At 67.0% G+C, this 115,343-nt stretch carries 102 protein-coding genes and 1 pseudogene (2 of these 103 cut by a window edge); 65 read left to right on the forward strand and 38 right to left on the reverse strand.

Annotated features, from left to right (window positions below; translation table 11 throughout):
* Both ACFWCF_RS08765 and ACFWCF_RS08770 read right to left on the reverse strand, forming a co-directional pair.
* A protein-coding gene (locus tag ACFWCF_RS08765) for a PH domain-containing protein (protein WP_378560230.1) crosses the window boundary here: on the reverse strand, nucleotides 1-185 show its beginning. 1,303 nt of this gene lie to the left of the window's left edge; 185 of the gene's 1,488 nt are visible here — the first part of the coding sequence; its start codon is at nucleotides 183-185; its stop codon lies beyond the left edge, outside the window.
* Between the two features lie 62 nt (nucleotides 186-247).
* Nucleotides 248-751: a PH domain-containing protein gene (locus tag ACFWCF_RS08770; protein WP_378559766.1), complete on the reverse strand. Its 504-nt coding sequence runs from the start codon at nucleotides 749-751 to the stop codon at nucleotides 248-250.
* Nucleotides 752-863: 112 nt separating this feature from the next.
* Between ACFWCF_RS08770 and ACFWCF_RS08775 the strand changes: the two genes are divergently transcribed.
* The 9 genes from ACFWCF_RS08775 (at nucleotide 864) to ACFWCF_RS08815 (ending at nucleotide 11,799) form a co-directional block, all read left to right on the forward strand.
* Complete coding sequence (locus tag ACFWCF_RS08775; RefSeq protein WP_378559769.1) at nucleotides 864-1,076, forward strand: hypothetical protein; 213 nt, start codon at nucleotides 864-866, stop codon at nucleotides 1,074-1,076.
* 55 nt (nucleotides 1,077-1,131) lie between these two features.
* Entirely contained in the window at nucleotides 1,132-3,738 is a 2,607-nt protein-coding gene (locus ACFWCF_RS08780; protein ID WP_378559772.1) for a bifunctional FO biosynthesis protein CofGH, read from the forward strand.
* 152 nt (nucleotides 3,739-3,890) lie between these two features.
* A complete protein-coding gene (gene fdxA, locus ACFWCF_RS08785; protein ID WP_378559775.1) occupies nucleotides 3,891-4,214 on the forward strand; it encodes a ferredoxin in 324 nt (107 codons plus the stop codon).
* A gap of 6 nt (nucleotides 4,215-4,220) precedes the next feature.
* Nucleotides 4,221-5,330 (forward strand): succinyldiaminopimelate transaminase, encoded by a 1,110-nt coding sequence (gene dapC / locus ACFWCF_RS08790; protein ID WP_378559778.1) that lies wholly within the window; start codon nucleotides 4,221-4,223, stop codon nucleotides 5,328-5,330.
* Between the two features lie 168 nt (nucleotides 5,331-5,498).
* Nucleotides 5,499-7,154 carry an L-glutamate gamma-semialdehyde dehydrogenase gene (pruA, locus tag ACFWCF_RS08795; protein WP_378559781.1) on the forward strand — a complete coding sequence of 552 codons (1,656 nt, stop codon included), beginning with the start codon at nucleotides 5,499-5,501 and terminating at the stop codon, nucleotides 7,152-7,154.
* Nucleotides 7,151-8,140, forward strand: a complete 990-nt coding sequence (locus ACFWCF_RS08800; protein WP_378559784.1) for a proline dehydrogenase family protein — start codon at nucleotides 7,151-7,153, stop codon at nucleotides 8,138-8,140. Before pruA ends, ACFWCF_RS08800 begins: the two co-directional genes overlap by 4 nt.
* A 30-nt stretch (nucleotides 8,141-8,170) precedes the next feature.
* Nucleotides 8,171-8,857: a rhomboid family intramembrane serine protease gene (locus tag ACFWCF_RS08805; protein ID WP_378559787.1), complete on the forward strand. Its 687-nt coding sequence runs from the start codon at nucleotides 8,171-8,173 to the stop codon at nucleotides 8,855-8,857.
* 52 nt (nucleotides 8,858-8,909) lie between these two features.
* The gene (locus ACFWCF_RS08810) at nucleotides 8,910-10,352 is read left to right on the forward strand and encodes an acyl-CoA synthetase (protein WP_378559790.1); all 1,443 of its coding nucleotides are present in this window, start codon (nucleotides 8,910-8,912) and stop codon (nucleotides 10,350-10,352) included.
* A gap of 226 nt (nucleotides 10,353-10,578) precedes the next feature.
* Nucleotides 10,579-11,799, forward strand: coding sequence for a PucR family transcriptional regulator (locus tag ACFWCF_RS08815; protein ID WP_378488893.1), 1,221 nt, complete (start codon nucleotides 10,579-10,581; stop codon nucleotides 11,797-11,799).
* Between the two features lie 76 nt (nucleotides 11,800-11,875).
* Here the strand turns inward: ACFWCF_RS08815 and ACFWCF_RS08820 are convergent, their stop codons facing one another.
* The gene (locus tag ACFWCF_RS08820) at nucleotides 11,876-13,201 is read right to left on the reverse strand and encodes an amino acid permease (RefSeq protein ID WP_378560233.1); all 1,326 of its coding nucleotides are present in this window, start codon (nucleotides 13,199-13,201) and stop codon (nucleotides 11,876-11,878) included.
* 82 nt (nucleotides 13,202-13,283) lie between these two features.
* Nucleotides 13,284-14,237 carry a 2,3,4,5-tetrahydropyridine-2,6-dicarboxylate N-succinyltransferase gene (gene dapD, locus ACFWCF_RS08825; RefSeq protein WP_378559793.1) on the reverse strand — a complete coding sequence of 318 codons (954 nt, stop codon included), beginning with the start codon at nucleotides 14,235-14,237 and terminating at the stop codon, nucleotides 13,284-13,286.
* Between the two features lie 98 nt (nucleotides 14,238-14,335).
* On the opposite strand from dapD, the gene dapE reads away from it, so the two are divergent.
* The 10 genes from dapE to ACFWCF_RS08875 all read left to right on the forward strand — a co-directional run bounded on the left by dapE (nucleotide 14,336) and on the right by ACFWCF_RS08875 (nucleotide 22,914).
* On the forward strand, nucleotides 14,336-15,412 hold the full coding sequence (gene dapE / locus ACFWCF_RS08830) for a succinyl-diaminopimelate desuccinylase (protein ID WP_378559795.1): 1,077 nt from the start codon (nucleotides 14,336-14,338) through the stop codon (nucleotides 15,410-15,412).
* A gap of 10 nt (nucleotides 15,413-15,422) precedes the next feature.
* Nucleotides 15,423-16,235: a TIGR00730 family Rossman fold protein gene (locus tag ACFWCF_RS08835; RefSeq protein ID WP_378559798.1), complete on the forward strand. Its 813-nt coding sequence runs from the start codon at nucleotides 15,423-15,425 to the stop codon at nucleotides 16,233-16,235.
* Nucleotides 16,229-16,789, forward strand: coding sequence for a TIGR00730 family Rossman fold protein (locus ACFWCF_RS08840; protein WP_378559801.1), 561 nt, complete (start codon nucleotides 16,229-16,231; stop codon nucleotides 16,787-16,789). The genes ACFWCF_RS08835 and ACFWCF_RS08840 overlap by 7 nt, the downstream gene beginning before the upstream one ends.
* A 135-nt stretch (nucleotides 16,790-16,924) precedes the next feature.
* Nucleotides 16,925-18,700, forward strand: a complete 1,776-nt coding sequence (locus ACFWCF_RS08845) for a long-chain-acyl-CoA synthetase (RefSeq protein WP_378560235.1) — start codon at nucleotides 16,925-16,927, stop codon at nucleotides 18,698-18,700.
* Between the two features lie 160 nt (nucleotides 18,701-18,860).
* On the forward strand, nucleotides 18,861-19,673 hold the full coding sequence (gene folP, locus ACFWCF_RS08850) for a dihydropteroate synthase (protein ID WP_378560238.1): 813 nt from the start codon (nucleotides 18,861-18,863) through the stop codon (nucleotides 19,671-19,673).
* Nucleotides 19,670-20,587 (forward strand): glucosyl-3-phosphoglycerate synthase, encoded by a 918-nt coding sequence (locus tag ACFWCF_RS08855; protein ID WP_378559804.1) that lies wholly within the window; start codon nucleotides 19,670-19,672, stop codon nucleotides 20,585-20,587. Before folP ends, ACFWCF_RS08855 begins: the two co-directional genes overlap by 4 nt.
* A 34-nt stretch (nucleotides 20,588-20,621) precedes the next feature.
* Complete coding sequence (locus ACFWCF_RS08860) at nucleotides 20,622-21,047, forward strand: DivIVA domain-containing protein (RefSeq protein WP_378559807.1); 426 nt, start codon at nucleotides 20,622-20,624, stop codon at nucleotides 21,045-21,047.
* Nucleotides 21,044-21,616 (forward strand): DNA-3-methyladenine glycosylase I, encoded by a 573-nt coding sequence (locus ACFWCF_RS08865; RefSeq protein ID WP_378559810.1) that lies wholly within the window; start codon nucleotides 21,044-21,046, stop codon nucleotides 21,614-21,616. Before ACFWCF_RS08860 ends, ACFWCF_RS08865 begins: the two co-directional genes overlap by 4 nt.
* A 151-nt stretch (nucleotides 21,617-21,767) precedes the next feature.
* Entirely contained in the window at nucleotides 21,768-21,935 is a 168-nt protein-coding gene (locus tag ACFWCF_RS08870; protein ID WP_006554284.1) for a DUF3117 domain-containing protein, read from the forward strand.
* A gap of 103 nt (nucleotides 21,936-22,038) precedes the next feature.
* Nucleotides 22,039-22,914, forward strand: coding sequence for a putative RNA methyltransferase (locus tag ACFWCF_RS08875; protein ID WP_378559813.1), 876 nt, complete (start codon nucleotides 22,039-22,041; stop codon nucleotides 22,912-22,914).
* Here the strand turns inward: ACFWCF_RS08875 and glgA are convergent.
* The gene (gene glgA, locus ACFWCF_RS08880) at nucleotides 22,901-24,073 is read right to left on the reverse strand and encodes a glycogen synthase (RefSeq protein WP_378559816.1); all 1,173 of its coding nucleotides are present in this window, start codon (nucleotides 24,071-24,073) and stop codon (nucleotides 22,901-22,903) included. The genes ACFWCF_RS08875 and glgA overlap by 14 nt on opposite strands.
* Nucleotides 24,074-24,233: 160 nt before the next feature.
* Here glgA and glgC point away from each other — a divergent pair, with 160 nt between their 5' ends.
* On the forward strand, nucleotides 24,234-25,448 hold the full coding sequence (gene glgC / locus ACFWCF_RS08885) for a glucose-1-phosphate adenylyltransferase (protein ID WP_378488778.1): 1,215 nt from the start codon (nucleotides 24,234-24,236) through the stop codon (nucleotides 25,446-25,448).
* A 22-nt stretch (nucleotides 25,449-25,470) separates the two neighbouring features.
* Here glgC and ACFWCF_RS08890 read toward each other — a convergent pair whose 3' ends face one another.
* Nucleotides 25,471-26,106 carry an O-methyltransferase gene (locus ACFWCF_RS08890; RefSeq protein ID WP_378559819.1) on the reverse strand — a complete coding sequence of 212 codons (636 nt, stop codon included), beginning with the start codon at nucleotides 26,104-26,106 and terminating at the stop codon, nucleotides 25,471-25,473.
* A 289-nt stretch (nucleotides 26,107-26,395) separates the two neighbouring features.
* Here ACFWCF_RS08890 and sigE point away from each other — a divergent pair, with 289 nt between their 5' ends.
* The 4 genes from sigE (at nucleotide 26,396) to tatB (ending at nucleotide 29,602) form a co-directional block, all read left to right on the forward strand.
* Nucleotides 26,396-27,034, forward strand: a complete 639-nt coding sequence (gene sigE, locus ACFWCF_RS08895; protein ID WP_378559822.1) for an RNA polymerase sigma factor SigE — start codon at nucleotides 26,396-26,398, stop codon at nucleotides 27,032-27,034.
* Between the two features lie 16 nt (nucleotides 27,035-27,050).
* Complete coding sequence (locus ACFWCF_RS08900; protein WP_378559825.1) at nucleotides 27,051-27,422, forward strand: anti-sigma factor family protein; 372 nt, start codon at nucleotides 27,051-27,053, stop codon at nucleotides 27,420-27,422.
* A gap of 198 nt (nucleotides 27,423-27,620) precedes the next feature.
* Nucleotides 27,621-29,117 carry a S1C family serine protease gene (locus ACFWCF_RS08905; protein ID WP_378560241.1) on the forward strand — a complete coding sequence of 499 codons (1,497 nt, stop codon included), beginning with the start codon at nucleotides 27,621-27,623 and terminating at the stop codon, nucleotides 29,115-29,117.
* A gap of 68 nt (nucleotides 29,118-29,185) precedes the next feature.
* Nucleotides 29,186-29,602, forward strand: a complete 417-nt coding sequence (gene tatB, locus ACFWCF_RS08910; protein ID WP_378559828.1) for a Sec-independent protein translocase protein TatB — start codon at nucleotides 29,186-29,188, stop codon at nucleotides 29,600-29,602.
* A 35-nt stretch (nucleotides 29,603-29,637) separates the two neighbouring features.
* Here the strand turns inward: tatB and ACFWCF_RS08915 are convergent, their stop codons facing one another.
* The 5 genes from ACFWCF_RS08915 to ACFWCF_RS08935 all read right to left on the reverse strand — a co-directional run bounded on the left by ACFWCF_RS08915 (nucleotide 29,638) and on the right by ACFWCF_RS08935 (nucleotide 34,795).
* Nucleotides 29,638-30,771, reverse strand: a complete 1,134-nt coding sequence (locus tag ACFWCF_RS08915; protein WP_378559831.1) for an Mrp/NBP35 family ATP-binding protein — start codon at nucleotides 30,769-30,771, stop codon at nucleotides 29,638-29,640.
* Between the two features lie 25 nt (nucleotides 30,772-30,796).
* Nucleotides 30,797-31,678 (reverse strand): lytic transglycosylase domain-containing protein, encoded by an 882-nt coding sequence (locus tag ACFWCF_RS08920; protein ID WP_378488783.1) that lies wholly within the window; start codon nucleotides 31,676-31,678, stop codon nucleotides 30,797-30,799.
* Nucleotides 31,679-31,962: 284 nt separating this feature from the next.
* A complete protein-coding gene (locus ACFWCF_RS08925; protein WP_378559835.1) occupies nucleotides 31,963-32,886 on the reverse strand; it encodes a hypothetical protein in 924 nt (307 codons plus the stop codon).
* Between the two features lie 120 nt (nucleotides 32,887-33,006).
* On the reverse strand, nucleotides 33,007-33,528 hold the full coding sequence (locus ACFWCF_RS08930) for a DUF1003 domain-containing protein (protein ID WP_378488785.1): 522 nt from the start codon (nucleotides 33,526-33,528) through the stop codon (nucleotides 33,007-33,009).
* Nucleotides 33,521-34,795: a magnesium transporter MgtE N-terminal domain-containing protein gene (locus tag ACFWCF_RS08935; protein WP_378488786.1), complete on the reverse strand. Its 1,275-nt coding sequence runs from the start codon at nucleotides 34,793-34,795 to the stop codon at nucleotides 33,521-33,523. The genes ACFWCF_RS08930 and ACFWCF_RS08935 overlap by 8 nt, the downstream gene beginning before the upstream one ends.
* Nucleotides 34,796-34,853: 58 nt before the next feature.
* Between ACFWCF_RS08935 and ACFWCF_RS08940 the strand changes: the two genes are divergently transcribed.
* Together ACFWCF_RS08940 and ACFWCF_RS08945 are read left to right on the forward strand one after the other, a co-directional pair.
* Nucleotides 34,854-35,810: an HpcH/HpaI aldolase/citrate lyase family protein gene (locus tag ACFWCF_RS08940; RefSeq protein ID WP_378559838.1), complete on the forward strand. Its 957-nt coding sequence runs from the start codon at nucleotides 34,854-34,856 to the stop codon at nucleotides 35,808-35,810.
* A 98-nt stretch (nucleotides 35,811-35,908) separates the two neighbouring features.
* A complete protein-coding gene (locus ACFWCF_RS08945; RefSeq protein WP_378488788.1) occupies nucleotides 35,909-36,394 on the forward strand; it encodes a general stress protein in 486 nt (161 codons plus the stop codon).
* 30 nt (nucleotides 36,395-36,424) lie between these two features.
* Here ACFWCF_RS08945 and ACFWCF_RS08950 read toward each other — a convergent pair whose 3' ends face one another.
* Both ACFWCF_RS08950 and ACFWCF_RS08955 read right to left on the reverse strand, forming a co-directional pair.
* Nucleotides 36,425-37,084 carry a response regulator gene (locus ACFWCF_RS08950; RefSeq protein ID WP_378488789.1) on the reverse strand — a complete coding sequence of 220 codons (660 nt, stop codon included), beginning with the start codon at nucleotides 37,082-37,084 and terminating at the stop codon, nucleotides 36,425-36,427.
* Nucleotides 37,075-38,349: a sensor histidine kinase gene (locus tag ACFWCF_RS08955; RefSeq protein WP_378559841.1), complete on the reverse strand. Its 1,275-nt coding sequence runs from the start codon at nucleotides 38,347-38,349 to the stop codon at nucleotides 37,075-37,077. The genes ACFWCF_RS08950 and ACFWCF_RS08955 overlap by 10 nt, the downstream gene beginning before the upstream one ends.
* Nucleotides 38,350-38,575: 226 nt before the next feature.
* Here ACFWCF_RS08955 and ACFWCF_RS08960 point away from each other — a divergent pair, with 226 nt between their 5' ends.
* From ACFWCF_RS08960 to ACFWCF_RS08975, 4 genes are all read left to right on the forward strand, one after another.
* Nucleotides 38,576-38,833, forward strand: a complete 258-nt coding sequence (locus tag ACFWCF_RS08960; protein WP_378559844.1) for a hypothetical protein — start codon at nucleotides 38,576-38,578, stop codon at nucleotides 38,831-38,833.
* A gap of 86 nt (nucleotides 38,834-38,919) precedes the next feature.
* Entirely contained in the window at nucleotides 38,920-39,624 is a 705-nt protein-coding gene (locus tag ACFWCF_RS08965) for an ABC transporter ATP-binding protein (protein WP_378559847.1), read from the forward strand.
* Nucleotides 39,621-42,110, forward strand: a complete 2,490-nt coding sequence (locus tag ACFWCF_RS08970) for an FtsX-like permease family protein (protein WP_378559850.1) — start codon at nucleotides 39,621-39,623, stop codon at nucleotides 42,108-42,110. The genes ACFWCF_RS08965 and ACFWCF_RS08970 overlap by 4 nt, the downstream gene beginning before the upstream one ends.
* Before the next feature lie 20 nt (nucleotides 42,111-42,130).
* The gene (locus ACFWCF_RS08975; protein WP_378488794.1) at nucleotides 42,131-42,946 is read left to right on the forward strand and encodes a hypothetical protein; all 816 of its coding nucleotides are present in this window, start codon (nucleotides 42,131-42,133) and stop codon (nucleotides 42,944-42,946) included.
* Here the strand turns inward: ACFWCF_RS08975 and ACFWCF_RS08980 are convergent.
* A complete protein-coding gene (locus tag ACFWCF_RS08980; RefSeq protein WP_378559853.1) occupies nucleotides 42,935-43,372 on the reverse strand; it encodes a protein-tyrosine phosphatase family protein in 438 nt (145 codons plus the stop codon). The genes ACFWCF_RS08975 and ACFWCF_RS08980 overlap by 12 nt on opposite strands.
* Nucleotides 43,373-43,449: 77 nt before the next feature.
* Here ACFWCF_RS08980 and ACFWCF_RS08985 point away from each other — a divergent pair, with 77 nt between their 5' ends.
* Genes ACFWCF_RS08985 through ACFWCF_RS08995 form a run of 3 tightly spaced genes read left to right on the forward strand, consistent with a single transcriptional unit; the run spans nucleotide 43,450 to nucleotide 46,470 of the window.
* Complete coding sequence (locus ACFWCF_RS08985; protein WP_378559856.1) at nucleotides 43,450-44,565, forward strand: winged helix DNA-binding domain-containing protein; 1,116 nt, start codon at nucleotides 43,450-43,452, stop codon at nucleotides 44,563-44,565.
* 21 nt (nucleotides 44,566-44,586) lie between these two features.
* The gene (locus ACFWCF_RS08990) at nucleotides 44,587-45,816 is read left to right on the forward strand and encodes a GNAT family N-acetyltransferase (protein ID WP_378559859.1); all 1,230 of its coding nucleotides are present in this window, start codon (nucleotides 44,587-44,589) and stop codon (nucleotides 45,814-45,816) included.
* A 60-nt stretch (nucleotides 45,817-45,876) separates the two neighbouring features.
* Nucleotides 45,877-46,470, forward strand: coding sequence for a suppressor of fused domain protein (locus tag ACFWCF_RS08995; RefSeq protein ID WP_378559862.1), 594 nt, complete (start codon nucleotides 45,877-45,879; stop codon nucleotides 46,468-46,470).
* A 44-nt stretch (nucleotides 46,471-46,514) separates the two neighbouring features.
* On the opposite strand, the gene ACFWCF_RS09000 is transcribed toward ACFWCF_RS08995, so the two are convergent.
* Both ACFWCF_RS09000 and ACFWCF_RS09005 read right to left on the reverse strand, forming a co-directional pair.
* Complete coding sequence (locus ACFWCF_RS09000) at nucleotides 46,515-48,317, reverse strand: hypothetical protein (protein ID WP_378559865.1); 1,803 nt, start codon at nucleotides 48,315-48,317, stop codon at nucleotides 46,515-46,517.
* The gene (locus ACFWCF_RS09005) at nucleotides 48,308-49,378 is read right to left on the reverse strand and encodes a magnesium and cobalt transport protein CorA (RefSeq protein ID WP_378559868.1); all 1,071 of its coding nucleotides are present in this window, start codon (nucleotides 49,376-49,378) and stop codon (nucleotides 48,308-48,310) included. The genes ACFWCF_RS09000 and ACFWCF_RS09005 overlap by 10 nt, the downstream gene beginning before the upstream one ends.
* Before the next feature lie 98 nt (nucleotides 49,379-49,476).
* On the opposite strand from ACFWCF_RS09005, the gene ACFWCF_RS09010 reads away from it, so the two are divergent.
* From ACFWCF_RS09010 to ACFWCF_RS09025, 4 genes are all read left to right on the forward strand, one after another.
* Nucleotides 49,477-50,331: a PHP domain-containing protein gene (locus ACFWCF_RS09010; RefSeq protein WP_378559871.1), complete on the forward strand. Its 855-nt coding sequence runs from the start codon at nucleotides 49,477-49,479 to the stop codon at nucleotides 50,329-50,331.
* On the forward strand, nucleotides 50,328-50,771 hold the full coding sequence (locus tag ACFWCF_RS09015; protein WP_378559874.1) for a hypothetical protein: 444 nt from the start codon (nucleotides 50,328-50,330) through the stop codon (nucleotides 50,769-50,771). Before ACFWCF_RS09010 ends, ACFWCF_RS09015 begins: the two co-directional genes overlap by 4 nt.
* 483 nt (nucleotides 50,772-51,254) lie before the next feature.
* Nucleotides 51,255-52,448, forward strand: coding sequence for an NADP-dependent malic enzyme (locus tag ACFWCF_RS09020; RefSeq protein ID WP_378488803.1), 1,194 nt, complete (start codon nucleotides 51,255-51,257; stop codon nucleotides 52,446-52,448).
* A gap of 103 nt (nucleotides 52,449-52,551) precedes the next feature.
* Entirely contained in the window at nucleotides 52,552-53,496 is a 945-nt protein-coding gene (locus ACFWCF_RS09025; RefSeq protein WP_378559877.1) for a glycine betaine ABC transporter substrate-binding protein, read from the forward strand.
* A 13-nt stretch (nucleotides 53,497-53,509) separates the two neighbouring features.
* On the opposite strand, the gene ACFWCF_RS09030 is transcribed toward ACFWCF_RS09025, so the two are convergent.
* Genes ACFWCF_RS09030 through ACFWCF_RS09040 form a run of 3 tightly spaced genes read right to left on the reverse strand, consistent with a single transcriptional unit; the run spans nucleotide 53,510 to nucleotide 56,825 of the window.
* Nucleotides 53,510-54,415 carry an alpha/beta hydrolase gene (locus tag ACFWCF_RS09030; protein WP_378559880.1) on the reverse strand — a complete coding sequence of 302 codons (906 nt, stop codon included), beginning with the start codon at nucleotides 54,413-54,415 and terminating at the stop codon, nucleotides 53,510-53,512.
* Nucleotides 54,416-54,423: 8 nt separating this feature from the next.
* A complete protein-coding gene (locus ACFWCF_RS09035; protein WP_378559883.1) occupies nucleotides 54,424-55,251 on the reverse strand; it encodes an SDR family NAD(P)-dependent oxidoreductase in 828 nt (275 codons plus the stop codon).
* Nucleotides 55,248-56,825: a flavin-containing monooxygenase gene (locus ACFWCF_RS09040; protein WP_378559886.1), complete on the reverse strand. Its 1,578-nt coding sequence runs from the start codon at nucleotides 56,823-56,825 to the stop codon at nucleotides 55,248-55,250. Before ACFWCF_RS09040 ends, ACFWCF_RS09035 begins: the two co-directional genes overlap by 4 nt.
* A 71-nt stretch (nucleotides 56,826-56,896) precedes the next feature.
* Between ACFWCF_RS09040 and ACFWCF_RS09045 the strand changes: the two genes are divergently transcribed.
* The gene (locus tag ACFWCF_RS09045) at nucleotides 56,897-57,562 is read left to right on the forward strand and encodes a TetR/AcrR family transcriptional regulator (protein WP_378559889.1); all 666 of its coding nucleotides are present in this window, start codon (nucleotides 56,897-56,899) and stop codon (nucleotides 57,560-57,562) included.
* 37 nt (nucleotides 57,563-57,599) lie between these two features.
* On the opposite strand, the gene ACFWCF_RS09050 is transcribed toward ACFWCF_RS09045, so the two are convergent.
* The 5 genes from ACFWCF_RS09050 to ACFWCF_RS09070 all read right to left on the reverse strand — a co-directional run bounded on the left by ACFWCF_RS09050 (nucleotide 57,600) and on the right by ACFWCF_RS09070 (nucleotide 68,110).
* On the reverse strand, nucleotides 57,600-61,364 hold the full coding sequence (locus ACFWCF_RS09050; protein WP_378559892.1) for a multifunctional oxoglutarate decarboxylase/oxoglutarate dehydrogenase thiamine pyrophosphate-binding subunit/dihydrolipoyllysine-residue succinyltransferase subunit: 3,765 nt from the start codon (nucleotides 61,362-61,364) through the stop codon (nucleotides 57,600-57,602).
* Nucleotides 61,365-61,568: 204 nt separating this feature from the next.
* Nucleotides 61,569-65,411 carry an ABC transporter ATP-binding protein gene (locus ACFWCF_RS09055; RefSeq protein WP_378559894.1) on the reverse strand — a complete coding sequence of 1,281 codons (3,843 nt, stop codon included), beginning with the start codon at nucleotides 65,409-65,411 and terminating at the stop codon, nucleotides 61,569-61,571.
* A 51-nt stretch (nucleotides 65,412-65,462) separates the two neighbouring features.
* Nucleotides 65,463-66,242: an ABC transporter permease gene (locus ACFWCF_RS09060; RefSeq protein WP_378559896.1), complete on the reverse strand. Its 780-nt coding sequence runs from the start codon at nucleotides 66,240-66,242 to the stop codon at nucleotides 65,463-65,465.
* The gene (locus ACFWCF_RS09065) at nucleotides 66,239-67,288 is read right to left on the reverse strand and encodes an ABC transporter ATP-binding protein (RefSeq protein ID WP_378559898.1); all 1,050 of its coding nucleotides are present in this window, start codon (nucleotides 67,286-67,288) and stop codon (nucleotides 66,239-66,241) included. The genes ACFWCF_RS09060 and ACFWCF_RS09065 overlap by 4 nt, the downstream gene beginning before the upstream one ends.
* 75 nt (nucleotides 67,289-67,363) lie before the next feature.
* On the reverse strand, nucleotides 67,364-68,110 hold the full coding sequence (locus ACFWCF_RS09070) for a hypothetical protein (RefSeq protein ID WP_378559900.1): 747 nt from the start codon (nucleotides 68,108-68,110) through the stop codon (nucleotides 67,364-67,366).
* Between the two features lie 70 nt (nucleotides 68,111-68,180).
* Between ACFWCF_RS09070 and ACFWCF_RS09075 the strand changes: the two genes are divergently transcribed.
* Both ACFWCF_RS09075 and ACFWCF_RS09080 read left to right on the forward strand, forming a co-directional pair.
* Entirely contained in the window at nucleotides 68,181-69,026 is an 846-nt protein-coding gene (locus tag ACFWCF_RS09075; protein WP_378560245.1) for a helix-turn-helix domain-containing protein, read from the forward strand.
* Entirely contained in the window at nucleotides 69,023-69,466 is a 444-nt protein-coding gene (locus tag ACFWCF_RS09080; protein WP_378488815.1) for a VOC family protein, read from the forward strand. Before ACFWCF_RS09075 ends, ACFWCF_RS09080 begins: the two co-directional genes overlap by 4 nt.
* 14 nt (nucleotides 69,467-69,480) lie before the next feature.
* Here ACFWCF_RS09080 and ACFWCF_RS09085 read toward each other — a convergent pair whose 3' ends face one another.
* Nucleotides 69,481-70,527 carry a glutathione S-transferase family protein gene (locus ACFWCF_RS09085; protein ID WP_378559902.1) on the reverse strand — a complete coding sequence of 349 codons (1,047 nt, stop codon included), beginning with the start codon at nucleotides 70,525-70,527 and terminating at the stop codon, nucleotides 69,481-69,483.
* 40 nt (nucleotides 70,528-70,567) lie between these two features.
* Nucleotides 70,568-71,248 carry a GNAT family N-acetyltransferase gene (locus ACFWCF_RS09090; protein WP_378559904.1) on the reverse strand — a complete coding sequence of 227 codons (681 nt, stop codon included), beginning with the start codon at nucleotides 71,246-71,248 and terminating at the stop codon, nucleotides 70,568-70,570.
* On the opposite strand from ACFWCF_RS09090, the gene ACFWCF_RS09095 reads away from it, so the two are divergent.
* From ACFWCF_RS09095 to ACFWCF_RS09105, 3 genes are all read left to right on the forward strand, one after another.
* Nucleotides 71,237-72,769 carry an MFS transporter gene (locus ACFWCF_RS09095; protein WP_378559906.1) on the forward strand — a complete coding sequence of 511 codons (1,533 nt, stop codon included), beginning with the start codon at nucleotides 71,237-71,239 and terminating at the stop codon, nucleotides 72,767-72,769. The genes ACFWCF_RS09090 and ACFWCF_RS09095 overlap by 12 nt on opposite strands.
* A gap of 44 nt (nucleotides 72,770-72,813) precedes the next feature.
* A complete protein-coding gene (locus ACFWCF_RS09100; protein ID WP_378559909.1) occupies nucleotides 72,814-73,869 on the forward strand; it encodes a class I adenylate-forming enzyme family protein in 1,056 nt (351 codons plus the stop codon).
* A gap of 149 nt (nucleotides 73,870-74,018) precedes the next feature.
* Nucleotides 74,019-74,957, forward strand: a complete 939-nt coding sequence (locus ACFWCF_RS09105; protein ID WP_378488820.1) for an adenosine deaminase — start codon at nucleotides 74,019-74,021, stop codon at nucleotides 74,955-74,957.
* A gap of 14 nt (nucleotides 74,958-74,971) precedes the next feature.
* Here ACFWCF_RS09105 and ACFWCF_RS09110 read toward each other — a convergent pair whose 3' ends face one another.
* The gene (locus tag ACFWCF_RS09110; RefSeq protein ID WP_378559912.1) at nucleotides 74,972-76,276 is read right to left on the reverse strand and encodes a D-arabinono-1,4-lactone oxidase; all 1,305 of its coding nucleotides are present in this window, start codon (nucleotides 76,274-76,276) and stop codon (nucleotides 74,972-74,974) included.
* A gap of 76 nt (nucleotides 76,277-76,352) precedes the next feature.
* On the opposite strand from ACFWCF_RS09110, the gene ACFWCF_RS09115 reads away from it, so the two are divergent.
* The 3 genes from ACFWCF_RS09115 to ACFWCF_RS09125 are packed head-to-tail and all read left to right on the forward strand — an operon-like array spanning nucleotide 76,353 to nucleotide 78,880.
* Nucleotides 76,353-76,997 (forward strand): TetR/AcrR family transcriptional regulator, encoded by a 645-nt coding sequence (locus tag ACFWCF_RS09115; protein WP_378559915.1) that lies wholly within the window; start codon nucleotides 76,353-76,355, stop codon nucleotides 76,995-76,997.
* A gap of 17 nt (nucleotides 76,998-77,014) precedes the next feature.
* Nucleotides 77,015-78,238, forward strand: coding sequence for an amino acid deaminase/aldolase (locus ACFWCF_RS09120; RefSeq protein WP_378559918.1), 1,224 nt, complete (start codon nucleotides 77,015-77,017; stop codon nucleotides 78,236-78,238).
* 15 nt (nucleotides 78,239-78,253) lie between these two features.
* Nucleotides 78,254-78,880, forward strand: a complete 627-nt coding sequence (locus ACFWCF_RS09125; RefSeq protein ID WP_378559921.1) for an alpha/beta hydrolase — start codon at nucleotides 78,254-78,256, stop codon at nucleotides 78,878-78,880.
* Between the two features lie 94 nt (nucleotides 78,881-78,974).
* On the opposite strand, the gene ACFWCF_RS09130 is transcribed toward ACFWCF_RS09125, so the two are convergent.
* Nucleotides 78,975-80,777 (reverse strand): AMP-dependent synthetase/ligase, encoded by a 1,803-nt coding sequence (locus ACFWCF_RS09130; RefSeq protein WP_378559924.1) that lies wholly within the window; start codon nucleotides 80,775-80,777, stop codon nucleotides 78,975-78,977.
* Between the two features lie 170 nt (nucleotides 80,778-80,947).
* Nucleotides 80,948-81,586 carry a phosphoribosyltransferase gene (locus tag ACFWCF_RS09135; RefSeq protein WP_378560248.1) on the reverse strand — a complete coding sequence of 213 codons (639 nt, stop codon included), beginning with the start codon at nucleotides 81,584-81,586 and terminating at the stop codon, nucleotides 80,948-80,950.
* 281 nt (nucleotides 81,587-81,867) lie between these two features.
* On the opposite strand from ACFWCF_RS09135, the gene ACFWCF_RS09140 reads away from it, so the two are divergent.
* Nucleotides 81,868-83,727: a DEAD/DEAH box helicase gene (locus ACFWCF_RS09140; RefSeq protein ID WP_378559927.1), complete on the forward strand. Its 1,860-nt coding sequence runs from the start codon at nucleotides 81,868-81,870 to the stop codon at nucleotides 83,725-83,727.
* Between the two features lie 21 nt (nucleotides 83,728-83,748).
* Here the strand turns inward: ACFWCF_RS09140 and ACFWCF_RS09145 are convergent, their stop codons facing one another.
* Nucleotides 83,749-84,270, reverse strand: a complete 522-nt coding sequence (locus ACFWCF_RS09145) for a DUF664 domain-containing protein (protein ID WP_378559930.1) — start codon at nucleotides 84,268-84,270, stop codon at nucleotides 83,749-83,751.
* Nucleotides 84,267-86,168, reverse strand: coding sequence for an ABC transporter ATP-binding protein (locus tag ACFWCF_RS09150; RefSeq protein ID WP_378559933.1), 1,902 nt, complete (start codon nucleotides 86,166-86,168; stop codon nucleotides 84,267-84,269). Before ACFWCF_RS09150 ends, ACFWCF_RS09145 begins: the two co-directional genes overlap by 4 nt.
* Nucleotides 86,169-86,307: 139 nt before the next feature.
* Between ACFWCF_RS09150 and ACFWCF_RS09155 the strand changes: the two genes are divergently transcribed.
* Nucleotides 86,308-86,721, forward strand: a complete 414-nt coding sequence (locus tag ACFWCF_RS09155; RefSeq protein ID WP_378559936.1) for an epoxide hydrolase N-terminal domain-containing protein — start codon at nucleotides 86,308-86,310, stop codon at nucleotides 86,719-86,721.
* Nucleotides 86,722-86,734: 13 nt separating this feature from the next.
* Here ACFWCF_RS09155 and ACFWCF_RS09160 read toward each other — a convergent pair whose 3' ends face one another.
* Entirely contained in the window at nucleotides 86,735-87,319 is a 585-nt protein-coding gene (locus tag ACFWCF_RS09160) for a hypothetical protein (RefSeq protein WP_378559939.1), read from the reverse strand.
* A 125-nt stretch (nucleotides 87,320-87,444) separates the two neighbouring features.
* Here ACFWCF_RS09160 and ACFWCF_RS09165 point away from each other — a divergent pair, with 125 nt between their 5' ends.
* Genes ACFWCF_RS09165 through ACFWCF_RS09175 form a run of 3 tightly spaced genes read left to right on the forward strand, consistent with a single transcriptional unit; the run spans nucleotide 87,445 to nucleotide 89,563 of the window.
* Nucleotides 87,445-88,176 (forward strand): ABC transporter ATP-binding protein, encoded by a 732-nt coding sequence (locus tag ACFWCF_RS09165; protein WP_378559942.1) that lies wholly within the window; start codon nucleotides 87,445-87,447, stop codon nucleotides 88,174-88,176.
* Between the two features lie 2 nt (nucleotides 88,177-88,178).
* Entirely contained in the window at nucleotides 88,179-88,934 is a 756-nt protein-coding gene (locus ACFWCF_RS09170) for an ABC transporter permease (RefSeq protein WP_378559945.1), read from the forward strand.
* Nucleotides 88,931-89,563 carry a TetR family transcriptional regulator gene (locus tag ACFWCF_RS09175; RefSeq protein WP_378559948.1) on the forward strand — a complete coding sequence of 211 codons (633 nt, stop codon included), beginning with the start codon at nucleotides 88,931-88,933 and terminating at the stop codon, nucleotides 89,561-89,563. The genes ACFWCF_RS09170 and ACFWCF_RS09175 overlap by 4 nt, the downstream gene beginning before the upstream one ends.
* Here ACFWCF_RS09175 and ACFWCF_RS09180 read toward each other — a convergent pair.
* Nucleotides 89,532-90,257 carry an SDR family NAD(P)-dependent oxidoreductase gene (locus tag ACFWCF_RS09180; protein WP_378559951.1) on the reverse strand — a complete coding sequence of 242 codons (726 nt, stop codon included), beginning with the start codon at nucleotides 90,255-90,257 and terminating at the stop codon, nucleotides 89,532-89,534. The two genes, ACFWCF_RS09175 and ACFWCF_RS09180, sit on opposite strands and share 32 nt — an antisense overlap.
* Nucleotides 90,258-90,357: 100 nt before the next feature.
* Between ACFWCF_RS09180 and ACFWCF_RS09185 the strand changes: the two genes are divergently transcribed.
* Nucleotides 90,358-91,233, forward strand: coding sequence for a helix-turn-helix domain-containing protein (locus tag ACFWCF_RS09185; protein ID WP_378559954.1), 876 nt, complete (start codon nucleotides 90,358-90,360; stop codon nucleotides 91,231-91,233).
* 21 nt (nucleotides 91,234-91,254) lie between these two features.
* Here the strand turns inward: ACFWCF_RS09185 and ACFWCF_RS09190 are convergent, their stop codons facing one another.
* The 3 genes from ACFWCF_RS09190 to ACFWCF_RS09200 form a co-directional block, all read right to left on the reverse strand.
* Nucleotides 91,255-91,623 carry a VOC family protein gene (locus ACFWCF_RS09190; RefSeq protein ID WP_378559958.1) on the reverse strand — a complete coding sequence of 123 codons (369 nt, stop codon included), beginning with the start codon at nucleotides 91,621-91,623 and terminating at the stop codon, nucleotides 91,255-91,257.
* Between the two features lie 74 nt (nucleotides 91,624-91,697).
* Complete coding sequence (locus tag ACFWCF_RS09195; protein WP_378559961.1) at nucleotides 91,698-92,468, reverse strand: deoxyribonuclease IV; 771 nt, start codon at nucleotides 92,466-92,468, stop codon at nucleotides 91,698-91,700.
* 41 nt (nucleotides 92,469-92,509) lie between these two features.
* Entirely contained in the window at nucleotides 92,510-93,136 is a 627-nt protein-coding gene (locus tag ACFWCF_RS09200; RefSeq protein ID WP_378559964.1) for a hypothetical protein, read from the reverse strand.
* A gap of 234 nt (nucleotides 93,137-93,370) precedes the next feature.
* Here ACFWCF_RS09200 and ACFWCF_RS09205 point away from each other — a divergent pair, with 234 nt between their 5' ends.
* The 7 genes and pseudogenes from ACFWCF_RS09205 to ACFWCF_RS09235 form a co-directional block, all read left to right on the forward strand.
* Nucleotides 93,371-94,132 (forward strand): SDR family NAD(P)-dependent oxidoreductase, encoded by a 762-nt coding sequence (locus ACFWCF_RS09205; RefSeq protein WP_378559967.1) that lies wholly within the window; start codon nucleotides 93,371-93,373, stop codon nucleotides 94,130-94,132.
* 78 nt (nucleotides 94,133-94,210) lie between these two features.
* Nucleotides 94,211-94,978, forward strand: coding sequence for an ABC transporter ATP-binding protein (locus tag ACFWCF_RS09210; RefSeq protein WP_378559970.1), 768 nt, complete (start codon nucleotides 94,211-94,213; stop codon nucleotides 94,976-94,978).
* A gap of 12 nt (nucleotides 94,979-94,990) precedes the next feature.
* Nucleotides 94,991-97,519 carry an ABC transporter permease gene (locus tag ACFWCF_RS09215; RefSeq protein ID WP_378559973.1) on the forward strand — a complete coding sequence of 843 codons (2,529 nt, stop codon included), beginning with the start codon at nucleotides 94,991-94,993 and terminating at the stop codon, nucleotides 97,517-97,519.
* 117 nt (nucleotides 97,520-97,636) lie between these two features.
* Nucleotides 97,637-99,250 carry an alpha/beta hydrolase gene (locus tag ACFWCF_RS09220; RefSeq protein WP_378559976.1) on the forward strand — a complete coding sequence of 538 codons (1,614 nt, stop codon included), beginning with the start codon at nucleotides 97,637-97,639 and terminating at the stop codon, nucleotides 99,248-99,250.
* The gene (locus ACFWCF_RS09225; protein ID WP_378559979.1) at nucleotides 99,247-99,732 is read left to right on the forward strand and encodes an LppA family lipoprotein; all 486 of its coding nucleotides are present in this window, start codon (nucleotides 99,247-99,249) and stop codon (nucleotides 99,730-99,732) included. The genes ACFWCF_RS09220 and ACFWCF_RS09225 overlap by 4 nt, the downstream gene beginning before the upstream one ends.
* Nucleotides 99,733-99,790: 58 nt before the next feature.
* Nucleotides 99,791-100,906 (forward strand): hypothetical protein, encoded by a 1,116-nt coding sequence (locus tag ACFWCF_RS09230; protein WP_378560251.1) that lies wholly within the window; start codon nucleotides 99,791-99,793, stop codon nucleotides 100,904-100,906.
* Nucleotides 100,907-100,964: 58 nt separating this feature from the next.
* Nucleotides 100,965-101,927: pseudogene (locus tag ACFWCF_RS09235) on the forward strand (MsnO8 family LLM class oxidoreductase); the annotation flags it as partial.
* On the opposite strand, the gene ACFWCF_RS09240 reads toward ACFWCF_RS09235, so the two are convergent.
* Together ACFWCF_RS09240 and ACFWCF_RS09245 are read right to left on the reverse strand one after the other, a co-directional pair.
* Nucleotides 101,897-102,892, reverse strand: coding sequence for a glycerate kinase (locus tag ACFWCF_RS09240; protein ID WP_378559982.1), 996 nt, complete (start codon nucleotides 102,890-102,892; stop codon nucleotides 101,897-101,899). The pseudogene ACFWCF_RS09235 and the gene ACFWCF_RS09240 sit on opposite strands and share 31 nt — an antisense overlap.
* Nucleotides 102,889-103,797, reverse strand: coding sequence for a hydroxymethylglutaryl-CoA lyase (locus ACFWCF_RS09245; protein ID WP_378560254.1), 909 nt, complete (start codon nucleotides 103,795-103,797; stop codon nucleotides 102,889-102,891). Before ACFWCF_RS09245 ends, ACFWCF_RS09240 begins: the two co-directional genes overlap by 4 nt.
* A gap of 183 nt (nucleotides 103,798-103,980) precedes the next feature.
* Here ACFWCF_RS09245 and ACFWCF_RS09250 point away from each other — a divergent pair, with 183 nt between their 5' ends.
* The 6 genes from ACFWCF_RS09250 to ACFWCF_RS09275 form a co-directional block, all read left to right on the forward strand.
* Entirely contained in the window at nucleotides 103,981-104,190 is a 210-nt protein-coding gene (locus ACFWCF_RS09250) for a hypothetical protein (RefSeq protein WP_378559985.1), read from the forward strand.
* Between the two features lie 158 nt (nucleotides 104,191-104,348).
* Nucleotides 104,349-106,472 (forward strand): hypothetical protein, encoded by a 2,124-nt coding sequence (locus ACFWCF_RS09255; protein WP_378559988.1) that lies wholly within the window; start codon nucleotides 104,349-104,351, stop codon nucleotides 106,470-106,472.
* Between the two features lie 51 nt (nucleotides 106,473-106,523).
* Nucleotides 106,524-107,426 carry a hypothetical protein gene (locus ACFWCF_RS09260; protein ID WP_378559991.1) on the forward strand — a complete coding sequence of 301 codons (903 nt, stop codon included), beginning with the start codon at nucleotides 106,524-106,526 and terminating at the stop codon, nucleotides 107,424-107,426.
* 127 nt (nucleotides 107,427-107,553) lie between these two features.
* On the forward strand, nucleotides 107,554-114,483 hold the full coding sequence (locus tag ACFWCF_RS09265) for an amino acid adenylation domain-containing protein (protein ID WP_378559994.1): 6,930 nt from the start codon (nucleotides 107,554-107,556) through the stop codon (nucleotides 114,481-114,483).
* Entirely contained in the window at nucleotides 114,480-115,121 is a 642-nt protein-coding gene (locus ACFWCF_RS09270; protein WP_378559997.1) for a DUF6875 domain-containing protein, read from the forward strand. The genes ACFWCF_RS09265 and ACFWCF_RS09270 overlap by 4 nt, the downstream gene beginning before the upstream one ends.
* Before the next feature lie 19 nt (nucleotides 115,122-115,140).
* Nucleotides 115,141-115,343, forward strand: partial view of a LysR family transcriptional regulator gene (locus tag ACFWCF_RS09275; RefSeq protein WP_378560000.1) — the 5' end (the start) only. Its footprint extends 733 nt past the window's final position; the window shows 203 of its 936 coding nt (coding positions 1-203); the start codon lies at nucleotides 115,141-115,143; its stop codon lies off the right edge, out of view.

Consider the following 115,343-nt stretch of genomic DNA (forward strand, 5'->3'; position numbering starts at 1 on the left):
AGTTCGACGTGCACGGGCCCGACCCGATAGGTCGTGGTGAACCAGCGGGCGAGCCCCACGAGAATCAGGAGCACCGCGACACCGAGCCCCCAGTACGGGTTCCCGCTGCTGCTGCCCAGCAGCACCGAACCGATCAGGAGGGGAAACAGCTTCAGGATCTCTTCGATCGGATGGATCAGCAGCATCCGGCGGTCGAGACGCTGCCAGCCGGCGGTGTCGTCGGTGACAGCGGTATCGGATTCCGGGTTCACGTCGCGTCGGCCCCGTTCCGGCCCGCGATCGCGGTGAGCCGTGCGACGGTGTCGTCGGCCACCGCCGTGTCGAGTGCGGTGATCTCCACGGCACCGGCGGACGACGCGGTGGTGACGGTGACGGTCGCGAGCCCGAGCCACCGGTCGATCGGGCCGCGTTCGGTGTCGACGGTCTGGATCCGCGAGATCGGGGCGATCCGGCGCTCCTGCGTGAGCCAACCCGAGCGAGTGTGGACGGCGGTGTCGCTGATCTCCCACCGGTGCACCCGGTACCGCCAGAGTGGGACCACCCCGACGTGCAGACCCGCAACGACGACGGTCGCGACTGCCGCCGCGATGTGCCACCCGATCCGTCCGGAGTCGAGCACACCCCACACGACCTGCGCAATGACGATCGGCACCCACATCAACGCGGCGTTGATCGCCCACAGTGCACGCGCTTTCGGACTCGGCCTCCACGCGGGCTCGACCATCGTCGTTCCGCTATCGCTCTCCACCATCACACTCCCGGCTCGGTTCCCTGCTCCAGGTTAGGCTGGGTCAGGCCCCTGATCGCGGTGGCCACGGTCAACCGCACCGCCGGGTGTTTGCGCCACGACGAGGAGGATCGACATGAGTGAATCCGATATGACCGACACTTCCGCGCTCGAGTTCCAGAGCCTGTCGACCGAGGATTCGGAGGGCGATCGCGTCGAGCAGTCGACGCCGGCCTACGACGATCCTCGTGACACGTTCCCGTCCGACCTGCCGCTCGAGGTCGATGCTGCGGACGCCGCCGATCAGAATCGAGAGGTACCGGTGGACGAGGATTATCCGCACGCGTGAATCACCGATGCACCCCGAAGTGGCATGCGACACGGCGGGGGCGCATGATCGGCCCATGACCGATTCCGTTGACGACACCCCGCACTCCGCGATGCTTCCGGCGCCGTCGTTGCGTCCCGGTGCCGCCCCGCAGTCGACTGCGTCGGCTCCGACGACGTCGGCGATGCGGCGGGCGCTGCGTCGCGCACGCGACGGGGTGAGCCTCAACGTCGACGAGGGCGCTGTGCTGCTGCAGGCACGCGGCTCCGACCTCGACGATCTGTGTGCATCGGCGGCTCGGGTGCGCGATGCAGGCCTGCTCGCGGAGGGCCGTCCCGGAACGGTGACCTACTCGCGGAAGGTGTTCGTCCCGATCACTCGATTGTGTCGGGACAAGTGCCATTACTGCACGTTCGTCACTGTCCCGGGCAAGCTTCGTGCCGAAGGCCAGGGCATGTACCTCGAGCCCGACGAGATCCTCGAGATCGCGCGTCAGGGTGCCGAGCTCGGCTGCAAGGAAGCGTTGTTCACCCTCGGTGACCGGCCCGAGGACCGGTGGCCCGAGGCAAGGCAGTGGCTCGACGAGCGCGGCTACGACTCGACGCTCGACTACGTGCGGGCGATGTCGATCCGGGTGCTCGAGGAGACCGGTCTGCTGCCACACCTGAATCCGGGTGTGATGAGCTGGGCCGAGATCTCACGGCTCAAGCCGGTGGCGCCGTCGATGGGCATGATGCTCGAGACGACTTCGGAGCGGTTGTTCACGGAGAAGGGCCAGTGCCATCACGGCAGCCCCGACAAGGAACCGTCCGTACGGCTGCGGGTACTCACCGATGCGGGCCGTCTGTCGGTGCCGTTCACCACCGGCATCCTCGTCGGTATCGGGGAGTCCTTCGTCGAGCGGGCAGAGTCGATCCTGGCCATCCGGAAGACGCACAAGGCGTTCGGTCATATCCAGGAAGTCATCGTGCAGAACTTCCGAGCCAAGGACGACACCGCGATGCGCGACGTCGACGACGCCGCGCTCGACGAGTTCCTGGCCGCGATCGCGGTCTCACGTCTGGTCCTCGGCCCGGGTATGCGTATTCAGGCGCCGCCCAACCTCGTGTCGCTCGACGAGTGCCGCGCACTGCTCGCGGCGGGTGTCGACGACTGGGGCGGAGTGTCGCCGCTGACACCGGATCACGTCAATCCGGAGCGGCCGTGGCCGAATCTCGACACGCTGGCCCGGCTCAGCGCCGAGGCCGGATTCCGGCTCACCGAACGTATCGCAGCGCAGCCGCAGTACGTGCTGGCCGGTCAGCCGTGGATCGACCCGAGGATCACCGCTCACGTGCGTGCGTTGTCCGATTCGGAGACCGGGCTCGCGCGGCAGGTCATCCCGTCGGGGTTGCCGTGGCAGGAACCCGACATCGACTGGGAGTCGTCGGGACGTGTCGACCTCAATTCCGAGATCGATGTGACCGGGCGCAATACAGATCACCGCTCCGACCTGGGCAGTGCCTTCGGCGACTGGGACACCGTGCGTGAGCAGGTGCTCGCGCTCGGTGAGTCGGCGCCGGTACGGCTGGAACGCGACGTGCTGTCGGCGTTGCGGTCTGCGGAGCGCGACCCGGGCGGATGCTCCGACGCCGAGTACGTCGCACTCGCGAACGCCGAAGGAGCCGGCCTCGAGGCGATCATCGCGCTGGCCGATCAGTTGCGTCGCGACGCGGTCGGTGACGATGTCACGTACGTCGTCAACCGGAACATCAACTTCACCAACATCTGTTACACGGGATGCCGGTTCTGTGCGTTCGCGCAGCGTAAGGGCGACGCCGACGCCTTCACGCTGTCCGCGCAGGAAGTGGCGGACCGGGCATGGGAAGCGCACGTCGCGGGCGCCACCGAGGTGTGCATGCAGGGCGGTATCGACCCCGAACTGCCGGTCACCGGCTACGCCGATCTGGTGCGCGCGGTCAAGGCGCGGGTGCCGTCGATGCACGTGCACGCGTTCTCGCCCATGGAGATCGTCAACGGTGTCGCACGCAGTGGTACCTCCATCCGTGAATGGTTGACCGAGTTGCGTGAAGCCGGCCTCGACACCATCCCGGGTACGGCCGCGGAGATCCTCGACGACGAGGTGCGCTGGGTGCTCACGAAGGGCAAGCTGCCCACCGCGGAGTGGATCGAGGTGGTCACCACCGCACACGAAGTGGGGCTGCGGTCCAGTTCGACGATGATGTACGGGCATGTCGATCAGCCGCACCACTGGGTGGGGCACCTGAATGTGCTGCGCGGGATCCAGGACCGCACGGGCGGGTTCACCGAGTTCGTGTTGCTTCCGTTCGTGCATCAGTCGTCGCCGCTGTATCTGGCGGGTGCGTCCCGGCCGGGGCCGACGATGCGCGACAACCGTGCGGCGCACGCGCTGGCCCGCATCATGCTGCACGGACGCATCCCGAACATCCAGACCAGCTGGGTCAAGCTCGGTGTGGCCGGAACGCAGGCAATGCTCGAGGGCGGCGCCAACGATCTCGGTGGCACCTTGATGGAGGAGACGATCTCGCGGATGGCGGGCTCACAGCACGGTTCGGAGAAGACCGTCGCTGATCTGGTATCGATCGCCGAGGGCATCGGTCGTCCGGCCCGCGAACGCACCACCGCGTACGCCCGTCGTGAGATCGGCGTCACTGTCCGATAGGTCCGAACTGGTGCCGCGGTCAGGTCAGGGCACCCTAACGCGAGGCGGACCACCGGCGACGGTGGATACTGTTCGGTTGTGGGCGCCGATGCGTCCGATGCGCTGGGACCGTACCGGGTCGGCGGGCATTCAGAGAGGCAGGGAGAACAGCAGTGACGTACACGATTGCGGAGCCGTGCGTGGACGTGTTGGACAAGGCATGCATCGAAGAGTGCCCGGTCGACTGCATCTACGAGGGTGGTCGCATGCTGTACATCCACCCGGATGAATGCGTGGACTGTGGCGCCTGTGAGCCGGTCTGCCCCGTGGAAGCGATCTTCTACGAGGACGATGTGCCGGACGAGTGGTCCGAATACGTGCAGACCAACATCGACTTCTTCAACGATCTCGGGTCTCCCGGCGGTGCGGCGAAGCTCGGCAAGGTCGACTACGACACGCCGTTCGTCAAGAACCTGCCTCCCATGGGCGAGGACTAGGCGCCGGTGGCCACACGCACACGCCGGTCGGTCGCGCAGAGCCTTCCGGATTTTCCGTGGGATTCGCTGACCGACGCGAAGGCCGAGGCCGCGGCGCATCCGGGAGGGATCGTCAACCTCTCGGTGGGCACCCCCGTCGACCCGGTAGCTCCGGTGATCCGGGAAGCGCTCGCCTCGGTCGCCGAGGAGCCCGGCTACCCGACGACTCACGGGACACTCGAACTGCGGCAGGCCGCCGTGGGTGCGCTCGCACGTCGCTACGGGATCACCGGCATCGACGAGGCCGCGATTCTGCCTGCGATCGGCACCAAGGAGATGATCGCGTGGTTGCCGACCCTGCTGGGCGTCGGGGCGCCGGATCTCGTCGTCATCCCTGAGCTCGCGTACCCCACCTACGAGGTCGGCGGGTTGCTTGCGGGTGCACGGTTGATCCGTGCCGACGGCCTCACCCGCCTCGGGCCGGAGGGTGCGTCGCTGGTGTTCGTCAACTCGCCGTCGAACCCGACCGGAAAGGTGCTCGGCCTCGATCATCTGCGCAAGGTCGTCGATTGGGCACGCAGCAGGAACGCGATCGTCGTGTCCGACGAGTGCTACCTCGGTCTCACCTGGGAGGGCGAGGCTCTATCGATCCTGCATCCGAGCGTGAGCGACGGAGACCACACCAATTTGCTTGCGGTGCATTCTCTGTCGAAGACATCCAACCTCGCGAGCTACCGCGCGGGATTCGTCACGGGCGATGCCGAACTCGTCGCCGACCTGCTCGAAGTGCGCAAGCACTCGGGCATGATGTTGCCGCTGCCGATCCAGGCCGCGATGACCGCAGCACTGAACGACGACGAGCACGAGAACATCCAGCGCGAGCGGTACCGGGCGCGTCGCGAGACGCTGCTCGCAGCCGTGCGCGGCGCCGGCTTCACCGTCGACCATTCCGAGGCCGGACTGTACCTGTGGGCCACCCGCGGTGAGGAGTGTCGCGCCACCGTCGACTGGTTCGCCGACCGCGGCATTCTCGTCGCACCGGGTGAGTTCTACGGGCCGGGCGGGGTGCAGCACGTGCGGATCGCGTTGACGGCAACCGACGAGCGAATCGCTGCCGCCGCCGAACGTCTGAAATAGCCGCGCCCGAATCCGAGCGAACGGCACCCTTGTTCGCTCGGATCGACCCAACGGCACTTTCGCTCGGGGTTGGGTGGAGCCGCAGGGGCGGGTGGGGTTGGTACGGCGAGGCAGTGTATTCGGCCCGCCGGTCGCGGTGTCGGCGCTACCCTGGGCCCAGGAGGCACCATGGACGCCGTCACAGTTGTTCCTGAGCCGACGAACGAGCCGGTACACGGATATGCGCCGGGCAGTACCGAGCGGGCCCGCCTGCTCGGGAAGCTCGCGGAACTCACTGCCGAACCGATCGATGTCAGCCATGTGATCGGGGGAGCGCACCTCCATGGCGAAGGCGATCGTGTCGACATCGTGCAGCCGCACAACCATGCCGCGGTGCTCGGCACCCTCCGCAATGCCACCGCGGCGGACGCGGCAGCGGCGGTCGATGCAGCCACCGCGGCGGCACCGGCGTGGCGCGACATGCCGTTCGATGCGCGCGCCGCGATCCTGCTGCGGGCCGCCGACCTGATGTCGGGTCCGTGGCGCGAGACCATCGCCGCCGCCACGATGCTCGGCCAGTCGAAGTCGGTGCAGCAGGCCGAGATCGACGCACCGTGCGAACTCGTGGACTTCTGGCGGTTCAACGTCCACTTCGCACGCGAACTCCTCGCGGAACAGCCGACGTCGTCCCCGGGCGTGTGGAACCGGATGGATCACCGTCCGCTCGAAGGGTTCGTGTACGCGGTGACACCCTTCAACTTCAGTGCGATCGCCGGGAACCTGCCCACCGCGCCCGCACTCATGGGCAACACCGTCGTCTGGAAGCCCTCACCCACCCAGTCCCTGGCCGCGTACTGGACGATGCGTGTGCTCGAGGCGGCAGGCATGCCGCCGGGGGTGATCAACCTGCTCACCGGCGACGGCAGGGCCGTGTCCGACGTGGTCCTGAGTGACCCCCGCTTCGCCGGTCTCCATTTCACCGGGTCGGTCCCGACATTCCGGCACCTGTGGAAGAAGATCGGAGGCAACCTCGACAGGTATCGGACCTATCCGCGGATCGTGGGGGAGACGGGCGGGAAGGATTTCGTCGTCGCGCATCCCTCCGCGGACCCGGCCGTCCTCACCACCGCGCTGATCCGCGGCGCGTTCGAGTATCAGGGGCAGAAGTGCTCGGCGGCGTCGCGCGCATTCGTGCCGCGCTCGGTGTGGGCGCGAATGCGGGACGACTTTCTCGCGGAAGTCGATGCCCTCACCTACGGCGACGTCACGGATCTGTCCAATTTCGGTGGTGCGTTGATCGACCGCCCGGCCTTCGAGAAGGTTGTCGGTGCCCTCGACCACGCTCGAAACCGCACTTCGGTCGAGTTCGCCGTCGGCGGCGGATACGACCAGTGGGTCGGCTGGTTCGTGCGACCCACGGTGCTCCTCGTCGACGATCCCCGCGACGAAGCGCTCACCACCGAATACTTCGGTCCGATCCTCGCCGTGCACGTCTACGACGACACTGTCACCGGTGCGTGGGAGAACGTGCTCGAGATGATCGACACCGCAACCCCGTACGCGCTGACCGGGGCGGTGATCGCCGAGGATCGCGCCGCGATCGAGCGGGCCGCCACCGCCCTGCGGTTCTCGGCAGGCAACTTCTACGTCAACGACAAGCCCACCGGTGCCGTCGTCGGGCAGCAGCCCTTCGGCGGTGGCCGGCTTTCGGGCACCGACGACAAGGCGGGCTCGCCGCTGAACCTGATGCGCTGGGTGTCGCCGCGGGCTCTCAAGGAGACGTTCGTCCCGCCCACGGATCACCGCTACCCGCACATGGAATCCGACGCGGGGGAGGGTGCATGAGCAGCCCGGCCGTGGGCCGTGTGCTGTCGAATCCACTGCGCCCGGTCATCCTCGCGGCTGCGAAATCGAACGCGGCGCGTCGCCTGGTCACCGGGGCACCGCCCACTCGCCGGATCGTCGACCGGTTCGTCGCCGGAACCACACGCGCGGACGTGCTGAGTGTGGCCGCGCGACTGCTGGGTTCGGGCCGGGCGGTGAGCATCGACCATCTCGGTGAGAACACCCTCGACATCGGGCAGGCCCGCGCGACCGTCGCCGAATACCGTGAGCTGCTCGCCGATCTCGGGACGCTCGGCGACATCACCCCGGACACGTTCACGGGTACGCCCGCGGTCGAGGTGTCGGTCAAACCCACCGCGCTGGGGTTGTCGCTCGGGCCGGACGGGCCCAAGGTCGCGTTGGACCATGCCCGGGAGATCTGCGCTGCCGCGGAGGACACGGGCGCGTGGGTGAGCATCGACGCCGAAGATCACACCGTCACCGACGACACGCTCGGGATCGTCCGGGATCTACGCGCCGATTTCCCCGATGTGGGGGCGGTCGTGCAGGCCTATCTGCGCCGCACGGAAGGAGACTGCCGCGAACTGGCGGGGCCGCGGTCGCGGGTGCGGTTGTGCAAAGGTGCCTACGACGAACCAGTGTCGGTGGCGTACCGGGATCGCGCCGAGGTCGATGCGTCGTATCTGCGGTGTCTGCGGATCCTCATGGCGGGCGACGGCTACCCGATGGTGGCCTCGCACGATCCCACGTTCGTCACGGCGGTCGATCCGCTTGCCGCGTACGCCGGACGTGGACGCACGGGGTTCGAGCATCAGATGCTGTTCGGGATTCGTGACGGGGAACAGCATCGGTTGGCGACTGCCGGACGCCGGGTCCGCGTCTACGTACCGTACGGGTCGCAGTGGTACGGCTACCTCATGCGGCGGCTCGCCGAACGCCCTTCCAACCTGCGATTCTTCCTGCAGTCGCTGGTGAGCCGCGACTGAGCGGGCCCCCTCGCCGGTAGATTGGCGCTCGTGGGCACTTCCGGCGACGACCCCCGTTCGTGGGTGCTCTATGTCGTCGTGGTGGCGCTCACCGCACTGATGGCCGCCCCGCGTCGCGGCCGCGACGCGCAGAGTTGGTGGTGGCCGCCTCCGGTCGCGGCGATCGTGTTGTGGGTGCTGATCGCGGTGCCGTCGGTGATCCGGCTGATCCTGCCCCTGCTGCTCGACGTGCTCCGTCGCGATCCCGTCCGCACCCGCGACGGCGAATGGTGGCGGGTGTTCACGTCGGCGCTGACGCAGGATGGTGGTGTCGCCGGGACGGTCGGAAATCTGGTGATGCTTGCGATCGTCGCGATCGCGGTGGTGCGTATCTGGGGGTGGGAGCGCGCGGTCGCGTTGTTCGTCGTCGGCCAGTTGTTGTGGGCATTGTTCACGTCGTTCGTTGCGCCGTCGGTGGGGGCGGGAGTCTCCGGTGCGACGTTCGTGATGGCAGCGTCCCTTGCGGGATTGTGGCCCGTGGCGGGTGCGCGGCGCACGCTGTTGGTGGCGTCGGCGGGCACGTTCGTCGCCGGGGTACTGCTCGTGCTCCTCGACGACGCACACGGCGTCGCGGTGCTGATCGGCATGCTCCTCGGCGCAGTGCTCGGAATCGTGTTGCCGCCGTCGCGGCAGGTCACCGCGGCCGGGCCCGGAGCACACGGACAGCTCCGTTCCTGACTGCTCGCAACACAATCGTGGGATCGGTGATCGCGACAGTATCGTGACAGTTGTGTCTGCACTTCTGCGTTCGTTGAATCCGCTTGCCGTCGCCCGTGGTGACGATGTGCCCGATGCCGTCCGGATCGACGGCCATACCCTGTCGCGCAGCGACATTCTCGGGGCAGCGACGGCGGTGGCCGCTCGCGTGTCGCGAGCCGAGCGGGTTGCGGTGCTTGCCACCCCCACGGCGACCACGATCGTGGCGGTCGTCGGCTGCCTGCTCGCGGGCGTCACGGTGGTGCCGGTGCCGCCGGACTCGGGTCCGGCCGAACTCGCTCACATACTGAAGGACTCGGGTGCACAGGCGTGGCTCGGACCGGCTCCCGAGACGGGGGACAGCGCTGCGGGTGCGCAGGTGCCGGAACTTCCGGTGTTGCCGGTACGACTGCATGCGCGCGACTGGCATCATATGCCGGAGCCGAGCCCGGCGAAGATCGCGTTCGTGCTCTACACCTCCGGCACCACGGGCGCCCCCAAGGGAGTGTTGCTCAGTAGGCAGGCGATTGCCGCGGGGCTCGACGCGCTCGTGCAGGCGTGGGATTGGACGGAGCGCGACACCCTCGTGCACGGACTGCCGTTGTTTCACGTCCACGGTCTGATTCTCGGTGTGCTCGGCCCACTTCGGTTGGGCAGCAGACTCATCCACACGGGTAGGCCGACGCCGCAGGCGTATGCGGAGGCCTCCGGGACCCTCTATTTCGGAGTGCCGACGGTGTGGTCGCGTGTGGCAGAGGACGAAGAGTCCGCGCGGGCACTGAGCGGTGCGCGACTGCTGGTCTCCGGCAGTGCCCCGCTTCCCGTGCCGGTGTTCGAGAAGTTGCGTGAGCTGACCGGGAAGGCCCCGATCGAGCGCTACGGCATGAGCGAAACGATGCTCACCCTGAGCACCCGCGCCGACGGTGAGCGCCGACCGGGCTGGGTGGGGACGCCGGTCGCCGGGGTGCAGACGAGGTTGCGCGACGAGCACGGTGCCGACGTGCCCCGCGACGGGGAGAGCATCGGCGTGCTGCAGGTGCGGGGTCCGATGTTGTTCGACGGCTACCTGGGTCGTCCCGAAGCCACCAATGCGTCGTGGACCGACGACGGCTGGTTCGTCACCGGCGATGTCGCGGTGATCGACGCCGACGGATTCCACCGGATCGTCGGCCGGGAGTCGACCGATCTGATCAAGACGGGTGGCTTCCGAGTCGGGGCCGGGGAGATCGAAACCGTGCTGCTCGGCCACCCATCGGTAAGGGAGGTTGCGATTGTGGGCCTCGAGGACGATGATCTCGGCCAACGTATCGTCGCGTTCGTGGTTCCTCATGTCGATGGCCCCGAAGTGGTTGAAGACGAGCTGATCGCGCTTGTCGCGCAGCAGCTTTCGACCCACAAGCGCCCGCGTGAGGTGCGGGTCGTCGACTCGTTGCCGCGCAACGCGATGGGAAAGGTGCAGAAGAAGCTGTTGCAGTAGTGACGTTGGCCGGACAATCTCCGGCGGAGTGCCGATGCCGACGAAAAATCGACAAACAGTCGGCTCGGGGGTTGCGTGTGCCACACTCCAGGGCGGATTGTCTACTGCAGAGTAAGTAGGTGTACTCACTTCGATGGGGGTTCGAGGTATGTCTTTGACGGATCAGATTCGGGAAACCGACCGGTCGAGCGGTGGTGATCGACCAGGTGGTGCCATACCCGCTTTCATGGTCGACGGCAAGCCCGCGTCCGTTCCACTGCGCGACCTACCAGCGGTCGCGCGCAAACTGGTCGCGCATTTCGCCGACAACGTCGCGCCGTGTTCGCTGCGACCCGGCGAATCGCTGCGCGGCGACGTCACCGAGGTCACCGTGCGGTGCCTGCGCATCGCGATCCACCTGCTCGACTCCGGCGAACTACCGACGGACGCCGATCTGGCAGATCTGCGCAGTAGCGCAGCGCAGTGGGCACGGGCGGGATTCCGTCTCGAATACATGCTGCGCATCTACCACGAGGGAATTCGCCTCGGCTGGGAGCTCGTCAGCGACCGGGCCCGCGAGGGCGACGTCATGTCGCTCGCCGACGCCTCGCGGCTGTGGATGGCGCTGCTCGAACGGGTCACCGTGACCGCGACGACCGGATTCGTCTCGGAACTCGAGGTCATCCGCCGCGAGCGTGACGTCGCCGCACAGGAACTCATCGCTGCGCTGCTCAGCGGTCAGGACGCTGCGTCTGTCGCGCGTCGTTCCGGGCTCGAACTCGCCGACGGATACACCGTGCTCGCCGTGTCGCTGGCGCGGCACCCAGACGAGCGGAATCCTCACGTGCGTCCGGAGGTCGTCGCCCGCCGGACCCTGCGTCGCGTCGAGGTCGAACTGGAAGCCATCTGCGACGGCAAGCACTTGGCGTTGCTCGGCCCCGAAGGCGGCACGGTGTTGCTCGCGGGTTCGTCGGCATCACCTCCGGTCGACGATCTGCGCCGACGGATCGAGATGGTGGCCGGTGTGTCGGTGACGGTGGCGCTGGTGCACGCGTCGGTACCGGAAGTACCGGCGGCAGCGAAGCAGGCCCACGAGCTGCTCGACCTCGTCCGGTTGCTCGGCCGCCCGGTCGGCGCGTACGGCATGCACGATCTCGCTCTCGAATACCAGCTGACCCGGCCGGGACCTGCCAGGCAGTATCTCGCGCGTGTCCTGGACCCGCTCGACGACTCACCCGAACTCGTCGAGACGCTCGAGACCCACATCTCGCACGACCTGAGCAGGCAGCTGACTGCGCGCACACTGCACGTGCACGCCAACACCGTCGACTACCGGCTCAAGCGGGTCTCTCAGCTGACCGGATTCGACCCCACACGGCCCTCGGGTCTGCGGCAGCTGCAGGCCGCGCTGATCGCGCGGCGGCTCGAGGGCCTGGGTGCGGATCGGGAGTTCCTCGCCGCCCAGTAGCCCCTGCCACGAATAGCCGAATATCACCTTCGGTCAGTTCGACTGACCGAAGGTGATATTCGTCTGAGGGGCTTGTTCAGAGGGGAGCGGTGTCGACCGAGGAGTGGGGATGCGTCCGGCGCCAGACGACGCCGATCACCGTGATGATCGCGAACAGGATGGCAGTGGCCGTGAGCTGCGCGCGAGCATCCGAATCGGACAGCATCAGGATGATGAATGCGACGAGCATGGCGAGCGTGAACCAGCTCAGGTAGGGGAACGCCCACATCTTCAGCTTCAGCGTGCCGTCCTGCTCGAACCGCCGCCGCAGTCGCAGGTGCGCGACCACGATGAAGAGCCAGACCGCGATCAGTGCCGAGCCGACGGCATTGAGCAGGATCCCGAGAATCTGATCGGGAAGCAGCCAGTTCAGCCACACGCTGACGAAGCCGAAGAACACCGACACCAGCACCGCGTTGCGCGGCACTCCGTTGTGCGAGAGCTTGCCGAGCCACGCCGGTCCGTCCCCGCCGCGCGCGAGGGAGTACGCCATCCGCGACGTTCCGTACACGTTCGCGTTGAACGCCGACAGCAGTGCGATCACGACGACGAGTTCCATGAACCCGGAGACGTAGGGGATCCCGGCGATATCGAGGACGGATACGAACGGCGAGGTGTCGCCGCTGGCGGTCGTCCACGGCAACACGAGCACCATGATCGCGATCGACCCGAGGTAGAACAGGGTGATACGCCATACGACCGAGCGCACGGCGGTGGCGATCGACCGTTCCGGATCCTTCGACTCGGCAGCGGCGATCGTGACGATCTCGATGCCACCGAATGCGAACGCGACCGCGAGTAGGCCTGCCGCGATGCCTGCGATGCCGTTGGGTGCGAATCCGTCGCCGTCGCCGAGCAGATGCACCGTGCCGACCGGGTCGGTTCCGGGAAGCAGGCCGAACACCAGCAGCACACCGATCACCAGGAAACCGATGATGACAGCGACTTTCAAGGCGGCGAACCAGAATTCGAACTCACCGAAGTTGGCTACGCGCGCGAGGTTGACGACCGCGAAGAACGAGACGAACACGAGCGCCACTACCCATTGCGGCATCCCGGGGAGCCACGATTGGACGATCGCGGACGCGCCGGTGATCTCGACACCGAGCACCATGATGAGCATGAACCAATAAAGCCAGCCCATCGTAAAGCCGGCCCAGCGTCCGATGCCGATACGCGCGTAGTGCGAGAACGAACCGCTGACGGGAAGAGCAGCCCCCATCTCGCCGAGCATCCGCATCACGAAGATGATCATGATGCCGGCGAGGAGGTACGACACGATCACCGCGGGACCGGCCGCGGCGATACCTACACCGGAACCGAGGAACAGGCCCGCGCCGATCGCGGAGCCGAGCCCCATCATGGTCAGATGCCGGACTTTGAGTCCGCTCCCGAGATGCTGCGGTTCGGTTGCGGGCGACTCGGCTGTGCTCACGGGATTCTTCTCAGTCGTTGGCGTGGAGGGCTGCGTTCAGTTCGACTCCGGTGCCCTTGTTCGGCACTACCTCGACGGCACCGCTCACCGAGTTGCGGCGCAGCAGGAGGTTCGACTTGGCATTGAGGTCCTTGGCCTTGATGACGGTGCCGTCGGGGCCGGTGACCTTGGTGCCCGCGGTGACGTACAGGCCGGCCTCGACGATGCAGTCGTCACCGAGCGAGATACCGACACCGGCGTTCGCGCCGAGGAGGCAACGCTTGCCGATGGAGATGACTTCCTTGCCACCACCCGACAGGGTGCCCATGATCGAAGCGCCGCCGCCCACGTCGGAGCCGTCGTCGACGACGACGCCCGCGGAGATGCGGCCCTCGACCATCGAATTACCGAGGGTGCCTGCATTGAAGTTGACGAAGCCTTCGTGCATGACGGTGGTGCCGGATGCGAGGTGCGCACCGAGGCGGACACGGTCGGCATCGGCGATGCGGACACCGGACGGCACGACGTAGTCGACCATGCGCGGGAACTTGTCGACGCCGTAGACGGTGACCGGTCCGCGGATGCGGAGGCGAGAGCGGACGAGCTCGAAACCCTCGACCGCGCAGGGGCCGTAGTTGGTCCACACGACGTTGGCGAGCAGACCGAAGACGCCGTCGAGGTTGATCCCGTGCGGCTGGACGAGACGATGGGAGAGCAGGTGCAGACGCAGGTAGGCATCGTGTGCGTCGACGGGCGCCTTCGACAGGTCGGCGACGGTGGTGCGGACCGCGACCTGGTTGACGTCGCGTGCCTCGTCGGTGCCCGCCAGCAACGCGAGGTCGGACGGGATGTCCTTGCCCTCGAGCCGCGTCGTCCCGGTTTCGGTGTATTCGCCCAGCGTAGGGGCCGGGAACCAGGTGTCGAGGACGGTGCCGTCCGCCGCGATGTTCGCGATGCCTACTGCTGATGCTCCGTGTGCACTCACGGTCGAGAAGCGTACGCGAGCCGACCACGCTCCTGTGTAGGCCCTGTGAAAAACCGATGCCGAAGCTGTGAAAATTGATGATTCCGTATTGTGCGACTATGGCCGTACCGCACCTTGACCTGCATGCCGATCCGATCGACCTCACCGCAGCACTAGTGGACATCCCCAGCGTGTCGCAGGACGAATCGGTCATTGCCGACGCCGTCGAGAAGGCGTTGCGCGAACAGACGTCCGGCTTCGAGGTGACCCGCAGTGGCAATGCCGTCCTGGCCCGCACGAATCGGGGTCTCGGCAGTCGCGTGATGCTTGCCGGTCACCTCGACACGGTGCCGATCGCCGACAACGTGCCGTCACGGCGTGAGGGCGACCTGATGTACGGATGCGGCACCTCCGACATGAAGTCGGGTGACGCAGTGTTCCTGCATCTCGCGGCAACGGTTGCCGAACCCGCACACGACCTCACGCTCGTGTTCTACGACTGCGAGGAGATCGCCGCTTCGTTCAACGGACTGGGCCGCATCGAGTCTGATCTGCGCGAGTGGCTCGACGCCGACGTCGCGATCCTCGGCGAACCCACCGGTGGGCTGATCGAAGCGGGATGCCAGGGCACGTTGAGGGTGCGGATCACCACGGGCGGTGTGCGCGCGCATTCGGCCAGGTCGTGGCTCGGCGACAACGCCATCCACAAGCTCGCACCGGTGCTCGACCGGCTCTCGCGGTACGAAGCACGATCGGTCGACATCGACGGCTGCGTGTACCGCGAAGGACTGTCCGCCGTGCGGCTCGGCGGGGGAGTGGCGGGCAACGTCGTACCCGACGCGGCGGACATCGACGTCAACTTCCGCTTTGCGCCGGACCGCAGCCCCGACGAGGCCCTCGCGCATGTGCAGGAGATATTCGCGGGCCTCGACATCGAGATGGAACTGACGGACATGTCGCCGGGCGCTCTGCCGGGGCTGTCGAATCCTTCCGCGGCGGCGCTGGTCGCGGCGGCCGACGGTCGCTTCCGCGCGAAGTACGGGTGGACCGACGTGTCGCGGTTCGCGGCCCTGGGGATTCCGGCCGTCAACTACGGCCCGGGCGATCCCAACGTCGCGCACAAGCGGGACGAGCACGTCGACGTACGTCACATCACCGAGGTGACCGCGGTGCTCCGCGGGTACCTCACCCGATAACGTGACCGACATGCCAGGCGACGAAGCCCCGACGAACTCCGACAGTCGACGCGATCGCGACGAGATCGTGCATCGCGGACCCGTGCAGTTGCGCGGCGACCGTGCGTTCGAGTCCACCATGATGGATCAGCGCCTGCTCGACCGGCGCGGTCCCGCCGACTGGGTGCACACCGATCCGTGGCGGGTCCTGCGTATCCAGAGCGAATTCGTCGAAGGGTTCGGTGCGCTCGCCGAGGTACCGCGTGCCGTCGCAGTGTTCGGGTCCGCGCGTACGCCGACGGACCACGCGGACTACGAACTCGGTCGTCGCCTCGGTACTGCCCTCGTCGAGGCCGGCTACGCCGTGATCACCGGTGGTGGGCCCGGAGCGATGGAGGCTGCGAACCGCGGGGCGAGCGAGTCCAGTGGATTCTCGATCGGCCTGGGTATCGAGCTGCCCTTCGAGCAGTCGCTCAACGACTGGGTGGATCTGGGCCTGAACTTCCGGTACTTCTTCGCACGCAAGACGATGTTCGTGAAGTACTCGCAGGCATTCGTCTGCCTACCCGGTGGATTCGGCACGCTCGACGAGCTGTTCGAGGCGGTCACGCTGGTGCAGACCCACAAGATCACCCAATTCCCGATCGTGCTGGTCGGCACCGAGTACTGGTCGGGACTGCTCGACTGGATCCGCACGGCGATGCTGCGTGAGGGCAAGATCTCGGCGGAGGACATGGACCTGATCTCGGTGACGGACAGCATCGAGGAAGCGGTACAGATCATCGTCGCTGCGCACCGCGGTGAGGACGAGCACGAGCTCTACGGTGAGGAGGCCTCGTGGTGAGCGAGGCCGGCCTGGCGGTGTGCGTCTACTGTGCGTCCGGTCCGGTGGACAAGTCGTACCTCGAGTTCGCGAGCGCGGTCGGCACGGCTCTGGGGCGCCGTGGCTGGCGGTTGGTCTCGGGTGGGGGCAACGTGTCGATGATGGGTGCGATCGCCGAGGCCGCCCGTACGTCGGGGGCGCACACGGTCGGGGTCATCCCGAAGGCGCTCGTGCACCGCGAGGTTGCCGACGTCGATGCGGACGAACTCGTCGTCACCGACACGATGCGGCAGCGCAAGGAGATCATGGAGACGCGCGCCGACGCGTTCATCACCCTCCCCGGTGGGATCGGCACGCTCGAGGAGCTGTTCGAGACCTGGACCGCGGGATACTTGGGAATGCACGACAAACCCATGGTGCTGCTCGATCCGGTCGGGCATTACACCGGTCTGCTCACGTGGCTCGAGTCGATGGTCGACACCGGGTTCGTGGCGCGGCGTGCACTCGATGCCCTGCAGGTCACCGGCGATATCGAGGACGCGCTCGATCGGTGTGTCGTGGCCGTACAGGCGTAGAGGGGGTTTCGCTCGACCGATCGATTATCTACTCTTCGGTAAGTTCGGGGGAGCTACGACTTCGTCCGAACCCGCCGCCCTGAACACCGCCGTGAGCCCTGAACACCGCCGTGAGGAACGAAGTTGAACAACCCCGTGTCCACCGAGCGTGATTCGACCGTCTCCCCGATCGGTCTCCTTACCCAATTGCCTGCCATGCTGCCCGATGCGCCGAGCCTGCTGCGCGGAGCACTCGGAATGACCCGCACCCCACGGGCACGCGAAACGATCGGCTCGGTGTTCCAGAAACTCGCCGACCGCCGACCCGATCACCCCTTCCTGCGCTTCGACGGCGACACATTGAGCTACGGCGACGCGAACGCACAGGTCAACCGATACGCAGCTGTGCTGACAGCGCGGGGCGTGCAGGCGGGCGACGTCGTGGGCATCCTCATGGCGAACCGCCCCGAGGCGCTGCTCATCACCCTCGCAGCGGTCAAGCTCGGAGCCGCCGCAGGAATGCTCAACAACCACCAGCGCGGTGAGGTGCTCGCCCACAGCCTCGGACTGCTCGACAGCCGTGTCCTCGTGGTCGGCGAAGAGTGCGAAGAAATCATCGAGTCCCTCGACGGTCCGCCGCAGGCGGAAGCCGTGCTGCGCGTCGACGAACTCGACGCGGTCGCCGCCGAAGCCGATTCCGCGAACCCGGCCGTCACCGAACGTCTGCAGGCCTCCGAGACCGCTTACTACATCTTCACCTCGGGTACGACGGGTCTGCCCAAAGCCAGCAAGATGTCGCACTTCCGCTGGCTGAAATCGATGTCCGGGCTCGGAGGGCTGGGCGTGCGCCTGCGCCGCGACGACACCCTGTACTGCTGCCTTCCGCTCTATCACAACAACGCGCTCACGGTTGCGCTGTCGTCGGTGCTCAGCTCGGGCGCGACACTGGCGCTCGGCCGCAAATTCTCGGCCTCGGGATTCTGGACGGACGCCCGCCGCAACGGCGCCACCGCATTCATCTACATCGGCGAGATCTGCCGCTACCTGCTCAACCAGCCCGAGCGCCCCGACGATCGCGACAACGGTATCCGGCTCATGGTGGGCAACGGACTGCGACCCGAGATCTGGACCCAGTTCACCGAACGCTTCGGAATCGAACGCGTCGCAGAATTCTACGGCGCCAGCGAATGCAACATCGCATTCATCAATGCCCTCAACCAGACCCGCACCGCGGGAATCTGCCCCCTGCCACACGCCGTGGTGGACTACGACCCGGACACCGGCAAGGCGCGCCGCGGTGCAGACGGGCGGCTGAAGGGCGTCCGGCGAGGTGAGGCCGGACTGCTGCTCGCGAAGGTCACCTCCCGCGCCCCCTTCGACGGGTACACCGATCCCGACGCGACCGAGGCCAAACTCGTCCGCGACGCGTTCAGCGACGGCGACGTCTGGTTCGACACCGGCGACCTCGTCCGCAAGCAGGGTTTCCTTCACGTGGCATTCGTCGATCGCCTCGGCGACACCTTCCGGTGGAAGGGTGAGAACGTTGCGACGACCCAGGTCGAAGGCGCAGTGTCGTCCCACGAGTCGATCGCCGAGGCGGTCGTCTACGGCGTCGAGGTGCCCGGTGTGGAAGGCCGCGCAGGCATGGTGGCGGTGACGTTGCATCCGGACGCGGAGCTCGACGGTGCGGAACTCTCCGCTGCCCTGCACCGTGCGCTCCCCGACTACGCCGTACCGCTGTTCGTGCGGATCGTCGACGAACTCGAGCACACGACGACCTTCAAGAGCCGCAAGGTGGATCTGCGCAATCAGGGCTACACCGACATCGGCTCCGACGAACTCCTCGTTCTCGCGGATCGCTCGGAGGGATACCGCCCCCACTACGAGGGATACGTCGATGCGGTCACGCGTGGTGAAATGCCCCGACGCTGATCATGTCAGGATGGGAGCCATGACCGGTTCCGCCGCAGAGGTTCCCGAGTTGCCCGCGCAGGCCCACGTGCGCCCACCCGGGCCCGCGTCTCCGACGCTGGGCGGACGACCGTCTCCGACGCTGTGCGGCCGCCAGGTCCCCACCGACCGTGCCCTCGTGATGGCGATCGTCAACCGCACCCCGGATTCCTTCTACGACCGGGGTGCGACGTTCACCGACGACGCTGCGCTCGCCGCCGTCGACCGGGCGGTCCGCGAGGGCGCCGATCTCGTGGACATCGGCGGCGTCAAGGCAGGGCCCGGCGACCTCGTCGACGCCGCCGAGGAGATCAGACGGGTCGTCCCCTTCGTCGCGGCGATCCGTGAGCGGTACCCGGATGTGCTCATCAGCGTCGACACGTGGCGCAGCGACGTGGCCCGGCGTGCCGTGGCCGAAGGCGCCGATCTGATCAACGACACGTGGGCGGGTGCCGATCCCGAGCTCGTCGATGTCGCAGCCGAGCTCGAGGTGGGCATCGTGTGCTCCCACACCGGTGGCGCCATCCCGCGGACCCGACCCCACCGGGTGCGGTACGCCGATATCGTCGCCGAGGTCGCGGCCGTGGTCGTCGGAGCTGCCGAGGACGCTGCGCGGCGAGGTGTCGCGGCCGACTCGATCCTCATCGATCCGACTCACGACTTCGGGAAGAACACCTACCACGGGCTCGAATTGTTGCGGCACGTGGACGTTCTCGTAAAAAGCGGGTGGCCGGTGCTCATGGCGCTCAGTAACAAGGACTTCGTAGGCGAGACTCTGGGTGTCGAACTCGCCGAGCGGTTGGAGGGCACATTGGCAGCGACAACACTGGCCGCGGCAGCAGGCGCGAGGGTGTTCCGGGTACACGAGGTCGCAGCGACCCGTCGCGTGGTCGACATGACGGCGGCGATCGCCGGCACCCGTCGGCCTGCACGCACAGTCAGGGGACTGGCATGAGCGCCCCCACGCGCACCTGGAGCGAAGCGAACAGCTGGGACCGTCCCACATGGACGGTCGCGGAACTCGAGCGCGCGAAGGCCGGACGCACGGTCACGGTGGTATTGCCTGCTCTCGACGAGGAAGAAACCGTCGGGAAGGTCGTCGACACGATTCATCCGCTCCTCGGCGGTCTGGTCGACGAACTGGTGGTGCTCGATTCGGGCTCCACCGACGAGACCGTGGCTCGCGCGCGTGCCGCAGGTGCGCGCACGATCTCACGTGAGGATGCGGTGCCCGGTCTGCCGCCGGTCCAAGGGAAGGGCGAGGTCCTGTGGCGGTCGATCGCGGCAACGTCCGGCGACCTGATCGCTTTCGTCGATTCCGATCTCATCAACCCCGACCCGGCGTTCGTGCCGAAGCTGCTCGGGCCGCTGCTGCTCGGCGACGGGATCCATCTCGTCAAGGGTTTCTACCGGCGACCCTTGAGGGTCAGTGGCGCCGAGGACGCCTCCGGCGGTGGCCGGGTCACCGAGCTGGTCGCGCGGCCGCTGCTCGCCGCACTGCGACCGGAACTGACGTGTGTACTCCAACCTCTCGGAGGCGAATACGCGGGCACCCGGGAGCTGCTGCAGTCGGTGCCGTTCGCGCCGGGTTACGGTGTCGAGATCGGACTTCTCCTCGACACGTACGACCGGCTCGGTCTCGATGCGATCGCCCAGGTCAACCTAGGAGTGCGCAAGCATCGAAACCGCCCGCTGTCCGAACTCGGGGCGATGAGCCGGCAGATCGTCGGAACCATGTTGGGCCGTTGCGGAATCGCGGATTCGGGTGCGCCGCTGACCCAGTTCCTCGTCGACGGCGACTCGTTCAGTCCCGTCGAGACCCACGTGAGCCTCGAGGACCGTCCGCCGATGGTGACGATCACCGGCTGACTCGGATGTCGGCGCGGCGTGTCAAGATCGAGGAATGCTGACGATTCTGCTCTACGTGCTCGTCATTGTCGTCGTCGGCGCCGCGCTGTTCTTCGTCGCGACCGTGGTGTTCGGGCGCGGTGAGGCGCTCGCGCCCATCCCTCCCGGCACCACCGCGACGGTGCTGCCCGCCTCCGAGGTGACGGGGACCGACGTGCGAGACCTTCGCTTCCAGCAGACGCTGCGCGGGTACAAGATGGGTGAGGTCGACTGGGCGCTCGATCGGCTCGCTCGTGAGATCGACGAACTCCGGGGCAGGATCGAGGAGTACGAGGGGTCGGCCGAGACTCTCGGCGACGATGCGCTCGTGTCCGATGCACCTGTTTCCGCGGTCGACGAGCCCGACGACGATCCTGAGGTCCGGACTTCGGAGCAGCCCGAGGCCGAGAAACAGGATGCAGACGAAGGGGCCACATCATGACCGACGATGCACGGGTGCGATGCCCTTGGGCGATCGATCGCCCCGGCGAGACGCTCTACCGCGACTACCACGACACCGAGTGGGGGCGGGAGCTGCACGGTCGCAACGAACTCTTCGAGCGACTCGCTCTCGAGGCGTTCCAGTCGGGTCTGTCGTGGCTGACGATCCTGCGTAAGCGAGAGGCGTTCCGTGCGGCGTTCGACGGTTTCGATGTCGATGTCGTCGCCCGCTACGACGACGAGAAGATCGCCGAACTGATGGCCGATGCGGGCATCGTCCGTAACCGGCTCAAGATCGAAGCGGTGGTGTCGAACGCGCGAGCAGTACTCGACCTCGACGATTCCGACCTCGACACGTTGTTGTGGTCGTTCGCGCCGGCGCGGCGCGCCGACCGGTTCGCTTCCGTGGATCGGATTCCGGCCGTGACCCCGGAGTCGACGGCGATGGCACGTGAGCTCAAGCGCAGAGGCTTCCGTTTTGTGGGTCCCACCACTGCGTATGCCCTCATGCAGGCCACCGGGATGGTCGACGATCACCTCGTCGAATGCTGGGTTCGATCGGACGCTTGACCTACTCCGCGCGGCCGCACGCGGGAGTCCGCTGTCCAGCGCCGACCGCGATAGGGAACAATGGTGGAGCGCGCATCGTCGACGGCGACGAGGCAACCACACGGTAACCCACGCGCCCGGAGGTCGGGTGCAGATTTGGAGGGAGCAGAGGATGGCGGCCATGAAGCCCCGGACCGGGGACGGTCCCCTCGAAGCAACCAAAGAGGGACGAGGAATCGTCATGAGGGTTCCACTCGAGGGCGGCGGACGTTTGGTCGTCGAGCTCACGCCGGAAGAGGCTGCGGCCCTCGGCGACGAACTCAAGAGTGTCACCAGCTGATCAGCGCCTCTTTCGTGCGTTTCCGGGCCTTGCGTTGCTACGTGCGCGGGGCCCGGTTTCGTACCGGTCGAACTGCCGTGTGCGTCGTGGATGAAGGGAAACCATGCTCGACTCGGTGATCGACCTCCTCGCCTGCCCGCATTGTGAGTCTGCGATGGACCTCGACGACACAGTGGTGCTGTGCGAACGCGGCCACAGCTTCGACGTCGCGCGACAGGGCTACGTCACGCTCCTTACCGGCGCCGCGACACGGTTCACCGGCGACACCGCGGAGATGATCGCCGACCGGGCCGAGTTCCTCGGCGCCGGTCACTACGATCCGATCCGCGACGCGGTGGCGACCGCATGCACGTCGGCCCCGTCCGATACCGGTGTGCTCGAGGTGGGTGCGGGAACCGGACAGTATCTTGCGAGGGTCCTCGACGAGATGCCCGGCTCCCGAGGTATCGGTCTCGACGTATCGAAGCCGGCGGTCCGCCGAATCGCCCGTAGCCATCCCCGCACCGGCGCCGTCCTGGCGGACGCGTGGGAGCGAATTCCGGTTCGGTCCGGGTCGCTCGGGCACGTCCTGTCGGTGTTCGCGCCGCGGAACGCGTCCGAGGTGCACCGGATACTCGAGCCGGGAGGGACGCTCGTTGTGGTCACTCCGACCCCGGAGCACCTGGGTGAACTGGTGTCGCTGCCCGGGATGGTCAGCGTCGACGAACGCAAGACCGAACGATTGTCGGCCGCGCTGTCGGGACGGTTCGAACGCCGCGACCGCACCGAGGTTCGTTTCGTGATGGAGCTGACCCGTCCGGCACTCACCGGTCTCGTCGGTATGGGTCCGTCCGCCTTCCATCTCACTGCGCAGCAACGCACCGAGATGGTGGAGGCGCTGCCCGACGGATTCGAGGTGACCGCGTCTGTGGTGGTGTCGACGTGGGTCCGGCAGCACGGTGACAGGATCCGGCAGGACGGGGGAATCAGCGACGGCTGAGCGCGTCCTGGTAGACGGCGAGGGTGTCGCGCGCGATCTGCGCCCACGAGAATCCGGTGATCGCCCGCTGCCGTCCGGCCCGCCCGTATTCGGCAGCACGTGCGGGATCGGAGGCGAGGTCGTTGACTGCGTCCGCGAGGGCCCGTTCGTAGACGGCAGGTTCGTACGAGTTGTAATGCACGAGCGTGCCGGTGACACCGTCCTGCACCACCTCGGGGATCCCGCCCACGTCCGACGCCACCACGGCCGTCTCGCAGGCCATCGCTTCGAGGTTCACGATGCCGAGCGGCTCGTAGACCGAGGGACACACGAAAACCTGTGCGGCGGCGAGTAGCTCGCGAACCGATTCGCGTGGAAGCATTTCTTTCACCCAGATGACGTTGCCCCGGGCGCTCTGCAGTTCCGCCACGGCCCGTTCGGTGTCCGCGGCGAGTTCGGGGGTGTCGGGTGCGCCCGCGCACAGCACCAGCTGGATATCGGGTGAGATCCGGTGTGCGGCCGCGATCAGATGACCGAGCCCCTTCTGCCGGGTGATGCGTCCGACGAACACGGCGATCGGGGCCGCGGGATCGACACCGATCGTCGGCAGCACCGATTCGGTACCCGGTGCGAGAGGGCTCGGATGCCATGCCTCGGTGTCGATGCCGTTGCGCACCACGTGGACACGCGCGGGGTCGACGAACGGGTACGCGTCGAGAACATCGAGGCGCATGCCGTCGCTGACAGCGATGATGGCATTCGCGTACTGCACCGCGTTGCGTTCGGACCACGACGAAATGCGGTAACCGCCGCCGAGTTGCTCGGCCTTCCACGGGCGCCGGGGCTCGAGCGAATGAGCGGTGAGGATATGAGGCACGTCGTACAGTTCGGCGGCGAGATGACCGGCGAGACCCGAGTACCAGGTGTGAGAGTGGACGATGTCCGTTCCGGCCGCCGCGTGGGCCATGCGCAGTTCCGCCGAAAGAGTGGTCAGCGCAGCGTTGGCACCGGCGAGAGCCGGGTCGTGGGAGTGCACGATCGCAGTGTCGCGGGGTGCTCCCATGCAGTGCACGTCGACCTCGCACAGTCGCTGGAGTTGCGACACGAGCTCGGTTACGTGAACGCCTGCGCCGCCGTATACCTCGGGCGGATATTCCCGTGTCATCATTGCCACCCGCACCGCATCAAACTATCCGCCCGTCGAGATTCCGGCCACTCGATCCCCGAACGCCGAGACAACAGGACACATGCGACAGCGGGACACATGCGACAGGCCGGGACGCGCCGTCCGATTCGCGCTTGGCTGGCGGCATCGTGGGCAGTGCGGATAGGTTGAGCGTGTGAGGAGCCAGCCACATGTGCTCGGGATAGTGCTCGCCGGCGGCGAGGGTAAGCGGCTGTATCCGTTGACCGCGGACCGCGCAAAGCCTGCGGTGCCGTTCGGTGGCGCCTACCGGCTGATCGATTTCGTGCTGAGCAACCTGGTCAACGCGGGATACCTGCGGATCTGTGTTCTGACGCAGTACAAGTCGCACTCGCTCGATCGGCACATCTCCCAGACCTGGCGATTGTCCGGCTTCACCGGTGAATACATCACCCCGGTGCCCGCGCAGCAGCGCCTGGGACCGCGCTGGTACACCGGGAGCGCCGACGCGATCCTGCAGTCGCTGAACCTGGTGTACGACGAGGACCCCGAATACATCGTGGTGTTCGGCGCCGACCACGTCTACCGGATGGATCCCGAGCAGATGGTGCGTCAGCACATCGAATCCGGCGCCGGTGTCACCGTCGCGGGTATCCGGGTTCCACGTAGCGAAGCGTTCGCGTTCGGATGCATCGACAGCGACGAGCAGGGCCGCATCACTCAGTTCCTCGAGAAGCCGGCGCACCCGCCCGGCACACCCGACGATCCCAACGTGACCTTCGCTTCCATGGGCAACTACGTCTTCACCACCAAGGTGCTGGTCGAGGCCCTACGGGCGGATTCGGAGAACTCGGACTCCGACCACGACATGGGCGGCGACATCATTCCCGCGCTCGTGGCGCAGGGTGTCGCGCACGTCTACGACTTCAACAACAACGTGGTGCCGGGAGCCACCGAACGCGACCGCGCCTACTGGCGCGATGTCGGAACACTCGACGCGTTCTACGACGCGCACATGGATCTGGTGTCGGTCCATCCCATCTTCAACCTGTACAACACGCGCTGGCCCATCCGAGGCGCCGCCGAGAACCTCCCGCCCGCGAAGTTCGTGCAGGGCGGTCTCGCGCAGGAATCGATCGTCGGGGCCGGAAGTATCCTGTCGGCCGCGACCGTCCGCAATTCTGTGCTCAGTTCCAACGTCATGGTCGAGCACGGCGCCACCGTCGAGGGCAGCGTGTTGATGCCCGGCGTGCGGATCGGCAAAGGCGCAGTGGTGCGCCACGCGATTCTCGACAAGAACGTCGTCGTCGGAGACGGCGAGATCATCGGAGTCGATCTCGAACGCGACCGTCAGCGCTTTGCGGTGAGCAATGGCGGAGTCGTCGCCATCGGTAAGGGTGTGTGGATCTAGCTGCACTGCCCGGGGACGTCGCTCAGCTCATGCGCACAGCGCACAGCAGACCGTCGCCGAGCGGCAGTACCACCGGCGCCAGCCGATCGTCCTGAGAGATGGCACGCGCGGCCTCACGAACGGCGAGCACCGTCGAATCCCGTGCGGCCGGGTCGGCGACCCGCCCGTCGAGCAGCGCGTTGTGCAACACGATGACCCCGCCGGGCCTGAGCAGTCGTACGCCCTCCCGGACGAAGTGCGGGTGGTCGGCGGGGGTGGCGTCGACGAAGACGAGGTCGTATCCGGAATCCGCGAGCCGTGGCAGGACGTCGAGTGCGCGGCCGTTGATCAGCCGAGTGCGGGAAGCGACCACCCCGCCGTCGCGGAACGCGATCTTCGCGGCCCGCTGGTGCTCGGGTTCGCTGTCGATGGTGGTGAGCACCCCGTCCTCGCGTAATCCGTGGAGCAACCACAGTCCGCTCACACCGGCGCCGGTGCCGATCTCGACGACGGTTCGCGCATCGAGCATGCGCGCGAACAGGGACAACGCTGCGCCCACGGACGGTGAAACGGGTTCGGCGCCGAGATCGAGGGCGCGTTCGCGCGCGTTGACGAGATCGTCGTCTTCGACGACGACATTCTCTGCGTGGGCCAGGATCCGGTCGGCATTGGTCTGCACCCCACTGAGGCTATCCTCGCGACCGCATCAACGCAGGCAGGCGCGCCCCAGAATCCGACGTTCGTGGTTTCTCAGCTGACTTTCAGGGTACTCATACGGCGTCCACATTGCCGTGGTGAACAGTGATGGTCGGATACGCAACAGACCGCAGGTTCGACGATCATCGGACGACGATCGGAAACGACGGAGCGGGCACACGGCGGGAAATAGAATCCCGCGCCCGAACGTTGAACACCGGGAGAATGTCGTTTTGATCAGCGGTCCCGAAGAGGAGGATCCACCGATCCACATGCAAAGATCCGACACCGTCCCCACCCTCGACGTGTTCACACCCGCCGATGCCGATGCCGATGCCGACATGAGCGGCACGGCGGTCTTCGATGCCACCGGTGATCGTGCTGCGATGCCGTCATGGGACGAGTTGGTCCGTGAGCACGGCGACCGCGTGTACCGGCTTGCCTACCGTCTTTCCGGCAATGCCCAGGATGCCGAAGATCTCACCCAGGACACGTTCATCCGGGTGTTCCGCTCATTGCAGGACTATCAGCCGGGCACGTTCGAGGGCTGGCTGCATCGAATCACGACGAATCTCTTCCTCGACATGGTGCGCCGACGAAATCGCATCCGGATGGAAGCGCTGCCGGAGGACTACGATCGGGTACCGGCCCAAGGGCCGAACCCCGAGGAGATCTACCACGACGCCCGCCTCGGTGCCGATCTGCAGTCCGCGTTGGACTCGTTGGCGCCGGAGTACCGTGCCGCGGTGGTGCTCTGTGACATCGAGGGACTCTCCTACGAGGAGATCGGTGCCACACTGGGGGTGAAGCTCGGGACGGTGCGCAGTCGCATCCACCGAGGCCGCCAGGCGCTGCGCGAGCACCTGCGTGAGCATGGGAAGGTCGAAGTCGGTCGCGTCGATGCGGGGTAGCCGCCGGGAGGATTTGATGACGATGGTGCAACCACCTCGCAGGTTCGGTTCCACGGAACACTTGGCCAGCGAAGCTGTTGCCGCATTCGTCGACGGGGAACTCCGGATGTCGGCGTATCTCCGCGCCGCACAGCACCTGTCCATCTGCCCCGAATGCGCGACCGAGGTCGAAGCGCAGGAACAGGCCAGCCGCGCCCTGCGGTCTGCGGCCCGTCAGGCTCCGCAGATGCCGTCCTCGCTGCTCGGTGCCCTGAGCAACATTCCCAGCCACCTCTGCGACAAGCCCCCCACCGACCCCACCCGCCCCCCGGGTGCGGGCGGACTTTTCGACGCAGCCGCCCAGGATCCGTGGAGCACACGTCGGTGGTCGATCCGCCGTCGTCGTTGACAGCGAGCGGGCGGTAGCAGCAGACGCGGTAGCAGCAGACACAGTGCCATCGGTGATACTGGGCTGCGTGACGGACCTACACGGGGGAGACGGACACGCGTGAGCGGCGATTCTGTGCAACCGACGGGCGGGCAACGGCCGGGCGGGCAACGGCCGGGTGTGCAACGGCCGGGGCGAGGTGACACTCATGCCGACGGCCTGCCCGACGCCGCTTCGGGCAGGCCCGACCGATCGTCCGGGGTGATCGAACGACCCGCCGACGCGCCGCGCCTCGAGCCGCGACCCGTGTATCGGCCCTCCGTCGATCCCTCCGCTGCTCGGGTCTTCGGCCGCCCCGCAGGTGCCGACGGTTCCTTCGGAGCGATCCCGCGAGACCGGAACCCGGATCCGCGGATTCAGCACGCGCCACCGCCCGACCCGATCTTCGCCGAGGCGTACGGGCGTCCCGACGACGCCGTCGACACGCTCCAGCGCCCACCCGGTGATGCCGGTGAGGAACCTGCCGAGACCATCGAACCCGACCCCTGGCGCGACCCGGACTCGGCCGTGCGACTCGGCCCGCCTGTCGCTGAGACCGTCGAACACGAGCTGCCGCCTGCCCGCAGACTTGCGCTCCGAGAAGTCCTCTTCGACCGCCGCGTCGAACCGCGCGCACTTGCGACCCTCGCTGCCGTTGCAGTCGTCATCGGAATGGTCGGGGGACTCGTCGTCGCGTTGGTGCTGTCCGAGGACGGGTCGTTGACCAGTCGCGGTGTGTCGCTGGCCCAGGTCGCGGCAGGCGAGGAAGCACCGACCGGCACGGTCGCGCAGGTGGCCGACGCCGTGCTGCCCGCGGTCGTGTCGATCCAGGTCACGCTCGGCCAGGATGCCGGAACCGGATCGGGCGTAGTGATCGACGGTGAGGGTTACATCGCCACCAACAATCACGTGGTGTCGATGGCCGCCAACAACCCCGAGGCCAACGTGCAGGTGACGTTCAACGACGGCACGAAGGTGCCTGCGTCGATCGTCGGGCGCGACATCAAGACCGACCTCGCGATCCTGAAGGTCGACGACGTCGACAATCTCGTCGTCGCCGAACTGGGCCGGTCGGAGGACGTCCAGGTGGGCGAAGACGTGGTGGCGGTGGGGTCACCGCTCGGCCTGAACAAGACCGTCACCCGCGGAATCGTCAGTGCGCTGCACCGGCCTATGCGGTTGAACGGGCAGGGCACCGACACCGACGCGGTCATCGATGCGGTGCAGACAGACGCGGCCATCAACCCTGGAAATTCGGGCGGGCCTCTCATCGACGCCGAGGGCCGGGTCATCGGTATCAACTCGGCGATCAAGTCGGAGACCGGCGGATCCGTGGGTCTGGGCTTCGCGATTCCGATCGATACCGTCACGGAGGTCGCGCAGGCTCTCATCAGCGACGGCGTGATGCATCATCCCGAGATCGGTGTGAATGCCCGAACCGTCGTCAACGACGTCGCCAGCGGCGCCGAAGTGGCCAACGTGCAACAGGGCAGCCCGGCGCAGAGTGCCGGCATCGTCGAGGGCGACGTGATCGTCAAGGTCGGCGATCGAGAGGTCACCAGTGCGGACGAGCTCGTCGTCGCAGTTCATCTGCAGGAGATGGACGAGCCGGTCACCGTGCAGCTGGTGAGGGAGGGTCGACTCGTCGACATCGAGGTCACGCCGGTATCGGACTGATCCCGATCAAGGATTGTGATATCCGCTGCAGGTACTGCAATTCTGCATCGACCACGTAGTCTGGTGCGGTGTTCGGCAACATCGGTTGGGGCGAGTTCATGGTCCTCCTCATCGCGGCCCTCGTGGTTCTCGGTCCGGAGAGACTTCCGGGTGCGGTGTCGTGGGTGACCAAGTCACTTCGTCAGGTGCGCGAGTACGCGTCGGGCGCCCGCCAGCAACTCAAGGACGAACTCGGGCCCGACTTCGAGGATCTGCAGAAACCCTTGTCCGACCTGAACCAGTTGCGGGGCATGACACCGAAGGCCGTCATCACCAAACATCTACTCGACGGCGACGACTCGATCCTCACGGGCAACTTCGACTCGCCGTCGACACCGTCGACCAACGGCACGGGCTCGTCCACCGGCCCGGCTTCGTCGCGGCCGAACATGTCGAAACCCCTCGCTCCGGGCGAGACCCCGCCGATCGATTTCGACGCGACGTAAGGCGCTCGCCCCGAGGAGGGGCTTCGTAGGGCAGCTCAGAGATTCCGGGTGGTGTCGATCCCCAGCGACATGCCCGCCAGACCGCGACGACGTACAGCGAGCTTCTCGGCGATCTCCCGCAGCGCGATGCCCGGTGGGGAATCGGGTGCACTGAGAACGATCGGAGTGCCCGCATCGCCGGATTCGCGGATGGCCGGGTCGAGAGGGATCTGCCCGAGCAGCGGCACGGGGGCACCCACGGCGCGGGAGAGCCGATCGGCGACGGCCTGGCCGCCACCCGTTCCGAAGATATCCATCTTCGTGCCGTCGGGCAGTTCGAGCCACGACATGTTCTCGACGACACCTGCGATGCGCTGACGGGTCTGCAACGCGATCGACCCGGCGCGCTCGGCGACCTCCGCGGCTGCCTGCTGCGGGGTGGTGACGACGAGGATCTCCGCATTGGGGACCAATTGCGCCACCGAGATCGCGACGTCGCCTGTGCCGGGCGGAAGGTCGAGCAGCAGCACGTCGAGATCGCCCCAGAACACATCGGCGAGGAACTGCTGCAGTGCCCGGTGAAGCATCGGGCCGCGCCACACCACCGGGGTGTTCCCCTCAGTGAACTGGGCGATGGAGATCATCTTCACTTCGTGTGCGACGGGCGGCATGATCATCCGCTCCACCTGGGTGGGCTTGGCCGACGTGCCGAGCATGCGCGGAATCGAGTGGCCGTAGATGTCGGCATCGAGCACACCCACCGACAGCCCGCGATCGGCCAGCGCAGCGGCGAGGTTGACAGTCACCGACGACTTACCGACACCACCCTTGCCGGAGGCCACGGCGTAGACGCGGGTGAGTGAACCGGGTTGTGCGAACGGGATGACGGGTTCGGCGGAATCGCCGCGGAGGGACTTGCGCAGGGCGGTGCGCTGCTCGTCGTTCATCACGTCGAGCGTCACCCGGATCTCACCTACTCCGGCGACGTCGGCTACGGCCTTGGTGACGCGATCGGTGATCTCGGTGCGCATCGGGCACCCGGCCGTCGTGAGGTACACCTCGATGTCGACGCTGCTGTCGTCGCGGATGTCGACGCTCTTGACCATTCCGAGATCCGTGATGGGCTTGCGGATCTCCGGATCCTGGACACGTGCGAGCGCGCTTCGGATTTCGGACTCGAGGACTGCCATGGTGACCATGGTAGGTGGCGGTGGGTCAGTGGATACTCGGCAGGTCGGCTGCGCTGGGTGAGATGCCCGTGGAGTACGCGGCAGACCAGGCAAGGACGTTCGCGACGTACGCCATCGAGTTGTTGTAGCGGTGGATGGCTTTCGTCGAATGCGCGAGGTTGCGCATGTCGAGGCCGCCGTCGCACAGGTACCGCGCGGTGGTCAGCGTCGAGTCGTAGAGGTTCTGCGGGTCGGCCTTGCCGTCGCCGTTGCCGTCGCCTGCGTACTGGGCCCACGTGGTGGGGATGAACTGCATCGGCCCGACGGCCCGGTCGTACACGGTGTCGCCGTCGAGGACGCCGCCGTCGGTGTCGGTGATCACGGCCTGGCCGGGAAGGCTGCCGTTGAGGGGGAGGCCGATGACGGGCTTGTGGAGGTTGCCGTCCTCGTAGGCCTGGCCTCCGTTGGCATGGCCGGATTCGACGCGGCCGATGCCTGCGAGCAGCGTCCAGTACATGCCGCAACCCGGGTTCTCCTCATTGAGGATCCGTTCGGCGTTGATGTAGGCGTCGAAGTTGATGCCGGGAATTCCGAGAGGACCTTCGTGCAGAACCTTGGGTTCGGGTTCCGGTTCGGGCGCGGCCTTCGGCGCAGGTGTGGCGGCGGGCTTCGGAGCGAGCATGACGTTCTGGGCGACAGCGATGGCCTGCGGGATGTCGACGGCGTTCACGGCTGCGGTGATGTCGTCGATCGGTGTCGCGGCTGCTGCGGGCTCGGCTTCCTGCTGGTGGATACCGAGGAGTGTGCGGGGCGATGCGCCCGCTGTGGTGGCGGCTGCAGCAACCAAGCCCACCGGCACCAATCCCGTCATGGCGATGACGGAATTGCGACGGAGCTTCGAATCCAATGGCTTAGCGTGCCGGCCCACTACTTACCTCCCTCGGGCATCATTCTCGAGATGCCTCCGTTATATGGCCGGGCCGACACTACAGGATTTGATGCGCTTCCGTTACTCAACCGTGATGTAACAAGGGTTTACGGATATCGAGGCGGAGCGTAGTCGCCGGTGGCGACGGGATTCGAAAACCCACGGTCGGGGCGCTGAGTGGCGCGCGATGCCTTTCGGGGAGGGTGAAAATGCTGTTACGTCGATGTGATCTTAGTAACAGAAAAGATGGGGTAAATGTCCGGCTCTCCGTCCGGAGTGCGGTGTCACTGCCCGCAGAGCGTGGGGACGAGACACGGGATTTCCGACAGTTCCGGAATTGTCATCATGGGCAGTTCCGGCGTGGGCGGGTCGGTCTGCTCGCGGGTGGGGCCGTCGGTCGTGTCCGGTGTGGCCGGAGCGGCCGCGTCCGCAGTGGGAATCGCGACAGCGGCAGGGATGGGCACAGCTGTCGGTGGCACCGCAGGGATCGCCGGGGAAACCTCCGCACCCTTCTTGTAGGCCGCCGACCACGTGCGCACATTCGCCAGGTACTCCGGTGAGGGGTTGAACATGGCAGCCACCCGGGTCTCACCTGCACCGTCTCGCGCGGAGGCGCCGTCTGCGCAGGCCCACGCCCCGGCGGTGAGGGTCGCGTCGAACACGTTCTGCGGATCCGTCACGCCGTCGACGTTTCCGTCCGAAGCGAATTGCTCCCACGCAGCAGCCGGAAGCTGCATCGGGCCGAGGCGGCCGTCGGGTGTCACCCGCGCCGCCGCGAGGGTGCCGAGGACGTCTGTGCGCCCGTTGTCGGCGTGATTCGATTCGACGCGTCCGATCGCTGCCAGGAGGTGCCACGGCAGCCCGCATTCCGGCGAATCGATCGCGAGCTGCATCTCGGCGGCGCGATACGCGTAGAACACGAGCTCCGGGATTGCGAGGGGTCCGTCGCCCAGAATGGCGAACCCGTCACCGGGCATCGCCGGCGGCGCCTGGGACAGCGGATCGCCCGGGGTCCCGGAGACTGCGGACGGGCTGCGCATCGCCTGTGGGGTCGCCGGCTCGGCGGGCAGGATGCCCACTTCCCGTACGGCGGCGGTAGGCGTGGGCGCGGGATCGACGGAAGCGCCGCTCGGCGCGGGCGCCGACGCTGTCGCAACGAAACCTGCTGCCGCGAGCAACGGAACAACCAGAGCCGCCTGCCACCGCACCCGAACACCCCACCTTCGAACCGAACGCACATCCACCTGTTGTGACGCACATTACAGAATGCGGTCGGGTTATGTGCAACCTGCCGTTGCGGCATCCGTCCTCTTCGACGCCCCGGTGTGTCAGCGCCTCGGTGGCTTCGCCTGTGCGGTACCCACGTCGTCGCCCTTGTCGGCTTCGGTGATCAAGGCCTTCAGATCGTCGAGTTCTCGTCGCAGATAGTCGCGTGTCGCGACTTCGCCGACCGCGAGTCGCAACGCGGCAAGCTCACGCGCGAGGAACTCGGTGTCGGCTTTCGTCTGTTCGGCGCGTGTCCGATCCTCCTCCAGCGACACACGGTCCCGGTTCTCCTGGCGGTTCTGGGCGAGCAGAATCAGCGGCGCCGCATACGCGGCCTGCGTCGAGAACGCAAGATTGAGCAGGATGAACGGATACGGATCCCACCGCAGACCGACCGCGAAGATGTTGAGTGCGATCCAGACGATCACCACGACCGTCTGAATCGTCAGATAACGGCCGGTACCGAGAAAACGGGCGATCGATTCGCTGACACGACCGACGGCTTCCACATCGAAGTTGACCCGGAATCGGGAAGTTCGGGGAGTCTCGAGCCGCTGTGAACCCAAGGAGTTGCGGTCACTCATCCTCTTCCTCCTCTTCACGCCAATCCTCGGGCAGCAGATGGTCGAGCACGTCGTCGACACTCACCGCACCGAGCAGATGCTGCTCGTCATCCACGACCGGACCGCACACCAGGTTGTACGTCGCGAAGTACCGAGTGACCGAAGCCAGGGAGTCCTCCGGATCGAGTCGCGGGAGATCATTGTCGATGATGCCTCCGACGAGGCTCGCCGGCGGTTCGCGAAGCAATCGTTGCAGATGAACGCAACCCAGATATCGGCCGGTCGGTGTCGCGGTCGGCGGCCGGACCACGAACACCATCGACGCCAGCGCCGGAGTGAGATCGGGATTGCGTGCTCGGGCGAGTGCCTCCGCGACCGTCGTCGCGGGAGTGAGCACCACCGGCTCCGGTGTCATCAGACCACCCGCCGTATCGGGAGAGTGCTCCAGGAGACGCCGCACCGGCTCGGAGTCTTCCGGGTCCATGCGTTGCAGAAACCATTCGGCGTCTGTCTCGGGCAGTTCGCCGAGCAGGTCGGCGACATCGTCCGGATCCATGGCTTCGAGCACGTCGACGGCGCGGTCGACCTCGAGGTGTTTGAGCAGATCGGTCTGGTCGTCCGCGGGCAACTCCTGCACGATGTCGGCGAGGCGCTCGTCGTCGAGCGCAGCGGCAACCTCGTTGCGGCGCTTGGCCGGGAGATCGCGCAGCACGTTCGCGACGTCGGCGGGACGCATATCCTCGAACTGCAGCAGCAACTGCGAGACACCCTGCCCCGGTAGTGCCAGGGCCTGCTGCGTCAGGCCGTGCACATGTGGCCATTCGACGACCTGCACGGGAGCGCGGCGGGAGAGCCGCCCGCGGTGTCGTCGTACCGCGACACGCGCGACCAGCCAGTCCCGGCTGCGAGTGAGTTCGATCCCGAGATCGACGACGGTGACGTCCGCCGCGTGGAGATCGGTGAGCTCCGGATCGTCGATCCGCACGCGGGAGTCCAGCACCTGCGCGAGCGCGAGCACCTCGGACGGGCGCTGAGTGAACCTGCGCAGACTGACATTGCCCGTGACGAGGGTGACCGAACCCGGCGCGATCGCCGTGACTCGCAGCATCGGGACGAAAATCCGCTTCCGGGTCGGAAGTTCCACGACCAGACCGAGAACACGCGGCTGCTGGCGGCCTATTCGGATGGTGAGCACGACGTCGCGGACACGACCGATCGATTCGCCGTCGGGGCCTAGCACGACCAGGCCGGCCAGCCTCGCTGCGAATACCTTGCTCACTGCTGCCATGATTGCCAGGCTAGAGCGTGCGCTCGTCGATCACGGAACACGGAGGTTCGGTCACCCCATGTCGTTCTCATTCAGGCCCAGACGGTCGGTACTCGCGGTTCCGGGTAGCAGTCGCAAGATGATCGACAAGGCGAAGGGCCTGCCCGCCGACGCGCTCTTCCTCGATCTCGAGGACGCCGTGTCGCCGCTCGCCAAGGAGCAGGCACGCACCACCATCGTCGAGGCACTGAACGAAGACGGTTGGGGCGATCAGCTCAAGGTCGTGCGCGTCAACGACTGGACCACCGATGCCACCTATCTCGATGTGTCCACCGTCGTCGGTGGCGCAGGCGCGCACCTCGACGCGATCCTGCTGCCCAAGGTGCCGGACGCAAGCCACGTGAAGGCGCTCGATCTGCTGCTCACCCAGGTGGAGAAGGCCCACGGACTCGAGGTCGGGCGGATCGGGATCGAACCGCAGATCGAGGACGCCCTCGGCCTGACGAACATCAACGAGATCGCGACAGCCAGCCCGCGCGTGCAGACCCTCGTGTTCGGCCCCGCCGATTTCATGGCCAGCATCAACATGCGCACCCTCGTGGTGGGGGAGCAGCCCGAGGGCTACGACCGCGGCGATGCCTACCACCACATCCTCATGACGATTCTCATGGCCGCGCGTGCCCACGGACTCCAAGCCATCGACGGCCCCTACCTGCAGATCCGCGACGTCGAGGCGTTCCGTCGGTCGGCGCAGCGCTCGGCAGCACTCGGATTCGACGGCAAGTGGGTGCTGCATCCCAGCCAGATCGATGCTGCCAATGAGGTGTTCAGCCCGCGCCAGGCGGATTACGACAAGGCGGAGATGATCCTCGACGCCTACGAGTGGCATACCTCCGCTGCGGGCGGCGCCCGCGGTGCCGCGATGCTCGGTGACGAGATGATCGACGAGGCCAGTCGCAAGATGGCGCTGGTCATCTCGGCGAAGGGTCGCGCCGCGGGCATGGCACGCACCACGTCGTTCGAGCCGCCGCAGTAGTCATCGCCGCCCGCGTTCCGATACCGGCAGAATGGACCGGAGACGTGGATCCGCGTCGGAGGAATCGAGACGCCGACGGCACACGAGAAGGAGCGAGAATGACGAATCCCATGGGGCCCGGACGACAGGCGCCGGGTCTTCCGGAACCGCCGAGCGGGTGGCCGGTCGGTTCCTACACGACGTACGCCGAAGCGCAACGCGCCGTCGACCACCTGTCCGACCAGAACTTCTCGGTCGAGGACGTCACGATCGTCGGTGTCGACCTCATGCAGGTCGAACGAGTCACAGGGCGGTTGACGTGGGCCAAGGTGATCGGCGGCGGCATCGTTTCCGGCGCGTGGCTGGGCCTGTTCTTCGGTCTGCTGCTCGGGATCTTCTCCACCGACTTCGTCGGTCCGCTCATCGTGGGCCTGGTCGGCGGCATCATCTTCGGGTTGATCTCGGCGACGATCCCCTACGCGGCGACGCGCGGGCAGCGCGACTTCTCGTCGACGATGCAGCTGGTCGCCGGCCGCTACGACGTGCTGTGCGAGCCGCGCAGCGCAGAGACGGCACGCGACCTGCTCGCCAAGCTGGCCCTGTAACCGCACTGCCTGCTCGCAGGCAGTGCAGGGTCACCCTCGGATGCCGGTGGCGTCGAGGTGCCGCAGTACCGCGACGACCCGCCGGTCGGAGTCGTCGCCGGCGTGCAGGCCGAGCTTGGCGAATATGTTCCGGATGTGTTTGTGGACTGCGTTCTCGGTGATGAACAACCGAGTCGCGATTGCGCCGTTGCCCAGCCCCTCGGCCATCACGGCGAGAACCTCGCGTTCGCGCACGGTCAGGTCGGCGAGCCGGTCGGCGGCGCGTTGCCGTGCGAAGAGCTGGGCAACCACTTCGGGATCGATCGCGGTGCCGCCGTCGGCGACGCGATGCAGCGCCTCGATGAAGGTGTCGACCCGCCCGACGCGTTCCTTGAGCAGGTATCCGGTGCGATGAGCACCGCCCGCGAGCAACTCGGTGGCGAAGCTCTGCTCCACGTACGCCGACAGCACCAGGACGGCGAGGTCGGGATGAGCAGCCCTGGCCGCAACGGCGGCCCGGATGCCTTCGTCGGTGTGAGTCGGTGGCATCCGGACATCGACGATCGCGACGTCGGGGCGATGCTGCTCCACGGCGCTCTGCAGTGCGTCCGGGTCGCCGACCCCGGCGACCACGTCGAGTCCCTCTCCTCGCAGCAACAGCACGAGCCCTTCCCGGAGCAACGCGTCGTCCTCGGCCACCACTATCCGCACGGGATCACCGCCGTCACCGTCGTCGGCCCACCGGCCGGGCTGTCCACCTGTAAGGTCCCATCGTGCGCCTCGACGCGTCCCCGGATCCCCGCGAGCCCGGAGCCCGGTCCGACGGCCGCACCCCCGGAGCCGTCGTCCCTCACCTCGACTACGAGTGTGTCTCCGTGTCGCTGCACCTGTACATCGGCTCGCTGTGCCCCGCTGTGTCGGGTGACGTTGGTGAGTGCTTCGGCCACTGCGTAGTAGGCGATGGCCTCGACGGCCACCGGGCATCGAGGAGAGACCTGTGTGTCCACCCGGGTCTCGACCGGGCATTGTGCGGCCAGCGCCGACAAGGCACCCGGCAAGCCCTCGGACTCCAGAACGGGCGGCAGAATGCTCCGCACCACCGAGCGCAGTTCCGCGAGGGCGACTTCAGCGCTCTGCTGGGCACGCTCGAGCAGCGGATCGGCGGTCGCGGGATTCCTGGCCAGGGCCTGGCGAGCTGCTCCGGTGAGCACGGCGACGGTCACGAGTCGATTCTGCGCGCCGTCGTGCAGCGCCCGCTCGATCCGGCGCAATTCGACGGTATGGGCGTCCAGGGCTGCCGCTCGTGTCGCTGTCAACTCGGCGACGCGTTCGGACAGGTCGACGTCCGGATGCGGGGACAACAACCGGATACCGGGGGCCACCTGCGCCCGGAGAAGCAACGGGGGCAACACGAACCACAGGATCGTCCAGCCGAGACCGGTGACGATCGCCCAGCGTGCATCGGTCCATGAGTCGACGGGTACCAGGCCACCGAGGATCGTCGCGCCACCCGGCGGAGCCAGCTGCCACCACAGCGGAACGCTGAGCTCCTCCACAGCATTCGAGAGCAGTTCCAATGGCAGCAGGCCGAGGACGAGACCGAACGTGGCGTGGATGCACAACCATGCGATGTCTCGCCGGGGCCCGGGGTCGGAGCGCAGGAACCGCCATGTCTCTCGCCACTCGGTGGGAATTCGACCGTACGGCGACGGGACAGGAGTTCCGATCGCGGCGAGCCGTCGTCGTTCCAGATCTGCGAGCCATCGGATGGCGGACAGCACCGGCGCGAGCAGAAACACTCCGACACCCACCAGACACAGCGCGGCGACCAGGATCAGGGCAAGCACGCAGAGGAGCGCCAGGGCAGCGGTGCCGGCTCCGATCACCAGCCATTTCGTCGCCACGGCCGCGTTCTTCGCCGCTGAAACTGCATTCTCGCGCAGTGTCGTTCGCCGAGCGTCGCTACCGGCAGCCAATGACCCTCCTCGGATCCTCACGTGGAGGTTGTTGATGTGCCGACGGTATGCCGTGTGCGCCTGAGCCGTCCATACGGGTGCGATGCTCGCAATGAAAAGTACAGCCTGCTGTACCGGAACCCGGTAGCCGTCGGGATGTCGGGACGACGCGGCCGCTCATAGCGTCGAGATCAGTGAACGACGGCCCCGCGAAGCGCTCGCGGCCTCGACCCCTGGAGGAGACATCGTGGACGACCCGTATGGCATCCGACCGAACCGTGGATCCGGACAACCTGAGCCGCTCTCGGCGGCGGACTCTCGGCCGGAGCCCCGCGACCGGGCGACCGGGGCACTGTGGGGCGCGCTTGCAGTTTTCGTCGGTCTGAATGCTGTGTTCTCGATCGCCAAGCCCGACGATGTGCTGTTCTCTCTGGTATTCGGGATTCCCGCTGTCCTTTGCCTCGCGATGCTGGCGGCGCGCTACCTGGGGCGGCGGCGCTCGTGAACAGCGTCGTCGCGCACACTGCTGTCGCACACACGCGGACCACCGTCGAGGGAAGATGCGTGACAGCCGCAATCAGATTGGAGAGCGTGACCAAAGTCTTTCGGCCCAAGGGAAATCGAGGAAGCGCACCCGCGCTCGACGAGGTGAGTCTGACCGTCCCCCGTGGCGCATTCCTCGCCGTCATGGGCCGGTCCGGTTCCGGGAAGAGCACTCTACTGCACTGCGCGGCCGGACTCGATGCGCCGACGCGCGGCAGGGTGTGGATCGGCGACACGGAGGTCGGTCGACTGCGGGAGACCGCCCGCACACGGCTTCGGCGTGAACGGGTGGGATTCGTGTTCCAGGCCTACAACCTGATCCCGTCCCTGACCGTCGAGGAGAACATCACCCTGCCGCTGCGCCTGGCAGAGAGACCCGGAGACAAGGCGTGGCTCGCCACGGTCGTCGATCGGGTCGGCCTGGGCGACTTCCTGTCTCGCGCACCCGGAGAACTTTCCGGTGGTCAGCAACAGCGGGTTGCGGTGGCCCGCGCACTCGCGACCCGCCCGGACGTCGTCTTCGCCGACGAACCCACGGGCGCGCTGGACCCCGCCACCGGCGACCGGATCCTTTCCCTCCTCGATGATCTCGTGCGCGACCTCGGACAGACCGTCGTGATGGTCACCCACGACCCCGCAGCTGCCGCCCGGGCACACGACGTCGTGGTGATGGCCGACGGGCGCATCGATCAGGTCCTGCGCGGTCCCGATGCGCGAATGCTGACCGCATTGCTGGGAGGACGAGCCGGATGACGGTGCGTTTGCCGGCTCGGGCCGGTGAAGTGCTCGCGGTGATGTGTGCGGTGGCGGTGGGCGCGGCCCTGGTCACGTTCTGCCTCGTCCTGGGCGAATCAGGCCTTCGTTCACAGGTGCCCACGGAGCGGTTCGCCGGCATCGACATGGTTGTCGCCGGCGACCAGAGCGTCCCGCAGGACGAAGATTTCGATCCGGTGCTGCCCGAGCAGGTCGGAGTTCCGGCAGATCTCGCCGGCGACCTGAGGGAGGTGCAGGGTGTGCGTGCGGTTGCGGCAGACCTGAGCTTCCCGGCGGCAGTCATCGACGGTCGCGGCAGCGTGCTGCCCGTGGACTCGGTCCGCGACAACGGGCACGGATGGAATTCTCTTCTCGGAACGGTCGACCTGACCGGCGACGTACCGAGCGGGCCCGCCGACGTCGTACTGGCCGCGGATGCAGCCGCCCGGGCCGGTGTCTCGGTCGGCGACGCGGTGGAGGTACTGCTCCGCGGACAAGTCCGGGACATGCGGGTCACCGGCATCGCAGATCTCGCGGGTGGCAGCGTCCTCGTCAGCGACACCTCGGCGCGCGAACTCTCCCGGAAGCCGGCAGACACTGCAGACCTGTTCACCGTCGTATTCGACGACGACGCCGATGCCGCCGCGATCACCGGCAGCATCGAGGAACTCGTCGCAGGACGGGGTTTCGTGGTCGCGACAGGCGGCGATATCGGCCGAGCCGAACGTCCGGCGGTGACGTCCGCGACCGGCATGCTGACGGCCGCAGCGCTCTCGGTCGGGGGAGTGGTGGTAGTACTTGTCGGATTCATCACCGCGGGAGCGGTTTCCGTCGGTGTGGCGAACCGGTCCCGGGAGATCGCATTGCTCCGTGCCGTGGGCGCGACACCGCGACAGATTCGGTCGATGACGGCCGGGCAGACGACGCGTGCGGCGTTCGGGGCTGTGATCGTGGGCATCATCGGTGGCTACGTGCTGGCTGCGGCAGCCACGAGGCCGTTGGCCGCGGTGGGGATGCTTGCGACCGGGCAGACACCGAGCTGGAGTGCCGGTCCGGCGCTGGGCGCCGGACTCCTGATGTTGGGCATGGTTCAGGTGGCGGCGCGTACGGGATCGCTGCGTATCTCCCGAATGCCGGGCACCGAGGCGATCCTCGAGACCGAGGTCGAACCCCGCAGCGGCAGTTCACTGCGGACCCGGGTGGGGTTCGTGGTGCTGGCGCTGTCTGCCGGATCTGCCGTCGTTCCACTGGCGATCCGAAGCGAGGACGCTCTCATCGGCACGGCGTCGGGAACGCTCCTGGCGATCATCGGCGTGGCGCTGATCGCCCCGGCGATGGTGGGTCGTGTCTGCGGTTGGGTCGCGCCGAGGACCGGTTCTGCGAGTGGCTGGCTGGCCGTGCGCAACTCGGGAAGCAATGCCCTTCGGACGGGTGGCACTATCAGCGTCCTCGCACTCGCGGTCGGACTGCTGACCACACAGATCTTCGCGGGCACCACCGCAAGCGCCACGGTGGATCACGAGGTGAGCGAAGGCGCAGTCGCGGATGTGCTCGTGTCCGCTCCCGCCGCAGGCGGTGTGTCGGTGTCGGCGCTCGCGGCGATCGAGCGCGCACCCTCGTCGACCGCGGCCGTCGCCGTGATCCGGTCCACCGCACTACGTCCGTTTCAGCAGGATGGCGGGGCCCGTGCCGAGGAATACCCGATGCTCGCTGTCGGTCCCGGCGTCGGACAGGTACTCGATCTCGCCGTCACCGACGGCAATCTGTCGGACCTCACCGGTGCGTCCGTAGCAATGGAATCGGCTGCGGCCAGGCTTGCCGGGGTCGACGTCGGCGACACCCTGCCGCTGATCTTGTCGGACGGGACCGAGGTGGAGCCGACGGTCGTCGCGACCTACGCCCGCGGCTTCGGATTCGGCAAGATCGTCGCGTCGTTGGATCTGCTTCCGCAGGGGCCGTCCGGGCTCTACGACGAGGTGCTCGTCGCCGGCGACCGCGCGGGGATCACGACCGAACTCGCGCCGCTTCTCGCGGGCTCGCCCGGGCTGAAGCTCGACGATGCCCGCACGGCCCTGGCGGGGCCGGCCGCACAAGATCCCTCACGCGTGCTCAACATCGGCGTCTCCCTCGTCCTGATGGGATACATCCTGCTCGGTGTCGCCAACCGTCTCGTGGCGAGCACGCTCCGACGTCGACGGGAATGGCAACTGCTGCGGGCCGTCGGGGCCACCCCGCGCCAACTCCACACGATGGCGTGGTCGGAAACCGCGCTCACCTGCCTCGTCGCAACCGTCATCGGACTGGCGATCTCACTCGGCCCGATGACGATCCTGGCCATCGGGTTCGTCGGAGAACCTCGGCCTCAGGGTCCGCTGTGGCCGGTGGTGGGGACGGTGCTTGTCACCTGCGCGGTCGCGCACCTGGCGACGACGCTGCCCGCACGCTATCTGCTGCAGGGATCGGGTGTGCCTGTGCCGGCAGGGTGATCGCCACTACGCTCGACCCCATGCCCACTCTCGACTCGGTGGCCGACTCCCTGTACGGCCTCGACCCCGGGGAGTTCATCGCCGCGCGCACCGAACACGTGGCGCGGGCCCGCGAATCCGGCGACCGGGAACTCACCGCCGCGATCGGCCGACTCCGCAAGCCGACGGTCGCGGCCTGGCTGGTGAACCTCCTGGCACGTGAACGAGCCGACGAACTCGGTGTCCTCTTGGATCTCGGCGATGCCCTGCGCACCGCGCAGCGAACCCTGTCCGGTCAGGACCTGCGCGCACTGTCGGTGCAGCGACGGCAGGTGATCTCCGCGCTCGAGCGGGAGGCCGCCGAACTCGCCTCCGAGCGTGGAAGACATGTGGGCGAGAGCGCGCTGCGTGAGGTGGCGCAGACCCTCAACGCCGCTCTGGCGGATCCGGCGGTCGCCGACCGTGTGCGCAGGGGCAGGCTCGACGCGATCATCGAGTCCAGCGGGTTCGGTGATCTCTCGTCGGCGCCGCTGACTGTGGTTCCCGATCGGGCCGCACCGGAACCCGAACGCGCCGCAGAACAGGCCGAAGTGAAAGAGGCCACCGCCGCAGCGCAGGACGCACGTCACGCGGTCGAGCAGGCCCGCGACGTCATGGCATCGGCGGAGGAGAAACTCGCCCGGCACGAGGCGGAGGTCGCTGCGCTGCAGGACAAGCTGATCCACGCCGAAGAACAGCGCAAGTTCGCGCGTCGCTCGGTCGCGGCAGCGAAGAAGGAGGTCACCGCCGCCGAGCGTGAGGCATCTGCGGCCGAAGCCGAGGTGGTCCGGGTGAAGGGACGCCGTTCACCCGGGTGAACGGAACCGTCCGACGAAGCGGCGCTGCCACGGGGTTTCGACCGCGCGCGGATCGTAATGGCGGCGGACGAAGGAGACTGCTTCCTTCGCGGGGATGCCGTCGAGTACGGCGAGGCATGCGAGCGCAGTTCCGGTGCGTCCCCGACCGTCGCTGCACGCCACCTCCACGCGTTGCCGTCCCGCGCGGACCCACACCTCGTACAGCGCGTCGTACGCATCCGCGCCGTCCGACGGCACGCGGAAGTCGCGCCAGTGCACCCATCGCGAGTCCCAATCGATCGGGACCAGTGGACGCCCTTGGAGGTACACGCCGAATTCGGGTAGCGGGCCATCGGGCAGCGGCGCGCGTAGGGCACGTCCGCGTACGCGCCTCCCCGACGGCAACTGCAGTACGCCGGGAGACCCGATGTCCCATTCCTCATGCACGAGGGAAACCTACCTGTGCCGATGCTGTCCGCCTGCTCCACACGAGTTCGTGTCGGTCGTGTGTGTCAAGGTGCACTGTGACCATCGGCACCCTCACCGACCGTGCACTCGGCCGCGCGACGCTCGCCCGGCAGCATCTGTTGCGCCGCAGCGACATGGATCCGCTGACCATGATCGAACATTTGATGGGTGTACAGGCGCAATCACCCACCCCTCCCTACTACGCACTGTGGACCCGACTCCGCGGCTTCCGCCCCGAGGCACTGTCCGACCTCCTCGAATCCCGACGTGTGGTGCGGATCGTGCTGATGCGCGGCACGGTGTTCGCGGTGTCGGTGGCCGACGCACACGCACTGCGTCCGTGGGTGCAGCCGCTGCTCGACCGCGACCTCGACACCAACCCGGCCCATCGCGCCGGCCTGCGCGATGTCGACCGGAAGGCGCTCGCATCGCTCGCACGAGAATTGTTGTCCGATACTCCGCGCAGTCAGACCGAGCTCCGCCCCCTGCTCGCTGAGCATTTCCCCGAGCAGGATCCCGCGGCGCTGGCCCATGCCGTGCGGTGCCTGCTTCCGCTGGTGCAGGTCACGCCGCGCGGGTTGTGGGGGCGCTCGGCGCTGCCGAGACCTGCACCTCTGGACGTGTGGGCAGGTCCACCGGCATCGGACCTTCCCGGCCCGGACCGGCTCGTTCTGCGGTATCTCGCGGCGTTCGGCCCGGCGAGCGTTCGTGACCTGCAGGCATGGTGCGGTCTGACGCGGCTTTCGGAGATCGTCGAGCGGCTGCGCCCGGAACTCGTGACGTTCCGCGACGAGCGCGGAGTCGAACTGTTCGATCTGCCCGACGCACCGCGCCCCGACCCGTCGACTCCCGCGCCGGTGCGGATTCTTGCCCCGTTCGACAATGCGTTGCTCGCACACGCCGACCGCCGCCGGTTCATCTCGGACGAACACCGCGCCCGCACGATGACGAAGAACGGAATCATCGCGCCCATGGTTCTCGTCGGTGGGCGGGTCGCCGGAGCTGCGAAGCTCATCACCGGCCGCAGGTCTGCGGTGTTGGAGGTCACCGCGTGGCGGTCCCTCTCAGCGTCGAGTCGGTCGGCGATCGAGGCAGAAGGGGCGAAGCTGATGAAGTTCGCCGCCCCGGACGCCGACGAGCACGACGTACGGCTCATCGCCTACCCGACGTGAGGAAGCCCTAGTCTCGGGCGTATGAGTGAACACCCCGAAGTTGCGATCCGCGTCCTCGAGTCCGAGGGGGAGTTGCGGCAGGCGATGGCGCTGTTCCGCACGGCCATGGTCGGCCTGCCCGCAGGTCCGGACTATCCGGAGGGGCGGATGGGCGACTACCTCGAGAAGGGTCGCACCTTCGGCGCCTTCATCGACGGCGCACTCGTCGGGACCGTCGATGCCACGTCGGGCTTTCTGGTGTTGCCGGGAGGCGAGCGGGTGCCGCATGCCGGTGTCACCCACATCGGGGTGCTCCCCACCCACACGCGCCGCGGAGTGGTCACGTCGCTGGTCCGCCGGCAGTTGCAGGATGCACGCGGACGCGGTGAGGTCGTGGCGAGCCTGCGTGCCTCGGAGGCCACGATCTACGGGCGGTTCGGGTACGGCATTGCGTCGACGTCCACGACCCTCGACGTCGACGTTCGCCGTGCGACTCTGCGCGCGGGCGTGCCGCAGGGTGGTCCCGTCCGGTTCGTCGACTACCCCGATGCGTGGGATCTGTTGGAACGCATCTACTCCGAGCACGTAACACATCGGCCGGGACGTATCGAACGCACCTCGTTCTGGTGGGCTTCGCAACGGTTCCGTTTCTCGGCGGTGAACGGGCCCGTCTATGTCGCTGTGCACGGCAGTGCGGGAGGGGAGGACGGGTTCGTCCGATATCGCCCGGAGAACACCGGGGCATGGTTCGGCGGTCGCGACCGGACCATTGTCGTGAGCGACTTCTTCGCTCCCACTGCCGAAGCACACGCCGGTCTCGTCCGATTCCTGCTGAGCCTCGACCTCGTCGACCGGATCGTGTTCGACGCGGTACCGGCCGACGATCCGCTGCCGTGGATGCTGACGAATCATCGTGATGCTGTTGTCCGTTCGGTGTCGGACGAGACCTGGTTGCGGATCCTCGACGTGTCGCGGGCGCTCGAAGCCCGCTCGTTCGTGGGTGCCGGGAGCGTGCGCATCGCGGTGACCGACCCTGTCTTCGCGGAGAACACCGGGGTCTTCGAGATCTCTGCCGACGGTGTGTCCACCTCGAGTGGACCTGCGCAGCTCGAGCTCGATGTAGCCGAACTCGGATCCTTGCTGCTCGGCGGCGTGGGATGCCACCAACTGGCGGCTGCTGGGCGGATCGAGGTGCACGACCGGGCGGCGCTCCACGTCGCCGAGGCATTGTTCACGTGGCCGCTGGCGCCGTTCGCGGGAACGATGTTCTGACATTCCCACCGGAGGCAACACGGGTAACGGCTCGGGGGCGGGGACAGTTAGATTGCAGAGGTGACCGAAGCCGTCCTCACCGCAGTCCGTGCCCACCTCGTCGCCAGTCTGTCCGGTGCAACCGGACCGGCGCCCGAATCCGCGTCGGTGACGTTCCTCGGCCTCGAGCCGATCGACATTCTGCGGTTCCGCGCCGCCGATGGCCTCACCCGATTCGCGACACTGGGTTGTTCGCGTCATCCGATGGGCGACCCCACGGCAACGGTCGCCGATCCGACCCGCGGTCCGCGAGCAGAGTTGGTACTGAGCCTGCACAGAGCGGATGGACTCACCGCAGGTGTGCACCGCAGCCTTGCGGTACTCGCGGCGCTCCCCGCCGTGGAAGGCGTGGTGCTCACCGCGGATGCCCTCCTCGATGTCGGTGAGCCGCTGTGGGAGGGAGCGCCGTTCACCGCGGTGCTTCTCCAAGCGAGCGATGTGTCCGATCTGGAGTTGCCCGAACCGGCCGATCCGGTGGCTTTCTTCGACGCGGTACCGATCACTGCCAACGAAGCGGCATGGAAGCGTCTGCGAGGCGCCGATGCGCTCCGTGATGCGTGGGCGGAGGCAGAAATCGATGTGCGGGATCCGGAACGCGCCGCCGCCCGTATGTGACCGCCCGTATGTGACCGCCCGTATGTGACCGGTCGGTGTGACGGTCAGCTCGGGACGACGACACCCATCGATCCGCCGCCGATACACACGTTCAGGCCCGGTGTCGCCGACTCGACCTGCAGTGCAGCACCGCCACCGGGGAGTCGCACATACACCGAGCCGAGTCCTTCGGTGACCGGCACGGTGACGCGGGGCCGCCCGGGGAACCCGAGGTCGATCTCGCCTTCGTCGGCGGCCATGTAGTTGAGCTCGACGGTCCACTCCCAATCGCCTGCGGGTTCGTTCAATGGCAGCGATGTCACCACATCGTCGGTCACCGCGTACCCGCACTCGGGCACCGATCCGGGGAGAACGCCGCGCAGCGGCATGAGTTCGGCGGGCACCAGCGCACCGCGATCGTCGAGGACACTCGGCTCTGTGGTGTGATCACTGATGGCGGAACGTCCGGGCAACGCGGAGAACACCGACCCCACGAGATTGTGCGGATGGGTGATGGGCAGCAACACCCACACCGACACCGGATGATCGAGCACAGGATCCTGCGGATGCTCGGTGAGCGACGCTTTTGCGGTCGCAAGGTATTCACCGGTGGGGTTGTCGGTCCAGCTGCGGGTGAATGTCGTGGTCGACCACACCGAGCTCACGACGAACGCGATCGCACATGCGAGGGCGACCGCACGCGACCGCACCGCTGTCGGTCTGTTCTCGGGGGCGCGCAGGATCAGCGCAGCCGCTATCGCGACGATCACGGACGAGTCGGCGAAGTAGCGCAGTGTCTGCGCCAATTCGTACGTCGTCTCCGGCCCGAACCGCGTGCTGATCATTGCCACGAGCGAGGCGCACACGTACGCGACCGACGCGATCCACACCCAACCGGTCCGGGCTCGGCAACGCAGGCTCCACACCAGCGCCCCCGCGAGGGCTACCCACGCCGCGACTACGAGGAGCATCGGTGGGTCGGCCCAAGGCGGGCTCGGATTCCACCGGTCCCACTGCCACGGTCCACCGAGCAGCGACGGCGCCAGCCCGTACGACAGGCCGTGGTGGGTCAGCCCCGCCACCATCGACCACGGCGGCACTCCGAACCTCGATGCGACGACCGTGCTGTACCACGCAGCCCATGCCACCAGCACGGCCCCGGTCCCGAGCCACAGGGGACGCGCTCGCTGCCATGCGGCGAGGACGGGTCGCGGTGCACCGTCGACGCGGTACACGAGCGCGACCGTTGCGAACGCGACGAACGGTACGAGGATCGACTTCTCGAAGAACACCAGCGCGCCGAGCGTGACGACGATGCCGGAGACGGCATGACGCGGCTTTCCGGTCCGCGCGAGTTGCAGGGCGTCGCCGGCCACCCAGGCGAGTGCGGCCTGCAGGGGGAGTGAGTTGAGGCCGGCCGCCCACCACGCGAACGCGGGCAGCGTCAACGGTGAGAACAGATAGAACAACAGTGGTCCCCACAGCACCCGACGTGGACCGAGGACCAGCCACAACAGTCGCAACACCGCGAGCGAGGCCAACAGCTGGCCGACGACGAGAGTCAGTGCAGCAGGCCACCATTGCATCGGTGCGAGCCACGTGACCAGCGAGGCGACCGCGAACGCCCCCGGCATCAGATGACCGTCGTGGTCGTAGTTCAGCAATTCCGGCGACAGTAGCGGGTACGTCCCTGCTCGCCCGATCAGAATCAGGTCGTCCCAGTAGAATTCGCCCCGGAATGCGAGGACGCCGCGGATCGCTACCTGCACTGTGATGAGCGCGAGTGCGACGAACAGCACCGTACGCCCGCCGAGGCGTGAACCGGACGAAGCAGGGACGCGCTCGAGAAGTGCGGAGCTCACAGCCATTTGTTGCGGCGGAACAGGACGAACAACACCGCCACGATGAGGGCGATTGCGCCGATGACCACGTAGTAGGCGTACTCCCAATGCAATTCCGGCATGTGGTCGAAGTTCATGCCGTAGACGCCTGCGATCATCGTGGGCACTGCGGCAATGGCCACCCATGCGGAGATTCGCCGCATGTCGGTGTTCTGCTGCACCGTTACCTTCGCGAGCGCCGCATCGAGGAGGGTGCTCAGTGTTTCGTCGAAGAGCGCAATGCGGTCGGACACCGTGGTGTGGTGATCGGCGACATCGCGGAAATAGCGGCGAATGTCCTTGGGGATCGGGTTTCCGGGTGCGCGGATCAGCCGTTGCAGCGGCTCCTCGAGTGGCACCACGGCGCGCCGTAGCTGAAGGATCTCGCGCTTGAGGAGATAGATCTGCTCGACGGCGATCCGGGTGTCGGGTGTGAAGACGAACTCCTCGAGATCGTCGACGTCCGGTTGCACCGCAGTGGTGACCTCGAGGTACGAGTCGACGACATGATCGGCGATCGCGTGCAGAACCGCAGCCGGCCCGCGCGCGAGTTGCGTGGGGTCGGCTTCGAGACGAGTGCGCACCGCAGACAGTTCCGAATGGTCGCCGTGGCGCACGCTGACGATGAAGTCGGGACCGGTGAACAACATGATCTCGCCGGTTTCGACGATGTCGTTGGTGGTGGTCACCGATTCGTGCTCGACATACGTCACGGTGCGCAGCACCAGGAACAGCAGATCGTCGTAACGTTCGAGTTTCGGGCGTTGATGGGCGTGCACTGCGTCCTCGACCATCAGTTCGTGCAGATCGAACGTGCGGGCCACGCTCGTCATCTGATGTTCGTCGGGTTGGTGGAGCCCGAGCCAGACGAAGCCCTCGCCGCGTCGACGAACCTCCGCGAGGGCGGCGGCATGGGTGTACCGGCCGGGGAGACGCGTGCCGTCGACGTAGATCGCACAGTCGACCACCGCGCGTTCGGCAGGAATCCGAATCGTCGGTGCGTCGGCGGTGTCGCGGCGTCCGGGACGCGGCAGGGAGTGGTTCGGCAACGGGTTCCCTTCCGTATCCAGAGGTGCCTTCGGCACACGTCGAAGACGCTGTCCGGTCGCTCGATCATCGTAGTCGCTGCACCTGACACACTGATGTGGTGCGCATCGATCTTCATTCCCACTCGGCCGCCTCCGACGGTACGGACACCCCGGCCGGGCTGGTCCGGAACGCGGCTGCAGCAGGCCTCGACGTGGTGGCCCTGACAGACCACGACACCACAGCGGGGTGGGACGAGGCCGCCGATGCTCTGCCCTCCGGCCTGCGGTTGGTCCGGGGAATGGAGATGTCGTGCACCGGTCGTGGTGAGGACGGCCATCCCGTCGCGGTGCACCTACTGGCCTACCTGTTCGATCCCACGGATCCGGTGTTCGTGAACGAACTCGAGCGGCTGCGCGGTGAGCGCGTGTCGCGGCTGCGGGTGATGGCGGAACGCATGGCGGCGGACGGACTGCCCATCGACGCGGACCGCGTCCTCGCGCAGGCCGGACCGGCGGCCGGCCGGCCGCATCTGGCGCGCGCGCTCGTCGAGGCCGGCGTCGTGCCGACGATCGGCGATGCCTTCCTCGATCTCCTGTCGCCGAAAGGCCGCTATTACATGGCCAAGGAAGACACGCCTCTGTCCGATGCGGTGAAGATGGTGCAGACTGCTGGTGGCGTCACGGTCGTCGCGCACGCCCGTGCGAGAGCGCGCGGACGATTGCTGGCTCTCGATCACATCGAGGAACTCGCCGAGATCGGGCTCGGCGGTGTCGAGGCCGACCATCCCGACCACAGCGACGCGGATGCGCGGCTGATGAAGGACCTGGCCTCGAAACTGGGACTGTTCGTCACCGGTTCGTCCGACTATCACGGCGAGAACAAGTCGGTCGAGCTCGGTCGGTTCACGACGGATGGCGACGCCCTCGCGGACCTGCTCGATCGGGCACACGGTGTCGAGGTGGTCGAGGGATGAGATCTCGGGATCCGCGTCGCGGCGAGCCGCAGCATCATGAAATCTACCGGGACAGCAATTATTACGACGATGAGTACTACGCGGATGAGTACTACGCAGCCGAGTACGACTCGAGTGAGTACCACGGCGATGATTCGCGCTATGGAAGTTCGCCCCGGCGGGCCGGGATCGTCGTGAGGGCTGCCCGCGTCGTCTCGGGAATCGTGACAGGCGCCGTCCTGGTTCTCATGTTGGTCGTGTGCGGGGCCCACTATCTCGGGGGCGAGCGCGATTTCCCCGGCCCGGGTGCCGAGTCGGTGGCGGCGCATGTCGCGGCGGCGGTCGTCGCAGTGGTGGCGCAGGTGTTCGCGGATCGCCGGCGAGGACCGATTTCTGTCTTCGCCGCAATTGTGGTGGTTTTCACTGCATCGATTCTGTTGTTCACGCAGTGGTGGGGCTGAGCCCGCGAAATCCCTGTGCTACTCGCGGGTAGCCCGGACGTAACCCCAGGAACCACTGAGAAATCGCCGAAAAATCGGCTCGTCGAGTTGCAAACTCACAGGTAGGGCGGGCAAACAGGTGAGAACCTTCGCAACCAACACCGATTTGATGTTTGGTCTGTGAAGGTGGCAAACTTCTGTGTGGTTCGAGGTGGTGCTACCGCCCCGCTTCGGGCAGAAGATGGCAGACCCTGTCGCTCGTTGGAACGAAGGGCCGCCGCCAGGGCCACCCTCCTCGGCGCCATCACGCTCCGGAAGTCGTACAGCGTTGTACAGCGGTAATCGTGATCGCGCCCGGAAGCTTCACCGAACCCGTCCTTGGCGAAGCTGCTGCAACTACACAAGGTCGAGGCATGCACGTTGGTGCATACCAATGGTGTTCTGTTGCAGTTACTTCGCAGTAACCGAGACCCGCCTGGTCTCGGACCACGCAGGAGTGTCATCGTGTCTATTGTGTCCGACGCACAAACCCCTCAGAAGCTCGCATTGACGGACGACGAGATCTTCGGCAGCCACGTCGACGGCAAGCTCTCCGTTGAGCTCACCTCGCCGCTGGATACCCAGCGCGACCTGTCCATCGCGTACACCCCCGGCGTTGCACAGGTCAGCCGCGCGATCGCAGCCGACGCGACGCTGGCCGACCGGTACACCTGGACCAACCGTCTCGTGGTGGTCGTGTCCGACGGCACCGCCGTCCTCGGACTCGGCGACATCGGCCCGCGCGCCTCGCTTCCTGTGATGGAGGGCAAGGCCGCGCTGTTCAAGAAGTTCGCCGGACTCAACTCGATTCCTCTCGTCCTCGATACCAAGGACTCCGACGAAATCGTCGAGACCATCATCCGGTTGCGCCCCAGCTTCGGTGCCGTCAACCTCGAGGACATCTCCGCGCCGCGTTGCTTCGAGATCGAGAAGCGTCTGATCGAAGCACTCGACTGCCCGGTCATGCACGACGACCAGCACGGCACGGCCATCGTCCTGCTCGCCGCACTCAAGGGCGCGGTGAAGGTGCAAGGCCGCGACATCACGAAGCTGCGGGTCGTCATCTCCGGCGCCGGCGCAGCCGGTGTCGCGTGCGCCAACATCCTGCTCGCCGCGGGAGTCGACGATGTCACGGTGCTCGATTCGAAGGGCATCATCTCGCACGAGCGCACCGACCTGTCGGGCGTGAAGACCGATCTGGCCGACCGCACCAACCCGGCCGGTCGTCACGGCGGGATCGTCGAGGCGCTCGACGGCGCGGATGTGTTCGTCGGCGTGTCCGCCGGCACGGTGCCGGAGGAGATCGTCGCGACCATGGCCGACGACGCGATCGTGTTCGCGCTGTCGAACCCGGACCCGGAGATCCACCCCGACGTCGCCTCCAAGCACGTGGCGATCGTCGCGACCGGCCGCAGCGACTTCCCGAACCAGATCAACAACGTGCTTGCCTTCCCCGGTGTGTTCAAGGGTGCACTCGACGCTGGCGCCCGCCGCATCACCGAGGGTATGAAACTCGCCGCCGCCGAGGCCATCCTCTCGGTCGTAGGCGATGAGCTGGCTGTGGACAAGATCGTTCCGAGCCCGCTCGATCCGCGTGTCGCGCCCGCCGTCGCAGAGGCCGTTGCGGCCGCTGCGAAGGCAGAAGGTGTCGCCGACTGACGTGATCGCACCGGACGCCCCGGCTCGAACCCGCACCAAGGTTCGACCGGGGCGTTCGGGGTCTGTGCACCGGGCGATCGGCTTCCGCCGAGGATGCGCGACAATGACCGCCGTGGGAATCCAATGGATGCGGAAGCGACTACCGATCGTGGCGGTGGCGGCCGCGATGTCGCTCTCGGCCGGATGCGCGTCGTCGGTACTCGACCCTGCGGAGGTGTCTGGTCCCGTCGTGGTCGGGGCACGGGACGGCGCGGACGCCGAACTGCTCGCGCACCTCTACGCCGGGGTGCTGCGCACGACCGGCATCGACGTGCAGGTGCGCGACGGTCTCGGCGACCGGTCTGCGTCCCTTGCCGCATTCGACACCGCCGGCGTGACGGTGATTCCCGACTACTCCGGTCTACTGCTGGCGCACTACGATCCCGGTGTCACCTCCACCGACGCCGAGGATGTCTTCGAAGCACTGGCACGCGCGCTCCCGGACGAACTGACGATCGCGGACTATGCGTCGGCCCAGAATCGCGCGGTTCTGGCCGTAGGCACCGAACTCGGGTCACAGCAAGACGGCGCCAGGGTCGCCGACCTTGCCGATCGCTGCGCCGATCTGACCTTCGTCCTCACCCCCGAATTCGAGGCCGCGGGGGGCTTCGATGCTCTCACCGGCATCGGATGCGAGCCACGGTCGGTGGAACGCGCCGACTCCACTGCGGCCTTCGCTGCGGCGTCCGGCGACACCGTCGCGGGTCTGACCACCCTCGCACCCGTGTTCGCGGCGGAACGCAGCGGAAGTGATGTGGTCGCGGTGCCCGACCACCCGGATCGCGCGCCCATGGAAAAGGCCTCCGCAGACGCGGAGGCGCCGGTGTTCGTCGCACAGAACGTCGTCCCCGTCTTCCGCAAGGACGTGCTCGGCGAGCCTCAGCTCGATGCGCTACGGACCGTCGCCGGCGAACTCACCACCACGGACCTGGCAGAGATGCTGACCCGCATCGACGACGGCGGCGACATCACCGAAGTCGCCGACGCCTGGCTCGCCGAACACGCCTGACGGTGCCCACCGGTCAGGCCTGCGACCGCGCTGCCATGTGTGAGCGCAGGAACTCACCGAACTCGACCACGGCGTCTGCGGCCTCCTTCACGAGAGAAGCCTGCAGCCCCGCGACATGCCACAACTCCGGCTGCTCCACCAACGTGAGATCCACACCGGCCGCGCGCAGTTTGCCCGCGAACTCGAGGATCTGCGGGTAGAGCAGCTCGGTGGTACCTACCTGGATCAACGTCGGCGGCAGGCCCGTCAGGTCCGAGTGCATCGGCGCGTAGCCCGGGTCGGTGGGGTCGCCACCGCCGAGGTACGCCTCGGCGGAGGAATACGCCCACCCCGTGTTGATGACGACGTCCCGTTCGAAAGGGGCTGTTCGCGAACCAGGATCGGTCCACGGCGACAACAGACCCAGCGCGGCCGGAGTGATGCCCTGTTCGCCGATGAGCCGGTTCGCGGTGGCGACGGTGAGGCCGCCACCCGCCGAATCCCCTGCTATGGAAACATTTTCGGGAGTCAGATCATGCTCGGACAGAAGTTCGAGATAGGCAGCGACCGCATCGTCCACTGCGGCGGGGTACGGATGTTCCGGTGCGAGCCGGTAATCCAGCGTGTAGACCACCGAACCGCTGGCGGCGGCGAGGTGTGCGACGAGCGAGCGGTGTGTAGCCGGCGAGGCGCAGGTGTAGGCACCCCCGTGCAGGTACAGAACTGCGGTGGGCCGTTCGGAGGCTCCCACTGTCACTCGCTCGGTGGGGCGTCCGGCGAGGCTGGTCTGCCGGACCACGGTGCCGGACGGCAACGTCTGGATCGGTGCGGCGGCCTCGAGCAGCCGCCGCTGCACGGGGTAGGGGAGCCGCGCGTTGAGCGTGAGCGCGTACAAAGGTCGAAGCACGGCACGGACCAGCGGCAGCGGTAGGTGAGGCATGAGGCAGGCTATCCCTTCGGCATGATACGACCCGCGACCAGCGCCACGACACGCTGATACGACGGCCCGACGAGACGCACCCACCCGTCGAGCAGCTTGGCATCGGCGCCGATCAGCACGCGCCCCTTGTCTTTCCGGACGCCGTTCACGATCGTCGCGGCAGCATCCTCGGGGCTGGTGCGGGCCAGCTTGCTGTCGAAGAACTGCGCGAAGGACACCTGGTCGTCGCCGTCGGGGACGACCGCGTTGCGCGCGATCGCCGTCTTGATGCCGCCGGGATGCACGCACGTGACCCGAACGGGATGTTTCGCGACGAGCATTTCCTGCCGTAGCGACTCGGTGAACCCGCGCACCGCGAACTTGGCTGCGTTGTACGCACTCTGGCCGGGAATGGAGAGCAGCCCGAACAGGCTCGACACATTGATCAGGTGGCCGTCGCCCGAGGCGATGAGATGGGGGAGGAACGCCTTCGTGCCGTTGACGACCCCCCAGAAGTCGACGTCCATGATGCGCTCGAAGTCTTTGAACTCGGTGCGCTCGAATTCGCCGTGGTAGGCGATGCCCGCATTGTTGTAGACCTGGTTGACCACGCCGAAGCGCGCGACGACCTTGTCCGCGTACTCCAGAACCTTCTCGCGCTGCGAGACGTCGAGCGCGTCGACCTCGACCTCGGCGCCGAGATCGCGTGCACGGCGAGCGGTTTCCTCGAGTCCGACGGTATCGACGTCGGAGAGGGCGAGCCGGGCCCCCTTCGCTGCAAGGTTCAGCGCGAGAGCGCGGCCGATGCCCGATCCGGCGCCGGTGATGACGGCGACCTTACCCAGGAATTCACTCATTTCGCTGCAACCTTTCGGGCGGTGCGCTTCGGTGTGGACTCGGCTGCCTGTGCCTGCGTGGGAGCGGGAAGATCGGCGGTGGCGACGCTACGGTACGCCTCGAGATCGAAATGTTCCGTGATGCGGCGGAATTCGAACGTGAATCCAGGCCACAGCGTGGTGTTGTTGCCGTGCTTGTCCAGGTACCAGCTCGCGCAGCCACCGTTGCTCCACACGCTCGATGCGAGTGCGTTCTGGAGATCGCGGTTGTACTGGTCCTGGGCATCCTGACGTACCTCGACGGTGCCGATGCGGTGCTGGTCGATGGTCCGGACTGCATCGGCAAGATAGTTCAGCTGCGATTCGATCATGTACACCATCGAGGTGTGGCCGAGTCCGGTGTTGGGGCCGACGAGGAAGAACATGTTGGGGAAACCGGCGACCGTGGCCCCCTTGTATCCCTGCATACCGGTGTCGTCGAACACTTCGGCGAGCGAGCGGCCGTCCTTGCCGACGATGCCGGCGAAGGTGGGGGAGTCGGTGACGTGGAAACCCGTGGCGACGACGATCGCATCCACCTTGCGAACGGTGCCGTCCCTGGTGACGATGCCGTCGGCGGTCACCTCGGCGATGCCTGCCGTGACCAGGTCGACGTTCGGTCGGGTGAGCGCCGGGTAGTAGGCATTGGAGATCAGCATGCGCTTGCAGCCGATCTTGAAGGTCGGGGTGACCTTGCGGCGGAGGATCGGATCGGAGATCTGCCGACGGATCTGGGCGCGAGCGGCGAGTTCGAGGGGCTTCATGAAGACCGGCGCCTTGGCGAGGCCGACGACCTGCGTCTCACGCATCAGATACTGCAGGGTGCGGGACAGTCGCTGGAAGCCCGGCACGTATCGGAACGCGAACTTCTCGGCCTTGGTGTACTCGCGGTCGGCACGCGGGAGGATCCACGGCGCAGTGCGCTGGTAGACGTCCAGATGTGAGACCTTCCCGGCGATCGCGGGAACGATCTGGATGGCAGAGGCTCCGGTACCGATCACCGCGACACGTTTGCCGGTGAGGTCGGCATCGTGGTTCCAGCGCGACGAGTGGAAGACTTCGCCTTCGAAACCGTCGATGCCCTTGATATCGGGCAGCGACGGCTCGCACAGTGCACCGACCGCGGAGACGAGGATCTTCGCGCTGAATGCGCCCTTGGTGGTCTCGACGTCCCATCGGAAACTGCTCGTGTTCCAGGTCGCGGACTGTACGTCGCATCCGAACACTGTGCGGCGGCGGACGTCGTATTTGTCGGCGACCGACGAGATGTATGCCTGGATCTCCGGTTGCGGAGAGAACGAGCGGGTCCAGCCGGGGTTGAGTGCGAAGGAGTACGAGTACAGGTTCGACGGCACGTCGCACGCGGCGCCGGGGTAGGTGTTGTCGCGCCAGGTGCCGCCCACCTCGTTGCCGCGTTCGAGGACGAGGAAGTCCTTGCCCGCGCGGGTGAGCTCGATAGCGGCGCCGAGTCCGGCGAATCCGCTGCCGATGATCAGGGTGTCGACCAGGCGGGGACTCGTGTCGGCCGCGGCGGTGTCTGTAACCGGAAGACTCATGTATCTCAGCGTAGGCACTTGTTGAGCGCCGGTCAATAGTCTTGTTGACTCGAGTTCAGTAGGACTGTTGCATGGAAGGCGTGAAAGACACCGATACCAAACGAAGAAGACTCGGACCGGAACAACGTCGCGCCCAGCTGATCGACCTCGGCATGCGGATGCTCGCGCAGCGTCCACTCGACCAGATCTCCGTCGAGGACATCGCAGACGAAGCGGGAGTGTCGCGCGGGCTGCTCTTCCACTACTTCTCGTCCAAACACGAGTTCCACGTCGAACTCGTCCGGCACATCAGCCGCGACATGCTCGAGTGCACAGCACCGGACGAGGCCCTCGAACCCTTCGACATGCTGCGCGGCACGATCGTCGCCTACGCGGACTACGTGACCGAGCGCCGCGCCACCTACGTGTCCATGCTGCGTGGAAGTGCGAGCGGCGACCCGGACATGCGCGAGGTCTTCGAGGACACGCGTACCGCGATGGTCGAGCGAACCCTTCGCTACCTGCCGGACATCGAGATCGAGGCCGGCCCCGCGGTTCGCCTCGCCGTTCACGGCTGGGTGGCCTTCGTCGAAGACATCACGATCGCGTGGCTCCGCGATCCGGTGATCGACCGCGACCAATTCATCGAACTCGCGGTCGGCGCACTTCCTGCCGTCACCTACGCGGCGGTCGGGCTCGGTGAAACGGCGCGAGCCGGGTCGGTCGCCCCGAAGGACGAACCGGCCCGGCTCGCATGAGAACCGTCATGCTCCGCTCGAGTACGAACGGGGCTTTCTAGCTTTCGAAGGCCTTGTCGAGGATCTCCTGCTGCTCCACGGCGTGCACCTTGCTCGATCCCGACGACGGAGCAGACATCGCGCGACGCGACACCCGCTTGACACCGGCGAGGTGACCGGGAAGAAGCTCGGGCAGAGCCAGACCCAGGAACGGCCATGCACCCTGGTTGGCCGGCTCCTCCTGCACCCAGAAGAACTCGGTGGCATTCGGGTACTTGTCGAGAGTCTCGGCGAGCCGGCGACGCGGCACCGGGTACAGCTGCTCGACGCGGACGATCGCGATGTCCTCGCGGCCTTCCTTCTGCTTCTTCGCGAGCAGCTCCCAGTAGATCTTGCCCGAGGTCAGCAGCACGCGCGTGGCCTTGGCCCGATCCGCAGTCTCGTTCTCGAACGGGACCTCTTCGAGGATCGAGCGGAACTTACCGTGTGTGAAGTCCTCGACGTTGCTGACCGCAGCCTTGTTTCGCAGCATCGACTTCGGCGTGAAGACGACCAGCGGACGGCGGATGCCGTCGAGGTGATGGCGACGCAGCAGGTGGAAGTAGCTTGCCGGGGTCGACGGCACTGCCACCGTCATCGAACCCTCGGCGCACAGCTGCAGCCAACGCTCGATACGACCTGAGGTGTGGTCGGGACCCTGGCCCTCGTGGCCGTGCGGCAGGAGCATCACGACGTCGGAGAGCTGACCCCACTTGGCTTCACCGGACGAGATGAACTCGTCGATGATGGGCTGTGCGCCGTTGACGAAGTCGCCGAACTGCGCCTCCCACACCACCAGCGCCTCGGGGTTGCCCACCGAGTAGCCGTACTCGAAGCCCACACCGGCGAACTCGGTCAGTGCGGAGTCGTACACCATGAAGCGGCCACCCTGGCCGGAGGTCGCGGCGAGCTCGGCGAGCGGGTTGTACTCGTCGCCGGTCTTGCGGTCGATGAGGACCGAGTGCCGCTGCGTGAACGTGCCGCGACGCGAGTCCTGGCCGGCCAGACGCACCAGCGCACCCTGCTCGGCGAGCGACCCGAACGCGAGCAACTCGGCGTACGCCCAGTCGATGTTGCCCTCGCGGGACATCTCGCGTCGCTTCTCGATGACCGGCTTGACGCGCGGATGCACGGTGAAGCCCTCGGGGACATTGACGAATGCGTCGCCGATGCGGTCGAGCGCACCCTGATCCACCGCCGTCGTCAGGCGAGGTGCAGGGGTCTGGTCGAGTTCGACGGACTCGGACGGCTCCGGCTGGAACTTCTCGAGCTCGCGGACTTCGTTGAACACCCGCTCCAGTTGACCCTGGTAGTCGCGCAGTGCGTCTTCGGCTTCCTTGAGCGAGATGTCGCCGCGGCCGATGAGGGCCTCGGTGTAGCTCTTACGGACGCTGCGCTTGGTGTCGATCACGTCGTACATCGCCGGCTGCGTCATCGACGGGTCGTCGCCCTCGTTGTGGCCGCGACGGCGGTAGCAGATCATGTCGATCACGACGTCCTTGTGGAACTTCTCGCGGAAGTCCACGGCGAGCTGCGCAACCCACACGCAGGCCTCCGGGTCGTCACCGTTGACGTGGAAGATCGGCGCACCGATCATCTTCGCGACGTCGGTGCAGTACTCGGACGAACGCGAGTGCTCCGGTGCGGTGGTGAAGCCGACCTGGTTGTTGACGACGATGTGCACGGTGCCGCCGGTGCGGTACCCGCGCAGCAACGCGAGGTTCAGCGTCTCGGCAACCACACCCTGCCCCGCGAACGCGGCGTCGCCGTGCAGCAGCAGCGGCAGGACGGTGAAGCCGCTCTCGCCCTTGTCGAGGATGTCCTGCTTGGCGCGAACGAGACCCTCTAGCACCGGGTTGACCGCTTCGAGGTGCGACGGGTTCGCGGTGAGCGAGACCTTGATGTCGTTCTCGCCGAACATCTGGATGTAGGTGCCTTCGGCGCCCAGGTGGTACTTCACGTCGCCGGAGCCATGTGCGGCCGACGGGTTCAGGTTGCCCTCGAACTCCGTGAAGATCTTCGAATACGGCTTGCCGACGATGTTGGCGAGCACGTTCAGACGACCACGGTGCGGCATGGCGATCGCGACCTCGTCGAGCTGGTGCTCGGCGGCCTGGTCGATGATGCTGTCCATCATCGGGATGACCGACTCGGCGCCCTCGAGCGAGAACCGCTTCTGGCCGACGTACTTGGTCTGCAGGAACGTCTCGAACGCCTCGGCGGCATTGAGACGGCTCAGGATGTACTTCTGCTGCGCCACCGTCGGCTTGACGTGGTGCGCCTCGACCCGCTCCTGCAGCCACTGCTGCTGCTCGGGCTCGAGGATGTGCGTGTACTCGATGCCGACGTGGCGGCAGTACGCATCGCGCAGCACCGACAGCACATCGCGCAACTTCATGCGCTGCTGGCCGTGGAACCCGCCGACGTTGAACTCGCGGTCGAGATCCCACAGGGTCAGGTCGTGGGTCGTGACATCGAGGTCGGGATGCGAACGAAACTTGTCGCGGACGAACTGCAGCGGATCGGTGTCGGCCATCAGATGACCGCGGTTGCGGTACGCCGCGATCAGCTCGAGCACACGGGTGTGCTTGTCGACGAGACCTTCCGGCACGTCCTTGCGCCAGCGAACAGGCTCGTAAGGAATGTGCAGCGTGTGGAAGATCTCGTCGTAGAACTCGTCGGAGATCAGCAGCTGATGGATCTGGCGGAGGAACTCGCCCGACTCGGCGCCCTGGATGACGCGGTGATCGTACGTCGAGGTCAGAGTCAGCAGCTTGCCGAGACCCATCTCTGCGATGCGCTCGTCGGAGGCGCCCTGGAACTCGGCCGGATACTCCATCGCGCCGGCACCGACGATCGCGCCCTGTCCGTTCATCAGACGCGGAACCGAATGCACGGTGCCGATGCCGCCCGGGTTGGTCAGCGAGATTGTGACGCCGGAGAAGTCCTCACCGGTGAGCTTGCCGTCGCGCGCACGACGAACGATGTCCTCGTACGCCGAGTAGAACTGCGCGAAGTTCATCGTCTCGCAGTTGCGGATGGCAGCGACGACGAGCGAACGCTGGCCGTTCTTGCCGGGCAGGTCGATGGCGAGACCGAGGTTGGTGTGCGCCGGGGTGACGAGGTTCGGCTTGCCGTCGATCTCCGCGTAGTGGTTGTTCATGTTCGGGTACGCCTGGATCGCCTGGACGATCGCGTAGCCGAGCAGGTGAGTGAACGACACCTTGCCACCGCGCGTGCGCGCGAGGTGGTTGTTGATGACGATCCGGTTGTCGAACATCAGCTTCGCCGGGACGGCGCGGACGCTGGTGGCGGTGGGGATCGTCAACGAGGCGTTCATGTTCTTCGCGACAGCACCGGCAGCACCGCGGAGAACCTTCTTCTCCTCGGTCGTGGGTGTGGCGGAAAGTGCGGCAGCAGCCTTGGGTGCGGGCTTCGCCGCGGCGGGCTTGGCTGCGGCGGGCTTGGCTGCGGCGGGCTTGGCTGCGGGGGGCTTGGCCGCAGGAGTTGCCTGGGATGCAGGCGCGGCCTTCGGTGCCGCAGCCTTGGGAGCGGTAGCGGCCGGAGCAGTCGAGGCGGGTGCGGACGTCGCCGGTGCGGGCTTCTCGGGTGCCGTGGTGTCGGATCCGTTCACACCTCCTGCAACCGCTGCTTCCGGCGAGTAATCGGTCAAGAACTCGTGCCAGCTCGCATCCACAGACGACGGGTCGTCCTGGAAACGCTGGTACATCTCGTCAACCAACCACTGGTTCTGTCCGAACTGTGATGTAGAGCTGCTGCTCACGGCAGTTGTTCGCCTCGTTTCTTTCTTCGGTACCCGATCGGAGCGCCTGTGGTTATGAGGCTAGCCCTTGGCATGTGACGATTCGAACCGATCGTTCATGCGCGAGAGCCACCTCACAATCTCGAGTCGACGGGGTCTCCATCGATGACGGTTCTCGCCCGCCGATTATTCCCTGTTACGTGCATCGCCGCAGCGCGGGCCCCGTTACAAACCCGAGCTGCGAGGGGTCGCAACCGGTTCGGCACTCCCGTCGGGCGTGTCGGCCGGAATGTCCGGAACGAGCACTCCGGTAGCAAGCTGCCACAAAGTGGTGTACAGACCGCCTGCCCGATGAAGCGTCTCGTGCGGTCCGCTCTCGACCACTCGCCCTCCGTCGATCACCACCACCAGATCTGCCCGGGCAGCGGTCGCCAGCCGGTGCGCGACGATCACCGCTGTCCGTGAACGGGTGAGGGATGCACCGGCCTCGAGCACCGCCTGCTCGGTGGCCGGATCCAGGGTGGCCGTCGCTTCGTCGAGCAACAGCAGATCCGGATCGACGAGTTCGGCCCGCGCCAATGCGATCAACTGACGCTGACCCGCGGACAAGCCCTGCCCGCGCTCCCCGACGGGGTACAGCATTCCTCCATCGAGTCCGGCGATCATGTCGAGTGCCCCTACCGCGCGCGCCGCGGATTCGATGTCGGACCGGTCCGCGTCGGGTCGGCCGTACGCGATGTTGCTCGCCACCGTCCCGGTGAACAGATGCGCCTCCTGCGGCACCACACCGAGCCGGCCGCGGTACTCGGGCAGACGGTATTCGCGCAGATCCGTGCCGTCGACCCGCACCGAGCCCGACGTGGGGTCGTAGAAGCGGGCGAGCAGTTTGACGATCGTCGACTTCCCCGCGCCCGTGCGACCCACCAGCGCGACGGTCGACCCCGGAGGGAAGCTCAGGTCGACGTCGGCGAGCGCATCGGTGTCGGCACCGCTGTAGCGGAACCCGACATTGTCGAGACGGACATCGCCCCGCAGGTGGCCGGACACCTCGACAGTGCCTGCAGGCCCGGACTCGAGCGAACTCTCGGTACGCAGCAGATCGCCGATACGGCGTAGGCCGACGCGTGCCTGCTGATAGCCGTCGAACACCTGCGACAGCTGCTGGATCGGACCGAACAACAGGTTCAAGTACAAGACGAACGCGATCAGCACACCCGCGGTGGTGGCGCCGGACGAGACCTCCCGCGCACCCACGAACACGACGGCGGCCAACGCCAGATCCGACAGGAACGTGATGAACGGGAAGAACAGGGAGATCGCCCGCTGCGACCGCATCCGGCTGCGTCGGTACGCGTCGGCGCGTTCGGCGAACCGGCGCGCGGAAGTCTCCTCACGGCGGTACGCCTGCGCTGCGCGCAGTCCGGTGATGTTCTCCTGGAAGTCGGCGTTGACGAGGGAGATACGTTCACGCGAAACCGCATACGCCGTGCCCGACACCTTCCGGAACCAGAGTGTGGCCGCCACCAGCACCGGGATGACGCTCAACACCACGACTGCGAGCGAGGCGTCGGTGGCCAGCAACGCCACCGAGATGCCGAGCAGGGTCAATACGCTCACGACCGCGGTCGACAATCCGGTCTGGATGAACTGCGACAGCGCGTCGACGTCGGTCGTCATCCGGGTCATGATCCGGCCCGACAGCTCCCGCTCGTAGTAGTCGAGACCCAGTCGCTGCAGGTGTGCGTAGCTGCGCACCCGCAACCCGAAGAGCACGCGTTCTCCGGCACGGGCGGTGAGCACCGTCATGGCGGCGACCACGGCCCACGCGAGCAGAGCGAGGCCCACACCCATGGCTGCGGCCAGCCACAACATTTCGGGGTCGCCTGGGGTGACCCCGCGGTCGACGGCGAACCGCACGATCGACGGGAATGCGATGTTGGTGAGGGACTCGACAGCCAGGCAGAGGATCACCACGGCGAGCAGCCCGCGCACCGGGCGCAGCGTGCGCATGAGCCGGAACTCCGGATCGGGTCGGCGCAGCGCACGAGACTGCAGTTCGGGTGCGGTACCGGGTTCCTCCGTGGCCGGTGGCAATGCCGCGACCGCTGCGCGTAGTTCCGGGGTGGGCGCCACCGAGCCGAGCGCGCCGCTCATGGGGCCGCCTCCACCACCCCGCGGGCCACGGGCCGGGGGAGCGACGGCGGCCGGCCTGCCGGGTGACTCGGCCGCGGTCGCCGCCTCGGGCCACAGCGCATGCGATCCGGATGGCGCCGGCACTTCGGGCGACGCAGGCACCGCGGATGGCGGGTCCGACGTCGTGCCGGTCAGCAGACGTCGGAACACCGGGCTGCGCCGGTCGAGTTCGTCGACGGTCCCGATGTCGACGATTCTGCCGCCGTCGAGCACCGCGACACGGTCGGCGAGCGTCAGCGTCGACCGCCGGTGCGCGAGCACCAAGGTGGTGCGGTCGGGTCGGCCGCGCAGTGCGGCGTAGATCGCGGCCTCCGTCTCGGCGTCCACCGCGGATGTCGCATCGTCGAGGATCAGCACCCGAGGATCGAGCAACAGCGCGCGTGCCAGCGCGACACGCTGCCGTTGCCCACCCGACAGCGTGAGGCCGCGTTCGCCGACGATGGTGTCGTATCCGTCGGGCAGGGATTCGATGAACTCGTCGGCACGGGCCGCGGTGGCGGCGGCGCGGATCTCCTCGTCGGAGGCGTCCGGCCGACCCAGCGCAATGTTCGACGCGATGGTGTCGGAGAACAGGAACGGCTCGTCGAACACGAGGCTCACCGCTTCGCGTAGCCGGTCGGCGCGCAGCGAGGCCACATCGATGTCGTCGCCGTCGGATGTCAGGCACACGGCGCCCGCCGACGGCGTGTAGAAGCGCGGCGCGAGCAGCGACAGTGCGGTCTTACCCGACCCGGCGGGCCCGACGATCGCGACGGTCTCGCCGGGCGGCACCTCGAGTTCCATTCCGTCGAGTACGTCGCGACCCTCGTCGAAACCGAAGGTGATGTTGCGGAAGGCGAGCCCGAGCGGGCCGTCGGGGAGCGGCACCGGATGCGGAGGATCAGCGACGTCGGGCTCGGTGTCGATCACCTCGTACACCCGCTCGACCGCGGCGCGGGAGAGTTGCGCCATGATCACGACCTGAGCCAAGGTGCGGGTGGTCGCGCTCATCGTCGCGACGTACGCGGTGAACGCGACGAATGTGCCGACCGTGATGGTGCCGTTCAAGGTGAGCCAGCCGCCGAGCACGATCGTCGCGACCAGACCGAGCTGCGGGATCGCACCCATCGGCGCGGCGAACCGCGCGTTGATCCGTGCCGCCCGCATGCGCTCGGAGTACAGGATCCGGCCGTGGTTCTCGAGCTGGTCGACGGCGCGGTCCTCCTGCCCGAACCCCTTGACCACCCGAACGCCGGTGACGGTCTCCTCGACGTGTTGTGCGAGGTCGGCGGCACGCTGCTGCGACGACCATGTCGCGGCGAAGACCTTCGGGCGGACGACCCGCACGATGGTCACGATGACGGGCACGGTGGCGACGGCGATCAGCGTGAGCAGGGGTGAGAGCGACGTCATGATCACGAGGGCCAAGGTGAGCTGCAGCAATGCGCCCGCCGACATCGGGACCATCGCGAGCAGGCCCTGGATGAGCTGAAGGTCGGTGATCGAGCGCGACACCACCTGTCCGGTTCGGATTCGATCCTGACCGTGGCCGTCGAGTCGTTGCAGCGAGCCGAGAAGGCGTAATCGGAGATCGTGTTGGACATCCAGCGAGAGTCTGCCCGCCAGCATCCGTCGCCCGTACTGGCATCCGAAGCGGACGGCGGCGCCCGCCGCGATCGCTGCGGCAGCGAGTCCGATCAGGTTGGGCACCGAAGCGAATTCGGTGCCCTCACCGGTGGCGCTGTCGAGTGCGACCTTGGTGAGCAGCGGAAAGGCGATATCGATCAGCGCGGCGATGGCCGTGAGTGCGAGTGCGCCGATCGCCGTTCCCCGATGACGCATGCATTCCGCGCCGAGTCGGCGGACCCAACCTGGGTCGTGTGTGTCGTGTGGCATTTCCTCCGACATTAGCGGCGGACTACGACAGCAGTGCTACGACGGCGGTGCTCAGGTGAGATCGCGACCGCGGGTCCGCCACCACCCGAGCCCGCAGATCAACGCGGTCCAGAAGATCAGGACGAGCGGGGCCAGCGGCCACGACACCGGCATCTCCGCCTCACCGGACAGGTCCACGACTCCGAACAGCGCGTACCAGGTGACCTGGGCGGGCAGGAACTGTGCCACACCCCCGAGTCCGATGCCGTGGAGCACGAGCGAGACGGTCAGCTCCCCGAAAGGAACCCACGCGCAGATCGCGACAACACTGCCGACCATCGAACCGGTGAGAAGTCCGAGACCTGAGCCGATGAGTGCCCACAGCACCGCGCAGAGCAGACCGGTGCCGAGGACACCGGCGATGCCGCCGAGGTCGGTGCCCGAGAAGCCGCCGCCGAACATGAGGATGGTCAGAGCCGATACGAACTCGACGATCACGCAGTACAGCAGCCCGAACAGCGCTGCGGTCGCGTACTTGGAGGCGATCACCAGGTCGCGGCCGCGGGTGGTGAGGAAGGTAGTGATCACGGTGCGGTGCTGGTATTCACCACCGGTGTTGACCACACCGAACAGCGCGGCGAACAGGAACACCAGGGCGAGCGCGAACGAGATGCCCACCGCAGCCGCGGCAGCCTCGGCGAAGCCGGGCCCGAGAATGTCCTCGATCTGACGCATCACCGGGAGCGTGAGCGCCCCGCAGAACAACCCCACCACCAGCGGCGCGATACCCAGAATCCACCAGTACCGCAGGCCGAGCACCTTCCGGAACTCGGCTGTCAAGAGTGCGGTCACGAGTGTCCTCCGGGTCCGGTCGGCGGTTGCTGGAAATTCTGGGGTGCGCCGAAGTTCTGGGGTGCACCGAAGTTCTGGGGTGCGGCCGTGTACTGGCCGGCCGTCATGGCCAGGAAGACCTGTTCGAGGTCGACGTGCTCGATGCTCGTGCCGAACAGCGTGATGCCGTGTTCACCCGCAAGTGCGGCGATGCGGTCGGGTTCGACCCCCACAACGGCCAATCGGCCGTCGGGCTGGATCTGCGCGTCGGTGAATCCGTTCGCGGCGAGTGCAGTCGCCAGCGTCACGGGGTCGGACGCCGCGACGAGCACGCGCGACCGGTACGCGCTGCGCAGATCCGTCATGCTGCTCTGCATCACGAGTGCCCCACGGCTGACGATGACCAGACGGTCGGCCATCTGCTCGACCTCGCGGAGGATGTGGCTCGAGATCAGGACGGTGCCGCCGTTTCTCGCAAACGTCACGAGGAAGTCGCGAAGCCACGCCATTCCCTCGGGGTCGAGACCGTTGGCGGGTTCGTCGAGCACCAGATAGCGCGGCTGGCCGAGCAGCGCAGTCGCCAACGCGAGGCGCTGGCGCATCCCGAGCGAGAACTCACCGACGCGTCGACGCGCTGCCGGGGTCAGCCCCACGAGGTCGAGCATCCGAACGGCCCGATCGTCGGGCACACCCATCGCCGCGCAGTACGCCCTCAGATGGGTGGCCGCAGTGTGCTTCGGATGCGCGCTGTGTGCGTCGAGCACCGCGCCCACGATCTGGGCGGGCTGATCGAGCCGAGTGAACGGCACGCCGTCGATGTACGCGGCACCTGCGGTGGGTCGCACCAGACCCGTCAGCATGCTCAGAGTCGTCGTCTTGCCCGACCCGTTCGGGCCGAGAAAACCTGTGATCGAACCCCGGGGCACGGTGAAACTCAGGTTCGACACGGCGGTGACGTTGCCGAACGTCTTGGTGAGCCCTTCTACAACGATCCCGGGAGGGGGTCCGCTTGCCGGTGCGGTGAAATGCGGCTGCCCGTGCGGAGTGTTCGCTGACGGTGCTGTCACGGAAATGTTCCCCCGGTTACCTCTCGCGGTTGTGTCGCCGCGAGCATACGTGCAGGCAGAATCGAGGCGCGTACCTCAGTCTTCCAACGTCGGTGCCGGGCGTGACGGCAGCGCGCTCTGCTCGGCCGGCCACGTCGCGGGAGGTGTTCCGAAGGCTTCGCGCGCGTTGATGATCGTGCGTTTGCCGATCGTCCGGTTGCCTGCGCCACCGATCGCGGCACCGATACCTGCGGGTACGAGCTTGCCGAGGAGAAGTGCTCCGCGCCTGGCCGCATACTTTCGGACGAACTTCTTCACGAGCGTGTTGTTCATCAGCTTGAGCTGTTTGCTGCCGACCTGCCCGGTCAGTGCCTTCGGCCAGTTCTTCAGCGATGTTCCGGTCGCCGCCGCGACGATCTCCTTACCGGAGTCACCGAGCGCGATCGCGAGCACCAGCGCGCGGCGCTGGTTGTGGTCGTGAGGTTCGATTCCGTGCACCGACGCGACAGCGAGTGTCAGCAGCGCCGATGCTTCGAGGAAGAACACCGATTCCGCGCCGATCGCTCCGATGGCAGCGATCGTTCCGATACCGGGGAAGGCAGCGGTGGCCCCTGCTGCGGCACCGCTGCCCGTGATGGTGTTGAGGAACTGCTTCTCGAGGCGCGCGATGATCTGCGCCGGTGCTTCGTCGGGATGTGCACGACGCAGCAGAGCGACGTATTTGGCGACCGCGGGGCCCTGCAGCCGGCTGCCGTTGTCGAGCAGGGTGATGAGCGCGCGTTCGATCGCGCCACCCTTGATGGGCTCACCGTTCTTGTCGACGGCGCCGGACTTTTCGCTCATTTCGATCCTTGTCGTGTGTCCGCAGGTGGCTACGCTGGAGGTTGTGGCCCGGTCGTCCATTCCAGTCGGCATGTCCGACGGCGCCCGGCAGCGGCCTGCGCCGGTGCTGCAACCTTACGTGCGTCAGTACGAAGGATATCGGTTGACGGGCTTTCCTCCGGGCCGACATCTGGGTCTGTCGTCGCCGGACCTCACCGTCGTTCTGAGCCTCGATCAGCCCGTCGACATTGCCAGGGCGGCCGCGCCGGGCCAGAAGCCCGGCCGGTTCTCGGCACTGGCCAGTGGCCTCACCACATCACCGGTGACGATCGCGCACGACGGCAACCAGCACGGCATTCAGCTTGCGTTGACGCCTGCGGGAGCTCGCGCTCTTCTCGGTGTTCCTACGTCGGCGCTCGGTGCGTGGGTGGTCGAACTCGAGGACCTGCTGGGCGTCGAAGCGCAGGAACTGCTCGAGCGGATAGCTGCGACACCCGGTTGGCCGGAGCGCTTCGCGATTCTCGACCGTGTCCTCACCCGGCGATTGTTCGGTGCTCGCGATGCCGTGCAGATGGATGCGCGTGTGGCGTACGCATGGCAGCAACTCGTCGCCCGCCCCGGCATCGCAGTGCGCGATGTGGCCGGCGATCTCGGATGGAGCCGCCGCTATCTCACAGCACGCTTCACCGCGGAGCTCGGGGTCACGCCCAAGGAATCCGCACGTATCGCCAGGTTCGCCCGGTCGAAGACGATGCTGAGTAGGCCTGAGGCGCGCCTGTCCGAGGTGGCGGTCGGCTGCGGGTTCTACGACCAGGCCCATCTCGCCCGCGAGTGGCGTGAATTCGCGGGCGTGCCACCGTCGCGCTGGAGACAGGATGAGGTGTTCCCATTCGTCCAAGACTCCGACGCCTCATCCGAGGAAGGCTTGTCTTCATGACCAGCACAGCAGCAAACCAGGACCGATCCACCACCGACAACCGCGCCCCGAACGTGTGGCCGTGCCTCGCCTACACCGATGCCCGAGGCGCAATCAGCTTCCTCGTCGACACTCTCGGATTCACCGAATCCGCCTGCTACGGCGAAGGCGACCGCATCGATCACGCAGAACTGACGTGGCCCTACGGCGGAGGCATCATGCTCGGCTCCGCCGGGCGCGACACCCCGCTCGATCAGCACGCAGACTCGGGAACCGTGTACCTCGTCGTTCCCGAGGACGCTCTCGCGGATGACCTCTACGAGAAGGTCCGTGCCTCGGCCGCGACCGTCACCGTGGAGATGCGGGACGAGGACTACGGCTCACACGGCTTCACATGCCGGGACCCTCAGGGCGTGTTCTGGAGCATCGGCACCTATGCGGGGCACGGATTCGGTCAGTGATTCAGAGAGGGGATTCAGAGAGGCGTGTGATCCGACGGCACCGTCTCCTCCGCACGAGGCGGGGGAGGCGGTGTGCCGTCCCCGAAGGGCCGGCCACCGAGTTCTTCCCTGCCGTGCGGCGTCACCCAGCCCGACAGGTCGGGGCCCTTCGGCACGATCTGCGTCGGATTCACATCGGTGTGCACGATGTAGTAGTGCTGTTTGATCTGCACGAAGTCGGTGGTGTCGCCGAAGCCCGGCGTCTGGAACAGATCGCGCGCGTAGCCCCACAGCGCCGGGAACGCGGTGAGCGGGTTGCGGTTGCATTTGAAATGACCGTGATAGACCGGATCGAACCGGGCGAGGGTCGTGAACAGCCGCACGTCGGCTTCGGTGATCGTCTCGCCCACCAGATAGCGCCGGTCGGTGAGCCGTTCCTCCAGCCAATCGAGTCGGGCGAACAACCGGTCGAACGCTGCGTCGTACTTGTCCTGTGAACCGGCGAAGCCGCACCGGTAGACGCCGTTGTTGACATCGCGGTACACAAGATCCGCGACCTCGTCGATCTCGCTCCGCAGCGACTCCGGGTACAGATCCGGTGCTCCGTCGCGGTGGAATGCGGTCCATTCGGTCGAGAAGTCCAAGGTGATCTGCGCGTAGTCGTTGGTCACCACCTGCCCGGTGGGGACGTCGACGATGGCGGGCACCGTGATGCCGCGGGGGTAGTCGGGTTGCCGCGCGAAGTAGGCGTCCTGGAGGTGTCCGATGCCCAGCACCGGGTCGACGCCACCGGGGTCGAGATCGAAAGTCCAGCTGCGCTCATCGTGGGTCGGACCGCACAGACCCAGCGACAGTGCGTCCCCGAGACCGAGTAGTCGTCGCACGATCAATGTGCGGTTCGCCCACGGGCAGGCACGTGCCGCGACGAGACGGTAGCGACCCGCTTCGACGGGGTATCCGTCGCGGCCGTCTGCGGTGATCCGCGTCGAAATGTAGTTGGTGTCGCGGGTGAATTCGGCACCCGGCGCCACGTAGCTTGCCTGGCTGTCTGTGCTGTTGTCGCTCACGGAGACTCCTGCCATCGGGTCGGATACAACTCGGGTCGGATACAACACGGGTCGGCTACCGGGCCGACATACGCACTGTGGTGAGGGTTCCCCACTCGACGTATCCCGACACCGCTGCGAGTCCCCGCGCCGCGAGATTGTCGTGGCGAGCCCGCCACAGGGGGATGAGGCCGGCGTCGAGTGCTTCGTGTGTGCACAGTGTCGCGACGGTGGCACCCAGGCCGAGACGCCGATTCTCCGGTGTCGTCAGGACCCTCACATCCGCGAGAAGCGACTGGAGTTCGCGGTAGCCCGCAACGGCGAGCGGCTGGTGGTCGTCGTCGAGCAGGACGAATGCACGATCGGGCACGTCCGGCCCGACCTCGGTGCCGTCGTCGGGTGGGCAGCGTCGCAACAGTTCGGCGAGGTCGGCGGTGTCGTGCGAGATCAGCGGATCCTCGACCCGTACCGCGTCCGTCCACTCCGGGCACAGGCAGAGCACCTCGGCACGCGCCGCGTAACCACCGGCCGCGGCGCGCACGGCACCTTCGTCCGGGTGCGCGGGGAGAGCGGTCACGGCGGATACTGCCGGCTCGGGGCCCACCACGGCGACGGTGTCGCCGATTCGGAGTACTCGCACCGTGGTGGCCGTATCGTCCACGTTCGTCACGAGTCCACAGGAGGAGAGGGCGTCGTCGGCGAGGCCGAGTTCGCGACACCACGCGAGGGCCGCGATGCTCGAGAGATGGGGGTCCACGCGGATACCGTATCCCGGAGACCGTGGAGAGGACGTGTAGTGAGATCTGGGGACGAACCTGCCGTACCCGACTCTCATTGGCCCGCCCTCGGCGCATTGTGCCTCGGCTTTTTCATGATTCTGGTGGACAGCACGATCGTGTCCGTGGCGAATCCGGCCATCATGCGCGCGCTCGACGCGGATATCGAGAGTGTCGTGTGGGTCACCAGCGCCTATCTGCTGGCGTACGCGGTACCCCTGCTGATCACCGGTCGCCTCGGCGACCGATTCGGCCAGCGCAGGCTCTACCTGTCCGGGCTGGTGGTGTTCACCTTCGCATCGCTGTGGTGTGGGATGTCGTCGACGATCGAGACGTTGATCGTGGCGCGTGTTCTGCAGGGGTTCGGGGCAGCGCTGATGTCTCCGCAGACGATGGCCGTGATCACCCGCGTCTTCCCGCCCGACCGGCGCGGGACGGCAATGGGAATGTGGGGTGCCGTCGGCGGGGTCGCGACCTTGGTCGGGCCGCTCGCCGGTGGGGTGCTCGTCGACGGACTCGGCTGGGAATGGATCTTCTTCGTCAATGTTCCGGTGGGGCTGGTCGCGTTCGTGCTGGCAGTGCGGTTCGTCCCTGTTCTCCCGACCCAGGCCCACCGGTTCGATGTTCCGGGAGTGATCCTCAGCGGCGTGGGCATGTTCTTCCTGGTGTTCGGACTCCAGGGGGCCGGCGAGTATCCGTGGTCGCCGGGCGTGTGGACGAGCATCGGCATCGGTATCGCGATCCTGGTGATCTTCGTGTGGTACCAGTCGCTGGGGCGGGGAGAACCGCTGGTGCCACTGGTCTTGTTCCGCGACCGGAACTTCGCGCTCGCCAACATCGGGATCGCGTCGATCGGCTTCTCGATCACCGCCTTCATGCTTCCTCTGATGTTCTACGCGCAGGATGTCCGGGGCCTGGGCCCCACCGAGTCGGCGCTCCTCATGGTGCCGATGGCGGTGTTGAGCGGTGGGCTCGCACCGTTCGTCGGGCGCCTCGTCGATCGGGTGCATCCGAGGTATGTCGCGGGCCCCGCTTTCGCGCTGCTGGCCGTCGCGTTCGTGTGGCTCTCGTCGGCGATGACACCGGACGCGCAGGCCTGGCAACTCCTGTTGCCGATCGGGTTGACCGGCTTCGCATCGGCGGGGATCTGGTCGACTCTGTCGACCACCGCCACACGCAACCTCGACCTCCGGCTGGCGGGCGCCGGTTCGGGCGTCTACAACGCCACCCGGCAGCTGGGCGCGGTTCTCGGCAGCGCGGCGATCGCTGCCGTGATGGCCGCGCTGCTGTCGGCACGCGGCCTCGGGGACGGGGTGTCGCAGACCGCTGTCGGTGATCTGCCCGAACCCGTACGCGAGGCGTACGCGGCATCGATGGCGCAGTCGATGTGGTTACCTGCGGCAGCGTTGACAGTGGGTTTCGTCGCGTCGGTGTGTTTTGCTCGCCCTCAGCAGCCGAAGATTCGGCACACATCGAAACGCAGTTCCCCGGCCAGAATGTGACCTACGCCATATAGTGCAGTCACGGACGGCGTTGGGAGGTTGCGATGTCGCTGGCGGTCGTCGGAAAATCCGCGGGAGCAGGTTGGTTGCAGGGCGAACGCGTCATGCGCCGTTCCGGCGGGATCCTGCACTACGAAGACCTGGAACCGTGCCTTGCCGAAATGCTCGACCGCAGTGCGCTGCGGTACTCGAACCGTGTGGCTGCGGTCGACGGCGACGGAGGTGCGATCACCTACCGCGACCTGTGGACCGAAGCGGCGAAGGTTGCCGGAGGGCTCCTCGACCAAGGCGTCGGCCCGGCCGACCGAGTCCTGGTCCATTACAGGAACGGCTTCGAGTGGTTGCGCGCATTCCTCGGGGTCGTTCTCGCAGGTGGTGTGCCCGTCCTGCCCGACCCCACGTGCAGCGACACCGAAATCGACTGGATGGCGTTCGACAGTGGTGCCGTACTGATCCTCGACGGCCCCCTTCCGGAGGGAGTCCCGTTCCTCGACGGCGGTGCCTCACCCACCGAATTGGCGTTGCTCTATTACGTCCGAGGCTGTGGCGCCGAACTGCGAGGTGTGGAACTGACCAACTCGAACGTTCTGTCGACGATCGAGGCCGTGGGACATGCCATGGACCTGGTGAACGAACCCGGCCGCACCGTGATCACCACACCGTTGTCCACGGCGGTCGGATGCAGCGTGCAGTTGCTCCCGACCCTCGCGTTCGGAGGAACCGTCGTCGCGGCGGGCGCGCGAGGAACCCGCGTGCCGTGGCGGCATCTGCGGGCGTCGTTCCCCGCCTCCCGCTGCATCCGCGGGTGGGGTGTGGCCGAGACCGGAGGGATCGGTCTGCTGCTCCCGTCCGAGCACCGTCGCAGGCACCCGCGCAGTGTCGGTGTGCCGTTCGGCGGGATCGAGGTCGCGCTGCTCGGCCCCGATGCGGAGGACGGCAGAGGCGAACTGCTGTGCCGTGGGCCGAGCGTCGCCCGCGGCTATCGGAACAATCCGGCTGCGACCGCCGCGATGTTCGACGACGGCTGGTTTCGCACCGGCGACCAGGTCTCCATCGACGCCGCAGGCTTCGTCAATCCTGTCGCGGTACGGGTGTCGTGACGTGCCACATCCGGCGGCGGTGTCTGTGACCCAGTGCTCCTTTGCAGGTCGGGTATCCTTTTCCGGAAACACGCAAGGGTGCAATCGCATTCGTCGAGAAGCGTGCACCCGTCTGGAAGGGCAGTACAGCGATGGTCGAGGAACACACGGTGCCGCATGAGCACGGCTTGGCGGAACTGCACGTTCACATCGAAGGAACCCTCGAACCCGAGCTGATCTTCGCCCTCGCGGAACGCAATCGAATCGAGCTCCCGTATCGGGACCTCGACGATCTGCGCAGCCGATACGAGTTCGGTGATCTCGTGTCCTTCCTCGACCTCTACTACGCCAACATGGAAGTCCTGCGCACGGCACAGGACTTCGCCGACCTTGCCCGCGCGTACTTCGCGCGGGCAGCGCGGGCCGGTATCACCCGGGCCGAGTTCTTCTTCGATCCGCAGGCCCACACGGCGCGCGGAGTGGAGTTGCGTGAGGTCGTCGACGGTCTTGCGGACGCCGCCGCCGGTGCGCGCCGCGAGTACGGCATCGACGCCGCGATGATCGCGTCGATCGTGCGCGATCGCCCCGTGGCCGAAGCGAACGACACCTTCTCGGACCTGATGAAGATGCAGGCCCCGATCATCGCCCTCGGGCTCGACTCTGCGGAGGTCGGATACCCGCCGTCGCTGTTCGAGGACGTGTTCGCGCGCGCCCGCGCGGAAGGCCTGCGCATCACGGCACACGCGGGCGAGGAGGGCCCTCCGGAATATGTCCGGCAGGCGCTGGATCTACTCGGCGCCGAGCGCATCGACCACGGCATCCGATCCCTCGAAGACCCGGAGCTCGTCACGCGGCTGGTGGACGAACAGATTCCCTTGACGGTGTGCCCGTTGTCGAATGTCCGGTTGCGGGTGGTCGATACGCTTGCGGATCATCCGCTGCGCCGCATGCTCGAGGCAGGGCTGTCGGTGACCGTGAACTCCGATGACCCCGCGTACTTCGGCGGGTATGTGGACGATGCCTTCACCGCATTGCGTGAGCAGCTGGGATTGACCGATGAGGAACGAAAGGTCTTGGCGGACAATTCGATGCGCGCCGCCTTCCTCTGAATCGGACTGACGTACTACGCGCCGAGCACGCGCTGTAGATACGCATTGTCGAAGACGCGCTGCGGATCGACACGGTCGCGCACCGCGACGGCGTCGTCGAATCGGGGATACGCCTCGCTCAGTTCGGCGGCGGTGAGGCCGTGCAGTTTCCCCCAGTGCGGGCGCCCGCCGACGGCCCGGGCGATGGCCTCGACGGCCGAGAAGTACTCGCGATGCTCGCCGCGGTGGAACTGGTGCACCGCCACGTAGGCGGTGTCGCGACCGTGGGCGGTGGACAACCAGACGTCGTCTGCGGCCGCGAATCGCACTTCGACCGGAAACCCGATCTTCAGTGCGGAGCGGCGCAGCCATGCGGCGATCTCGTCGAGCACCGCGGGTAGCGCGTCGACCGGTATCGCGTACTCCATCTCCTTGAACCGCACACGCCGATTCGACGCGAACACCCGGTGACTGCGGTCGGTGTACGTGCGCTCCGACAGCGCGCGCGACGACACGGAATTGAGTCCGGGGATCAGCGTGGGCACCCGCGTTCCGAGGTGCTGGAACGCGTTGAACACGCCGTTGGACAGGACCTCGTCGTCGACGAATCCTCTGATCCGTCCGACCGGGTCGACCGGCGTGGTACCGGGGAGTCGAGTGTTGCTCTTGGTGAGCACGCCGTCGGTGTGGGGGAACCAGTAGAACTCGAAATGGTCGGCGCGGAGTCGGTCGTCGAGGCTGTCGAGCGTCTCGTGCAAGGAGCCTGGCGCTTCGTGGGCACGGAGCCGGAATGCGGCCACGCAGTCGAACGTCACGCTCGAGAGCACACCGACGGCTCCGATGCCGAGTCGGGAGACCTCGAACAGTTCGGGCTGGTGAGCGGGGGAACACTCGACGACCGATCCGTCGGCGAGCACCGTCGTCACCGCACGAACCTGCGCTGCGAGACCGGTGAAACCCGCACCGGTTCCGTGAGTCCCGGTGGAGATCGCTCCGGCCACGGACTGGACGTCGACGTCGCCGAGGTTGGGTAGCGCGAGACCGAGTGCCCACAGCTGTTCGCTCAGGTCGTGGAGTCGCGTCCCCGCCCGCACGCTCACGAGCGCGCCGGTGGCGGTGGGCAACACGGTCTCGATCCCTGTCATCCGGTCGAGTGAAAGCAGAGTTCCATCGGTGACGGCAGCGCCGGTGAAGGAATGGCCCGCACCGACGGCCTTGACATGTCGGCCTTGTTCTGCGGAGCGCGCGACCACGGCTGCGAGCTCGTCCGTGCTTTCCGGCGTGTCGAACCGCTGCGGGTTCGAACGCTCGGTCCGTGCCCAATTCTGCCAGGTCGCCATTGCCCCATGATCGACCTGGACAGGCGTTCAGGTCAATACCCGGGTCTTGGACGCGCGCCCGATCTACGATCGGGGAATGTCGAACCGGTTGCCTGCGGACGAGCGTCGAACCCAACTCGTCGAATCTGCACTGGAACTGGCCGAGCGAGGTGGGGTCGGAGCGGTCACCGTCCGGGCGGTTGCGGAAAACGCCGGGGTATCCCTGGGGGTGGTGCACTACTGCTTCGACAGTAAGGAGGCCCTTGTCGTTGCGATGGCGGAAACGCTGATACAGCAACTCGCCGACACCATGCAGACGGCGTTCGACGTACCCCACGACAAACCCGCACCACAGGGCGTTCGGGGCCTGCGAGAACTGCTGTTCAAAGGGCTCAGCGCGGCGTGGCCGTCGATCGAGGCGACCGCCGGACGCCAACTCCTCACCTACGAGATCACCACCTACTCACTTCGCCACCGCAATGCGGGCGCCGCGCTCGGTGGTGACATCGCCGTGCAGCAGTACCGAATCATGGACGAACAGGCGCACGCCTTCCTGACCGCGTGTGCCGAACAGACCGGGACGACATGGATGGAGCCGATCGAGAGCGTTGCGCGGACCGCGCTCGCACTCATCGACGGCTTCACACTGCGCTGGCTCGTCGACCAGGAAAGCGATTCGATCGTCGGTGAACTCGACGACATGGCGGGAATCATCGCCTCCCGCGCGGTCGACAAACCCTGATCGCCCACCTCCAACCGATGGGACCACCGTTGAGCACTGCTGTACCTGGAACCACTGCTGTACCTGGCGACGCCGCTGTTCTCGATCGCCTCGATGAAGCAACGTCGGATCTGGATCCACCCTTCGCGGCGTTGGACCTGACCACGCTGCGTCGCAACGCGGACGATCTGGTCCGTCGCGCGTCGCACACTCCCGTCCGGGTCGCGAGCAAGTCGGTGCGCTGCCGAACCGTGCTCGAGGAGGTGCTGGGTTCCGGTCTCACCGCGCAGGGCGGATTTCGCGGCATCATGTCGTACTCGTTGCGCGAGGCGCTGTGGCTCATCTCGCACGGAGCGCGCGATGTCCTTCTCGGGTACCCCACCGTCGACCGCGCGGCACTCGCAGGACTTGCGTCCGACCCCGTCGCGCTCGGGTCGGTGACCCTCATGGTCGATGCTCCCGCGCAGCTGGATCTGATCCGGAACGCGGTGGGCACCGGTGCTGTTCGTCCTCGGGTATGCCTCGATATCGATGCATCGCTTCGCGTCGGGCCGGTGCATCTCGGGGTGCGACGGTCGCCGCTGCGCACCCCGGATCAGGCAGCCGCGCTCGCGCGGGTCGCGGTGGCCGGGGGGTTCGACGTCGTCGGAATCATGTTCTACGAGGCACAGATCGCGGGCCTGCCCGATTCGTCGCTGCCCGTCCGGATGGTCAAGCGAATGTCGGCGCGGGAACTCGCGACACGGCGGGGCGAGGTGGTCGACGCGGTTCGCGCGGTCGTCGGCGACCTCGAGATCGTCAACAGCGGAGGTACCGGATCGCTCGAGGTGAGCTCCTCCGATCCGGTTGTCACCGAGGTCACCGCGGGGTCGGGACTGTACGTACCGACGTTGTTCGACGCCTACCGCTCGTTCACTCCGAATCCTTCGTTGTTCTTCGCGTTGTCCGCCGTGCGTAAACCTGCCCCGTCGATCACCACCCTGTTCGGCGGTGGGTACATCGCGTCGGGGCCACCGGGTGCGGCCCGGATACCCCGACCTGTCCGGCCTGCAGGGCTGACACTGCTGCGCAACGAGGGAGCGGGAGAGGTACAGACCCCCGTGCGTGGGCGTGCTGCGTCGGATGTCCCGATCGGTGGGCGTGTGTGGTTCAGGCACGCGAAGGCGGGGGAGCTGTGCGAGAGATTCGGGCAGATCCACATCGTCGACGCCGGTGCTCGCACGACCGTTCCTACCTACCGCGGCGAGGGTCACTGCTGGTGAGCGGATAATTCACCCATGCCGTTCTTCGACGGGGCCGCAGGCCGCACCCATTACCGCAGCTGGAACACCGACGCGGCTTCTGCCGGCATCGTCTTCGCACACGGCATCCGGCAGCACACCGGCCATTACCACCGCTTCGCTACGGGCCTCGGCGCGCGCGGTATCGCATTGTGGGGTATCGACCTGGCCGGGCACGGATTGTCCGAGGGCGCACCCGATGCTCCGGGATCCGTTGCGTCTCACGCGGCCGACCTGTCCGTGTTGACCGCGATTGCGGAGGACACCGGGATTCCGCTCGTGCTGATGGGGCATTCCCTCGGGGCGGCGTCGGCGCTGGCGCTGTTGCATACCGACGCCGGCCGATTCCGGGCCGCGGTCCTGTGCGGCACTCCGCGAACCGCGACACGACCCGAGTTCGCGCGGGCGCTGGCCGGGGCCGGGCTGCCCGTTCTCGCCGTGCACGGCATCGACGACCGGCTCGCTCCCGTCGAACCGGTGCGCGCATGGGCCGCGGAGGTGCCGAACCTGCAGTTCGACGAGTATCCCGACGCGGGACACGATCTGCTTCACGAACCCGTCCATCGCGCCGTTACCCGCGACATCGCGGAATTCGTCCTCGATGTCACGGGCCCCCGATCTTGAACGACTCCCACTGAACGAGCGAAAGTGCCGTTCATCTCGACCAGTCGAGTGAACGGCACTTTCGCTCAGAAGTGCTCGCGGTGGAGCAGACGGATCAGGAGTAGATCGCCTCGATCGCCGCACCGTGCTTCTCGTGAATGATGTTTCGCTTGAGCTTGAGCGTCGGGGTCAGCTCACCGGTCTCGATCGAGAAGTCCGACTCGAGTATGCGGTACTTCTTGATGGCCTCTGCCTTCGACACCTTGGCGTTCGTCGCTGCCACGGCCGAGTCGATCTCGGCGATCAGGTCGGCGTTCTTGATCAGATCTGCGACCGCGGTGCCCGCAGGCAGGCTGTTGCGCTCGAGCCAGCCGGGGAGCGTTTCCGAATCGATGGTGATGAGTGCGCCGATGAACGGCTTCGCGTCGCCGACGACGAGGACCTGGCTGATCAGCGGGTGTGCGCGCAGGGAATCCTCGAGGATCGCAGGCGCGACGTTCTTACCGCCGGCCGTGACGAGCAGCTCCTTCTTGCGTCCGGTGATCGAGACGAACCCGTCGGAGTCGATGGTGGCGATGTCGCCGGAGTGGAACCAGCCGTCGCGGATCGCGTCGGCAGTGGCCTCGTCGTTCTGCCAGTAGCCGTCGAAGACGATGGGGCCCTTGAGGAGCAGTTCCCCGTCTTCGGCGATCTTCGCGGAGTGCCCGTCGAGGGGGCGTCCGACCGTGCCGACCTTCTGATGCTCCGGGGTGTTCATGATGATGCCGCCCGTGGTCTCGGTGAGGCCGTAGCCCTCGTACACCGTGACGCCGATACCGCGGAAGAAGTGGCCGAGGCGTGCGCCGAGTGCGGCGCCACCCGACACGGCCCTCGTCGCGTTTCCGCCGAGCGCATCGCGCAGCTTGCCGTAGACGAGCTTGTCGAACAGCGCGTGCTTGACCTTGAGGACGAGCCCGGGGCCGCCCGTTTCGAGTGCCTTGCTGTACTCGATCGCGGTGTCGGCCGCCTTGTCGAAGATCTTGCCCTTGCCGCCGTCGTACGCCTTCTGTTTGGCGGAGTTGTAGACCTTCTCGAACACGCGCGGAACCGAGAGGATGAAGTTCGGCTTGAACGCGGCGAACTGCTCGAGCAGGGTCGTCAGATCCGAGGTGTGGCCCACGGTGACCTTGTGATCGAACGAGGCGAAGGAGATCAGTCGCGCGAACACGTGTGCCATGGGCAGGAACAGCAGCGTGCGTTGTCCCGCTTCCATCGAGTCGGGCAGACCCAGCTGCGCGGCAGCGGACTCGGCGTAGAAGTGGCGGTGCTTGAGCTGCACGCCCTTGGGCCGGCCCGTGGTGCCCGAGGTGTAGATGAGGGTGGCGGCAGATTCCGCGTTCACCTGCTTGCGACGTTCCTCGACCTGCTCGTCGGTGATCGCGGCACCACGTGCGGTGAGTTCCTCGACGGCACCCTTGGCTCCCGAGGCAGGCTCGATCTGGAGCAGCTCGCGCACGGTCGGCGCAGCGTCGGCGACGTCCCGGACGACGTCGGCCTGCTCCGAGTTCTCGACGATCAGCAGCGATGTTCCCGAGTCCTCGAGGATCCACTTGGACTGGTCGGCCGCGGACGTCTCGTAGATCGCGACCGTGGCGCCGCCTGCGGTCCAGATCGCGTAGTCCAGCAGGACCCACTCGTAGCGGGTGCTCGAGAGGATCGCGACGCGGTCGCCCAGCTCGACCCCGGATGCCATCAGGCCTTTCGCGACGGCGCGGACCTCGGCGGCGAACTGGACTGCGGTGACCGGAACCCATTTGCCGTCGATGAGGCGTTCGAACGGAACGAAGTCGGGTGACTCCTTCTCGTGCCGGAACACCGAATCTGCCATCGACACGTCGTCCGGAATCGCGAACGACTGCGGAACGGCAATCTCACCCATCTGTGACCCCTCCATCTTTTTGAACTTGCGATGTGCATTGCATCACAATGCGTTCACCTCCGCACCACCCGGGCTGCCGGTTTTGGGAAGTTTCAGGGTTCATTGTGCGTGATGTACGACACGAAAGCTACCCGTAGGTAGCTTGAAACCGAAGCCATGTTCGGGCGCGTTCAGGTGCTCTCTCTCAGGATGCGAGCAGCTTCGTCGTCACTCAGCTGATGAAAATCGGAGTAGCCCGCGCCGACCGAGTCGTAGCCTGCGGGTGCCCACGGGCAGATCACCTCGTCCGCGTCCTGCGCGACCCGGCGCACCGCTTCGGGAGACGCGATGGGAACGGCGAGTACCACCCGCGCGGCACCGGCCGCCCGTGCGGCCGTGCACGCGACCGCTGCGGTAGCCCCCGTCGCCATCCCGTCGTCGACGATCACGGCGGTGCGTCCGCCCAGCGCGACACGTTCCCGGCCGGAACGCAGCAGTGCGCCTCGACGTTCGAGCTCGACGTGCTCGCGTGCCCGGACCTGGTCGATGGACTCGGCGCTGATCTCGGCGAGCCGGATCACCTCGTCGTTCAATACCTGGATGCCACCCTCGGCGATCGCGCCCATTGCAAGCTCGGGATGCCAGGGCACTCCGAGTTTCCGGACGACGAGCACATCGAGGGGGGCGCCGAGGGTGCGGGCGACTTCGCGGGCCACGGGAAGACCGCCGCGGGGCAGTGCGAGAACCACGGTGTCCGCTCCGCGGAGATGTCCGACCGAGCGGGCGAGCCGCCGTCCGGCCTCTTCTCGCGAGGGATACCGCCGCACCATCCCAGTATGAACCCGCCGCGATACGAAATCAGCTCGGTTCGCCGGCCGGGTGGGGCGGATGGTGACGATCGGATCCGACTCTGTTGCGACTCTCCCTGTGGGCTCGGGGGCGATTTCGAGGGTGGCGGCGGTGGACGCGCTCCACCGGTCTACCGGCGGGTAGAGTCCGGTGTTCGGGTCCCTCATGAGTGCCGACACTCGCCTGTTCGGGGCGTGTTTCGGCACACTCTTGCGTGGGTGTGGCACGGAATCGTCGAGCCATCCGATAAACTGCTGGTCAAATGAGTGAAATCGAAAACGCCCCCGACCAGGAGACTGCATCCCTCACGTTTGCCGATCTCGACATCGACGACCGTGTGCTGCAGGCCCTTTCGGACGTGGGTTATGAATCCCCGTCGCCTATCCAGGCAGCTACTATCCCACCACTGCTGGAGGGTCGGGACGTCGTCGGTCTCGCTCAGACCGGCACCGGCAAGACTGCCGCGTTCGCAGTGCCCATCCTCTCCCGGATCGACACCACGAAGAAGCGGCCCCAGGCGCTCGTGCTCGCGCCGACCCGAGAACTCGCGCTGCAGGTAGCGGAGGCTTTCGGTAAGTATTCGTCGCACATCCCGGGCCTGCATGTCCTGCCCATCTACGGCGGTCAGGCCTACGGCGTCCAGCTGGCGGGTCTTCGTCGAGGTGCTCAGGTCATCGTCGGTACCCCCGGACGTGTGATCGATCACCTCACCAAGGGCACCCTCGACATCTCCGAGCTCGAGTTCCTCGTCCTCGACGAGGCCGACGAGATGCTCACGATGGGTTTCCAGGAGGACGTCGAGCGGATTCTTGCCGACACCCCCGAGACCAAGCAGGTCGCGTTGTTCTCGGCGACGATGCCCGGCGCGATCCGCCGGCTGTCGAAGCAGTACCTGAACAACCCGCAGGAGATCACGGTCAAGTCGAAGACCACGACCTCCTCCAACACGACCCAGCGCTGGGTGCTCGTGTCGCACCAGCGCAAGCTCGATGCCTTGACCCGGATCCTCGAGGTCGAGTCCTTCGAAGCGATGATCATCTTCGTCCGCACGAAGCAGGCCACCGAAGACCTCGCCGAGAAGCTCCGTGCCCGGGGCTTCTCTGCTGCAGCGATCAACGGCGACATCGTGCAGGCCCAGCGCGAGCGGACCATCGGTCAGCTCAAGAGCGGAGCCCTGGACATCCTGGTCGCCACCGACGTCGCGGCCCGCGGTCTCGACGTGGAGCGCATCAGCCACGTCGTCAACTACGACATTCCCCACGACACCGAGTCGTATGTGCACCGCATCGGCCGTACCGGTCGTGCAGGGCGTAGCGGTGACGCACTGCTGTTCGTGGCGCCGCGCGAGCGGCACCTGCTCAAAGCGATCGAGCGGGCCACCCGCCAGCCGGTCGCCGAGATCCAGTTGCCGAGCGTCGACGACGTCAACGCGCAGCGTGTGTCCAAGTTCAACGACTCGATCACCGAAGCGTTGACGTCCGACCATCTGCAGTTGTTCCGCACGTTCATCGAAGATTACGAGCGCGAACATGACGTCCCGCTCGCCGACATCGCGGCCGCGTTGGCTGTGCTGTCGCGCGACGGCGATTCGTTCCTCATGGAAGAGCAGCCGGAGCCGGTCGTGCAGCCACGCCGCGAGCGTGAGCCGAGGCCGCCTCGCCGCTTCGAGGACGACGGCGCGACACGTGTCGGGCGCGACGGCCAGGAGATGGCGACCTACCGCATCGCGGTGGGCAAACGGCATCGCGTGCAGCCGGGTGCGATCGTCGGTGCGATCGCCAACGAAGGCGGCCTGCGTCGAGGAGACTTCGGGCATATCAGCATCCGTGCCGACCACAGTCTCGTGGAGCTCCCCAAGGATCTGCCGCAGCAGGCACTCGAGGCGCTGCGTGCCACCCGGATTTCCGGTGTGCTGATCCAGCTTCAGCGCGACTCCGGTGCGCCGGGTGGGCGCCCCGCGTCGTCCCGCGGGGGTGATCACCGCGGTGGAGACCGCCGCGGTGGCGATCGCGCAGACCGCGGTGGCGATCGTCGCGGTGGTCGCAAGGAGTACGGCAGCGGCGACTTCACCCACCGCAGCGAGCGCAATGACCGTGGCGGTCGCGGCGGATACCGCGACTGAAAGCCGTTCACAGGTAATCGATCACGGCGCCTCCGCCAGTACATCGGCGGTGGCGCCGTCGATCGTTTCCCGGATGATGTCGGCGTGCCCGGCATGCCGGGCCCACTCCTCGAGCTGGTGGAGTACCAGAAAGCGCACGGTGAACGGCACACCTTGATCGAGCCAGACGGCTGCCCCTGCGGGAATGTCGACGACACGGTCGAGGTCGGGCTCCGCGTGCAACTGCGCCGCGAAACGATCCGCAGCAGCATCGAGGCGGGCGAGCTGGTCGGCGACGGATTCGGCGTCGTCGACCTTCCATGCGGCCATCCACGCCGCGACCGGATCGGTTGTGCGGCTCTGTTCACCGGAGATGCGGTCGATGGTCGTTTCGAGACCGTCGATCAGGTGGCCCAGTAGCGATGCCAAGCTCATCGCCGATGCGCTCGGGACACTGCGAGCCTGTTCTGCGGTCAGGCCCGACAGTGATCCGCGTAATCCGGCGAACTGGTTTCCGAGAAGCGTCAACAGCAGTTCGGTTTCTTGGTTCTTGTGTGTCGTCATGATTGAAGTATTGGCGCAATCGCGGACGACTTCGGTCCGGAATCGGCGAATTGGGTTCGATACAACTCGGCGTAGCGTCCCCCGGCCGCGAGCAACTCCTGATGCCCGCCGCGTTCGACGATGCGTCCGGCCTCGACCACGAGAATCTGATCGGCGGCCCGGATCGTCGACAAGCGGTGTGCGATCACGACCGATGTGCGGCCCGCAAGGGCCTCGGTGAGTGCTTCCTGCACGGCGGCTTCGGACGTCGAATCCAGATGTGCGGTCGCCTCGTCCAGGATCACCACACGTGGTTGCGCGAGCAGCAGCCGTGCGATGGTCAATCGCTGTCGTTCACCGCCCGACAGGCGGTAGCCGCGTTCCCCGACGACCGTGTCGAGACCACTCGGCAGGCTGCCGATCAGGTCCGCGAGCCGGGCGCGGCGCAGTGCGTCCCACACCTGCTCCTCGGTGGCGTCGGGTCGCGCCAGCAGTAGATTTCCGCGCACCGTGTCGTGGAACAGATGGCCGTCCTGCGTGACGAGGCCGACCGTGGCCCGGATCGAATCCGCCCTCAACGTGCGCACGTCCGTGTCGCTGAGCAGCACGGCGCCCGAGTCGACATCGTACAAGCGCGGAATCAGTTGCGCGATGGTCGATTTCCCGGCCCCGGAGGATCCGACGAGCGCGACCATCTCGCCCGGTTCGACCCGGAACGACACGCCGTGCAGCACGGTCTCGCCGCCGCGCGAGTCGAGCATCGCGACCTCTTCGAGCGACGCGAGCGACACCTTGTCGGCCGACGGATACGCGAACTCCACATCGCGCAGTTCCACTGCCACGGGACCGTCCGGGACGGGCTTCGCATCGGGGAGCTCGCGGATCAGCGGTGTCAGGTCGAGTATCTCGAAGACCCGCTCGAAGCTCACCATCGCGCTCATCACGTCCATCCGCGCGCTGGCCAGTGCCGTGAGCGGGGAGTACAGGCGGGTGAGCAACATGGCCATCGCCACCACCGATCCCGGATCGAGCTGTCCGCTCAGCGCGTAGAAGCCGCCGAGCCCGTAGACCAGCGCCAGCGCGAGTGCGGAGACGAGTGTCAGCGCGGTCACGAACACGGTCTGCAGCATCGCGGTGCGAACTCCGATGTTGCGGACGCGTTGTGCGCGCACCGCGAATTCGGCCGATTCGTGGGCAGGACGCCCGAACAGCTTGACCAGTGTGGCGCCGGGCGCAGAGAATCGCTCGGTCATCTGGGTGTTCATCACCGAATTGTGGTTGGCTGCTTCGCGGCTCAGCTGAGCGAGCTTTGTGCCCATCGTGCGAGCGGGAATGATGAAGATCGGCAACAGCAGCAAGGCCAGCAAAGTGATCTGCCACGAGATGCCGAACATGACGACAAGAGTGATCACGAGTGTGACGACATTGCCGGCCACCCCGGACAGCGTGTCGCTGAATGCGCGCTGCGCGCCGATCACGTCGTTGTTCAGTCGAGACACGAGAGCACCCGTGCGGGTGCGGGTGAAGAACGCGATCGGCATGCGCTGCACATGATCGAACACCGTGGTCCGCAGATCCAGGATGAGGTCCTCGCCGATCCTCGCCGACAACCACCGATTGGCCAGGCCCAATCCAGCCTCTACCAGTGCGATCGCTGCGATGATCACGGCGAGCCACACCACGACCGATAGTGCTGCATTGTCGACGATCGCGTCGACGACACGTCCGGCGAGGACCGGTGTCGCCACACCGAGCGCAGCGATGAGCACGCTGAGGATCAGATACGCGATGATGTTGCGTCGATGTGGCTGGGCGAACGCGCCGACCCTGCGCAATGTTGCGCGAGAGAACGGGCGCCGATCGCTCTCGGCGTGCATCGCGTTGTACATCGCGTTCCACGCCGTGACTTCCATGCTCATGGGGGAGCCCTCCTTGTGTCGCGCTCGACCTTAGAACCTCGAGCGCGCTCGAGGTCAAGCGTATGCGCACCTTGTGAGAGAACATCCTGCACAGAATTGAGGACGGCGCTCGTCGTCGATGGCTTTTAATCTCACCGACATGGACAACACTGCTGTCGCGACGTCCTTCCGTATCGAGATCTCCGACGAACAGATCGAAGACCTGCACCGCCGCCTCGATGCTGCGCTCTGGCCGGACCAACTGCCCGAGACCGGCTTCGCCCACGGAGTCCCGGTCGGTGCGGTGAGGGCGCTTGCTGAACGTTGGCGGAATGTCTACAACTGGCGTACCTACGAGGCCGAGCTCAATTCGTATCCGCAGTTCGGTCGTCCGCACCCCGACCGGGTCGTCGGCGTCGACGCATTCCTCACGACTCTGAGCATCCTGTGGTTCACCGGGACGATCGGTTTGTCGATGAGGTTTTACACCGAAGGCGAGCAGTGGGGAGCGTCGACGCCCGACCTCCTCGTCGACGACCTACGCAAATTCTTCGCAGCACACGCCCGTCGGTAACGGCTCTCTCAGATCAGTTGGCCACGTCGATCACGACGCGGACGGGGTCGGTGAGGGATTGCACCGAGAAGGGGGTGTTCGGTTCGGCCACGCCGATGAACGACTGGGTCACGCCCTCGAACACACCCGACCCGTTCACCTCGACGACGGATCCGCCCGACGGCCCGAGAACCGGAGTCGGGCCTGCATACGGCTCGACGCCACTGTCGAACGGGTACGCCGACCCGTCGATGAGCACCTGGATCACGGCCCCACCGGCGACGGGGACCTCGCTGCCGCTGCCGTCCTGCACGGCGCTGTCGACGTAGCCGACACGCCACCCGGGCATGCCTTCCCCGCCGAGTTCGTACACGACGCGGTCGAAGCCCTCGTGCCGGCCGGTGCGGATGTCGGTGACCGTGAGTTTCGCGCCGTCGCCCGCGGGGGAGATCTTGTCTGCGGCGTCGGTCGGGGTCGTGGAGGGAGCATCCGGCGTCTCGACCTGCGTCTCGATCGACGCAGCGGTGTCGGGTTCGGGTACGGGGTCTCCGTTGGCGGTGCACCCCGCGAGAACCAACGCGGCGGCGGTGACGGCGAGGGCGTGACGGGTGCGAAGCATGGGCCTCATGATACGTCGTGAAACCGCACGATCGAGGGAGGCGCGGTGGGCGTCTTGACGCCGGACGGGTGCGGGCGCACAATTCAACACACGATGATGTCAACACTCGATGAATTGAGTGAAACATGAACGTCGCCTCTGAATCCCCCGCCGTGGACGTCCGTGACCTGCAGGTTCGGCGCGGCACCCACCGCGCGCTCGAAAGCCTGAACATGCAGGTTGCCCGGGGCTCGATCACCGGATTGCTCGGACCCTCCGGCTGCGGAAAGACCACCCTGATGCGTTCGATCGTCGGCACCCAGATCGTCGAATCCGGCAGCGTCACCGTGCTCGGAAAGCCGGCAGGCTCTGCAGACCTACGCCGCCGCGTCGGGTACGTCACCCAGTCGCCGAGTGTGTACCTCGACCTGTCGGTCACCGACAACGTCTCCTATTTCGCTGCGCTCTACGGCCGACGCGGTTCCTCCGTTGCCGACACGATCGCTGCAGTGGGACTGACCGACCATGCACGCAATGCTGCGAGCGCACTCTCGGGTGGACAGCTCGGACGCCTGTCGCTCGCATGTTCGCTCGTCGGCGACCCCGAACTCCTCGTGCTCGACGAGCCCACCGTCGGCCTCGATCCGGTGTTGCGCGCCGAACTCTGGGAACACTTCCGAACCCTCGCCGCGCGCGGCACCACACTGCTCGTCTCCAGTCACGTCATGGACGAAGCCGACCACTGCGACGAACTCGTCCTGCTCCGAGAAGGCCGGTTGATCGCACAACTCACCCCCGCCGAACTGCGTGATCGGACCGGCGAGCCGAGCCTCGAACATGCCTTCCTCCATCTGATCCGAACGTCGACGGGAGCATGATCATGAGCGCCGTCATCTACGCCTCCACTACGACCCGCATCCTTCGGCAGCTCCGATCCGACCACCGCACGGTCGCCATGATCGTGTTCGTGCCGAGCCTGCTGATGATCCTGCTGTACTTCATCTACCAGAACGCACCCGCCGGGCCGGACGGCTTCTCTCTTTTCGACCGGATTGCCGTGACGATGCTCGGAATTCTGCCGTTCGTCGTGATGTTCCTGGTCACTTCCATTGCGATGCAACGCGAACGGAGCTCGGGTACGCTCGAGCGACTCCTCACGACACCACTGACGAAACTCGATCTCCTCGCCGGATACGGCAGCGCCTTCTCGCTCGCTGCCGCACTCCAGGCCGGACTCGCGTGTGCAGTCGCCTTCTGGCTGCTCGGCGTCACCAGCGCCGGTTCGGTCGCATGGGTGCTCGTCACCGCAGTGCTCGTCGCTGTACTCGGGGTCTCCCTGGGGTTGCTGTGTAGTGCATTCGCCCGCACAGAATTTCAAGCGGTGCAGTTCATGCCCGTGCTCGTCATCCCGCAATTCCTGCTCTGCGGTCTGCTCGTCCCGCGCGATCAACTGCCGGACTGGCTGCGCTGGATCAGCAACGTGCTGCCCCTGAGTTACGCGGTGGAGGCGCTGCAAGAGATCACCCGACACCCCGGAACCACCGCCGTCATGGTGCGGGACCTCCTCGTTGTCGCGGCCTTCGCTGCGGCGGCCCTCGCACTCGGTGCTGCGACACTGCGCCGCCGGACGCCGTGACCACCGAATCCCGGGACGCTCGGCGTTCGGGCCGGCGCCCCGGTAACTCGGGTACACGCGAAGCGATCCTCGGTTCCGCACGAGAATTGTTTGCCGCCAATGGGTTCGACAAGACGACGGTGCGCGCTGTGGCGGCACGTGCACGCGTGGATTCAGCGCTCGTCCATCACTACTTCGGTACGAAGATGGAACTGTTCACCGCATCCATCGCGCTGCCCGTCGATCCTCGCGAGGTCCTCGCGCCGGTGTACGAGACGCCGGTGGAAGAACTCGGTCATGCTCTGGTGTCCGCACTGATCGGCGTGTGGGAGTCGCCGCACCGCGACGCGGCGGTCGCGATGTTCCGAGCCCAGATCGCGGGCGGTGACAGTGGGTTGATCCGGACATTTCTGCTCGAGGTCGCGCTCGAACCATTGCTGGACAGGATCGACCGTCCCGAAGGCACAGGCCGGTTGCGCGCCGAATTGGTGGCAACCCAGATGACGGGGGTGATGCTCGTGCGCTACATCCTGCGGTTCGAGCCCTTGGCGTCGTTGCCGCCGGAGCAACTCGCCCTGATCATCGCGCCCACAGTGCAGCGCTATCTCACCGGCGAGCTCACCACGGCACAGGTCCGCGACGGTCGATGAACATCCCCGCAGGTGAGGCTGCGGTGCAGGCCTCGACGATCGCGTCGGTGCCTTCTTCGACCGATTGGGTGCCGGAGAAGCCGTTGAGTGCGGTGGCCGTGTAGCCGGGGTCGGCAGCAATAACCCGAATATTCGGAAGCGCCTTGGCATACATGGTGGTCACCATGTTCAAGGCCGCTTTCGACGACGGATACACGAGGCCGTGCAACGTCGATTCGATTCGCGTGGGATCGGTCGTCACGCCGAACGAACCCATTCCGCTGGACACCATCACCAACCGCGGCGAGGCGGACTGCGCGAGTAGCGGCAGGAATGTGTGGGTCACGCGGACCGGCCCGAGCAGGTTCACGCCGAACACCGGAAGGAAATCGCCGGGGACGGTGTCGGCGGGTGTAGCGAAACTATCCGCGATACCGGCGTTATTGACGAGGACATCGAGACCTGTGCCCGACTCCGACACCATGCGATAGGCGGCTGTGACGGAATCGTCGCTGGTGACGTCGAGTTCGACGACACGAACATCGGCGTCGGGGGTGTCGGCTCCGACCTTCTCTGCAACCTCGTGGCCGACGCCGACATCGCGCACGCCCATCCAGACGATGTGTCCGGAAGCGGCGAGACGCCGGCAGGTTTCGGCGCCGAGCCCTCCGGTGGCGCCGGTGACGAGAACTGTGGATACATGGTGTGTGGTCATGCCTTCACGGTCGTCTGCCGATCCCTCTCGAACCAGGACCGGCCGATCGTGGGATCGGCGGTACTACCCACGCCGCGTACGAAGTCGTCATGCTGGAGCGATGACGATCAACCGCACCGAGCTGGCGGCTGCGTTGCGGCACGCTCGTGAACGAATCACGCCGGGCGAGGTCGGTTTGGCGTCGGGGTCGCACCGCCGCACTCCTGGCCTGCGTCGGGAGGAGGTCGCGATGCTGGCGGGGATCAGCGTCGACTACGTCGTCCGTCTCGAACAGGGCCGCGGACCGGTTCCGTCGACGCAGGTACTCGGGGCACTGGCCAGGGCGCTGCGACTCGACCTCGACGCGCGCACTCAATTGTTCCATCTGGCAGGTGTGCAACCTCCCGGCCCGGGCGCGATCGACATGCATGTGCGGCCGAGTGTGTTGCGGCTGATCGATCGGTTCGCCGACCTGCCGGTCGTGGTGATGAGCGCCAAAGGGGATGTGCTCGCGTGGAACGCGATGGCCTCTGCGCTGCATGGCGATTGGTCGGCGTTGCCGCCGCATCGTCGAAACATCAACAGGTTGCGCTTCCTGCCTGACCCGGCGGATCCTCTGATGAGCACGGTCGGCACCACCGAGGAGGAGTTCGAGGCGACGGCGGAGCAATCGGTCGGGAGTCTTCGCGCTGCCGCAGCCCGATATCCGCGCGACAGCGGGTTGAGTGCGCTCGTGGACGAACTGCGCAGGAAGTCGGAGCACTTCGCGACGCTGTGGAGTGGCGGCACGGTCGGTGGGTGGCGGACACACACCAAGACGGTGAACCACCGGGCGTTGGGACCGATCGTCCTCGACTGCGACGCGCTGCACATCCCGGACGTAGACCAATCGGTCATGGTGTATTCGGCAGCGCCCGGAACACCCGCGGCGGAGTCGCTCGCGTTACTCCGTGTTCTGGGTATTCACGAGTGGACGGGCGATTCGGCGCGGTCGTGACAGTGGTCGGGTACGAGCGAACTACTCGTCTCCGGTGTCTTGCAGGTAGACCAGGCCGTTGCCATCAGGGTCGGCGAACGAGAACATCGCCGGGACTCCCTCCATGCGGATCAGGTCGTCGTTGTGCAGGGTGGTCCCGGACGCGCGGATCGCGTCGTGCGCGGCTCGAGTATCGGAGGTGCCCAAGCGGATCGCGACCGGGATCTCGCCGTCGGGAGGGAGGAGTAGCAGAGAGACCTCCGAACCGGGTGGCACGACCTCGATCAACCGGGCGCCCGGCCAGATCTCGACATCGGTCCGGAGTACGCATCCCAGCGTCTCGGTGTAGAACTTCAGTGCGGCGTCCTGGTCGGAGACCGGAACCGACACGCTCAGTACTTTCGTTGTCATGGTCATGCTCGGGTAGACCGCACGGGAGACCGGAATTCATCACGGCGACAGTCGCCGGATCGGGGAACCACTGCTCACGATGTCTGCTCGCGCAGGTAGGCGATGTCCTCGGCAAGCCCGCCCGCGGGCGTCTCCAGGATCACCGGCGCGTTCGCCTTCAACGCGACCTCGGCGAGCAACGCCGGGTCGATCGTGCCGTCCGCGAGATTCGCGTGCCGGTCGCGGGCGGAGTCGAACTCGTCGCGCGAATTGTTCAGGTGCACCAGATCGATGCGGCCGGTCAGCGCACGTACCCGTTCGACTGCGTCGACGAGGTCTTCACCGGCCGCCCACGCGTGGCACGTGTCGAGGCAGAATCCGACATCGTAGTCGCCGATCACGTCCCACAGCCGACCGATCGCGTCGATGTACCGGGCCATCGCGAAATCCCCGCCTGCGGTGTTCTCGACGAGGATCGGCACCGCGAACCCGCCCTTGTCTTCCTGCCGTTCGAACAGCTTGCGCCAGTTCTGGACGCCGGCGGCGACATTCTCGCCGTCGCGAACATGTCCGCCGTGCACCACGAGACCGAACGCACCGATCTTCGCTGCTGCATCGGCGTGCTCGGCTACGGCCTTGCGCGACGGCATGCGAAGCCTGTTGTTCAGGCTCGCCACGTTGATCACGTACGGCGAGTGCACCACGACGTCGATCTCGGACGCGAGAATTTCCTCGGTACGAGGGTGTTCGCCCGGTGTATGCCATTTCTGCGGGTCCGAGAGGAATAGTTGCACCAGATCTGCGCCGAGCCGTTCGCCCTGACCGATGGGATCGTCGTCCTGCCGGACATGCGCACCTATCCGCATGGGGCCAGCGTAGCCCCGGATCGTGGTGCCCCGAGTGGTTATTACGCCTCGGGCCGTCCGACCGGGATGTCCGAACCCAGGTCGCCCGCATCGTCGTGGCCGCACGTGCAGTCTTCACCGCAGCCACCGCCACCGCACGGACCGGCGTATGACGTGTCGTCGGCATCGCAGTCGAGGGCACCACCGAATCGCGCTGCGAAGTCGTCGTCGAGTTCGTGCGTGAGTTCGTGGATCTCGTCGATGAGATTGACGAGGTGCTGCGGCGCGAACGGATCGGCGTCGAGGATCGTCGACACGAGCAGGTGATCGTCCTGGATGGCGAAACGTAGACGCGCCCACTCACTCGACAGGTCGGCCAGCTGATCGACGGCCTTGGCGCGGTCGGCGAGACCACCGAGCAGCGACGACCAGATGTGCAGCTGCGGGCCGTCCTGCGCGACCGTCACGTAGACACCGAAACCGTGGATGGGAATGGCGATGTCGCCGTCCTCGTCGGTCTCCGGTGCGCTGCCCAGAAGTTCGGTGAGTGCGTTGATCGACAGGTCGCGGAGTTGCGAGTACTCCTCGGTGACGACGGCCAACGCGCCGTCGATGCGGAGTGGTTCGGCGGGGAGGGGCTCGGCGGCGGTGGTGGCCTGGCCGTGGCCGTCGTGGTTGTGCTCGCTCATGCTGCCCTCGCTTGTGGTGCTTGCGGACCTGGTGTCGGCTAGAGCCTAGCCGGTGTCGGCACTGCATAACTTTCCCCCAGTCGTCCGGCTTTCCGTTGCCTCACGACCCACGGCAAGCCGGGTAACGGGAGGAAAGTTTCGTGCGGGTGCGGTGTTCCGGTGAGCAGGACCGGCGAGCGCTGGAAAGCGGTTCGGTCTGTTTGCATGCGATGACCGAGACTGGGAGGTCGCAGAATGGGCACATTGGATGGCAAGGTCGCGTTCATCACCGGAGCAGGCCAGGGGGTCGGGCAGGGTATCGCCTTCGCCCTCGCCCGCGAAGGTGCCGCGGTGGCGGTGACCGGACGGACGGAGTCGAAACTTGTCGAGACGGTCGAGCACATCCGCGGGTTCGGGGGTACCGCCGAGCCGATCACGTGCGACATCTCCGATACCGAACAGATCACCGCCGCGGTGGAGAAGACGGTGGAGGCGTTCGGGGGAGTAGACGTCCTCGTCAACAACGCGAGCCTCAATCCGCTCGGTCCGGTGCTCGATCTGACTCCCGACCTGATGATGAAGGCGTACCAGTCCGGGCCGGTCGCGTCGTTCCACGCCATGCAGACCGTGTATCCGATCATGAAGCAGCGCGGCGGCGGATCGATCGTCAACATGGTCTCGTCCGCGGCGGTGCGATGGGACATGAGCGGCTACGGGGGATACGCCTCCGCCAAGGAAGCACTGCGCAGCCTGACGCGGGCCGCGGCCGCCGAATGGGGTGCCGACGGCATCCGCGTCAACGCGGTCGCGCCGCACGCGCTGTCGCCCGGACTGAAATGGTGGACCGAGAACCGGCCCGACGAAGCAGCGGAGTTCATCAAGAGCATCCCGCTCGGTCGTATCGGCGACTGCGAAGAGGACATCGGACGGGCCATCGTGTGGATCGTCGGCGACGACGCCCGCTACCTCACCGGCGCGACGATCCCCCTCGACGGTGGCCAGGCACGCTGGAGCTGAGGTCCCTGACGGGCGCCGATCACAAATCAGGGGAGTCCCCGATGGTGCGGTGACGCATCACCGGGAAAGATGGTGCGCATGCCATCGCATTCGGCCCCCGCCGCCCGAGCCCAGAACCTGAAGAAAATCTACGGAACAGGTGAAACAGCTGTTCACGCCCTCGACGGTGTGACCGAAGATTTTGCTGCCGGTGAGTTCACCGCAATCATGGGCCCATCCGGATCCGGCAAATCGACCCTGATGCACTGCCTCGCCGGTCTCGACAGTGCGACCTCCGGTGCGGTGCTCATCGGCGACACCGACCTCACGACGCTGTCCGACAAGGCGATGACGCAGCTGCGTCGCGACCGTATCGGCTTCGTCTTCCAGGCGTTCAACCTCGTCCCCACGCTCACGGCGCTGGAGAACATCACGCTGCCCCTCGACATCGCGGGTCGCAAAGTCGACACCGAATGGATCGATACCGTGGTCGGCAGGCTCGGCCTCGGCGACCGTCTCGACCACAAACCCGGTGAACTGTCCGGCGGTCAGCAGCAACGTGTCGCGTGTGCCCGCGCGCTGGCAGGCCGGCCGGAGATCATCTTCGGCGACGAACCGACCGGCAACCTCGACTCGCACTCGTCCGGTGAGGTGCTGTCGATCCTGCGCGCCGCGGTCGACGAATTCGAGCAGACCGTCGTGATCGTCACCCACGATCCACGTGCGGCGGGGTACGCCGACCGCGTCGTGTTCCTCTCCGACGGCCGCATCGTCGACGAGATGCGCGACCCGACCGCCGACTCGGTCCTCGACCGCATGAAGCAGTTCGACACCGCCACAGCGCCCCCGGCGCCCACGGCGCAGTAGGAGCCGGCGACCATGAGTGGAAATCCCGTCCGCAAAGTTGCGTTACGCAACCTCGCCGCGCACAAGGTGCGGCTCGCTCTTACGGTGCTGTCAGTGGTGCTCGGCACCGCATTCATCACCGGTTCGTTCGTGTTCACCGACACCCTCCAACGCACATTCGACGACATCTTCGGCGATGTCGCCAAGGGCGTCGACGTCCGCGTCAGCAGCGAAGAGTTCGGCTCGAGCGGTGTACCGATCGAGGACACGGCCCGTGTCGCCGAACTGAACGGCGTCGAACGTACAGCGCCGACGATCGGCGGCGGGCTCATCGTGCTCGGTTCCGACGGCGCCTCGATCCAGACCGGCGGTGCACCCGCCGAGGGATACGCGTGGTTCCCGCCGGAGCAGACCGTCGGAGAACCCGAGGTGTTCGTCGAGGGCGCACCGCCGACGGAGACCGGGCAGATCGCGCTCAACACGAGCGCGGCCGAACGAGGCGGCCTCGCTGTCGGCGACGCAACGAAGGTCCTGACCATGTCGCAGGGCATGGTCCCCGTGACCGTGAGCGGCATCTACGACCTCGACACCGACACCGGCGGCTACATCGGTGCACTGTTCACCGAGCAGCAGGCGAGCCAGTTGTTCACCGATGGCGAGCACGTCCAATTCCTCGACGTCGTCGGCGACGGGTCGATGACCCCGGAAGCGTTGCGCGACGAGATCGCTGCGGCACTGCCCGACCTGAAGGTGCAGACCGGCGCCGAAGTCACGGAGGAAACCCAGGACCAGGTTTCCGAGGCGCTGAGCTTCCTCAACTACTTCCTGCTCGCGTTCGGCGCCATCGCGTTGCTCGTCGGAACGTTCATCATCTACAACACCTTCTCGATGATCGTGGCTCAGCGTCTGCGCGAACTCGCACTACTGCGCGCCATCGGTGCGAGCCGCAAACAGGTGGGCCGGTCGGTCACCCTCGAAGCGCTCGTCGTCGGTGTGATCGGTAGCGCCATCGGGATCGCAGCCGGTGTCGCGCTCGCATACGGACTACGTGCAGCGCTCAATGCCGCGGATCTCGGTCTGCCGTCCGGTCCGCTCCAGTTGTCGCCGCGCACCGTGATCGTCGCGTTGCTCGTCGGCGTCATCGTCACCGTCGTCAGTGCGTATGCGCCGGCGCGGCGTGCCATGCATGTGCCGCCGGTCGCCGCGATGCGCGAGGAATCCACCGCGTCCGTCGAATCGCTGAAGGCCCGCACGATTGCCGGCGTGGTCGCCGCGGTCGTGGGCGCCGTGCTCGTCGCGGTCGGTGCTCAGAGCACCGGCGGCGGCGCTGCCGCGACCGTCGGAGCAGGCGCGTTCGCGCTGATCCTCGCCGTCCTGCTCGCGGCACCGGCCCTGTCGCGTCCGGTCGTGAAGGTTCTCGGCGCGGTGTTCGCGCGACCCTTCGGTGCAGTCGGACGATTGGCCCGCACCAACGCGACCCGCAACCCGCGCCGCACCGCAGCAACCGCCTTCGCGCTGACTCTCGGCCTGATGCTCGTGTCCGTCATCGGCGTGTTCGGATCGTCCGCGAAGGCCAGCGTCGACGCGCTCGTCGACACCGGCGTCAAGTCCGAATTCGTCCTCACCGGGCCGCCGATGTTCGGCCTGCCGATTGCTGCCGAGGACGCCGCGCGTGGCGTCGACGGTGTCGTCGAAGTGGTGTCCGCGCATGGTGTGCGGGCATCGATCGACGACGAACCCGCGTTCGGGACCGCTGTGACGGGCGGTTCCATCCAGGATGTCCTCACGCTGGAGATGAAGGAAGGCACCGACACCGTCGCGGGCGACCAGATGATCGTGTCGGAGAGCGCCGCGTCGGACAACGGCTGGCAGGTCGGTACCACCGTGCCGCTCACGAGCAGGGACGGTGAAACGGTCGACACCAGTGTCGTCGGGATCTATGCGGACAACCAGCTCATCGGGCCGTGGATCGTCTCGAACGAGCTGTACGAACAGTTCACCCCGGTAGCGTCGCGGTCGGCGCAGGTCGTGCTCATCAACTCGGCGGACGGTGCCGATCCGGAGGCGATCCGGACAGGACTCGAGGACGCCACCAAGGATCTCGTGATCGTCCAGGTGATGGACCGCGACCAGTTCAAGGGGCAGCAGGCCCAGCAGATCGACATGCTCCTCGCGATCCTCTACGGCCTGCTCGCACTCGCTGTCGTCATCGCGATCCTCGGCATCGTCAACACGCTCGCGTTGTCGGTCGTCGAGAGGCGACGGGAGATCGGCATGCTTCGCGCCGTCGGGATGCAGCGTGCACAGGTCAGACGCACCATCTACATCGAGTCGCTGCTCATCGCGGTGTTCGGTGCGGTCGTCGGCCTCGTGCTGGGGCTGGTGTTCGGCTGGGCGTTCGTGAGCACCCTCGCCGATCAGGGACTCGACCGGATCTCGGTGCCGTGGGGTCAGGTCGTGGGGATGCTCATCGGTTCCGGTGTGGTGGGTGTGCTGGCCGCGTTGTGGCCCGGCCACCGGGCAGCGAAAACTCCGCCACTGGAGGCCATCGCCGACATGTAGCGCGCCTGGTTGTCCACAGGCAACCGATTCATCCACAGATTCCGGCCCGGGGACCCCTCCCCGGGCCGGTAGTCGTATGCGCCCCCTATGCTTTCGTGGCAGGGGGGTGGAAGCGACATGGATTTGCAGGATCTGGCCGGGTGGGATCCGGACGCATTGGAAGGCTTCGGTGTCGAGCTCGGCAAGTGCGCCGAGGAACTGGACCGTATCGAAGGCGACATCCGCCGGGCGGCCACATTCGGGGGAGCCTGGACCGGCGACGCCGCTGACGCCGCAGCCAAACCTATCCGGACGCTTGTCGATACCGTTGACGTTCAGGCCGATTCGTACCGTCGGGTGAGTGCGTGTGCAGCCGCGGTGGTTCCGCGCCTGCGCGCATTGCACGCCGAACTCGAGGCTGTGCACACCTGGGCGGACGAACACGGTCTCATCATCGGAGCCGACGGAGTGCTCACCGACAGCCCCGGCAGGGCCGGAGCCGAACTCGACACCGACCGCAGTACCTTGCGCACACGACTCGACACGCTGCTTCGGCGCGCGCAGGAACTCGACCAGGAGGCTGCATCGATGCTCGCGCGCGATCACCCCGATGAGAGTTCCTTACCGGCAACGCTGTTCGTCTCTTCTTCCACCCGGTTCCCGGAACTGGGGCCCATTCCCGATCCCGGATCGGATCCGAGTGTGGTCGCCGCCTGGTGGAACAGTCTCGATCCCTTCGATCGCACTGTGCTGCTCACCGAATATCCGGAGCGGGTCGGTGGTCTCGACGGAGTGCCCTCCGAGGCACGCGACCTCGCGAATCGCGCCCTGCTCGGGATCGAACGCGAACGATTGGCGGGTGTCGCGCTGCTGCTTCAGGAAGAGCTGGAAGACAACATGTTCGGCGGTCTGGTCTCCAACGCGGATGCAGGGCTCGCGCAGACCCTGAACAAGCTCGGCGCACTCGATGAGATCGCCCGTACGCTCGCCTTGGACGACCGTCGGCTGCTTGCGCTCGACATGTCCGGCCGCGAAGCGATGGCCGTGGTTGCGGTCGGAGACATCGACGCCGCCGACCACATCGCGGTATTCACGCCCGGTGCAGGATCGACCGTGCAGGGCAACCTCCATGGATACGACCAGCAGGTATCTGCGCTCCGCGACGAAACTCAACGCGAACTCGTTCGTGTCCACCGAGGTTCGGAAACCGTTGCCGCCGTCACCTGGATGAATTATCAGGCGCCGCATTTCGGTTGGGGACTTGCCTTCACCGAACGCAGTCCCGTCTCGGATCTGTCCGCGACGCTGGCTGCGCCCCGCCTGACCACGTTCCTCGACGGGCTCGACGCGTCACGACCCGATTCGCCACCGCACGTGACCACGGTCGGTCATTCGTACGGTGCGCTCATCACGAGCCTCGCGTTGCAGCAGGGTGCAGAGGCCGACAAGGCGGTCTTCGTCGGCGCCCCAGGACTCGGTACCTCCGACGTCGGCACACTCGGCATGGCACCCGGGTCGATGTACCTGATCGAGGCGGACGAGGACCTCATCGCCGACACCGGGATATTCGGCGGAGACCCTAGTCGTCTTCCCGGCCTGACCCGTCTGTCCAGCGATGCGGGAGAAGACGTTTCGGGCGATCCACGTACCGGTTCCGTCGGGCACAGCTCTTATCTGGTACCCGGATCCATGAGCACGTACAACATTGCGGTCGTCATCGCGGACACCGCCGACGAACGGAGTGTCCGATGAGCGAGTTCTCTGTCCGCGTAGGTATAGCTGCAGCCGTGATGGTGACGACCACCGCATGCACCACGGCGAGTTCCCGTGCCGTTCCCGAACCGGTCGCCGACACCAGCGCCGCAGCCGTCGAGTACTACCTCCAGGTCCAGCGCGACGTCATGGACGTGCTCTCCGAGGAATTCCCCGGACTCGAGTTCTCCGAGAAGTACGCGCGCACGAACGCGGGGTGCACTCTCGCCGACGGTACACACGGGATGTCGGTGCACCTTCCCATCCAGGGAAGTTCGAGCCCCGTACCTGTGGCAGACCTGCAGCGTGCCGCCGACCTGTTCGAACGCACCGCTGCCGGTGCAGGTTTCCACGGGCGTCAGGTCCTGCCACCCGATACGGGGTTCTCGATGCGGATGTTCGCCGCCGACGGTTCGTACATCACCTTCGGCAGCTATGTGGCCGCGATCGTCGGACTGACCGTCGGGTGTTACCGGATCTGAGCGTCGAATTCGGTTACGCTCGTGCGGTCTGTGGCGATCTCGAGAAGAGGCGGTGACGATGCGTCCTGTGCTCGGCGTTGCCGTCGACGACGGTGAAGTCTCCGCGGTCCTCGTCGACGCAGACGTTCCACAACTCGGCCCCTTCGACTCGCAGCGTTGGGCGGCCGAACCGGACGTATCGCAGGCCGACGCGGTCGCCCGGGCCGTGACCTCGATGACGGAGCGGGCCGAGAACGCGTCCTTGACCGTCGGCACGATCGGTCTGGTCGCGCTTCCGAGCGGCGACGCAGACACCGCCGCGGTCGCGGAGGCAGTTCGCGCAGTGAGCGAGGCGCCCGTCGGGGTGGTGCCCCTCGACGACGCACGGCTCGCGTATCTGGCCGGAGCACCCGAACTTGCCGACACCCCCGTCCTTGCGCTGCACACACGCACCGGCGGTGTGGAGTCCGCGTCGATCGTCGATACCGGATCCCGGACGGTGCTGTCGTCGGTCGTGCGCGGCGACGACCCGCTCACCGGCCACACCGATGCTTTGCCCGATACGATGGACGAAGCGCTGGCCCGAGCCGGTGTCGCACCGGCGGCGCTGGTCTTCCTCGACCTGCGCCCCGGCGACGCGCCGCCCGCCCGGGAACTCTCCACGATCCTCGGAGTGCCGTTCGTGACGCCGCACGGGGTGCCGTGGCACCGCGCGACCGGGGCAGCGCTGGTTGCAGCGCGCCGCAGTCGGACACAACCTGTTGCCGCAGGCGTGGCGTCGACCCGCCGAAATGTGGCTCTCATGGCCGTCGTGGTCGCTCTTGTCGCCATGCTCGGCGGGGGACTGGCACTCGCCATGGGTGGATCCGGCAGTGGGTCCGAAGACCAGGGCGGTTCCGTGGATCAGGGCGAGACATCGGACCCGACCGAGTTCACGCCCGAAACGGACACTCCGGAACTGTGGGACCGGATCGCGCCGCACCCTGTTCCGCGCGACGGGGGTAAGCCGGACGAGGCCGGCGCACCTCAGGACTCTGCGCCTCAGGCCCCGGCGACTCAGGACAGTGATCCGTGCGGCGCTGCGCTGCCCGCGTCCTGGCCGGCCCGCGGGTCCGATCCCGCCCCGAGTCCGGCACCGGAACATGCTCCCGAGCCCGCACCGCCCTGCGACCCGCCGGCGAACCCGGCACCCTGACCAGAGCAGGCAGATCCTTTCGGGATGATCGCCGCACGGTGAGACGTTGATATCCGACATGGATGTCGCACTGTCGCTACTGGACCGTTCCCGCACCCGGGAAGGCCAGGACGACGCGTCCGCACTGCGGCAGACCCTGCACCGCGCGGAGCTCGCCGAAGCCGCGGGATACCTTCGCTTCTGGGTCGCTGAACACCACGCGGTGCCAGGGGTGGCATCCGGCGCCCCCGCACTGCTGATCCAGGCCATCGCCGATCGCACGCACCGCATCCGGGTCGGGTCGGCCGGAGTGATGCTGCCCAACCATCAGCCGTTCGTGGTCGCCGAACAGTTCGCCACACTCGAAGCGCTGCACCCGGGCCGGATCGATCTGGGCGTCGGGAGGTCGCTCGGTTTCACCGCACCTGTTCGCGAGGCCTTGCGCACGACCCGCGCCGATCCGGACGACTTCGCCGCCGACATCGACGAGCTGCGCGCGTATCTCGACGACACAGCGGCCGTGTCGATCAGGCCCCGTGTCGCGCAACCGCCTCCGGTGTTCGTGCTCGGGACCGGGGCCGGCCTTCGGGTGGCATCCCGACTGGGCCTGCCCGCTGTCGTTGCAGGCCCGATCGTGAAGCAGGGCCCCGAACCGTTCGACCGTTATCTCGCCGACTACCGTCCCAGCGCCGCGAACCCCGAGCCGTATCTGGTGATCGGCGCCGACATCCTCATCGCCGACACCGAAGCCGAAGCCGCCGATCTGTTGTTGCCGGAAAGCTGGGCGATGGCATTGTCCCGAGAACGCGGCTTCTTCCCGTCGCTGTCGCCGGTCGAGGCGCTGCGGCGCCTGCCCGTCACCGAGCGCCGACAGCGGATCCTCGACGACACGGCAGCGGCGGCGATCGTCGGCACCGAGGACCAGGTGGCCGAACAGATCGAGAAGCTCATCGCGACGACCGGTGCCGCCGAGGTGCTGAGTTCGGCGTCCACGTTCGACCTCGACGCGCTCTACGCATCGGATGCGCGGCTCGCGCGCCTGTTCGGCGTGGGCACAGCGAGCCCCGCTCCGGCAGCCCGCAGCGCCTCCGCATCCGACGCCACCAGCACGTCCGCGAACCGCGACCGGTAGTCCCCGAGATCATCACCGACCGACCCGACGACCGCGACGACGGGCACCGAAGCGCTGCGCACCAGGATCGCCGAGACGATCTTGCCTGCACGCGACTGCCCGTCGAGTCGTCCCTCGCCGACCACTACGAGGTCGGCGGTGGCGAGCGCGGCGTCGAAACCGGCTACGTCGAGCACGTAGTCGGCGCCGGGGCGCAGTTCGGCGTCGAACCTGGCCCACATTCCGCCCGAGAACCCGCCTGCCGCACCCGTGCCGTCCACCTCCCGCGGGTCGCGCGGTAGCGCCGCGGCGGCCTCGGTCAGCCGTGTCGTCAGCAGTTCGACGGTCGCGGGGTCGGCGCCCTTCTGCGGTCCGAACACCCGCGCGGCGTCGGTGTAGCGGGTGGTGACATCGGTGAGCACGACGACGGACACCGAACCCAGACCACCGGCGTCGTCGATCGCGGCGATCGCTCCGAGTCCGCCGTCGGTGGTGGCCGAACCACCCGCGGCCACGACGATCTGCCGCGCACCACGTTGCGCCGCAGCGGCCATGATCATCCCGGTGCCGTAGGTGTCGGCGGTCGCAGCATCGCGAACACCGTTGTGCGGAGTGGTGATTCCGCTGACCGTTGCGAGCTCGACGATCGCGGTGCCGTCGGAGGACAGGCCGAAGAATCCGGGGCAGGGCGCGCGCCACGGGTTGACGGCGTCGACGTCGATCCGTTCGAGACCGAGCGGAACCGTGAGGACGTCGAGCGTGCCCTCGCCGCCGTCGGCCACGGGCATCCGGACCGGCTCGTGGCCCGCGGACTCCGCTCCGGCCGCGATCGCGTCGGCGACCTCGGCTGCGGTGTAGGTGCCCTTGAAGCTGTCGGGTGCGATCAGGACTCTCATGCGCGGACGACCCAGTCGAACGCCTCGGCCTCCGACCGCGCCCCCTGCCGGGCGCGCGACCGATTGGGCTCGTCCAGTTCGGTGACGACGTCCTCGCCGAGCCGGACGATGTCTGCGAACACCTGCGGTGTGAGCCACGACGGGCGAGTCGCGAAGAGCAGATCCTCACTCGCGGTGTTGCCGCTCGCACCCGGGGCGAACGGGCAACCGCCCAGCCCGCCGAGCGCACCGTCGACGACGTTCGCACCTGCCTCGACAGCGGCGAGGCTGTTGGCGACACCGAGGCCCCACGTGTCGTGGCCGTGGTAGACGATCCGACGGTCGGGCGACTCCGCGCGGACGCGCGTGACGAGCTCACGAACCTGCCCGGGGACCGCCTGGCCGAGGGTGTCGGCGACAACGATGTCGGCCGATCCGTCCGCCCGCGGGTCGCACGCGATCTCGAGGACACGGTCGGGGTCGACGGGTCCGTCGAACGGGCAGGTGAACGACGTCGCCAGACACAGCTGGATGCTGCCGCCCGCGGCGTGAGCGAGTTCCACGGCGGCGGGCATCGCTGCGAGGCTGTCTTCCGTGTCGCGGCCGATGTTGGCGCGGTTGTGGGAATCGGACACCGAGAAGCAGTACTGGAACCTCCGCGCTCCCGCAGCGAGTGCCTTCTCCACGTGCCTCGGGGTGGCCACCCAGATCCAGCAGCGGTCGAGTTCTTCCTCGGTGAGGGCCGACACCAGCTCGAGGGTGTTCGCCATCGGCGGCACGAGGTCGGCGCGCGCCAGCGACCCGATCTCGAGTTCGGGTATCCCCGCGGCGAGGAGGGCCCGCACGATCTCCACCTTGCGCCGCGTCGGGAGCAGTTTCCCGGTGAGCTGCAGTCCGTCGCGCAGGGTGACATCCCGCAGGATCACATCGTGTCCGGTCGATCGTGCTTCCACGTCGTGCCTCTCATCCTTGCGCCATGTTGTGCCGAGTATCCTCGCGCCGCGATTGCTACACCAATTCAGGACACACCGCCCGGGTGTTGCCGGTTTTGTGACAGGTGACACTATCGTTGCATCGTGGATGGGGACTTGCCGGAAGGTATTTGAGAAATGGGAGCGTTCATCGGGAAAGCGCTGCTGTGGTGTGCGCTGCTGGCAGGGCTGACCGGATCCGGGATCGCCGTATCCGCCTTGCACGTGAACGGGGCAGTGGGCTCACTCATCGTCGCATCGGTCGCGGGACTCGTGCTGTTGCGTCTGAGGCCGGAAGGAGGAGAAGAAGCGGGAGACGAAGCCCCTCACGACGCGGCGGTCACCTGACGTCGACGTCGCCGTCCGGCGGCGCCGAGCAGCAGGATCGCCTTACGCTGCGTGCGCGGTTCCGGTCGGTATGCTGGGCGGTCGGGCGCCCGCACGGGCGTTCTGCACGGAGGGACCCATGACGGTTCCCGCCGGACGTCGAAGAGGAGCATCGGTTCGTGTCGCTGTGGTCACGTGCGCTTTCGGTCGACGAACTCGACGACCGAACCTGGCTCGAGCTGATGCCCTGGCTCGATCGCTACGGGTCCGCACGCGCCACAGCATTGAATGCGCTCGCGCCGACATCGAACTGGTGGGAATTGCAGTCACCGGTAGAGACCGGCGCCGACACCGAGATCCCCGAACTGTGCGCGGAACTGTCCCGGATCTACGTCACCGACCACCCCGAACTGCGGTTCGCGGACGGACTCATCCGAACCGTGGAAGTCGCCGTCGACGCCCTCGACCTGGGGGTGTCCGCCGCGACGCTCGTCGCGCGCCTGCCCCATGCCCCCACCACCGCGGAGTTGTTCAGCCGCAGCCCCGCCGACCTGTTCGATGTGCGCGGTGCCGGAAGCGGCGAGGTGCACGAAATCGTCTGCGCGGCTCTCATACTCACGGTGCTGCGCGACCCGGCCACGCTCCGGCCGGAAGCGTCGGCCGCGTCTGTCCCGGCGCTGGCGCTTCTCGTCGACGACCTCGCTGCCCTCGCGCGATGGCGGATGCTGTGCGACGAGCGGGATCGCCCGTTGCTCAGCATCGATCTCGATACGGGTGCTCCCGAGGAGATCCAGGAGGCAGTCGCGCGCCTCGGTGCGGTCGCTGCTCGCGATCTTCCGGTGAGTGCACCGGCCGATCCGGTGACCGAACTCGCCGACTACGTTGCGTCGTTGCCCGCGGCCGAGCGCAACGTCCTGCGGCACCGCATCCATGACGATTCCGGCGCCGATTCGCCCGCACCGTCGACGTTCCCGTTCGGCACCGCAGTGGGGGACTTCCTGGCGGCACTGCGGACCGATGTACGACCCGTCGCCGCGTTCGACCGGATCCTGCGCGATCGCCCGGTGCTCGCCCAGGTTGTACCGGGACTCGATGCACCGCTGTGGAAGGTCCTCGACCGCCTCGACGACCGGTGCACCGTCGCCGACGGCTGGATCGCCGTGCCCGATCTCGCCGAGGCGGAGAAACAGACCCGCGCGCTGCTCGGCGAGTTCGAATCCGCCAACGGAGTGGTGCAACCTGCCGGGGTAGCGGCCATATGGGACCTGCCCGCCGGCGAACTCGAAGCGTGGATGAACTACTGCGGAACCAGCATGCTCGAAGGCTGGATTCTCACGCCCCAGGCCACCGTGGCGGGTCACGCCGCACAGATCCTCGAGGTGGTCGGCGACCCGCTCTCCGTCGAAACGCTCGTTGCGCGCATGGACGCGAATCTCGATATCCACAGCGTCGTCGAAGAACTCAGGGACGACGAGCGGTTCACCGTCACCGAGGACGACGGTCTGTGGGGCCTGCTCGAATGGGAGACCGACCTGGTCACGGCCGTCAGGACGCGCATCGCGCGGCTCGTCGACGGCGCTGCCGGACCGGACGGAACCCCGGGCTCGATCGAGCTCGACAAGGTGGCCGAAGCGCTGGTCCAGAAGTTCTCGATCTCCGATGCTTCTGCCCGGGTGTTCGCGGCGAGCGGGGATTTCGACGTCGTCGCCGACTGTGTTCGACGTCGGCGCCGCACCCATGTTCCCGCGGTGCCCCCGGAACGCACCAAACGCCTGTACCGGCTCGACGAGCGCTGGCGCCTGCGGATTCCCGTCACGCGCGATCACATGCGCGGCGCCGAATTCCCGATTCCGTCCGCGGTCGCGGGCATCGTCGGGTGCGAGCCCGGTGCCGAGACGGTGTTGAAGTCGAGGCTCGGACCACAGGCGTTGCGGTGGACAAGGCCGATTCCGCAGCTCGGGTCGGTGCGCCGCTTCCTGGACGAGATCGGTATCGACGAGTACGGCGAGCTGTTCCTCGAGTTTCGCTCGGACGGCCGGTTCGACGTGCTGCCGCTGCGCACGTTCGCCGCGAATGCCGATCCGCTCCGCAAGGCGCTCGCGCTCATCGGCTACACGACACCCGAGGTCGTGCCCGAGGAACGCATCGCCGCGGCGTTCGCAACGGCGATCGGACTCGACGGCGAGACCCGCCCGCGCCGCATCCTCAGCGCCTACCGTGCACGTCACGAAGCCGAGGTCGTCTCGCTGCTCGAGAGTGCATGGGTCCGCGTCCCGTCCGGTCAGGATCGTCCCCGGTTGTGAGTGGTGTGGCCGGGTGGTGCATCCGGGGTGCCTCGTAGCACGATGGTGGACATGAACGACCTGCCGAATCCCGACGTTTCCGGCGCGCTCCCCGCGGATGCGATCGTACGTGCGCTGGCCGGTGCCGTCGGATCAGTCGAAGCTGCGATCGTGCGGCTCCGGGGCGACGACGCCGAGCCCGACACCGTCGAGAAGATCCTGGCCGCAGCCGGCGCTCCTGATCTCGGTGACGTCGTCGCCCACCACAACACGCTGACGCGAGCGGTCGCGATCGCCGATCACCGCGGAATACTCCCCGAACAGGAGTGGACGCCGATCGCAGAACTCGGTCCGCTGCTCGCCGTGGTGGTCGAGCGGTTACGCGCGTATGCCTTCGAGCTTCTGATCCAGGCCGAGCCCGAGATCACCGTGTCGACGCATGTCGCGCTGTTGCTCGCCATGGCCGACGAGGGCCGAGTCGGTGAGACACTGCAGCTGCTCGTGCTCGTCGAGGACGCCGCGACCATGTGGCAGCGGCTGCGCATCGAACGTGCTCGCATCGCTGAGCCGGACGAACTGAGCGAAGTTCTCAGCGCTTCACGCACCCTGCTCGTCGAGCACTTCGAGCAGGACGGCGAACTGCTCCGCCGTGGACGACGTGCACTCGCCCGCCTCGCCGAAGGCACCCCGCTCGAGGTCGTCAAACGCTTGTCTTCGCCGCGCACCATGCGCACACTCGCACGATTGCGGCAGGACCTCGAGGACTTCTGCTCGGCATGCCGAGCCGACGCTGCAGGGTGGCTCGTCGACGAGGATCCCGAGATCGCCGACGCCCTCGATTCGATCGACAGCCCGCTCAAGTCGGTGAGCGGTGTTCTCGGCCGAAGCCTTGCGAAGGTGTCCGAGGCGCGGCACCGCGGCGGCGAGAGCGATGACGAAGCCGGAGCCGAGGACTCCGTTCCCGAACAGGACTAGGTGGTCGGGGTCGACACCTAGGGGGCGTATCTGCGAGGTCCTGCCCGCGGGACAGTAGTGGAGCCGGTTTCTCCGGCCGTCCGGAACGAACGGACGCAAACTCCGCCGCTACCCCGGGTGTGATCACATGGCCGTTGCCACTGTTGTTGTCCACGAACCATTTCCACTGTCTCCCGCGCAGCGTGGGTTGTGGTTCGCTCAGCAGCTCGCACCGGATGTACCGATCTGCATCGCGCAGTACGTCGACATCCGTGGCCGTCTCGACGTCGACCTGTTCCGACGGGTCTCGCTCGTCGCCGCACACGAATTCCAGTCGGTGTTCCTGCGGCTCGTCGACATCGACGGCGAACCCCACCAGGTGGTCGCACCGCCTTCCGATGTGGAGCTGGACGTGCACGACTTCCGTGCGGAGCCGGACCCGGCGGTGGCAGCACACGAGTGGATGGACCACAACCACACCGCAGGAATCGATCTCGCCGACGATCCGCTCACCGAGGCCGCACTGCTGCAGGTCGCCGACGACCGGTACTTCTGGTACACCCGCATCCACCACATCGCCCTCGACGGGCACGGTGCCGCGACGATGGTCGACCGGGTCGCCGAGCTGTACACCGCGGAGTTCGAGAATCGGGAGCCACAGCCGAATCGCGCCGCAGATTTGCGCACTCTGCAGCGGATCGACCACGATTACCGCGCCTCCCGCCGGCACCGGACCGATCGCGATCATTGGGCCGAACGGCTACATTCACGTTCGGCCGCAGTCACTCTCACCGACAAGATCGCACCGCCGTCGGTCCGCAGCCTGGTGGCTCGCACCGCGCTCACAGAGGAGACCGCAGTCCGGCTGGACGCGTCCGGAGCCGACGCAGCCGCTCGAGTCGTCGCCGCATTCGCATGCCACCTCGCGCACACCACCGGACGGCAGGAAGTGCTCGTCGACATCCCCGTCTCCGCGCGCACCACCGCGGTGCTGCGACGTTCCGGAGGCATGCTTGCCAACGTCGTCCCCCTTCTCGTGGCGGTGCGCACCGACGACACCGTGGGCACGCTCGTCGACCGGGTCCGGCTCGAACTCACCGGTGCGCTGCGGCACCAACGAGGCAATGTCGAGGACATTCTGCGTGAACTGGGTGCGGACGCCGCCGACCGACGGATCTCGTCGCCCGTCGTCAATGTGATGTTGTTCGACCGGGAATGGCGGTTCGGGGGCTGCTCGGCAGATTTCCACATCCTCACCTCGGGCCCGGTGCCGGACATCATGATCAATATCTACCGGTCCGGCCACCCGCCGCGGACGATCGTCGAGATCCGCGCCAATCCCGGCCGGTACACCGACGACGAGGTGCACCGGCACCATGCGCGGCTCGTCCACCTCGTCGATGCGTTCGCATCGGCGTCGTCGGACACGCCGCTGACCGGCATCGGGGCGATCGACGTGCCCGGCGCTGTCCGGGGTGCAGCGGGGGAGATCGGCATGACGATGCCCGAGGTGCTCGCCGACGCGGTTGCTGCGAATCCGCAGGGTGTCGCGGTGCAGTATGAGGGCCGCACCGTCACCTACGCCGAACTCGACGCGGTCACCGACCGGATCGCCCACGCGCTCCGAGTGTCGGGGGCCGGACCGGAGACCGTCGTGGCCGTCGCGATCGCGCGGTCGATCGAGTCGGTGGTCGCGCTGTGGTCGGTCGTCAAGAGCGGCGCTGCCTTCGTTCCCGTCGACCCCTCCTACCCGGCCGAACGGATCGAGCACATGCTCACCGATTCAGCTGTGGCGGTGGGGCTCACCACGCCGGAGTGCCGCACGGCGCTGCCCGACGGGGTGCGGTGGCTCGAGCTCCGGGACGGGCTGCCCACCACGGACCTCATTGCGAGCGTGCCCGAAGCCGCACATCTAGACGGGGCCGCCTACCTGATCTACACGTCCGGATCGACCGGCCTTCCCAAGGGCGTCACGGTCACCCACCGCGGTATCGCCGATCTGATCGCAGAGCAGCGCGACCGCTTCGGCGGCCACCCCGACGCCCGTGTGCTGCACTGCGCCTCCCCGAGCTTCGACGCATCCGTGTTCGAGATCCTGTGGGCGGCGGGCAGCGCTGCGCGGCTGGTCGTGGTGCCGCCCACTGTGATGGGCGGCGGCGAACTCGCCGACATTCTCCACCGCGACCACGTCACTCACGCTGTCCTCACACCCACCGTGTTGTCCACGGTGCCGCGGTTCCCGCACTCCCTGCGCACGCTCGCGGTGGCGGGGGAGGCATGCCCGGACGAACTGGTGGAGCGTCTGACCCCCGGTCGCATGATGATCAACGGTTACGGGCCGACGGAATCGACGATCATGTCGAACGCCGCGACGCTCACCGCCGGTCGGCCCGTGACGGTCGGCGGGCCGATCCGCGGACTCACCGAAACCGTCCTCGACCACCAGCTTCGACAGGTCCCCGTCGGAGCGGCGGGGGAACTGTACGTGGTGGGTCCGGCGCTGGCGCGCGGCTACCGCAACCGTGAGGCCCTCACCGCGACACGTTTCGTCGCGGCCCCCGACGGCACACGTATGTACCGGACCGGCGACGTGGTGCGCTGGCGGCGCCTCCCCGACGACAGTCTTGTTCTCGACTACGTGGGCCGCTCCGACTTCCAGATCAAGATCCGTGGAATCCGGGTCGAGCTCGGCGAGATCGACGCAGCGCTGGTCCGCCACCGGCTCGTTGCTTCGGCTGTGACGGTCGGGCGCACCGATCCGGCAGGCGATGTCGTTCCCGTCTCGTACGTCGTGCCCGCGCAGGACGAGCCCGACACCCGCGAACTCCTCACGTATCTGCGCGGCTGTGTGCCCGCCCATCTGGTGCCCGCCGCGATCGTCGTACTCGGCGAGCTGCCGGTCACGCCTGTCGGGAAACTCGACCGCATAGCACTGCCAGAACCCGTGTTCGGCACCCGCACCACGGTGTTCGTCGCCCCGGCGAGCAGCGTCGAAGAGGCTGTCGCGGAGGTGTATGCCGAGGTCCTCGGACTCGAGCGGGTGGGTCGCGACGATCACTTCTTCGATCTCGGCGGCAACTCTCTGAGCGCGACCCGCGCGGTCGCCCGAGTGAACGCCGCGCTCGGTGTCGGGCTCGGTGTCCGCGACCTGTTCGAGGCGCCGGTCGTCGCGGGTCTCGCTACCCGAGCAAGCAGCGCTGCGCCGGCAGCGGCGTACGTCGCACTCGGGCCTCGCCCCGACCGGATTCCCCTCGCTCCCGCGCAGCGGCGCATGTGGATCGTCAACCAGGTCGACGTCGCCTCGCCCGCATACAACGTGCCCCTCGCGTTGCGCGTCACCGGTGGTCTCGATCTCGACGTGCTCCGCGCCGCCTTCGCGGATATCGTCGCGCGACACGAACCGCTACGTACCCGCTACCCGTCGTCCGAGTCCGGCCCCTTCCAGGAGGTACTCGACGACGCAGAGTTCGATTTCACGCCCGTGGCCGTACACGGAGAAGACGGCCTGCTCGCTGCGTTGCGAGAACTCGCCTCCGCGGGATTCGACGTGAGCCGCGAGGTCCCGGTCCGCACCGCGTTGCTGCGGGTCGGGCCGATCGACCACGTCGTCGTGGTGGTCGTGCACCACATCGCGGCCGACGGCGCGTCGACGCTGCCCCTCGCCCGCGACACCATGCTCGCCTACACCTCCCGGTTGGAGGGGAAGGAACCCGAATGGGCCACGCTGCCTGCGCGCTACACCGACCACGCGCTGTGGCATCTCGGCAGACTCGGCGACGCCACCGACCCGCAATCCTCACACTCGCAGCAGATCGACTTCTGGCGGTCGACGCTCGACGGCGTCCCCGAACTCCTCGACCTGCCCGTCGACCGGCCCCGGCCCGCGAGGCGCACCCACTACGGCGCCGCCGTGCCGTTCGAGATCCCGGCCGAGCTGACCTCGGGGGCGGCGACCCTGGCCCGCCGTCACGACGCCACCGTCTTCATGGTGATGCACGCGGCGTTCGCCATCCTGCTCGAACGGCTCACCGGGGCCACGACACTGGCGATCGGCACTCCTGTGGCCGGCCGCGGGGCCGCCGAACTCGACGACGTGGTCGGCATGTTCGTCAACACGGTCGTACTTCGCTCCGACATCGATGAGTCCGCGTCGTTCGGTGAACTCCTCAACCGCACCCGCGACCGCGACCTGGACGCCTTCGACCACGCTGACGTACCGTTCGACCAGGTCGTGCAGGCTCTCGATCCGCCGCGGTCGACGTCGCACGCCCCGCTGTTCCAGGCGTTGCTCGAGTTCCGCAACATCACACCCACCCGAGTTCAACTGCCCGGCCTCACGGTGGACGCCGTCGACGCGGCTCCGCCGGTCGCCAAATGCGACCTCTACCTTGCCGTGGAGGAATCTCGGGACGGGAACGCCATGACCGCCGAGTTCGGCTACGCCACCGACATTTTCGACGAGATGACAGTTCAGGGATTCGCCGAGGCATTCGCGCGCGTGCTCGAGGCGGTCGTCACCCGACCCGACCGCGAAGTCAGCGATATCGACATCCTCGGCTCGGTCGAGCGTGCCGCGCTCGTACCGGTGCCGGGTCGGCCGATGGAACCCGCGGTCACCCTGCCACGACTGCTGGCGCGTGGCGCGACGATCGGTGGCGACGCCGTTGCAGTGGTGTGTGGCAGCGAGAGAATCACCTACCGCGAACTCGACTCTCGCTCGAATCGGCTGGCGCGCCGGCTCGTCGAACTCGGAGCCGGCCCTGAAACCGTGATCGCGGTTGCGCTGACCCGCTCGGTCGAGTCGGTTCTGGCACTGTGGGCGGTCGCGAAGACCGGCGCGGCGTTCGTCGCGGTCGACCCGAAATACCCGTCCGCGCGGATTGCCCACATGATCGAGGATTCCGAGGTTGCCCTCGGCATCACTGTCGGAGAAGTGCACGCAGGTCTGCCGCCGCATCGATGGGTGGTGCTCGACGACCAGGCCGAAAGCGCCGTGATCGCATCCCACTCGGACCACGCGATCACCGACACCGATCGACGCGCTCCGCTGCGTCCCCATCACGCGGCCTACGTCGTCTACACCTCGGGATCGACGGGAACTCCCAAGGGGGTCGTGGTCACCCATACCGGACTCGCGGGATTCGTCGAGGAACAACGCACACGGTTCGTGCTCGGATCGCGGTCGCGGGTCCTGCACTTCGCGTCACCGAGCTTCGATGCCGCAATCCTCGAGCAGCTGTGGGCCTTCGGCTCGGGCGCCTGCCTGATCGTCGCCCCGCCCACGGTCTGCGGCGGCAGAGAACTTGCCGACCTCCTTGCGCGAGAGCGGGTCACGCACATCGCGCTGACGCCGTCGGTGCTCGCGACGGTCGACCCGGCCGGGCTCGGGCATCTGCGCACCGTCGTCGTCGGAGGTGAAGCCTGCGCGCCCGAACTCGTGGCGCAGTGGGCACCCGGCCGCGAGATGGTCAACACCTATGGGCCCGCCGAATGCACCATTCAGACCAACGCCGGCGCACCGCTCGTCGTAGGTGATCCAGTCGGACTCGGCGGGCCCATTCGCGGACTCACCGAACTCGTCCTCGACCACCGGCTCCGTCCTGTCCCCGTCGGAGTGATGGGGGAACTGTATGTGAGCGGACCCGCTGTGGCCCGCGGCTACCGGAACCGGCGCGCGGGTACCGCATGCCGGTTCGTCGCTGATCCGTCCGGGAAGCCGGGGGAACGGATGTATCGCACCGGCGATGTCGTACGGTGGCGGCGGGCTGCCGACGGCACACTCACCCTCGACTACGTCGGCCGCAGCGACCTGCAGGTCAAGGTCCGCGGATTCCGCATCGAACCCGGCGAGATCGAATCGGTGCTGCTCGATGCCGCCGGTGTGGCTCGCGCGGTGGTCACCGTGCGCGGCGACCGGCTCGACGGCTATGTCGTTCCGACTTCCGGCGGCGACCTGTGCACCGATGCGGTGCGGGCCCACGCCCAGGCGCGACTCGCCCCGCACATGGTGCCCGCGACCCTCACCGTGCTCGACGCCCTCCCCGTCACCCCCAACGGCAAACTCGACCGGGCGGCGCTGCCGGCCCCCGACCTCAGCGAGGGCCGCCGGCCCTACCGGGCGCCACGCGATGTGACGGAGACGGCGGTGGTCTCCGCGTTCGCCGGAACCCTCGGCACACCACGGGCCTGCGCCGGTGGCGTTGGTGTTGTAGGTCTCGACGACGACTACTTCACCCTCGGAGGGACCTCGCTCGGTGCGACGGCCGTGGTCGCTGCGCTGTCGGAGTCCCTCGGCCGTCCCGTCCCGGTGCAGTGGATCTTCACCCATCCCACCCCGGGTTCCCTGGCCCGGCGGTTGCTCGACTCGACGCTCGGCGACGATTCGTTCGACGCGGTGATCACGTTGCGCGAGAACGGTTCCGAGGATCCGCTGTTCTGCGTCCACCCCGCGGCAGGCTTGGCGTGGTGCTTCGCCGGACTCGCACGATGTATCGACGACCGGCCCGTGTACGGGCTGCAGTCACCGCTACTGACCGATCAGGCTCGCGACATCGATACCCTCGCGGATCTCGCCGCGGCGCACGTCGAGAGCATCCGGTCGACGCAACCGCACGGCCCGTACCACCTGCTCGGCTACTCGGTGGGCGGGCAGATCGCCCATGAGATCGCGGCCCAGCTCACCGCAGCCGGTGAGGTCGTCGCGACACTCACGATGCTCGACACTCACCTACAGGGCGAGACACCCGGCGCGGAAGTCATCGCCGCCGAGGTCGAGGCAGCGAGCCACGACTCCTCGGCGCAGCACCGAGACACCCTCTACCGCGCGTTCGGCCGGACGGTCGGCCTCGCCACCTGCCACCGGCCGACCGCACGCCCCGTCACCGACCTGGTCTTCTTCGAATCGGCCGACGCCGTCGCCGCTCGGATGCCGGAGCCTGCCCAGGTCTGGCGACCTCACATCGACGGACCCGTCCGGGCGTACCGCCTCGACGTCACACATCGGGACATGACCGGTTCACAAGCACTCGATCAGATCACCCCGGTTCTCCGGGACCACCTCCGGAAGGGCCAGCGATGACCGACCAGACCAGTGTTCTCCGCGGCCGCAGATCCGGCATCGAGCCGGTGAGCGTCTTCGACGACGTCCGTGATGACGAGCATCCCCGCACCGGGGAGTTGCGTCGCTGGGCTGTCGATTTCCTGTGCAGCCCGCACGACGACCTCGGGCGCAGCGGCCCGGTCTGCCCGTTCGCGGCGCCGTCGATCGGGCGGGGCCTGTTCTATGCGGTGTTCGTGCGGGGCGCTGTCGACGCTCAGCGCATGCGCGACGTCGCCGACGACCTCGCCGACCTCTTTCCCCAGCTGTCACCGGCCTCCGGACCGGATGCGGCGCTCAAATCGGTCGTTGCGGTGTTCCCCGACGTCACCGACTACGACGTGATCGAATTCGTGCAGAACGAGCGCAAGTCGGATTTTGTGCTGGATGGGTTGATGCTCGGCCAGTTCTACCCGGGCTGCACTGTCACCGGCCTGCGGAACAGCGCATTCCGGGCGCTCGACGCACCACTGCCGATGCTCGCTGTCCGGCACATGGTGGGTTCGGATTTCCCTTTCCTCGCCTCGCAGCGCGAATGGATTCTCGCGTATCTGAAGAAATTCGCCGCGAGCGTGCCGTCGACGGTGCGATCCGACATTGCCGATCGCGTCGTGACGTAGTCGATCTACCGTTAGCAGCATGGCCAGATCCGACGATGTGCCCGCCTACACGATCCGTCAGTTGGCGGCGTTCGTTGCCGTCGCCGACTGGGGGACCATCACCGCCGCCGCAGACGCACTGCGCATGTCCCACTCGGCGCTGTCCGCCGCCATCACCGACCTCGAGCGGATACTCGACGTCAAGCTGTTCGTGCGACAGCGGGCCCGTGGAGTGCGGCTGAC

The organism is Rhodococcus sp. NPDC060090, assembly GCF_042729855.1.
In the GTDB taxonomy this organism is placed as follows: domain Bacteria; phylum Actinomycetota; class Actinomycetes; order Mycobacteriales; family Mycobacteriaceae; genus Rhodococcus.

Coding starts and splice junctions, on each gene's coding strand:
- ACFWCF_RS09100 (WP_378559909.1), top strand. CDS start 72,814: ATGTCGCTGGCGGTCGTCGGAAAATCCGCGGGAGCAGGTTGGTTGCAG.
- ACFWCF_RS08855 (WP_378559804.1), top strand. CDS start 19,670: ATGAGCGCCCCCACGCGCACCTGGAGCGAAGCGAACAGCTGGGACCGT.
- ACFWCF_RS09220 (WP_378559976.1), top strand. CDS start 97,637: ATGGATTTGCAGGATCTGGCCGGGTGGGATCCGGACGCATTGGAAGGC.
- ACFWCF_RS09125 (WP_378559921.1), top strand. CDS start 78,254: ATGCCGTTCTTCGACGGGGCCGCAGGCCGCACCCATTACCGCAGCTGG.
- ACFWCF_RS09130 (WP_378559924.1), bottom strand. CDS start 80,777: ATGGGTGAGATTGCCGTTCCGCAGTCGTTCGCGATTCCGGACGACGTG.
- ACFWCF_RS09115 (WP_378559915.1), top strand. CDS start 76,353: ATGTCGAACCGGTTGCCTGCGGACGAGCGTCGAACCCAACTCGTCGAA.
- ACFWCF_RS09095 (WP_378559906.1), top strand. CDS start 71,237: ATGGGGGTCCACGCGGATACCGTATCCCGGAGACCGTGGAGAGGACGT.
- ACFWCF_RS09085 (WP_378559902.1), bottom strand. CDS start 70,527: ATGGCAGGAGTCTCCGTGAGCGACAACAGCACAGACAGCCAGGCAAGC.
- ACFWCF_RS08945 (WP_378488788.1), top strand. CDS start 35,909: ATGACGAATCCCATGGGGCCCGGACGACAGGCGCCGGGTCTTCCGGAA.
- ACFWCF_RS09110 (WP_378559912.1), bottom strand. CDS start 76,276: ATGGCGACCTGGCAGAATTGGGCACGGACCGAGCGTTCGAACCCGCAG.
- ACFWCF_RS09165 (WP_378559942.1), top strand. CDS start 87,445: ATGAACGTCGCCTCTGAATCCCCCGCCGTGGACGTCCGTGACCTGCAG.
- ACFWCF_RS09250 (WP_378559985.1), top strand. CDS start 103,981: ATGGGAGCGTTCATCGGGAAAGCGCTGCTGTGGTGTGCGCTGCTGGCA.
- ACFWCF_RS08900 (WP_378559825.1), top strand. CDS start 27,051: ATGACGATGGTGCAACCACCTCGCAGGTTCGGTTCCACGGAACACTTG.
- ACFWCF_RS09075 (WP_378560245.1), top strand. CDS start 68,181: ATGTCCGACGGCGCCCGGCAGCGGCCTGCGCCGGTGCTGCAACCTTAC.
- sigE (WP_378559822.1), top strand. CDS start 26,396: ATGCAAAGATCCGACACCGTCCCCACCCTCGACGTGTTCACACCCGCC.
- ACFWCF_RS09155 (WP_378559936.1), top strand. CDS start 86,308: ATGGACAACACTGCTGTCGCGACGTCCTTCCGTATCGAGATCTCCGAC.
- ACFWCF_RS09030 (WP_378559880.1), bottom strand. CDS start 54,415: ATGCCTCACCTACCGCTGCCGCTGGTCCGTGCCGTGCTTCGACCTTTG.
- ACFWCF_RS09135 (WP_378560248.1), bottom strand. CDS start 81,586: ATGGTGCGGCGGTATCCCTCGCGAGAAGAGGCCGGACGGCGGCTCGCC.
- ACFWCF_RS09225 (WP_378559979.1), top strand. CDS start 99,247: ATGAGCGAGTTCTCTGTCCGCGTAGGTATAGCTGCAGCCGTGATGGTG.
- ACFWCF_RS09270 (WP_378559997.1), top strand. CDS start 114,480: ATGACCGACCAGACCAGTGTTCTCCGCGGCCGCAGATCCGGCATCGAG.
- ACFWCF_RS08915 (WP_378559831.1), bottom strand. CDS start 30,771: ATGGCAGTCCTCGAGTCCGAAATCCGAAGCGCGCTCGCACGTGTCCAG.
- ACFWCF_RS08940 (WP_378559838.1), top strand. CDS start 34,854: ATGTCGTTCTCATTCAGGCCCAGACGGTCGGTACTCGCGGTTCCGGGT.
- ACFWCF_RS09040 (WP_378559886.1), bottom strand. CDS start 56,825: ATGAGTCTTCCGGTTACAGACACCGCCGCGGCCGACACGAGTCCCCGC.
- ACFWCF_RS08800 (WP_378559784.1), top strand. CDS start 7,151: ATGAGCAGCCCGGCCGTGGGCCGTGTGCTGTCGAATCCACTGCGCCCG.
- ACFWCF_RS09240 (WP_378559982.1), bottom strand. CDS start 102,892: ATGAGAGTCCTGATCGCACCCGACAGCTTCAAGGGCACCTACACCGCA.
- ACFWCF_RS09025 (WP_378559877.1), top strand. CDS start 52,552: ATGACCGCCGTGGGAATCCAATGGATGCGGAAGCGACTACCGATCGTG.
- ACFWCF_RS08820 (WP_378560233.1), bottom strand. CDS start 13,201: ATGATGGGGCTCGGCTCCGCGATCGGCGCGGGCCTGTTCCTCGGTTCC.
- ACFWCF_RS09180 (WP_378559951.1), bottom strand. CDS start 90,257: ATGACCACACACCATGTATCCACAGTTCTCGTCACCGGCGCCACCGGA.
- ACFWCF_RS08935 (WP_378488786.1), bottom strand. CDS start 34,795: ATGGCAGCAGTGAGCAAGGTATTCGCAGCGAGGCTGGCCGGCCTGGTC.
- ACFWCF_RS09045 (WP_378559889.1), top strand. CDS start 56,897: ATGGAAGGCGTGAAAGACACCGATACCAAACGAAGAAGACTCGGACCG.
- ACFWCF_RS08970 (WP_378559850.1), top strand. CDS start 39,621: ATGACGGTGCGTTTGCCGGCTCGGGCCGGTGAAGTGCTCGCGGTGATG.
- ACFWCF_RS09150 (WP_378559933.1), bottom strand. CDS start 86,168: ATGAGCATGGAAGTCACGGCGTGGAACGCGATGTACAACGCGATGCAC.
- ACFWCF_RS09200 (WP_378559964.1), bottom strand. CDS start 93,136: ATGAGCGAGCACAACCACGACGGCCACGGCCAGGCCACCACCGCCGCC.
- ACFWCF_RS08875 (WP_378559813.1), top strand. CDS start 22,039: ATGCTCGACTCGGTGATCGACCTCCTCGCCTGCCCGCATTGTGAGTCT.
- ACFWCF_RS09145 (WP_378559930.1), bottom strand. CDS start 84,270: ATGACGACACACAAGAACCAAGAAACCGAACTGCTGTTGACGCTTCTC.
- ACFWCF_RS09015 (WP_378559874.1), top strand. CDS start 50,328: ATGAGATCTCGGGATCCGCGTCGCGGCGAGCCGCAGCATCATGAAATC.
- folP (WP_378560238.1), top strand. CDS start 18,861: ATGGCGATCGTCAACCGCACCCCGGATTCCTTCTACGACCGGGGTGCG.
- ACFWCF_RS08870 (WP_006554284.1), top strand. CDS start 21,768: ATGGCGGCCATGAAGCCCCGGACCGGGGACGGTCCCCTCGAAGCAACC.
- ACFWCF_RS09215 (WP_378559973.1), top strand. CDS start 94,991: ATGAGTGGAAATCCCGTCCGCAAAGTTGCGTTACGCAACCTCGCCGCG.
- ACFWCF_RS09160 (WP_378559939.1), bottom strand. CDS start 87,319: ATGCTTCGCACCCGTCACGCCCTCGCCGTCACCGCCGCCGCGTTGGTT.
- ACFWCF_RS09140 (WP_378559927.1), top strand. CDS start 81,868: ATGAGTGAAATCGAAAACGCCCCCGACCAGGAGACTGCATCCCTCACG.
- ACFWCF_RS09080 (WP_378488815.1), top strand. CDS start 69,023: ATGACCAGCACAGCAGCAAACCAGGACCGATCCACCACCGACAACCGC.
- ACFWCF_RS08930 (WP_378488785.1), bottom strand. CDS start 33,528: ATGAGTGACCGCAACTCCTTGGGTTCACAGCGGCTCGAGACTCCCCGA.
- ACFWCF_RS08775 (WP_378559769.1), top strand. CDS start 864: ATGAGTGAATCCGATATGACCGACACTTCCGCGCTCGAGTTCCAGAGC.
- pruA (WP_378559781.1), top strand. CDS start 5,499: ATGGACGCCGTCACAGTTGTTCCTGAGCCGACGAACGAGCCGGTACAC.
- ACFWCF_RS09170 (WP_378559945.1), top strand. CDS start 88,179: ATGAGCGCCGTCATCTACGCCTCCACTACGACCCGCATCCTTCGGCAG.
- ACFWCF_RS08835 (WP_378559798.1), top strand. CDS start 15,423: ATGCCAGGCGACGAAGCCCCGACGAACTCCGACAGTCGACGCGATCGC.
- ACFWCF_RS09185 (WP_378559954.1), top strand. CDS start 90,358: ATGACGATCAACCGCACCGAGCTGGCGGCTGCGTTGCGGCACGCTCGT.
- ACFWCF_RS08815 (WP_378488893.1), top strand. CDS start 10,579: ATGGTCGACGGCAAGCCCGCGTCCGTTCCACTGCGCGACCTACCAGCG.
- ACFWCF_RS09195 (WP_378559961.1), bottom strand. CDS start 92,468: ATGCGGATAGGTGCGCATGTCCGGCAGGACGACGATCCCATCGGTCAG.
- ACFWCF_RS08865 (WP_378559810.1), top strand. CDS start 21,044: ATGACCGACGATGCACGGGTGCGATGCCCTTGGGCGATCGATCGCCCC.
- ACFWCF_RS09055 (WP_378559894.1), bottom strand. CDS start 65,411: ATGCCACACGACACACACGACCCAGGTTGGGTCCGCCGACTCGGCGCG.
- ACFWCF_RS09120 (WP_378559918.1), top strand. CDS start 77,015: ATGGGACCACCGTTGAGCACTGCTGTACCTGGAACCACTGCTGTACCT.
- ACFWCF_RS08780 (WP_378559772.1), top strand. CDS start 1,132: ATGACCGATTCCGTTGACGACACCCCGCACTCCGCGATGCTTCCGGCG.
- ACFWCF_RS09230 (WP_378560251.1), top strand. CDS start 99,791: ATGCGTCCTGTGCTCGGCGTTGCCGTCGACGACGGTGAAGTCTCCGCG.
- ACFWCF_RS09070 (WP_378559900.1), bottom strand. CDS start 68,110: ATGAGCGAAAAGTCCGGCGCCGTCGACAAGAACGGTGAGCCCATCAAG.
- ACFWCF_RS08770 (WP_378559766.1), bottom strand. CDS start 751: ATGGTGGAGAGCGATAGCGGAACGACGATGGTCGAGCCCGCGTGGAGG.
- ACFWCF_RS09265 (WP_378559994.1), top strand. CDS start 107,554: ATGGCCGTTGCCACTGTTGTTGTCCACGAACCATTTCCACTGTCTCCC.
- ACFWCF_RS09260 (WP_378559991.1), top strand. CDS start 106,524: ATGAACGACCTGCCGAATCCCGACGTTTCCGGCGCGCTCCCCGCGGAT.
- ACFWCF_RS09190 (WP_378559958.1), bottom strand. CDS start 91,623: ATGACAACGAAAGTACTGAGCGTGTCGGTTCCGGTCTCCGACCAGGAC.
- ACFWCF_RS09210 (WP_378559970.1), top strand. CDS start 94,211: ATGCCATCGCATTCGGCCCCCGCCGCCCGAGCCCAGAACCTGAAGAAA.
- ACFWCF_RS09000 (WP_378559865.1), bottom strand. CDS start 48,317: ATGGCTGTGAGCTCCGCACTTCTCGAGCGCGTCCCTGCTTCGTCCGGT.
- ACFWCF_RS08990 (WP_378559859.1), top strand. CDS start 44,587: ATGAGTGAACACCCCGAAGTTGCGATCCGCGTCCTCGAGTCCGAGGGG.
- ACFWCF_RS08975 (WP_378488794.1), top strand. CDS start 42,131: ATGCCCACTCTCGACTCGGTGGCCGACTCCCTGTACGGCCTCGACCCC.
- dapE (WP_378559795.1), top strand. CDS start 14,336: ATGGCCGTACCGCACCTTGACCTGCATGCCGATCCGATCGACCTCACC.
- ACFWCF_RS08860 (WP_378559807.1), top strand. CDS start 20,622: ATGCTGACGATTCTGCTCTACGTGCTCGTCATTGTCGTCGTCGGCGCC.
- ACFWCF_RS09035 (WP_378559883.1), bottom strand. CDS start 55,251: ATGAGTGAATTCCTGGGTAAGGTCGCCGTCATCACCGGCGCCGGATCG.
- ACFWCF_RS09205 (WP_378559967.1), top strand. CDS start 93,371: ATGGGCACATTGGATGGCAAGGTCGCGTTCATCACCGGAGCAGGCCAG.